Genomic DNA, 115,343 nt, shown 5'->3' on the forward strand with positions numbered 1-115,343 from the left:
AATCTAAATTCAGAAGAACCTTTTGGCATTAATACAACAGATTTTTGACCTAATTTATTAGCTGTCCAAGCAACTCCTCTACCATGATTTCCATCTGTAGCTGTAAAGAAAGTTATTTCTCCTAATTGGTCTTTTATTTCTTTTGAAGTTAATTTTTCATATCCTAACTCTGATATATCTTTATTTAATCTTTGAGCTAAGTATTTACCCATAGAGTAAGAACCACCCAAAACTTTAAATGCATTTAATCCAAATCTATAAGATTCATCTTTAACATATATTCCGCTAACTCCTAATAATTTTGCTAAGTTATCTAATTTAACTAAAGGAGTTTTTTCATATTGTGGAAAACTCTCATGAAATGCTTTAGCTTTTGCAATTTCTTCGTCCTTTAAAAATTCAATTCCTTTTTCTTTTTCCTCTGCTTTAGGTAAGTTATTTAATTTCCATTTTATTTCTCTCATTTATTTTATATTCCCCTTTCAAATTTTTCGATGTCATTATTAATTTTTTATCTTTGTGTCTTTATATAAAGCAATTACTATGCCAATATTATTTATTCTAAAAACATTTTTTTTATGTTGGAATTACATACTTTTTTCAAATTTATTTAAACGTTGTAAAATCTGAGTGTGAAAAATAAGATTTATAAAAGAAAAAATTCTCATATTGGGAAATTTTTATCAATACGAGAATTATCATTTCGAGAAACCGTTTCTTTGTTTTTATTTTCCTTTATTATGCTTTTACTTTTCTATATGTCTGTTATTTTGTCTTGTATATTACTATTTTTACCTTCTATATTTATATTGTTATAACCTTCTATATTTTATGTTTTTATTTTAGCTTTCTATAATACTGTTATTTTTATGTTTTACATATTTGTACTTTATAAGCTCAAACTTTTATTTTCTATTATTTATACTGACTCAATATCTTACAAGCTTATAATTTTATTTTTATATAGTATTATTACTATATTAGTCTCTTCTAGTGACACTTCTATTATAGAGGCTTTATTTTTATTGACCTACAAATCACATTGCCATACATTTAAAACTATTTTCTATGTTTAATTTATTGTTGTTCCTCTTCTAGTTTTCTGTATAATGTAGCTAAACCTATCCCTAAATCTTTTGCTATTTTCTTTTTTGTCTTTGTATCTCTTCCATATTTATTTAACAACTTATGTATGTAAGTTAACTCCAATTCTTTAATTGAAAGTATTTTTTCTTGGTTTTCTACTATTCCCCCGACTATATCATCTTCAAACTTTGTTACCTCATTATTACTCTTAAAACTATTCCCTTCAATATTATAATAGTTCAAAATATCTAATGGAAGCATATCTTTATAGATTATTCCATCTTCTCCAACTAAATTCATCATATATTCAACTGCATTTTCTAATTCTCTTATATTTCCCGGCCAATTATAATTAACCAACATATTCATTACATTTTTTTCTATTTGATTCAATTTTATATCTAATTCTAAAGAATACTTGGAAACAAATTTCATCATTATAGTTTCAATATCATCTTTTCTTTCCCTAAGAGGTGGCAAATTTATAGGAATTACGTTTAACCTATAGTACAAATCATCTCTAAACTTACCTTCATTCACCAACTTAAGTAAGTTTTTATTCGTTGCAGCAATTACTCTTATATCTAAATCTATAAGTTTATTTGAACCAATTCTTGCAAATTTTCTTTCCTGCAAAACTCTAAGTAACTTTGCTTGTAAAGGCATAGATAAGTCTCCCATTTCGTCAAGAAATATGACCCCTTCATTTGCAAGTTCAAACTTACCAACCTTACCTCCACTACTAGCCCCACTAAATGCACCTTTTATATAGCCAAATAACTCACTTTCAAGAAGGTTTTCTGGAATAGCAGCACAGTTTATAGCAATAAATGGCTTATTCCATCTACTTCCTTCAGCATGTATAGCTCTAGCAATTAGCTCCTTCCCTGTACCACTTTCACCAGTTATAAGAACTGTTGAATTTGACTTTGCTAATTTCTTAGTTCTCTCTTTAACTTTCACCATTGATTCTGAGTTCCCAATTATAGACTCTATATCACTATTTCCCCATCCACTATTGACTTTCCCATGTCCTTTATGGTTTATATATGTCTTATCAAATATAATTATCTTGTCATATTGATTTATATATGGATATACAGGAATTATTTTGGCATTTATATTATAAATTTTGTTATCAATATCAATTTCTAGTAATTCATGTCCATTTGAAGAAGATTCAACAGATACTATTTTTACTGTATTTTCTATTATATCTTTTCCAATATCTAATTTTTTCAAAGCAATATTGTTTATATAAGATATTTTGCTATTTATATCTAATATAACAACACCTTTTTCAACATTTTCAATTATTTCTATCATCATGTTCATTTTTCTACTGCTACTTTTTGACACTTCATGTTCTTCTATCTTCATAGAAATTAAATCGCATATATGATTGACAAACTTCAAATAATTATCTATTTTTGCACTTATTTCTACTTTTTTAGTTTTATCTGTACTAATAGCACCAATTACTCCTATAGTACGATTATTATATTTTATTGGAACTGCTATTATTACTTTATTTAGGCATTTCATGTAATGGGAACATTCTATACAAAGCTGATTATCACATATATCTAATACGACTAATTCCTGACCTGTCTGTATAACTTTATCATAAAGAAAACCTTCAGTAACAACGCTTTCATTTATTTTTGATTTATACAGACCTGTGCCACTAATTCTTATTAATCTATCATCAACTATTTCAATATCTACATCTAACACGCTAGCTACTGTTTCAGTGTATTTTATCATTTCCTGTTGAAATTCCTTTAATTTACTTACCATAGTTTCCCCCATTAGAATTTAATTTACTAAATTATCAGTTTAACTATATTTTAACATATAGTTAATTTTTAAAATATATATAAAACATTACTTATTTATATATTTACATTGAAATACATAATAATAATTATAAAAAGATTGTTTTATATTAGGATTACTTTAATTATAATACACAAATAATAAAATAAAAAAAGCTTTCCTCCTATAACAAATATATTTTTGGCACAAAAATATATGTTATATAAGAAAAGCTCAATAGTTAAATATTTAGATAGATTTTTATATAGACTTTTTTAATATAAACTTTTTAATTGTAGACTTTTTTTATTAGTTTTTAATTTTCATTAGTTTTGTCATTGGTTTTATTATTATAATACTGCCATTGCTTCAATTTCTAAAACTGCATCTTTTGGTAATTGAGCAACTTGTACACATGATCTTGCTGGTGGATTTTCTTTAAAATATGTAGCGTACACTTCATTAATATCATTAAAATCTTTTAAATCTTTTACGAAAACTGTAGTTTTAAATACTTTATCCATAGTTGTACCAGCTTGTTCTAGTATTGCTTTTACATTGTCTAAAGAAGCTTTTGTTGCTTCTTTTGGGTCAGATACTAACTCGCCTGTCTTCATGTCTATTGGAAGTTGACCTGATGTAGAAACTATATTTCCAACTTGTATTGCTTGAGAATATGGTCCAATTGCTCCTGGAGCTTTCTCTGTAGCTATTACTACTTTTGACATGATTTCACCTCCTATTATTAAGTTATATTTACAGGAAAATAAAATTTCCTAAACACCAATATTAATATGAACCTCTAGACAAGAAATCAAGTCCAAAGTTTCAAATAATCAATACTCAGATTATTATATTTATTTGTGTTCATGTTAATATTTATTAAAGCAATTAGCATGCCAATTTCTTTTTATTCATAAAACTTTATGGAACCACTTAAAACACCTAAATTGAAACCTTTCCATAAAAAATAATCCGAAAATAGTTTTTTTATAGTACTAATTTTTTTCTCATATCTGGAATTTTACCAACTTGAGAATTCTTGTTTTGAGAATTTGCGAATTTTATTTAAATAGTTCTAAAGTTTTAAGTTATTATGCTATCATGTATGAAAGAACTATGGTTGACAATCCTACTGCTACAAATAGCAACACTTTAATCCAGACCTTATTTACTTTTGTTATCATAGAACCTATTGAAAATATAATAGCCAAGTATAATAGTAACCAAAAAATTATCATTCCACTACTGCTGCTGAAAACTTACAAAACTATTTTTTAATGACCCCATTTATTTTATAAGATATACGTTTATTTTATAAAATATAAGTAAAGTATAAAATTATTTCAGCAACTTTCTCCCTTCTTATTTTTTAAATCTTTTATAGGATTGTATCATGTTTGAGTGAATTTTCATACTATTAAGTCTTTACCTCTACAAAACAATACCTCTCATTTCATGCCTAATAATGTAAGATTACAGCTATTTTATTGATTTTGATAACTTGATTGACTATACTATTATTAGTTTTTATTTGTATATAAAGCTACTATTTATATGCAAAATTTTTATTTATATAGGGGGTTTTTAATTATGAACAAAAGTCCATTAACAGCAGAAACAACAGAAGAAATGCTAAAAGTACTAAGTGTGAAAGATTATAATATTGCTTATGATTTTCATAAGCTTGGTCAATTACTAGGTTGCAAGATTGAACCACGAACAGGAGCTCGTTCTTATCGTATATTATATTCAACTAAAAAACCAAATCGTAGTCTATTTACTATTGAATGTAATGAGAAAAAATGGAGAGTTAAAGCAAACCTTTATAATCTAAATACATATAGAAATACTGTGGAGGAATGTTCTAAAACTATTAAAGATAGTATTACAAAAACTCGTACTTGTAAAAAATGTAATCCAAAATGTATTGGTGGTTCTTCATTTGAATTAGATGGCAAGTCCTATATAACTTGTGTAGGAAGTGGACATTATTTTGCTAATATGGAAGAAATAGATTGGAAAAACCTAAAAAAGTTAATTAGTAAAGAGAATGATATTATGCAGAAATCTGTTTAATATGCTACTAAAACACACATAAATTTAGATATCAAATAAATGATAAAAATGTGCATAGATTTGTATGTATATCAAAATTCTGTGCATATTAAAAAACTGTGTATACCAAAAAGGCTGTAGATAAATTTACTTTTCTGTAAATCTAATTATAGCCTTTATGTATTGCTTTTACTATATAGCCATTAAAGTTATTTTGTAATCTTAAATTCCCATCTTCATATACTGCTTCTATTATATAATCATAAGCATCTACGTTACATTTCGATATCGACTTTATCATATAATAAGTTTTAGATACATAAGCTTAAGGAGTTATTTGAAAATGATATTACTCTATCAGCAACAGAAGAACATATATTAAAATATATTTGTAGTAAAGATAACTATCCTATGACATTAGAAAACTATATTAAAAATAATAAAAGTAGATACTTAAAGGCTGGAATAGAGGAAATCGAATTAGTTGACTAGTTAATGAAAGTGTTTAAGAACCTTGAAAAGATAGAAATTTTGTCTAGAAAAAATGATGTATATAAAGTTAATGTTTTTTATAGTCTGATTTGTCTCTGTCAATGTGACAATACTCATATTAGAAAAGCCTCTAGTTATGAAATTTGTTGCTCCTATTAATGGTTTTTTATCTTCTTCACTTTCACTTAATTCTGGAACATCTCCCCCATAATAAGAATTTCCTTGAAGTGTTATATGCTATCATTAAAATTCATCTTATCAGTAGTTGATTTGTTTATAAACCGTTTATATTTTATATATAATTTATTTATATTTATTTTATAATTTATTCACTTTATAAAATTAGTATTTATATTTATGATATGATAATAAAATATGAAGACTGATGCTATGGATGAAAAAACTAATTATCTAGTTTACCAATTATATACAACAAAAAGCTGTAGGTAAATTTGTTTTACACAAATCTACTTACAGCCTCTAAATGGTAGAATACATTTTAGTCTACTATTTATTTTATCAAGATTATTTTGTCTAGATTATTCTGAACTCACTCTATCAATAAAATTTAGTAAATCTGATACTCTTAAAAATCTCTCTTCACTACACTGACTTGCCCATTTCATAGGCATGATTCATTGCTACACTTTCTTTGATATCACCTACATGCCAAGCTCCTACGCCATACACTATACCTTTTTCCTTAGCACCATTTAGACATGACGTAAATCCTCTGAATCCTTCTAATGTTCTTTCCATAGCCTGCTCACTATTGTCTGCTGCGGCAACAATGAAATAAAACTCTTTTCCAGAAATTTCAGTGTATCTCGAGCAAGTTCTATCAATCATAGTTTTCATCTGTGCATTCATAGTATAAAAATAAACTGGAGTTGCCAAAACAATCACATCTGCTTTAATCATTTTTTCAAGAATTTCTTCCATATCATCTTTTTGTGAACAGTTTCCACCTTTCTCGTAACAGACTCCACATCCTATACAATATTTAACATCCTTATCTTTTAAAAATATTTTCTCTACTTGGTTTTTAGATTCTAATGCCCCTTGCATAAATTGGTCACATAATAAATCAGAATTACCACCTTTTCTAGGGCTTGCAGACAATACAAGTACACTTTTATTCATAAGACAATACCTCCGTTCTTTGACTCTCACTATTATTTTTTAATGTTTTTTCTTTTTCAATAACTTTATCCTCGTATCCATCAATTTTACTATTTAATCGTTCTAAAGTTTTCTGCATATCTTCAATTCTTCTAGAAAGCTGATTTCGTTGTTCTATTAAAAGTTCTTTTCTCGCTTTGACAGTTTCGTTCCCTTGTTGAAACATAGTTACATATTCAATCAATGTCTCAATGGAAAGTCCTGCACTTCTCATACATTTGATGAAATTAACCCACTCACAATCTTTTTCTGTAAAAGACCTAATTCCACTTTTATTTCTATTTACAGGTGGTATTAAACCAATTCGTTCATAATATCGTAAAGTATCTGCTGAAAGTTCGTATTTTCTACTTACTTCTGAAATTGTCATACAAATCCTCCTCCTTTCTTGATACTGTATAATTTAAAATCCGATTAAACAGTTTAACTGATATTTCATAAACTTCAACTTTTCTATATAACATTAATTATTTTACTGATATTTCATAAACTTCAACTTTTCTATATAACATTAATTATTTCACTTATACTTAATTAACTTCAAGTTCTTTATATATCATTAATTATTTTATAGTAGCAATTATTTTTCAAATATTTCTGCTACATTCTTTAGAGATTCTACAATTTTGATATGTTGTGGACAATTTTTTTCACACTGTTTACATCCAATACAATCTGATGCTTTTCCATAAGTTTTAGTGTAGTTATTATAATAAACCATTTGTGTTGAAAATCCAGTATTAAGAGCTTGCTTTTCTGCATTGTATAAAGCAAAATAGTTTGGAATAGCGATATTTTTTGGACATCCTTCTACACAATACTGGCAAGCAGTACATGGAACTGCGATTGCTTCATTTATAATTTCCACCGCTTCATTTATAACATCATATTCTTCCTGTACAAATGGTTCAAAATTTTGCATATACCCTGTGTTGTCTAATAGTTGTTCCATATTTGACATTCCACTTAAAACCATCATGACATTATCTTTACTTGCTGCAAAACGAATTGCCCATGATGGCACTGACATATCTGGATTATAATCATTAAATAATTTTTCTGCTCTTTCTGGTATTTTTGCTAGTGTACCACCTTTTACTGGTTCCATAACTATAACAGGTTTATTGTGTTTCTTTGCTACTTCATAACACTTTCTAGATTGTATACTTTCATTATCCCAATCTAAATAATTAATTTGTAACTGCACAAAATCTACTTCTGGATGCTCATTCAATACTTTGTCTAATAGTTCTGCACTATCATGAAAAGAAAAACCAATATTTTTTATTTTTCCTTCTTTTTTCTTTTCTTCAATAAACTTGAAACTGTCAAATTTTTTAGCTATTTCATAATGTGATACACCAATGTTATGTAAAAGATAATAATCAAAATAATCTACACCACATTTTTCTAACTGTTCATTAAAAATAGGCTCCTGCTCTTCTTTTGTTTTTAAAGCCATTAGTGGTAGTTTTGTAGCTACAGTAAAACTTTCTCTTTTATGTCTCTTTACTAGAGATTCTCTAAGTGCTATTTCACTTTTACCCATATGGTATACATATGCTGTATCAAAATATGTGAATCCTCTCTCTAAAAAAGTATCAACCATATTATTTAAGTAATCCATATCAATACTTGTAGCATCATTTTCGTCTTTTATTGGTAAACGCATTAACCCAAACCCTAATTTTTTTTGTTCCATTGTCCTGCTTCCCCCTTTATGTATTCTCTACTTTAATTTATGTTTTTAAATATTTATAAATTTTCTATAATTATACTTTACTACTTAGAGTTAACTTCAAGTCAATAGTTTTTTTATTTTTTAATTAAATACTATAAAAATTTATCAAGAAATTCCACCTAAAGTAGAATATTTCCTAACAGATTTAGGAATAAACTTTGTCCCTGTTTTAGAACACATGAAATAATGGGGAAAAACCTATTTATCAAATGATAAAAATAATCCATCCTGATTTACATATATTCAATGTCGAAAACATTTTCCCAAAGATTTATGATACAATGTTAAATAATAAAATAAAAGCTTTATATTGAATACTCTTATCTGTTAATTTTAAAATGTTACATTTAATAGTAACTTGATTTTAAGATTATATTTTACTAGTTCATACTAAATAATAAAATATAAGGATTGTGAGGTAAAAAATATGAATAAGAAAAACTTAGCTATATTAGTGGCAGGTATGATGTTTTTTTCTAGCTCTTCAGTAATCTTTGCAAACAACGTAACAAAGCAAGAAAGATTAATAGGTAAAACAAGATATGAAACGGCTGTAGAAGTGAGTAAATTAGGATGGGTTCAATCAAAAGTAGCAATTATAGTCAATGGCAACTCTATTCAAAGTGCACTTTGTGCAAATCCTTTTGCTAAATTAAAAAATGCTCCTATACTATTAGTAAATGATAATAGTATAGAAAGTTCAACTAAAACTGAACTTAAAAGACTTGGCGTAGATAATGTATATATAGTGGACAGTGGAAATAGTATATCTAATAAAGTAGAAAATGAAATAAAATCACTCAACATAAAGGTAAATAAAATAGTAGGAAATAATATCTATGAAATGTCTACAAATTTACTTAAAGAAATAGATAAAATAAAAAAAGTGGAAAATGTAGCAGTTGTAAATGGATTAAAGGGGTTATCTGATGCTGTTAGCATAGCTTCTCCATCAGCAATACATAATATGCCTATAATACTAGTATCAGAGGAAAACAGCAATAATAGCAGTATAAATTTCTTAAACAATAGGTCTATAAAAAAATCTTATATAGTTGGTGGAAATAAGATTTTATCAGACAATACAGTAAAAAAATATCCGAATAAAGAAAGAATCAGTGGTTCAGATAGAAACAATACCAATGCCAAAATTATTGAACAATTTTACAAAACCAAAAATATAAAAAATGTGTTTGTTACTAAAGATGGTATGAACAAGGAAAATGCACTAGTAGACGCATTATCAATAGGAGTATTGGCAGCCAAAGAAAATTCTCCTGTAATAATATCTAATGGCACTCTTGTAAACAGCCAAAAATATTTTATTAACAATAAAGACATAAAAGAAGTAACACAAGTTGGCGGAGGTGATAACCAAAAAGCATTTGAGGATATCTTAAAGCTAAAAAATGTCGATATAAGAAATAAAACTAAAAAAATATCTTTAATTGAAGCTAAGGAAATATTAAAAAAAGCTGTTCCAGAAAGTAATGTTTTAGTTTGTTACTACGACCAAGATGATAATAAATACGACAGTAAGGTTATAAAGGATAATATTGTATATGAAGTAGAAATAGATGCCTACTCTGGTAAAATAATAGAAATTGAAAAAGATGATGATATAAATAATAATTTAGGTGTCAAAAATATATCTTTAGATAAAGCTAAATCTATAATACTAGATGCCATTCCTAATAGTAATTTAATATACTGTAAATATGATGCTGACGATAATGAATATGAGGCTAAAGTTGTAAAAGATAATAAAACATATGAAATAGAGATAAATGCATTTGATGGAAGAATTATAGATATTGATATGGACGATGATTATGATGATAATGATTATGATGACTCTGATAATAATCACAATAATAGTGATTCTAATAACAATAACTCTATAATTAGCATTGAAAAAGCTAAGTCAATAATGCTAAACAAAGTACCTGGTGGTAAAATAGTAAAATTTGAATATGATAAAGATGATAAAGAATATGAAGGCGAAATAATAAAGGGAAATAATGAATATGATATAACAATCAGTGCAATCACTGGAAAAATATTAGAATATGAAGTTGATACAGTATAGTATATAACTCTAATGATATAGTTTATAAAAATTTTCTTATTTATTACTGTAATTTAAATTTTATATTACTGGAATTTTAAAAATTCCAGTAATATTTTTTATTATTAATAACACTAATAACCCTATTTTCTATACATATAATATATCTGAACATAAACTATATCTAAATTTTAGATTTTTCATAATATCTATTCTAGTATATCTCTTATCCACTTATATCTCTTATCCACTATAATCACTTTTTATTTAAGTAAGTCTTGAATTCATGACCAAATAGAATCTCTGGCTTTATATCCACTAGCGTAGGAGTCTCCTTCCAGCTCTTCACTCTTGATTCTATAACTTTATAAAAATCTTCTAAGCTATGGCCTTCTTTTCTTCTTTCAGCTATAAGTTTATTATCTGTTTCTGAATCAAACCTAAAACTTTCCCCTGACTCTTTATTTAACTTTTTTATAATATTTTCATAAATACTTTCTATATAACAGTATTCCTCTTCCACATCAGTATTTTTCTTGGAGTTCTTTTTTAATAACTCTTTTTTTAAATTTTTTTTTAATAATTCTTTTTTCTTTGTTACATCTTCTGTTTCATCTACAGTATGAAGTTCTGGGTCATAACCCCATTGTCTATACTCTTTATCTACATAGCTATACATATTGGTATCACTGGCCTTATCTTTGTCATACTTATATTCATGTTTTGATACCTTTTGGCTACTATTATTTGTTTCATTAATATTTTCTAATATATCTTCAAAAAAACTTCTACGTTTCTTTATTACACCTGTATCATTACTTTCAGAGCATATATAACTATATACAGAGCAACAATTTCCCTTCACTCCTCGACTTATTAGTCTCAATATTCCTAAATCTATAAATTCATTTACAAGCCTACTTATTGTAGATATTGATAAATCAAGGTCAGATGCAGCCTTTCTTACAGTCATCATAAACTGTCCCCTTGGTAAAGTTCCCCTTAATCTTTGTATGTTTTCTTTTCTCATTATATAGTGATTAAACCTTATTTTGTTTACATCACTTCGCTCGTTAAAATATAATACTGCTGAATTTAATTGATAAAAACCATTGTTCATATTCTTATTCCCCCAATTAAAATAAATAGTTGTTTGTAAGTATTTTTGTATTTCTTAATAATTTATTAGATGATTATATTTTATTAAAAATCATTCTTCTATATTTTTCATTTTAAAGTTTTAAAGGCTCTATGTTAATAGATGAGATTTAACTTTTTTATTTAAACAATAAATTTAATAATTTTTTTAATATAAATATTTTATTATTTAGTAAACATTTTCTTAAAATTGATATATTGTTCTTAGTATCAAAGTTTACAACCCTACTAGATATTAAGTTTTTGTCCATGTTATAGTCTCTAACTTTATATAAATGTATAATCAAATATACAATCTAAAAATATATCACTATGTTATACTAAGTGTTACAAAGTAAGATAGAAATTCTCTTATAATATAAATTGTTGTTATATATAAGAAAAACTCCTAATAAAAAATCTATTTAACATTTTTTTACTTTAAATTTCACATACTCAACGCTTTATTTACTATAAATAAGGGTATTTAAAATATATATTTTTACAATAAGGAGGTATACTTATGACCGATTCCCAAATTAAAAAAGAATACTTATGTCGTATTTGCAAAGTACAAGACTACATAGAAGAGCATTTGTATGATTCTCTTTCTCTTGAAGAGCTTTCTAATATAGCAGGTTTTTCAAAGTTTCATTTTCATAGAATTTTCAAAGCGATAGAAAAAGAAACATTGTCACAGTATGTAAATAGGTTAAAACTAGAAGGAGCCACTTCTTTTCTTATTCATCGTACTGATATGACAGTTACTGATATTGCACATTATTTCGGTTTTACTGATTCCGCAGTTTTTTCGCGAGCCTTCAAAAATTATTATAAGATAAGCCCTATAAAATATAGAAACAATTATAGCAAGAATTGCAAAGAACCATATAAAATTTCTCAGTATAATAGACACATATCAAAACTTAAATCTAAAAATAAGAGAGAGGTTAAGGGAGAAATTGAAATCTTAGAACTTGATAATGTAAATACAGCTTATATTAGATACACTGGGTCATATGGAAATTTGGCCAGTCACTTTCCAAAGATTGTAGAAAAACTCTTTGATTATGCAAATGAGCAGAATCTAATTGAACTTGAAAAGACAAAGATATTAGCTATTTATCATGATAATCCTCAATTTACACAAGAACATCATTTGAGGACTAGTATTTGTATGACAATTCCAGATAATATTGTTGTCAAAGAAAATAGCGACCTTGGCAATATTACAATACCTTCTGGGAAATATCTGGTGGGACATTTTAGTATTTTTCAAGATGAATATAGTGATGCTTGGGATTTTATGTATAATGAATGGCTATCAAATGATGAACATAAACTACGTAATTCTTTTCCTTTTGAAGTATATCTTAATGACCCAAATAGTCACCCACAAAATAAACATATAGTTGATATATATTTACCTATAGAGCCTTTTTAATACTATGATTTCGCTTAACCTCTTCTTATATTAATGATTAAAACATACCAATTTTATAGTTTGATAAAATTAATAAAATGAGGTGAGTCAATGAAAGAAATAAAAATCAAAGGTGCAAAAATACATAACCTAAAAAATATAAATATCTCTATCCCCAAAAATAAGCTTGTAGTTGCAACAGGTGTTAGTGGTTCAGGTAAATCCAGTCTTATGTTCGATATTGTATTTGAGGAGGGGCGTAAACAGTACTTACAGTCCTTAGGCATACTTTCAGGCATTGATAATGAGAATAAATTTGACAATATTCAAGGATTAGCTCCTACTATAGCTGTTAAACAAAATATCATCCGTCAGAGTAATCCCCGTTCAACAGTAGGTACTAGAACCAATATTATTAGTATGCTTACACTATTATATTCAGGAGAAGGACAAGTAATATGTTCTGCGTGTAACACTCCTGTAGACAACAATCTTATTTGTAATAATTGTGGTAATAAAGAAGAACGCTTAAGACCAAGTTATTTCTCATATACCTCTTCAGATGGAATGTGTATGAAATGTTCTGGACGTGGAGCATACTTTGAGATTAATATTGAAAAACTTATCTTGGATAAGCGCACTACCCTAAAAAAAGTTTTGGATAGAGCCCAAATCACACCAGGATATTTGAGAGTGTTATCTAAGAAGTTCAAAGATTACTTAGATATACCATTTTTACAATTGCCTGAGGAAGTACAAAACGAGGTACTATATGGTCACTATGAAAATGGAAAACAAAGTTCTTCTTTAGCAAAAGTACTTCATGGTCGTCACCAAAGAGGTGAAGACTTAAATGGTATTTATAGCATGACTACTTGTTCTGAGTGCCATGGTTTTAAAATTGGTGAAGAAGCACGCCAAGTTTTATTAAATGGAAAGCATATTGGTGAACTTGGAAAGATGAGCATTTTAGAAGTTCATGAATTCCTAAAGTCATTATTGAATCAAGACAAACTAACTATTCTAGGTAAAAATTTAATAGCTGATATTTTAATTAAGACAAATAATCTAATAAAGGCACGACTAGGTCATCTGTCCTTGTACAGAGAGATGTCAACTTTAAGTGGCGGAGAAATACAAAGGCTATTTTTAAATTCTCACCTTGATTCAGAGATGGATTCATTAATTTACGTACTTGACGAACCAACTGCGGGATTGCATGAATCCGAAAAAATCGACATTCTAGAATCCATTAAAGATTTAAAAGATTTAGGTAACACTGTCATTGTAGTTGAACACGACAAAAATACAATTAATATGGCAGAACATATTATTGATATAGGGCCAAAAGCTGGTATTGAAGGTGGACAATTAATATATCAAGGAGATTTAGAAGGTCTACTTAAGTCAAATGAATCAATTACTGGACAATATATCTCAGGAAAATACTCCATGCCTACTAGAACATCATCTAAAAATATTACGGACATTGAAAAAATGCATTGTATAGTTGTTCAAAATGCAAGTACAAATAATCTTAAAAACATTACTGCATCATTACCTTTAGGTGCTATGGTTGGAATAGCTGGAAAATCTGGTAGTGGAAAAAGTTCCCTTATATCAGATACATTACTCCCTCTTCTTAGAAGTTACTTCAACAATCAAGCAAGTAATAATAAAACCACTATTAAAGAAAATGAAGTAAGTAATGAGGATGATTATACAATTGTAGAAACTATTGCTGATAAATTAAGTGGTACACAATATATCTCTGGATATTCAGAAATATCTCAAACTCCTATTGGTAGAAATATGAACTCAACTCCTGCCTCTTATATTGGGATATGGGATAAGATACGTGTTTTATTTGCAGGTCAACCAGAATCAATAAAACAAAATTTCACTGCTGGGTATTTTTCATTCAATTCAAAAGGTGCTTGTCCTAAGTGTAGTGGTAGTGGATATGAAAAAATCTGGTTGGGAAATAATTTAAGTATGGACAGTATATGTAATGAGTGTCATGGAAAAAGATTTAATGATGAATCCCTATCCATTAAATATAAGAATAAAAATATCTATGATGTCTTAAATATGAGTGTATCTGAAGCTGTTGTTTTTTTTGAAGATACTCCAAATATTGTTTCACACTTAAAAGTACTAGAACAAATTGGTATGGGTTATATAAAACTAGGTCAACCTACCCCTACTTTAAGTGGTGGAGAATCTCAAAGAATCAAGCTTGCAAAAGAGATTGGTAAAAAACGAAAAGGCAATATACTCTATGTGTTGGATGAACCCACTACTGGTCTAAGTCTGTATGATACTGCTAAACTAATTCAATTGTTGGATGAATTAATCGAAAATGGAAATTCTGTAATTGTTGTTGAACATGATATAGAAGTTCTAAATACTTGTGACTGGATTATTGAACTTGGTCCAGAAGGAGGAGACAAAGGCGGATATATCATTGCAGAGGGTTCTCCTCAACAACTAAAAGAAAACTCAAAGTCTATAACAGGGAGGTATTTATAATGGATAAAGGCTACTGCTTAGATTTGAAATTTGAAAATATAGACCCTTCAAGTGTTGGAATGGATTTAAAAAAACTTTCACAGCTTGAACCTTTAATAATCTCACAATATAGCAATATAAACGCAATAATCATAGCAAGAAGAGGAAGTATCGTCTTTGAAAAATATTATAATGGTTATAATGCTAACGATACTTTTCATGTTGCATCTGTCACAAAAAGTATCATATCAGCCCTAATTGGTATCGCAATAGACAAGGGTTATATAAAGGATGTTGAGCAAAAAGTTGTTGATTTTTTTCCTGAATATAATTGTATCCCTGCTGATATATACAAAAAAGCAGTAACTATACGCCACTTGCTTACGATGACTGCACCATACCCTTTTAAAAATACAACTGAATCATTAGAGAGACTTTCTAAACAACGAGATTGGGTAAAATATGCCCTAAATCAACTTGGTCAAAACAAAAACATTGGAACTTTCAAATATTCTTCAGCTGGAGTTCACCTACTTTCAGCTATTATTACAAATACTACAGGAAAGTGTGCTCGTGAGTTTGCTAATGAACATCTATTCAAACCTATTGGTATGAGAGAAATACCCGATTATGATATAGAAAATTTTGATTTTGAAGATTTATTTGGAAAAAATCTTAAAGGTTGGGCAAAAGACAGACAAGGTAATACTGCTGGTGGCTGGGGACTTACATTGAGTGCCAGAGATATGTTACGATTTGGTTCTCTGTATTTAAATGATGGTATTTGGAATAATAAACGTATTATATCTAAATCCTGGATTGAAGAATCAACCAAAATGAATTCCAATGAGTATGGTTATCTATGGTGGCTATGTGAAGAAGATGGAACTCTTTGGTATTCAGCAATGGGAGCTGGAGGAAATGCCATCTGTTGTATACCAAAGTACGATTTGGTTATAGCAATACCATCTAAGATAGTTTTTAAACCTCGTGATAGATGGCAGCTTATTAAAAAACATATACTTACTTCTATAATAGAATAGTTGTATATGGAATGATTATAACAACCCTCCACTATAACACCAGACTTTCGTTTAGTGATATTATTGTTGATGCTATATACACACAAGAGGAGTTGAATATAAATGAATACCTACACAACATCAGAAATAGCAGATTTAATTGGTATACATCCTAATACAGTACGTTTATATGAAGAACTTGAACTAATACCTAAACCTAAGCGTAATCCTAATGGCTATCGTATTTTTAACGATTTTCATATAGAGCAATTTAAATTTGCTCGTACAGCCTTAAAAATTGAAGTTACACAAAGAGGATTGAGAAAAAATGCAATTGAGATTGTCAGAACATCAGCAAATAAAGATTTTGACAAAGCTATTTCTCTTGTTAGTCATTACTTACAACAATTAGAAATAGAAAAATCAAATGCTGAGGAAGCAATCAATATTGTTAAAGAAATTTTAAATGGAAACACACAAGAGACAGACAAGTTATTTTTAACTAGAAAAGAAACCTCAGAATACTTAAAGGTTACAATAGATACTTTAAGAAATTGGGAAATGAACGGGTTATTAAAAGTAAAAAGAAAGCAAAATGGTTATCGTGTATATACTGATGAAGATATAAAGCGCCTTAAAATTATTAATTCGTTACGCTCTGCAAACTATTCTCTTTCAGCTATTTTAAGAATGTTAAATGCTTTGTCTTGTAATCCCAATGCTAATATTAAAAATATTATTGATACTCCAAAAGACGATGATGAAATTATCTCAGTATGTGACAAATTGATAACCTCATTGAAAGAGGCGGAATACAACGCAAAATCAATGAAATCTCATCTCCAAAGCATGAAAGAACAATTTTCTTAACCCTCCACTCTAACTCCATACTTTGATTTGTGTGTTATTCTTAAGAGCAAGAAAAATTAAACACACAAATCAAAGGAGGAATAGAATGGAAAACAAAAATACTCATTTTACATGGAAGCAAAAAATCCTTACCTTTTTAGTGAGCCAATATATTTCCCTATTTGGTTCATCACTTGTACAGATGGCAATGATATGGTATATCACACTTCAAACGTCATCAGGCATATGGGTAACAATCTTAACTGTATGCTCCTTCATACCACAAATGCTAATATCTTTTTTTGCAGGTGTATGGGCAGATTACTATAATCGAAAAATACTCATCATTGTATCTGATACTATAATCGCTGCTTCTACACTAATACTACTTATGCTTATGATGTCAGGAATTAAAGGAGAAAATGAATTAATCGCAATTGCTGTTGTATCTATTATTCGTTCTTTAGGAAGTGGTGTACAGACACCTGCTGTAAATGCACTGATTCCTCAACTTGTGCCAGAGGAACACTTAATGCGTTTTAATGGTATGAATGGCAGTCTTCAATCTATAGTTCAATTTATAGTTCCTATTGTATCCGCAGCAATTCTTGGTCTAGGAAATAAAATATCTCAAGTACTTTTAATTGATATTATTACTGCAATTATTGCTATTGTATTACTCTGCTTCATTAAAATACCTAAACATAATATAATAAAACAAACTGAAAAAGTATCATTTTTAACAGACATGATATCTGGAATAAAATACTCTTTTTCGGATAAATTTATTAGAAAAGTAGTTTTTACTTATGGCGCTTTCATTTTTCTTTGCGTACCATCAGGCTTTCTTATAGGATTATTGATTGAGCGTACATTTGGTAAGGGGTATATTTATCTATCTATTATTGAAATGATTGGCTTTTCAGGTATGGTTCTAGGTGGATTAGTTATAGGAATATTTGGTGGCTTTAAAAATCGAAATAAGACATTTTTCTTGGCAATGTTATCTTATGCTATCTTTTCTATTATTTTGGGGTCTGTTACACAAGCTTGGCAATTTTTCATATTCATGTTTTTTACCAGTTTTTCAATCCCAATTATTCAAGCAACAGCTATGACCATGTTGCAAGAACATGTAGTACCAGAAATGCAAGGTCGTGTATTGGGCTTACCTACTATTATATATACTGGTCTTATACCTCTTGGGATGATACTCTTTGGACCACTTGCTGATATGGTATCTATTAATTTCTTGATTATTGTTTCAGGTGTAATAATTGCATTTTTTGCTTTATCTATTCCTTATTCAGGACAATTTTATAAGCAAGGCATCTTTAAATCAAAAGAAATTAAATAATATGCTAAAGAAACTAAGTAATATACTAAAAAAATTAAGTAATACACTAAATAAACTAGGTAATATACTAGATAAATTTTAATTGTTCTATTTTGATTTTTATACATAATACACTAAGATAGTTTTAATCACTACAATAGTTTTAATTAACCTAGTTCAAATTTTATAGACCTCCGTTTCATTTACATATTCATTTTCATCAAGAATTAAATGAAACGGAGAAAAGCTATATGCCAATAAGGCTATTATTATTTTGATTCCTTTTTAGCATGACACTCAGAACATTCAGAGTCATGTAAAGAAATAATGCCACCACAATAAATACAAGTCCATTTTTTTAATTCTACTTCCATCAAAGTAGTTATTCCAGACTCTTTAGCTAAAATATTATTTTTTATAAGGCTCTCTTCGTATCTTTTATTGTAACTTTTTTCCAAGTTTTTGACCAATTTGCATGGAAATTTTTCACACTCAAAACAGTATGTAATCTTTTCTATCTTTGTACACTCTTTTATATTACACTTTCTGCAATGTTCTGGTTTCCCCAAGTCACCTGCATAACATCCCTGACAAGGTTTCTTTGAATAACAATGTTTATAACAGACTTTACAGTTCATCCCACAGGGAGCAAACATAATATTTTCAATCTTATTGGGCATTTTCATAATACATTATTCCTTTCTATAATATTCTTAATTATTGAGTCTTCTTAATTCTTTAACTACTCTACTTTAACTACATTTAAGGCTTACATCTTCCCCACTATACCATGTTGAAATAAAATATTTCTCCTATTCTTGATAAAAAGCTTCTCTATACTCCTAAATCTGTGATTATTGAAATCATGAAGTTTTTGAACAATCTTTTTATAAAAAATCATTTTAATGAGATACTCTCATACATCATAACATTTTATAATCATCAGCCCCATACTCATAGCCTTTTAATTTATCTTCTTCTTCACCTTTAGCTGTCAACATAATAATAGGTATATTAGTCATTTCACGTGAAACTCTACATACTGAGAATCCATCTAAATATGGCATCATAATATCCAATATCATTAAATCTATATCATTATTCTTTAGTATTGTAAGTGCTTCTACTCCATCATCAGCAGTTATGCAAGTATATCCTCCTTTTTGCATATATTCTACAATAATATCTTTCATTCTTTTTTCATCTTCTACTACTAATATTTTAGCCATTATTATTTTATCATCTCAGTTTTTTAACTTTATTTTAGTTTATATTAATTTATTTTATAACTATTTTTTAGAAAATAATATGTTTATAAAAATAACCTACCAATTTATAAAAATAGCCTGCCAACTTTGATTCATGTTGGCAGGCTAAGAATTTATAAAATACTTATTATATTATTTTAATACTAGTTTATTTTTTTGATTAAAATATATTCTAAAGCAAATCTCTTCAATTAATGCATAAATTGCACTTGTTATAAAATATAGACCTAGGGCTACTGGAGTTCTAACAGTTATTATAAGACTCGTTATAGTAGTCATTATAATCGTTTGTTTGTTAAATGTCCTGTGAGAACTCACCTTAAAATATGGTATATAATTTATTAAATTTGGAGCTAGCATAGTTAATGTGTATATACAAGGTAGTATAAATAAATTATCAGCTGTATTTAAATTAGCAATCCAAGGAATTATAACTGTCGTAAATCCCTTTGGCATGTTTAAGCATACATGATACAGTGCATATATTACTGGCATTTGTAGTAAAATTGTGGAACACCCAATCATACTCTTCATACTTTCCACAGAGTGCATCTGTAGTTGCTTTTCAAGTTCTTTAGCATTATCCTTATATTTTTCTTTTATATGTTCCATCTTTTCTGCCAATTCTTGTTGTTTTTTCATAGAAAATCTTTGTTTTAATGACAATGGCATTAGCATCAACTTTACTATTAAAGTTATAAGTACTATTGCAATCCCAAAATCTCCTGTAAAACTAAATAATATATTTAATACCTCTTGTAGTATATTTGAAATGAAATCCATTCTATTCTCTCCTTTTATCTTAAATTCTTGAACTGTAATAGAATCACTTCAAATTAAAATATACTATAATACCTCCAAATATCATATTTTTGAAAAACAATATAATGCTTAGGCAATCTTTTTTCAGAATATGTAAATCTATTTATAAATATGTTTTTCCTTAAAACATATTTAATTTTATGATATAAGAGGTCTTTACAAAAGTAAATTATGCATCCAAGGATAGATACTAATAATGTCATATAAATTAGTATATATAACAGATTATCCATATCAAATCTCATTACATCACCTCATAAGTATTTATTTTTGTTTTTATGTTTATGTTTATGTTTATGTTTATGTTTATGTTTATGTTTATGTTTATGTTTAAATAATTATAGTATGTTAATCTCTTAATGTCAATATTTTTATACACTATCTATGCTATCCATCCACACCTAAAAGAGTTGGCTTTGTGCACTAGGTTGTAAATATACAAGTACTAATACCTTGATAAAACTACATTAAATTTTCAGTGTTATTTTTACCAGAATTCTCATGCTCTACTTCTAAAGACAATGACTTTTTTCTAAATTAATGATAAAATAATTAAAACAATTCTTCTATATGTGAATATGTTTTTTGTAAACATAACGTAAATATCTTTTATATAAACAGATTTTATCTAAATATATTTTTAAAACTAATATAATCTTTAAAATAAAAACCTTACTTGGAAATATCAACAAAAATAAATGGAGGTTACTACAATGATAAGCAATTCTATATCGAAAAGACGTAGCATTAGAAAATATAAAAATCAAAATATTTCACATGAAACTATAGAAAAAATAATTGAAGCTGGAATAGATGCACCTTCATCTAAAAATAGACAACCATGGAAATTTATTGTTGTCACTGAAAAAGAAAAAGAATCTATGCTTAGAGCTATGAGCAAAGGTATTCAAAATGAAATTGATAACAATGGACTTCTTCCAGAAAGTCGTCAACATATTGCAGGAGCAAATTATACTGTTGAAATTATGAAACAAGCTCCCATAACAATTTTTATTTTAAACAAGTTGGGAAAATCACCTTTAGAAAACTTATCTGCTGAAGAACGTTTTTATGAAATGGCAAACATACAATCAATCGGAGCTGCAATTCAAAATATGTCTCTTACAGCTGTAGAATTAGGTTTAGGTAGTCTTTGGATTTGTGATGTGTACTTTGCATATCGTGAATTATGTGAGTGGTTAGATACAGATAGTCAATTGGTTGCAGCAATATCGTTAGGTTATCCTGATGAACAACCAGCAAAAAGACCTAGATTAAAGTTAAATGATGTAACTGAATGGAGATAAATAACTATTTATAATTAAAATATGGTAAGTAAATTCAATAAAAATAATTTACTTACCATAAAAAATAATTTGATTACTATGCTGTTAGAACTATTGAAGATTATCTTATACCTCTACAATCTCCTTATGATTACTCACTACTTTATTTTGCTTTATAGTCAATGATTTCATTTCATGAACTGCAAAATATATACATACCATTGCAGCAGCGGCATCCGCTATTGGCCCCGCATACATTACTCCATCAATACCCATAAACATTGGTAAAATCACTATTAATGGAATTAAAAACAGAATCTGACGAGTCAAAGAAGTAAAAAGTCCCAGTACTGATTTCCCAATTGATGTAAAGAAAGTTGATGATACTATTTGAACACCATTTATAAATGTTAAGAACAAGAAAGTTCTAAAATAATGTTCTGCAAATATAAAGTAAGTTTCATTCCCATTACCAAATATAGATGTAATTTGTCGTGGGAAGAATTGGAAGCATAAGAATGCAATAACAGATATAACAGTTGCACTTCCTACTGCTAACTTATATGCTTCTTTTACACGATTATATTTTTCAGCTCCATAATTGTATCCTATAATTGGTTGCATCCCTTGTGATATACCAATAATTATAGATATAAAAATCATATTTACTTTAATAATGATACCAACACAAGCAAGTGGAATTTCACTTCCATAAACTGACCTAGCTCCGTAATATGCCAACGTATTATTCATAACTATTTGTGTTACAGTCATTGCTAATTGGTTAAAACATGAACTTGAACCTAGCGCAAATATATGTTTATAAATTATACTCTCTAATTTAAAACTTTTCTTATGTAGTTTAATATGTTGAAAATTCATTACATAATAAACACTAAAGCCAAAAGATATAAGTTGACCAATAACAGTAGCTAAAGCAGACCCAGCAATTCCCATATCAAGCACAAATATGAATAGTGGATTTAAAATTGTGTTAATAACTGCTCCTACCAACATACAAAACATAGAAGCTTTTGGTTTTCCATCAGCAAGTATCAACTTACTCATTCCAGTAGACATTATAAGAAATGGCAATCCAATTGATGTAATCTTTGTGTATGTGTGTGCATAAGGTAATATTTCTGATGTGGAACCAAAGAATTTCAATAGTGGTGTTAAAAATATTGATACTATTATAAACAAACTTATTCCAAAGATAGCCATTAGACAAATAGAATTTCCCGCTGATTTTGTAGCTTTTTCTGAATTTTTAGCACCTAATTCTAATGAGCACTTAGATGCTCCACCAATACCTAATAATAAAGCAATTGCAGTACATATTGTTGTTAGTGGAAAGCTAACATTTGTAGCAGCATTACCTAACACTCCAACACCTTGCCCGATAAAAATTTGGTCAACTATGTTATATAACGCACTTACTAACATTGCTATAATGCTAGGTATTGCATACTTAGTCAATAATTTTGAAACTTTCTCATACTCCAATGGTTCTTTATATTTTTCTTCCATCTTCCTTCGCCTCCAATTTTGCTTCTTCATTCATATCAATAGCTATAAAAGCAGTCTTTTTTAACATTGACATGAACAACTCTTGCTCTTCTTTTTTAAATGAACTTAACAATTCCTCTACATATCCATTCGTTATTTTTATTATTTCATCATAACATGCCAAAGATTTTTCTGTAGGATACAGATGCCATGTTCTTTTATCTTTAACACTTGGTTCTCTAGTGATAAACCCTTCTTTTTCTAGGTTTGCCAAAGCTCTTGTTATATTACTAGGATTTACAAGAATTCTTTTAAATATAGTATCCTGTGTAATACCTGGATTACTACATATGTGTAATACATAAAAATATTGGCTATTATTAATTCCAATATCAGCCAATTTCCTATCAATATAGTTTGCGTTATATCTATTTATAATGGAAACCCATTTTAATAGCTCTCTCATGTTCTCTCCTTAATATTGTTATTTATATTTTTGTTGCGAGCGCAACAATCTGTTTGCTCATGCAATTATTTTACTGCTAAATTTACACTTTGTCAATAGTTCCTAATTCTTAATTCCTTTTAAGCTGTCATGTCAATGTGACATAATATAGTAAATTAGACAAGATGCAAATCCACAGAATTAAAATTAAATGACAACAAGTAAAATCAAGCCATAACTTCTCTATTTCGTTATAATGAATGTAGGGTAATTGAAACGAGGTGAATAGTTAAATGTATGAGTGGCAACAACAAATTCAGATAATCATTGACGAGATTGACAAATGTATTAAAAATTACAACGGCGAAGTCTTAACGTTACGCTTTCTTTCTCGCAAATTAGGATATTCTGAATTTTATACAACGAAAAAATTCAAAGAAATATCGGGTATGCAGTTTAGAGATTACTTGCGGAATAGAAAATTAGCCTTTGCATTAAAAGAGGTTAGGGACAGTGATAAGAGTCTATTGGACATTGCTTTTGATTATGGATTTTCATCACATGAAGCTTTTACCAGAGCTTTCAAAAGAACTTATGGTGTAACACCAAGTGAATATCGAAAAAATCCTAAGCCAGTCGTTCTTCGTACAAAAATAACCCCTTTTGACCGCTACTTTTTAGGATTAGGAGAAATAGGAATGATTAAATCAACAGATGGTGTCAAGATTTATTTTGCAACCATACCTGCACATAAATTTTTGTACATTAAAAACAATGAGAGTAACGGGTATTGGGATTTTTGGAGAAAACAAAACCTTATTCCAGGACAGGACCACGAAACAATTTGTGGTTTGCTCGACAGCATCAAGGGTAAATTGGATGATGATGGTGGAAGCGAAGCTAACTGTGGAAGTGGTCAGATTATGGCTTATATAAACAGTCCAGATGGCAGGCTCTGCGATTGGGGTATTCTCCGTACAGAGTGTTGGGGCGTACGACTTCCTTTTGATTATAAAGGGGAACTTCCGCCACAAATGCTTATGATTGATATTCCTGAAGCCGAGTATATCATCTTTGAACATGGTCCATTTAATTATGAACAGGAAAATTGTAGTGTTGAAGAAAAGATTGAAATGGCTATGGCAACTTTTGATTACATTGGTAAGGGTTACTGTCCTGATATTACCCCTGGAAGAATCATGTACTTTTATTATAACCCAGACCAGTATTTTAAGTACATTAGACCTGTGAAAAAGATGTACGCCTATCCACTGTAAAATCCAAACTAAGTAGATAAGACGTACTCGATAAAATAAAATTTAAGGAGGAAAATTAAAAATGACTAAGTCTATTTGCGGAGTTGATTGTAGGAAATGCGAATTGAGTAACACTTGTAATGGATGTGCTGAAACGAAAGGCCATCCTTTTGGTTCAGAGTGCTTGGTTGCATTATGTTTGAAAGAAGGTAAAGATGCTCTATACAAATTCAAAAAGAATTTGATTGCAGCATTTAATGCACTTAATATACAAGATATGGAAGAAGTCACAGAACTTAATGCACTGAAAGGCTCTTTCATTAACATTGAATATACCTTGCCAAAAGGGCAGCTTGTAAAGTTTTGGGACGATAATAAAATTTACTTTGGAAATCAGCTTAGCAAAAAAGACAGTGACAGATATTATGGAATTATTGCTGATGAAAAATATCTCATGGTATCTGAGTATAGCGTTTATGATTCTGATGCTGAAATTGTAGTATTTAAGCGTTGGGTGTAAATGCAAATTGAAAGTTGAAGCAAAGATTATTTATAATAGATGGAGGTTCTTTAAGTTGGAAAAATATATTGCTCTTTTTCGTGGCATAAACATTAGTTGTAAAAACAAAGTGTCAATGCCATTATTAAAGGCGGCATTTGAAGGTATGGGATTTTTGAATGTTAGCACCTATATCAATAGCGGAAATGTTCTTTTTCCAGTGAAAGCAACGATAAAAGTGAATGCCAGCACTACAAAAAAATTATTTTTGTTATCTAGCAAGTAAATCTATTATGGGCATAACATGGAGTTCCCAAATTTCAGTTTATCTTTATCATTGACTGACTAGAAAATTTGAAATTGACTAGAAGGTTATAACTGGATGGAAGTAGTTAAATTTGCAAAAAAACAGCTATACGAAAGCATCTGGAGCTATGACAATACCATAAAAGGTTAATAATCTAACGTCGTCATTTGTACAAAACTAAGAAAAAAATAGAGCCTGACTCAGACAATCCACAATATATTGGCTGTTTGGGGTGTTGGCTATAAATTCAGCGAATAAAAACCGCAGATTGTATATAATTCACTAATTAGTGAATTATATACAATCTGCGGTTTTGTGCACTATTCAAATAATTTATATGCTTTTAATCATATTATCATATCAAAGTTCTTATGTAAGTGGTAAATTCAACTCTTAAAACTTAAGATATGATAATAAACCTAGTGTTTAAGCGATAATCTGTATTTCTGTTTAAAACTTAATTTAAAAACATATTGACAGTCTACCCATTATTTGTAATAATTAATATATCAAAACGATATATAACTAAACAATATATACATAAACGATATTAGGAGGCACTATGTTAGAATACATTATTTTAGGATTTCTGATGGAAAAAGAATTAAGTGGATATGATTTAAAACAAAAGATGTCACAAAGTACTTCATACTTTTTTGATGCTAGTTTTGGTAGTATTTATCCTGCACTTAAAAGATTAGAAGAAAAAGATTATATCTACTATCGCGAAGTTATAGATGGGGGCAAATTAAAAAAACTATATTCCATAACTGATATAGGGAAATCATACTTTCTCGAGTGGTTAGAAAAACCAATTAAATTTTCTAAGACAAAGCATAACCACCTTGTTAACATATTTTTTTATGAGTACTTACCTAAAGAAATAATTGAAACAAACTTAAAAATGTTGATAGCTGAAATTGAATTACTTTTAAATAAATTAGATGCACAAAAAACTGAGGTAGAACAAAATTGTTGTATTGACCAATACACATGTATGTATTTCACAATGATTTATGGCGTTGACTATTATAGTTTTGTAATTAATTGGTGTAATAATTTATTAAAAAAAATTGTAGGATAGAATTACAAAAGTCAACCTACATAATATAAAGGGGGTAAAACTTATGAGACTTTTAATACATGATTTAACTGAAAAAGATTTAGATAATTTATTACCTAAACTTGATAACAATATAAAAATACTTTCAAACACTGAAGAAATCCACAAGTGTATTGGTTGTTTTGGTTGTTGGATTAAAACACCTACTACATGTGTCATAAAAGACTATTACAGAAATATGGGTAAATTGATAGCTGATTCTGATGAATTTATTATAATAAGTAGATGTTGTTATGGTGGATTTAGCCCATTTGTCAAAAATATACTTGATAGAAGTATAAGCTATCTCCTTCCATACTTTGTAATAAAGAATAATGAAATGCATCATAAAAATAGATATGAAAAACAGATAAATTTAAAGGCTTTATTCTATGGGGATTGTATTACAGATACTGAAAAAGACACTGCTACTAATCTAGTACGTGCAAATGCTGTAAATCTCAATATGAAGGAACATTCTGTTTCATTTTTTAAAAATCCACAAGATGTAAGAGGTGAATCTTTATGAATATAGTAATGATAAATGGAAGCCCAAAAGTAAAAGAAAATAATTCACAATACTTTTTATCTGAAGTAGAAAAACTTATACAAAAGGATAATGACATTCTCACATTTAAAATAGACAATGTATCTAAATATCCTAAAGCTATTGAAGCCATACTTACTTGTGATAGGTTAATAATTGCATTTCCTCTTTATGTAGATGGCATTCCTTCTCATTTAATTCGTTTTTTAGAGGAATGTGAAGAATGTGCGAAGAAACTAAATAAAAAATCTATTCCAGTATATGCAATAGTTAACTGTGGATTCTATGAAGGGAAACAAACTCATTTAGCAATTCAAATGATAGAAAATTGGTGTAAAAGGGTTAACTTTACATGGGTTCAAGGGATAGGAATTGGTGGAGGAGAAATGCTAGGTTCATTACAATCTACTCCTTTAGGTAAAGGTCCCAAAAAAAGCTTAGGAACTTCATTAGGAGAACTATCAAAGAATATACTTAGTAACAACATAGATAGTAACACTTCTAGTAAAGATAATATTTTTATATCACCTAACTTTCCTAGATTTCTATTTAAATCTATGTCTAATTATCATTGGACTCCTCAAGGTAAATCAAATGGACTGACTAAAAGTGATATATTAAGAAAATAAAAAATTAATATTAAAATAAATTTTACATAAGATATAAGTATTTTATTTGTCTTTAAAATTATGCATACAAATCTATACAAATCATGTAAAGCTTAAAATACTATATTAAAAACAACTTCTAAAAAGGGGCTGTCTCAAAATAGGGATAAGTCTCTTTTTCATTGTTTAAATAATGAAAATATATTTGATTTCATACAAAAAAAGAGTGCCTCATGAACCAAAAAGCTCATTTTGAGACATCCTCTTTCTATTGTGCATATAAAAAAATATCTTTTTATGCTACATTTAATTATTATTTAGCTTGAATTATATTTAACCATTATTCAGTTTCTATTATATTTAATTACTATTCAGCTTCCCTAATTCTTTCAACAATACTATCCTTAGAAACATTATGATAAACTATTAAAGGCACTATAGACGTTATCAAAAATACTATTAATATACTTATTATAAGCGCCCCTAATGGATAAGCATACACAGAATATCTTAATTTCATAATATTAAACCCTAAAAATGTTGCGATACTTCCAAAAGTAAGATTTACAATAGTTATTATCACCCCATAATAAAAACCTTCAAGCATTATCATTCTTTGAAGCTGTTTTCTTGTCATTCCTACTGCCTCAATCATTGCAAACTCTTGTTTACGAGACATTATATTTGTTATCATAGTATTTATAAAGTTTAGCACTCCAATCAATCCTATTATAAATACCGCACTCATACCTACAATCTTTATAACCTTTTGACTCTCTCTTGCCTCTTCTATATAGATATTTTTTGAATAAACTTTTGTATATGGATTATTGTATTTCTTATTCAAATTATTTATTTTATTTTCAACAGACTTCACATCACCATTTATATCAATTACCAGATTTTCTATATATGGCTTTATAACCATATTTTTAAAGTCATTTTCATTAATGTACATCCCCATATTAAAATTTTGTGCACCATCAAAAACTGCCATGACTTTAAACTCTTTATCTATATATCCTTTCCCTATAGTATCTCCTTTTAAATATCTAAACTTAATTTTATCTCCTGCTTTTATTTTACTTCCTTCATGTCCAGTAATTACTACATATCCACCTTCATCAAATTTTTTCTCATCTATAGAACCTGACAGTATTTTAGAATTCTTTTGAGAATATATAATATTGTTTTTTGATAGTTTACTTAATAATCTACCTGAAGATAATCCAACTGTATCTGAGGCTAAAAAACCATTATTTTCTGCAATTTCTTTTGGGTCTCTGCCCTGAAGAAATTGCTTTTTATATTCTTCATCTACTTTTTGAGTCAATATCTCATCTTTTAAATCTCCTTCATAAACTATATAACTTAAATCCTTATACACCTTACTTACATTACTCACTCCATCAAGATTCTTAATATCTTTTATAAGATTTTCGTCAATTGGAGCAACTTCGTTATCTTCAGATTTAGCAGTGTCTGCAAGTCCATGACGTATTTCTATATCCCCTAACATCATACCTTCAGCAGCTCTTTCTGGATTAGAGCTACTTATAATTGCAGATACAGTCAAAAATATTATACAACTTAGTGACATAGAAACTAAAACTAAAATAGCTTTGCGTCTATTTCTAAACACATTTGCAAATGCCATCTTATGAATTTTAGAACCACTTTTCCCTCTTTTAGACTTACGTTTAATCTTATTACTTTTATCACTATATCTTACAGCATCTATAGGAGATACAGAACTTACAATCTTAGCAGGTTTTTTGCATGACAATCTAACAGTTACATATGAAAATACAACGGCAAATACAAATATTAACGGATTAAAATATTCAAATGCAGTTTTATTTAATCCATCCATAAACTTACCAACTAGAGGAACAAACACTATTCCTATTAAAAATCCCAATAATAAACCTATTGGTATAGCTATTATACATAATCTATTAGCTTGTTTAATAATCAATTTTTTTAATTGATATGGAGATGTTCCTATTGTTTTTAATAATCCATAATATTTTATATCTTTAACAACTGAAATATAAAAAATATTATAAATTAATAAATATCCACTTAAAAGTATAAGCATTACAATTAAGATTATTGGTAATACATTTTTAACAACTTCTTTGAAAGTAGTTGCTTGTTTACTTAAATATATAGGATTTATAGTTGATTTTCCTGAATAAGGTTGGATTTTCTCAGTTAGTTTATCAAATTTAGACTGCAAATCTTTATCATTAAAAAAATTAAAGGATACACTTGTAGGAGCTACTTCATTTGTTTTTTTGTAATTATCATAGAAAGCTTCACTCGTAAATACATCATGAAGAGGTATTGCTGTAGCTGTTTTGTATTCAAAATATCCAACTAGTTTAAATTTGAACGTTTCTTTTTCATTAGTTAGTACCCCATCTTTAGTTTTTGGAATTATTAATTTTACTTCAGCACCTATTTTATGAGGTACATCTAACATATCTAATATCTTTGTAGGCATGACTATTTCATCATTATTTTTTGGTAAACTCCCTTCAATCATCTCTACATTTGCAGCATTTTCAAGACTTTTTTTATCATAAACGGTTAAATTCACTGTCTGAGTTGAAAACTCTGGATTTTTTAAACTTGCTATGTTTTTTACTATTCCAATACTGTTTTTGTCTACTGAACTATCTTTTTTTATAATTTCAATTTGCCTATTACTTAAAGCTTGAAATTGAACATGGTTCTTTGTCCCATATTCCATAGCTTTGTAACTATTAAAAGCGTCCAACATACTATATCCCACTGTAAACAATGATGTAAACAAAACTGTTGTCAATACTATTGCAAGCACTGAAACTATATTTCTCATTTTATTTGTTTTGAAACTTCTATTACTTAACTTTTTTATAATTTCCTTATTGTTATTTTGTAACATTGTTCTCACCTCTATTTACAACTTTTCCATCCTCAATCCTTATAATTCTATCAGCCATTTGAGCAATTTGTTCATTATGAGTTATCATAATTATAGTTTGGCTAAACTTATTACTAGTAACTTTTAAAAGTCCTAGCACATCTTGTTCTGTTTTGCTATCTAAATTACCTGTTGGTTCATCAGCTAGTATTATTGATGGTTTTGTTGCTAAAGCTCTTGCAATAGCTACTCTCTGTTGCTGTCCTCCTGATAGATTATTTGGTAGGTCATCCACTTTTTGACTTAATCCTAAAACTTCTATTATCTCATCTATATATTTAGTGTCTATTTTACATCCATCAAGTTCTATAGGTAATACTATATTTTCATAAACATTTAGTATTGGAACTAAATTATAATTTTGAAATATAAAGCCTACATTACGTCTTCTAAATATTGTAAGTTCTTCATCATCCATAGCAAATATATCATTATTATCAACAATTACTTTTCCATCACTTGCTCTATCAAGTCCCCCTATCATATGTAACAAGGTACTTTTTCCACTACCTGAAGTCCCAACTATAGCTACAAACTCCCCTCTATTTATACTTATATTTATTCCATCTAAAGCTTTTACTATATTTTCACCTTTTCCATAATATTTTTTTAAATTATTAGTCTCCAGTATTTTCATAATCAAATCTCCCTCTTACTTTATTTTATATATTTTTTAATTGTATATTAAACTTTCACGCTTATTGATTCCTTACTTAGATATTATCATGTAAGCCCCTATCCAATCCTCACAGTGCTGTTATATTTTAGATATGAATTATAACAATTTTGAGATATTTTGTGATATTTATTGAAGTGAAACTAAAAATAGTGCATATGATGTTATCTAATAAACACTATATACACTACTTCTAAGAATTTTTGATTTTATTTTCAAGTTATATATTATAAGCATCAATTTTAAATAAATGCTAAGTATAATTTTTCATATAAATATTAAATGTAGTTCCAATATTTTTTTGAGAATCTACTTTTATATATCCATTCTGTTTATTTATAATTTCTCTTGCTAAGTACAATCCAACTCCAATACCTTCTATATTCCCAACTTCTCTACTTCTATAGAACCTTTTAAATATATTGTTTATTTCACTCTCATCTATACCCATTCCATTGTCACTTATGATAATTTTAGTGAATATATCCATTTTATCAGTCTTTATACTTATCTTTCCTTCCTCATTGGTATACTTTACTGCATTTTCTATAATATTAAATAAAGCTTCACTAGTCCACTTCTTATCGTGACAAACTTCAATTTTATCATCTAAATCAATTTCTAGTAATATATTTTTTTCTTCTAATTTTAAAAAGACTCCACTTAATGCACTTGCAATAGTATCACTTATTCTGCTTTTAGTCGTATTCAAAGATATAATACCAGTTTCTAACCTAGAAATTTTTATAAGTGCTTTTCCCAGCCAGTCCAATTTATTTACCTGACTTTGCATGTTTTCTAAAAACAATACTTGATTCTTTCTATCTAACTCTTTTTGTATTAGAGTCTCATTATACATAGATATATTAGCTATTGGTATTTTTATTTGATGCGATATATCTGATATTAAAGTTTTTATATTTTCTTTTTCCTCTGAATACTTGCTGTTTTTAACTTCCATAACCTCTATCATATATTTAATTTTATTTTGAACTTTTGCAGTTAAAGTATCTTTATTTAAATCAAAGTGCATATTTTTATTACCCGATATAAATTCATCTATGTTATATATGATATTACTACTAAATTCAACTATGTCTTTTCTTATTTTATATACAAAAAATAACGATATAAAAAACATAGTAAATATAAAAATTAAAATTATACAATTAATATTTACAATAAATTCAGCTAAGTCAGGATGCACATATAAAATTTTGTTAGTTTGCATTCTTATTATTATTAAGGATAAACATGATACTATGAAATATATAATAGAAATGTTCTTGTAATAGTTCTTATTTAAACTTTTATTATTTTTCATCTTGTTCACCAACCCACATATAACCTATTCCATAAATAGTTCTTATGTACTTATGCTTTGATGTTTTCTGGTCTATTCTCTTTCTCAATCTATTTATATTTACAGTCAATGCATGTTCTTCCATATACTCACTATCATTGTCCCATATTGCATCTATCAATGCTTGTCTTGTAACTATTTCATTTTTATGTTGCACCAATTTCTTTAGAATTCTATATTCTATAGGTGAAAGGATTATATTTTCGCTATTTCTAGTTACAATCATATTATCAAAATTAAATTCAAATTCTCCCTCAAATAAGACCTCTTCTTGTATTTCAACATTACATCTTCTAAGCAGTGCTTTTATTCTTTGTATCAATATGTTTATACTAAATGGCTTTGTTATGTAATCATCTGCTCCTATCTTAAATCCATTTACAATATCAGATTCCATATCACATGCTGTCAAAAACAGAATACCTACTTTTGAGCTAGCTCTTATTTCCTTGCACAAGTCAAATCCATTTCCATCAGGAAGATTTACATCTAATATCATTAAATCTATTTTTTCTTTCTCAAATTTCTCTTTAGCTTCTTTTAGACTATATGTTGGTACAACTCGAAATCCATCACTTTGTAAGTTAAAACATATACCATTATTAAGCATAATATCATCTTCTACAACCATTATAGTTTCCATTTTATTTCCTCCATATTTTTTATACACATTAAATCATTGAGTTTCCTATTTTATTATACTAATTTTATTTTCTAAAAAACTATTATTCTCTTAAGTTTTCATTAATTCAAAATAAAAAGAGTGTATATTTAGTAATTTTAACTAATATACACTCTTCATTTTTTATAAGTTTATAAATATTCTATTTTAGTTTACCATAGTCTTCATCAGATACAGGCTCCAACCATTCATTGAAGGCTCCCTCTGCTGGTACTTCTACAGCTAGATGCTGAAACCAACTATCTGGTGCAGCTCCATGCCAGTGTTTTACATCTGGTGGTATATTAACTACATCACCTGCATGCAATTCCTGAGCTGGTTTTCCAAACTCTTGATAATATCCTCTACCTCCAGTTACAAGTAAAATCTGTCCACCCTTATGATGTATGTGCCATGAATTGATTGTAGAAGGAGCAAAAGTCACATTACCAATTCCCACACCCTTAGTAGTAAGCATATTTAAATAACATTCTCCTGTAAAATACTGTGCAAATGCTTTGTTTTCTTCCCCAATAGGGAAAACTGCTCCTGTACCTAAGTCTCTTTCTCTATCCATATTTAATACCTCCTATGCCTTGCTTAACTATTCTTACATTTTTAGTATACGACTTAAAGTTAACTCAAGGTCAATAGCTTTTCAGTATTATCATAATTTAATTTTTGGATTAACTTTATTCTTTTAAGTCATCATAACTTGTTATAGATTTTTTTACATTCAGTAATTGGTCTACAAATTGATTCGCAGGAGCATTTAAAATATTTTCAGGAGTATCATATTGTTGAATGACTCCATGATTCAATACTAAAGTTTTTGTACCCAAAATCAAGGCCTCATAAATATCATGTGTAATAAAGATAATCGTAATTCCTGTTTTTTTATGAATTTCTTTTATCTCTTTTTGTAACTGTTTTCGTGTAATTTCATCAACAGCTCCAAAAGGTTCATCCATCAATAAGATTTCTGGTGAAGAAGCTAAAGCACGTGCAATCCCTACACGCTGTTGCTGACCACCTGATAATTCAGATGGGTATCTTGTTTTCATATCATTTGGTAATCCCACGATTTGCATCCATTTGTCTACAGCATTTTTTATCTCTAACTTATTTTTTCGATTAAGGAGATTTGGCACATATGAAATATTTTCTTCAACAGTCATATGAGGAAAAAGAACACTTCCCTGCACACAATAGCCTATTTTTCTTCTTAATTTAATTAAGTCCTCATTTTTAATGTCTGTTTTATTAATTAAAATATCTCCTCCATCTGGCAAAATAAGACCATTAATCATTTTTAGAAGTGTTGTTTTTCCACTTCCAGATGACCCAATAACAGTTAAAAATTCTCCTTTTTCTATATCTAAATTTAGATTATTTATGATTGTTTTATCATTATATTGTTTTTCAATATTTTTAAATTGTATAATAGGTGTCATTATATTTCCTCCAATTATAAAAGTCCCTTTTTGTTCAAAAACTCACGTGCAACTTCTCTAGGCTCTAAATTATTATTTTCTACATCGTAATTCAATTTAGCCATCTCTTTATCAGTTAAAATATTTTTAACCATCTGAAATACTTTTGAAAGTTCTGGATGTTCCTCTAACACCTCTGAACGAATAACATTTCCACATTGATAAGATGGATAAAAGCTTTTATCATCATTTAAAACTACAACATCTGAAACACTATACTGACCATCAGTTGTAAATATAGGCATTACATCAATTTTTCCCTCATTGATTGCCTGATATTTAAGTCCAATATCTAAATCAACTGTGTTTTTAAAGTGTAAGTCATAGGTATTACATAGTGGAGTATAGCCATCTTCTCTTTCATAAAAATCATACTCTGCACCAAATGTCAATTTAGAAGATATATCTCTCAAATCTGAGATATTCTTTAATTTATATTTATCTGCAATTTCTTTTCTGACTGCCAACGCATAACTATTAGAAAAACCATACATCCCAGTCCACTGCATTTTAAGTTTAGTTTTATATTCAGATTGTAATTTCTCAAACATATTTTCAGTGTATAATTCATTTTTATTCAGTACCATATTCCATCCTGTCCCTGTATACTCTGGATAAATATCAAATTCTCCATTCTCCATAGCTGGCTGAATATTGGATGTTCCTCCGCCTACACCTTGTGTAATTTCTACTTTTAAATCTGTATTTTTTTCAATTAAAATATCCAACATTTCACCAAGAATATATTGTTCAGTCATTGGTTTTGTAGCAATATGAATAGTTTGAGTCTTTGCAGAGTTAAAAAAATAAGATGTAAAGATAGTTGTTATGAGGATAAGACTTCCTAGAATGGCAAATACTTTTTTCCTATTTTTCTTTTTTCTTTTTCTTTGTAAAAATCTTTCTACTAATCCTAGAATAAAATCAAATAACAAAGCCAATAGAGCAATAAGAATGCTTCCAGTGACTGTCATTACTGTGTTGTTTGTTGTGATTCCTCTATATATAGCTACCCCCAGACCACCAGCACCTATAAATGAAGCGATACCAGTCAATGCAATTGTCATAATAACCATGTTTCTAATCCCAGACATAATAACAGGTAAGGCTAGTGGAAGTTTTATTTTATATAGTATCTGAAAGTCTGTACTTCCCATACCTTTCGCTGCTTTAAGTATATTTTTATCTACGTTAGTAATTCCAGTATATGTATTTCTAACCATAGGTAATAATGCATATATAGTAAGAGCAATAACAGCTGTAGTATTTCCAATTCCAGATAATGGTATCAAAAAACCTAACATAGAAATAGATGGTATAGTGTATAGAAAATTGATAGTCCCCAAGATGGGCTTAGAAGACTTGTGAAATTCACTTACAATGATACCAATTATACCACCTAAAACAATTGCAATTATTATAGAAATAATAGAAATTGTCAAATGTTCGATGGATAGTTTTATAAAAAAATCACTTCTTTCAGATAATAGCGTTAGCATATCGTTTAGCATTACTTACACTCCTTTTATGAGTTTTACTTAATAAGATTCAAATTATAAAATTATAGTTTAGTTATAGACTGCATCTTACTACACTAAGTAAATTATTCCATAAATTACATGTTAAGGTCATAATATAAAACTTTCAAGTAGACACTAAAAAGTAACTAATAGAAAATCCTACCTTGTCAATCTTCATGAAAATAATAAAAAATGTCAGAACCGTTAAAAACTTGCTATTTAAACGGATTTCTGACACTATATTTAATTAAATTTGAATATTTATCATATTATTTATTATTGTTAAACTTAACTATCATATTATATACCCATTATATTTACTCATATATCATCTATATTTATTGTATTTTATTTATTATACTATATATTTTGCTGTTAGCGATATTTTATTGTTAGACAATTGTTTTGGAGTTCCTTCAAAGATTACTTTCCCACCTTTTGTCCCTCCCTCAGGACCCATATCAATAATCCAATCTGCTCTTTTAATTATATCTATATTATGTTCAATTATGATAACTGTATTTCCATTATCTACAATCTCTTCAATTATACTTATAAAATTTTCAATGTCAGCCATATGAAGACCTGTTGTCGGTTCATCTAATATATACACTGAACTTTCCTTATTTAATTCATTAGCAAGCTTTAATCTTTGACACTCTCCTCCAGATAATGTATCCAGAGTTTGCCCTAAAGTAAGGTATCCGATTCCCATTTTTTCAATGCACTGTAATTTCTTTTTAATCTGTTTTAGACTAAAAAATTCAATCGCATCTGAAACTGACATTTCAAGAATTTCTATTATATTTTGCCCTTGAAATCTATATTCTAAAACTTCTTTTTTAAATTTTTTTCCTTCACAAATATTGCAAGTACTTTTTATACTTTCCATAAATGCAAGATTTGTTTGTACTGTTCCAGAGCCTTTACAATTATCACAAGCTCCTTCTGAGTTTGAGCTAAACAAAGACGCTTTAACACCATTTACTTTTGCAAAACTGTTTCTTATATCGTTCATAATTCCACTATATGTTGCTAAGCTTGACCTAGAATTAGCTGATACAGGGCTTTGGTCTATTAATACAGCATCTGTATTTTGCTTTAAAAATTCATGTTTAATTAATGTACTCTTACCAGCCCCTGCTACTCCTGTCACTAAAGTTAATACACCTTTAGGTATCTTTATAGATATATTTTTTAAATTGTTTTGATTACAATCTTTAACCTCTAAATATCCTCTATGTTCTCTTACATTTTCCTTAATAGAAAGAGCTTTATTTAAGGCATTTCCTGTCAATGTCCCACTTGAAAGCAACTTTTCATAACTTCCTTCATATACAACTTTACCCCCATACCTACCAGCTTTTGGACCTACATCTACAATGTGGTCTGCAATTTTAATAACATCTGGGTCATGCTCAACAACTATAATTGTATTTCCTTTATCACGTAATTTTCTTAGAAGATTATTTAATTTATAAACATCTCTTGGATGAAGACCTATACTTGGCTCATCAAAAATATACATCAAATCTACAAGGTTACTATTTAAATATTTTACCATCTTTACACGCTGAGATTCTCCACCTGATAGTGATGATGTTTCCCTATCTAAAGTTAAGTACCCTAGACCTATATCTATGATGTTATTTAGTTTTTCTAGTATTCCTTTAAGTAGAGGTTGTGCTTCTGGCTCATTTATATCTTTAATAACCTTAACTAATTCATCAAGTTGCATACTTGTCAAGTCTGCAATATTGTAGCCATTAATTAAAGATTTATATACGCTTTCATGAAGTCTTCTTCCATTGCAAACAGGACACTTGTCTTCTATAAGGAGTTTACTCAATTTTTTCTTAGTAGTCTCAGAAATTTCTCCTTCTTTACTTAGATATAGACGATTAAACTTAACCATTAAGCCTTCATATGTCATATTTATTTTTCCAGTTTCTTCTACTGTAATCTTTTCTGGCTCACCATATAAAAATTTTTTCAGCTCTTTCTCTGAATAATCACATATTTTCTTATCAATATTAAAGTATCCTGATTCGGCAAATATATTCCAGTGCCAAGAACCCACTCCGAAACCTGAAAGCAAAATAGCACCCTCATTTAGCGATTTATTCATATCAAGAATATGCTTCATGTTAGGTATTAGTTTTTTCCCAAGCCCATGACAATCTGGACACATACCATTGACATCATTAAAGGAAAACATGTTAGCATTACCTATATGCTTGCTTCCAAATCTAGAATATAAAGCCCTTAAAAAGGAATTTACATCTGTGATAGTACCTAAGGTTGACCTTGAATTACCTCCAAGTCTACTTTGGTCTATAATAATCGGTGTTGATAAATTTTCTATACAATCAGCTTTAACTTCTCCATACTTAGGTAAAAAACTTCTTACAAAAGTACTAAATCTCTCATTTAATTGACGTTGTGATTCTTTTGCAATTGTTTCAAAAACAATAGATGATTTTCCAGAACCAGATACACCTGTAAATATAGTTATTTTTCTTTTTGGTATTTTTAATGAAATATTATCTAGATTATTTTCCTTACATCCTTTTAAAACTATAAATTCATTACCCATACGTTACCCTCCTAAATTGTTTTTATAGCAAATTATAGCACGTGACCTATCCCTTGGTTGTATACTGTAGGGTTTAAAATTTCATATAAAAAGTCTATATAAACTTATTAAGAGCATAAAAAAAGTACCTCAAAATGATTTTTAAAATCATAACTGAGATACTAAACCTTGTCTAATCATAATATATTCTTATTATCCTCAAATACTTTTTTATCATTAGTAAATAATATTTTTAAGATACCTTTATGTAAATTACTTTAATCTTCACTTAACACAGACGTAAGTTCAGGGTCATTTAAAAGGTTTTCAAAATAGCTATGTGCTGAGATATACCCTATACCATACATTTTTCGTTTTGAATTTACAACCTTATATTCATAACACGCACTTTTGACCTTACTATAATCATTAAAATTAGTTGCTTTATAAATAGCTCTTTCATTTCTTGGTATGTACTTTACATATTTTGGTTTTATAAAATACAAGTCATCTTTTATCTTACGTTCACGTTTAAGCTTCTTTAAAACTGCACCATTTTTTCTATGCATTATATGGTCATCGTACTTATAATGATGAGCTATATGAGTGACATCACCCTTAAATTTATGTTCAAAATCTAATATTGTCTTTTCCATTAACTTATAATGTGTCCCCTCTTTTTTATCTATATCAGCAAGTATAATTATATTTTGTTGTTTTACTCCAAGCTCTTTTAGTGCTGACTTAAATTCATTGTTCCTAAGCTCTTCCTTTTGCTTCCTAGTTAAATTTCTAAATTTAGTATTAGCTCTAAAAACGTTCACTCCAGAGCCATCTGATACCAACACAACATATACATTATCAGTTCCACATTGTTTTATTGCATTAACAATAGCACTTCCTCCCCATAAGACTTCATCATCTTGATGCTGTGGGTAAAATACAGCATTAGATTTAAATTTTCTGCTATTGCTCTGTGGAATAGGTGTCTCAAGTTTACCATTAAGGTTAATAGCCATTATAAATATCATAAACAGTATTAATATACTTATGACTATGTGCTTTTTTTTGTTTTCCATTCTTAAAATTTTCTCCTTTTTATCAATTCAAATATCTTGTAAATTTTTGTTGTAAATAGGTTAAAATACACAAATTATTTTACAATAATTTGTAGCTTTATACAATCTTTGACACAAGGCACAATAAACTAAAAAAGCTCTCCAATCGCAATATTACAAATACTGCAATTAGAAAGCCCTTTAATTCTTAAAATTTATTAAGTTTATCTTTCTCAACATATCTTAGATTTCTTTCTTAACATCTTTAACATATAATTCTTATTTTTAATGAATTATATTTAAATTTCTATATTAATACTGATATTTTAATATTTCACTATTAATGCTACTATTTTAATATTCCACATTCATTTTATTCTACATTTCCTTTAAAATTTCAATCAACTCTTCTTCACTATACATATATTTCTCGTTACAGAACTGACATCCAACTTCTGCCTGTTTATCTTCTTCTATTATTTGAGCCAAAGATTTTTTCCCTATTGCCACTAAAGCAGTTTTCACTCTTTCCTTTGAGCACTCACACTCAAATCCAACTTCACAAGTATCAAGTACTTTAGGCTCTAAACCATCTAAAACTCTATTTAATATATCTTCTGGTAAGTTTCCTTCCTTTAACATATTAGTTATTGAAGGTAATTTAGCTACATTTTCTTCTAATTTTGCGATAGTTTCTTCTTCTGCATCTGGCATTAATTGAACTATAAAGCCTCCAGCAAACTCAACTTCATCCTCTTTTGTAAGAACACCTAAAGCTACCACTGATGGAGTTTGTTCTGACACTGCAAAGTAATAAGTAAAGTCTTCTGCAATTTCTCCACTTACTAATGGATAAGTTCCATTATATGGCTCTCTAAGACCTAAGTCTTTAATAACTTTTACAACACCTTCTGTCCCCACTGCTGCTGCAACATTCAACTTTCCATTTGGATAATCTTCAACTTCTACATGAGGATTTCCTACATAGCCTTTTACTATCCCCTTAGAATTTGCTGTTGCGATGATAGTTCCAATTGGTCCACCACCTTTTATTATTACAGTCAATTTATCACTGTCATTTTTCATCATCAATCCCATTATAGATGTTGCTGTTAATGTTCTACCAAGTGCTGCTGTTGCTACTTTTGTAGTTTCATGTAATCTTCTAGCTTCTTCTACTGTATTTCTAGTAGTTGCAACAAATGCTCTAACTTGACCATTTCCTGATGTCGCTCTTAGTACATAATCTTTCATCTGTATTCCTCCACATTTTGTTAATCATACTATTTTTCTATACTATTATTTTTTTCTATATTACTACTTTAAATTACTTTAATTTTTAATACAGAAAACTTTACCTTTTTTATTTTTACCAATAATATTTTATATTAATAACACTTCTTTTTGTACACAACAATAAAAGCCTTATTTTTTACATACAAAGAATATCCTTTGACTTTCTTCATTAGGTTTTTCAAATGTAAAATCTCCATAAGATTTTATATCCCTAAATCCAGATTTTTTAAGCATATCAATTATTTCATCCTCAGTATATGCCCTTTGTTGATGTACTTCTTCAAATCTTTCAAACTTTCCATCTTCATCTTTAATAAAAAATGTCAGTTCCATTTCAATCAAATTTTCTTCATCATCAAAGTAATTTTGCCACATATAAGCTATATCTTCTCGGTTTTCTCCATACATATTATTTCCTAATATATTGGCTAATTTATAAAATGAACTTATATCAAATATAAAGATTCCATCTTTCTTTAATAATTCATATGTTTTTGAAAATACATTTTCTAAATCATCATCATAAGTTATATAATTAAATCCATCACAAGCACAAAGTACACAATCCAAATCGGATATATCAAAGTCCAGCTCTGATATATCTTGTTGAAGTAAAACTAACTCTACGCCTTCTTTTTCTGCCTTTTCTCTTGCTACACTAAGCATTTCATCAGATATATCAATTCCAGCTATATCATAGCTCTTTTTAGTTAATGGAATTGTGAGATTACCTGTACCACATGCTAATTCCAATATATTTTTTACTTTTACACCTTCATTAGCTATTATATCTTCTATATATTTAACCCATCCATCATAATCAACTTCATTCATAAGTTCATCATATACAAACGCAAAATCACTATATTGACTCATCCTTTTTATTCTGCCCCTCCACAATCTTTCTCAGCCTCTTTTTGCGTGATGTAAGCATACCTCCAATTCTTCCAGCTTCTTTAGCTGTAAGTCCTGCCCACCCACGTTCTCCAACTTTGTCCATAAGACCTAGTTCAGAGGCTATCTCATATTTCATTATATCATCATTTGTCAATATTTTAGTATTCTTGCCATTAGTTATCTTCTTTTCTCTTTTCATATTTTCTTTCAAAAAAATCACCCCTTCTTATTTGTATTTTTGTCAATTAAAAGAAATTTATACAAATAAGTAAGGGGTATTTATCAATTCATATGTTTTTAAATGTAAGTATTTTAAATTTATGACTTTTTAAAATTATTCTTTCTAAGTATGTGTTATTTATAATTTTAATATATGTTATTTACAGTCTTACCAAAAAAATTGACCTTTTTATATAAGCTATCTACAACTTATTCATTACAAAACTGAATATATTTTAATCTATTGCTTTTTTATATTTTAATAGTTTTGCATAGACATTTAGTGCATTCACACATATTTTTTCATCAAAGTTAAAGTTTATATTATGAAGTCCATTTACAAATCCTTTTTTTTCATTTCTTGAACCCAACATAAAGAACAGTCCTGGAACTTCTTTTTGATAATAAGAGAAATCTTCTGATATCATAAGTGGGTCTAATTCTATGGCCGTATCCTTTCCAACAGCTTCTACAAACTCTTTATACAAGTCCTTATCATTTTTAACAGCTATATAATCATCCATAATATTTATATTTACCTTACAGTTATAAGACAATTCAAAGCCTCTAGCAAGTTCTTTAACTCTAAGTTTCATTCTCTCATACACTTCTGGATTAAAACATCTAATAGTGCCTTCCATCTTTATATTTTCAGCTATTATATTTCTTCTAGCCCCTCCTTCAATTCTACCTATAGTCAACACTGCATTGTCTATTGGACTTATATTTCTTGATACTATAGTTTGAAGTGAACTTATAAAGTTTGAAGCTATCACTATACCATCAATTCCATTTTGTGGCATAGCTCCATGTCCACTTTTAGATACTATTTCTATATCAATATCTCCTATTTGAGCCATGAAGTATCCTTCTCTTGTACCTACATAACCTTCTGGTAATTCTGGGTATATATGAAGCCCATATATCTCATCCACATTGTATTTTCTAAGCACACCTGCATCTATCAATGCTTTTGCTCCACCTGGCCCTTCTTCTGCTGGTTGGAATATAAATACAACATTATCATTTAAATCTTCTTTATTATCATTTAAATACTCAATTAATCCAAGCAATATAGTAGCATGTCCATCATGGCCACATAAGTGTTTTACACCTTCTTCACTACGAAGACCATCTATATCAGCTCTAAAAGCTATATCTTTTCTTGGCCTTTTGCCTTCTATCACACCTACTATTCCTGTTTCTAAATAAACTTCATATTCAACTCCTATTTTATCAAGATAATCCCTTATATATTTTGAAGTCTTATACTCTTTTCTTCCAATTTCTGCAATAGGATTTAATGCATTCCTATGCTTGTAAAGTTGTTCTTGTAAATACGATGCCTCTCTCATGTAATCTCCTCCAAATTATAATTTATTATAAAAATATTTCTATATCTCTTATAATTAAAATATTATATAATATACTTTCATATTTAAAAATAAAAAACTAAATTGAATATAAAAATATTTTGCATTATTAAATAATTCACCATTAATAATAATTCCCCTGTTTCATAAATCAAAACAGGGGAATTATTATTGAAAAATTTTTAATTTTAGCAAGAGAAGAAGTGTTTAGCAAGTCCACCTTTTGCAGTTTCTTTGTATTTATCCATCATATCGATACCAGTTTCTTTCATTGTTTCAACGACTTGGTCCAAGGAGACAGAATGTGAGCCATCAGTTAATAATGCATACTTAGCTGCATCATAAGCTCTTTGAGCTGCCATTGCATTTCTTTCTATACATGGAATTTGAACATATCCATATACAGGGTCACAAGTCATTCCTAGATGATGTTCAAGTGCTATCTCTGCTGCATATTCAATATGGTCTATAGTACCTCCCTTTAAATACGCTACTGCCGCTGCTGCCATCGAACAAGCTGCTCCAACTTCACCTTGACATCCTACTTCTGCACCAGATATTGATGCATTAGTTTTTATTATATTTCCAATTATTCCAGCTACAAGTAATGCTTCAATTATTTTTTCATCATCGTATTTATAAAAATCTTGCATTGCAAAGAATATTCCTGGTATTACCCCAGCAGAACCACAAGTCGGTGCTGTAACTATTATATTACCAGAAGCATTTTGCTCTGAAGCTGCTAGTGCATATGCATATACAAGTGTTGAAAAACTTTTATCTTCTTGATACGCTTTATAAAAATTATTTGCTCTTCTTTTTAATAATAATTTACCTGGTATTACTTCATCTGTGCTTAGTCCATCATCAATAGATTTTCTCATAGCATCTTTTATAGTTTTTATATAGTCTTTTATATCAGATGGTTCACATTCTAACACAAAATCAACTAAAGTTTTATTATTTTCTTTACACCATTTCACTATTTCATCCATAGTGTCTAAGTGATATATACTATTGCTTTTACTGTTTCTTTGACCTTCTTCTGCTATAGTTCCTCCACCAACAGAATATACAGTCCATTCAGCTGTCACATTTCCATCTTTATCTAAAGCTTCAAACTTCATTCCATTTGGATGAAAATCTTTTATTATATCTTCCTCCCAAACGATTTCAACTTTCTTTGGAGCTATAGTTTTTTCAATTATATAATCTGTTAAGTGACCTTTTCCTGTAGCAGCTAAACTACCATATAATATTGCTCTAAAACTTTCTGCATCTGGATTTTCATTTTTAAATCTTTCCGCTGCTCTTTGTGGCCCCATAGTATGAGAACTTGAAGGTCCACTTCCTATTTTAAAAAGTTCCTTTAAAGTATCCATATTATTCCTCCTAAATTTTCTATGTTAATGCTTATTATTTATTTTTACGCACATATTTATTATAACCTAAATATATTAATTATTAGTTATTAAATTCGCATAAAATTTATTTTTTATTTCCATTTTGGTATATTTTATTAAATTAATATGCATATTTTGAGAATAAAACATTTATTTTAAATTTTTTTAATATTAATATAATATAAATATCTTACTTTATACAGTTAAGATATTAACTATACCTATTAAAATTAATTAATTTGTACTATAATTATTATTGTACTTAAAAAATTAAATTTAAATAAAAAAGGAGATTTGATTATATGTTATTTAAAGGTTCTGCTGTTGCTTTAGTTACCCCATTTATGGAGGATAACAATGTCAACTTTGAAAAATTAGGTGAATTAATCGAATACCATATTGAAAATGACACAGATGCACTAGTTGTTTGTGGAACAACAGGTGAAGCTACTACTATGAGTGAATCTGAGATTTTTGCTGTAATAAAATATACAGTTGAAAAAGTCAACAAGAGAATACCAGTTATAGCAGGTACTGGTTCAAACAATACTATGTTGTCTGTTCATATGAGCCAAGAAGCTGAAAAATTGGGAGTGGATGGTCTTTTAATCATAACTCCTTACTATAATAAGACTAATGAAAAAGGTCTTAAACTTCACTTTGAAACAATAGCAAAAAGCGTTAAATTACCAATTATTTTATATAATGTACCAGGAAGAACTAAGGTAAATATAAAGCCATCTGTTGTGGCTGAGCTTGCTAAAATAGATAATATAGTTGCTGTGAAGGAAGCTAGTGGAGATTTAGCTCAGGTTGCAGAAATAGCTAAATTAGTGCCTAAAGACTTCGCTATATACTCCGGTAATGATGATACTATACTACCTCTATTATCATTAGGTGGAAGTGGTGTTATCTCTGTACTTGCTAATATATGCCCTAAAGAAACTCATGACTTAGTAACTAAATTCTTTGAAGGTGACATTGAAGGCTCTAAAAAATTACAACTTGATATGGATACTTTAATTGACGCCTTATTTATAGAAGTAAATCCAGTTCCAGTTAAAACTGCTATGAATATTTTAGGTTTTAATGTTGGAGATTTAAGACTTCCTTTAGCTGAAATGGAAGAAGCTAATCTTAATGTCTTAAAACAAGAATTGACAAATTTTGGATTTAAATTTTAGCAATATTTCTATAAATAAGTTGATTTTTTCTAAAATATGTATTATTATTAGAATAATCAAATTTTAATATCCTATTAACCTAGGGTAGAGGTAGCTGTAAATAAGAGTATCCAATAGGAGCTGGCAAGCGTTAATGATTGGAAAAAGGATTTATAGCCGAAGAAAATATTTCTTGCAATAATATTTTCTGGGATTACACATAAGATGTGTAATACTGTCACTTATTTGTATAGGTGATGAGCTACAGGGTTTACTTTGAGTGATAAACTAGACGTACAAAGTATACCTTTGTACGTTTTTTGTATATAATTAAAGTTGTTAATATAATATTAAAGTTTTTAGACATATAAAAATATTAACATGTCTTACTTGTATAGCTAAAATCAAATAATGTTTTAATAATTAAAAATTGGGGTGAATTTAATATGAAAAAAGTAAATGTGGCAATAGTTGGTGCTACTGGAATGGTAGGTAGAACATTTTTAAAAGTATTAGAAGAAAGAAATTTTCCAATAGAAAATCTATTTTTATTCTCTTCTTCTAAATCTGCTGGTTCTAAAGTAATGTTTTGTGGTAAAGAATATATAGTAGAAGAATTAAAAGAAACTTCATTTACTGATAGAGGAATACAAATAGCGTTATTCTCTGCTGGAGGAAGCATTAGTGAAAAATATGCTCCAATAGCTGCATCAAATGGAATCTTGGTAGTAGATAACTCTAGTCAATGGAGAATGAATCCAGATGTTCCTTTGGTTGTTCCTGAGGTAAATCCAGAAGCTATAAAAAAACATAAAGGTATAATAGCTAATCCAAACTGCTCTACTATACAAGCTATGGTTCCTCTTAAACCTCTTGATGACAAATACAAAATTAAGAGAGTTGTTTACTCTACTTACCAAGCTGTATCTGGTTCTGGTGTTAAAGGGGTTGAAGATTTAGAAAAAGGAATGACTGGTAATCCTACTGGATTCTATCCACATCAAATTTCTTATAACTGTCTTCCTCATATAGATTCATTTACTGAAAATGGATATACTAAGGAAGAAATGAAAATGGTAAACGAAACTATGAAAATACTTGATAACTACGACTTAAAAATAACTGCAACTACTGTAAGAGTTCCAGTAAAAAATGGTCATAGTGAATCTATAAACATTGAGTTTAATAATCCATTTGAATTAGAAGACTTGGTAAAAACACTTGAAGAAGCTCCAGGAGTTGTAGTAGTTGATAATCCTGCTAAAAATGAATATCCAACTGCTGTAGAATTTGATGATAGAGATGAAGTGTTTGTTGGAAGAATTAGAAGAGACTTTAGTGTTGATAATGGTGTAAACCTTTGGGTTGTTGCTGACAATATAAGAAAAGGTGCTGCAACTAATGCAATCCAAATAGCTGAAATGGCTATATCATATGATTTAGTATAGTATACAAATTTGTATAAATATATGATTTTGTAAAATATTAATAATAAGTAAAGATAAGCATTAGAAGTAACTGTAATATAAAACACAAAACTAAAAAAGAGGGGATTGATTTTTTATGATATTTAAAGGTTCTGCTGTTGCTCTAGTTACTCCATTTACAAAGGATAGCAAAGTTGATTTTGACAAATTAGGTGAATTAGTTGAATACCAAATCGCTAACGGTACTGATGCTATAGTAGCTTGTGGTACTACTGGTGAAGCTAATACTATGACTGATGAAGAACAACTTGCTACTATTAAGTATGTTGTTGAAAAAGTTAATAAAAGAGTTCCTGTTATCGCAGGAAGTGGTTCTAATGATACTATGCACTCAGTTAATTTAAGTCAAGAAGCTGAAAAATTAGGAGTAGATGCTCTATTAATAATAACTCCTTATTACAATAAAGCCAATAAAGCTGGACTTAAACGTCATTTTGAAACAATCGCTAACAGTGTTAAACTTCCAATTATACTTTACAATGTACCTGGAAGAACTTGTGTTAATATAAGCCCTAGTCTCATAGTTGAACTTGCTAAGATAGATAATATAGTTGCTGTAAAGGAAGCTAGTGGGGACTTAGGACAAGTTGCAGAAATAGCTAGCTTAGTTCCAGACGACTTTGCTATCTACTCTGGTAATGATGATACTATACTTCCTTTATTGTCTTTAGGAGGTCAAGGAGTTATATCAGTACTTGCTAATGTTTGCCCTCAAGAAACACACGATTTAGTGGCTAAATTCTTTGAAGGCGATATAGAAGGTTCTAGAAAATTACAACTTGGTATGGATGCTTTAATCGCTGCTTTATTTATAGAAGTAAATCCTATACCAGTTAAGACTGCAATGAATTTATTAGGATTCAATGTTGGAGATTTAAGACTTCCTCTAGCAGAAATGGACCCAGCAAACTTAGAGGTATTAAAGAAAGAATTAGTTAACTTTGGACTAAAAGTTAATGCATAGTACAAATTAATGCATGATAAAAGACTAAGTTTGGTCAAAAGTTAGCCCTTAATCATAGGAGGAAATTATGTTAAAAGTTATAGCAACTGGTTATGATGGAAAAATGGGCAAGATTTTAGCCGATACTATAAGAGATGATAGTGAACTAGAATTAGTTTGTGTTGCAGCTAGAGGTATGGATAGCTGTGAAGGCAATCTTAAAATTTATGAAGATATGAATACTATAGTTGAAGAAGCTGATGTAGTTATAGATTTTTCTCATCACTCTAATTTAGATAATATTTTATCTTATGTTTTAAAAACTAAAACTCCTTTAGTAATTGCTACTACTGGATATAATGATGAAGAAATTAATAGAATACATGAAGCGGCTAAAGTTATTCCTGTATTCCAATCATATAATATGTCTCTTGGTGTAAATGTATTAGTGAAATTGGTTAAAGATGCAGCTAAATTATTAGAAGGATTCGATATAGAAATAATAGAAAAACATCACAACAGAAAAGTAGATGCCCCAAGTGGTACAGCTGTTATGATTGCTAACGCTATAAAAGAGGTTTTACCAAACGTTGAAAATAATTATGGTAGATATGGGCGTAGTGCAAAAAGACAACCAAATGAGGTTGGTATCCACGCTATAAGAGGTGGAAATATCGTTGGTGAACATGATGCTCTATTTGCTGGAGATAATGAAGTCCTTACAATAAGTCATCAAGCTCAATCTCGTGGTATTTTTGCAAGTGGTTCTATAGCTGCTGCTAAATACTTGGTTAAACAAAAACCAGGATTTTATAACATGGATAGCATGTTAGGATAGTAAAAATCTATATCACAAGTAAAAAATATAAACAAGTAAAAATATATGATATAACAAATAAATTTACTCAATATTATGCTAAAATAATAATGCTATTAAAAAATAAATAGTAGTAAGTATATACTAAAGTTGATAAATTAGTATATCTGAGTATATAATAAAAGAAATATAATGAAATACAAGGAGAATTAACAAATGGTAAATTTAAACGATGCTTATGAAATAGCAAGATATATAAAAGAAGTTAAAAAGAAAACACCTGTTAAAGTATATGTAAATACTAACTCTTTACATTTCCAATCAACTGATAAATTTAAAGTATTTGGAAACAATGGTTCTTATGTATTTGTAGGTGACTATGAAGATATAATGGAAGTATTAGATAAACATGGTAACGATATAATAGATACTCATGTGGAATATGATAGAAGAAATTCTGCTATTCCTCTAAAAAATACTTTAAGTGAACATGCAAGAATCGAACCAGGTGCAATAATAAGAGATATGGTTACTATAGAAAAAAATGCTGTTGTAATGATGGGAGCTGTTATAAATATAGGAGCTGTTATCGGTGAAGGTTCTATGGTAGATATGAATGCTGTTATTGGTGCTAGAGGTACTCTTGGTAAAAATGTTCATTTAGGCGCTGGTGCTGTTGTTGCTGGTGTTTTAGAGCCACCTTCTGCTACTCCTGTTATAGTTGAAGATGATGTTTTAATAGGAGCTAATGCAGTTGTTCTTGAAGGTGTTAGAATCGGTAAAGGTGCTGTTGTTGCAGCTGGTGCTGTTGTAACTACTGATGTAGAAGCTGGTGCTGTTGTTGCTGGTTCTCCTGCTAAAGTTATAAAAATGAAAGACGAAAAAACGGCTGACAAGACTAAACTTATGGAAGACCTTAGAAGCTTAGACTAATTATAAAATAATATTATTGATTAAAAGGTGTCTCTATATGAATTTAATTCATTAGAGACACCCTCTTTTTTATAGCTATTTAATTTATCTTTGTTACATCACCTTAATTTACTTGCATGCAATTTAAACATTTTTAATTTATTGATTTTCTTACACTCTAATTAAAATATCCTTAATTTACTGATTTTCTTATATACAAGCTAAGCACTCTTGATTTTATTACATACTAATTAAATACTCTTAATTTAATGATATTACTTTTATACTAATAAATTGAGCCACTATTTACTACTGGTTGTGCATCTTTATTACCACAAAGAACAACCAATAAATTGCTCACCATAGCTGCTTTATGTTCCTCATCTAAAGTCACAACATTATTCTCACTTAAATTAGTTAATGCCATCTCTACCATACTTACAGCCCCCTCAACAATCTTTTTACGTGCTGCTATTATAGCTTCTGCTTGTTGGCGTTGTAACATAGCCGCTGCAATCTCTGGTGCATAAGAAAGGTGAGTAATTCTTACTTCACATACTTCAATTCCTGCAATATCTACCCTAGATTGTAATTCTTTTTGTAATTTATCTGCTATCTCTTGACTACTACCACGAAGAGATTTTTCATCACCATCTTCAGACACATCATATGGATAAAGTCTTGAAACATTACGAATAGTTGAATCACATTGAATTGATAAAAAAGTATTATAATTATCAACATTAAATACAGCTTTAGTTGCATCTATAACTTTCCAAATTACAACAACACCTATTATAATAGGATTTCCTAATAAGTCATTAACTTTTTGCTTTTCATTATTAAGAGTCATTGTTTTTAAAGATACTTTCTTTCCTCTTGGATTAGAGGATATATCTACTTTTTCAGTAGATGAAGATTTTGATACATTAATTCCTGATGATGTTGGATTTACTGCTGAACAAAATGGATTTACCCAATAGTATCCTTCTTTTTTTATAGTTCCATAGTAGTTCCCAAATAAAACTAGAACTATAGCTTCTTTTGGATTAATCATTTTTAGTCCAAAGCACAGTATAAAATCTATCACTATAAATAAAATACTTAAAACTAACATAAACGAACCTATTCCAGTGAATCCATTGTCAAGTTTTATTATTCCAAAAACCATAACACCTATTGAAACTACTAAAAACAAGATAATCATTATCAAAGCTACTACTCCATTAAATGCTTTAGCATCCTTTTCTTGATAAGTTTTTTCTTCATTTAACATAGCCACCTCTCCCATCTTATTATATTAAGTTAAGATACTTCTAATTTAATAATATCACTTTTAATGCTCAAATTGTTGGGTTTAAAATTAATACTCTAAATTTATATATTTTTAAAGATGTATCTTTATTGATTTTAATATATTAATATTGATTTTTAAGTAAATTTTAAGATATACAAACTTATATTTAATATATGTTAAATATAAATAAAATTTTTTAATATCCAGCAAATTATAAGTTTATTATGACTAATATTATTTTATATAAATTATATTAGTGATAAAATAAACTTATAGAAATATAACAAATTTTTATTAATTTCATAGGAGGATTTTATGTTAAAAGTTATAATTAGCGGTTATAATGGAACGATGGGAAGAGTGTTAGCAGAATGTGTAAAAAAAGATAGTGAATTAGAGTTAGTTTGTGGTGTAGCTAGGTCTGCTGATGAAAATACTTATCATGGTGATACGAAACTTTTTAAGACAATGACTGATGTAACTGAAAAAGCTGATGTTATAATAGATTTCTCACATCATGAAACTTTAGACCCAATCTTATCATACGCACTAAAAAACAATACCCCTGTAGTATTAGCTACTACTGGATATGATGAGGATGAATTAAATAAAATAGAAAAAGCATCAAAAAATATTCCTATATTATTATCCTCAAATACATCTCTAGGTGTAAATATTTTAATAAAATTAGTTAAAGATGCATCAAAAATGTTAGAAGGCTTTGATATTGAAATCATAGAAAAGCATCATAACAGAAAGGAAGATGCTCCTAGTGGTACTGCTAATATGATAGCCAATGCAATTAAAGAGGTCTTACCTGAAAGTGAAAATAGATATGGAAGATATGGTAGAGATTGTAAAAGGAAATCAAATGAAATTGGAATACACTCTATAAGAGGTGGTAATATAATCAGTGACCATGATGTTATATTTGCAGGTGATAATGAAGTTCTTACATTAAGTCACCATTCTCAATCTGATGAAGTCTTTGCAGATGGTTCTATAGTTGCCGCTAAATTTTTAGTTGGTAGAAAGTCTGGGCTTTATAAAATGTCAGATATATTAGGATAATTTTTTTATACATAATAAATCTCAATCTATTTATAAATAGATTGAGATTTTTTAATATACTTTCTAAAAAATTATAACCTCTACATCATTTTCTTTCTTGTTAACAGCACTTTTCAGTTAATATTTTACCTACTGTTATACATTACTATATTTGCTATTTTATATTTTTTCCCCTATGGCAAATTATTGTATTCTATATACTGAGACAAATCCAGCCGCTGAAGTCCCTGATGTAGTTGAATTAAAAGTAAAGCTTAAAGTAACAGCTGCTGCTCTGGCATCGACTAAGAAATCTAACCCTACACTTACATCTGATGATGTAAGTGTATTTACTGCTTTTGCAATAAAGTTACTTTGAGCAGTTCCATTAAAGTTAGTAGTGATTGACATATATCCTGCAAGTGAAAGTGTCGCACGCACACCAAAAGATACATTGTATATACCTCCCACTGCAAGATTTATAGTACTACTTGTTGGTAAAGTTATATTAGTTCCATTTATAAATGATGAGTTAAATGTAACTAATGAGTTATTTGTTAAGGTTGTAGAAGACACTACAAACTGTGCATTATTTGACGCCAACACTCCTGTTGCTCCTGTTGCTCCTGTTGGACCTGTTGCTCCATCTGCTCCTGTTGCTCCTGTATTTCCTGTTGCCCCTGTTGCTCCATTTGCCCCTGTTGCCCCTGTTGGACCTATTGCCCCTGCTGCTCCTGTTGGACCTGTTGCTCCTATTGCCCCTGTTGGACCTACTGCTCCATTTTCTCCTGTTGCTCCTGTTGGACCTGTTGCTCCAGCTACTCCATCTGCTCCTGTTGGGCCTGTTGCTCCCACTGCTCCTGTTGCTCCTGTTTCTCCTGTTGCTCCTGTCGCTCCTGTTGGACCTACTGCTCCATCTGCTCCTGTTGCTCCTGTATTTCCTGTTGGACCTACCTCTCCATCTGCTCCTGTTGGACCTGTTGCTCCTACTGCTCCTGTTGGGCCTACTGCTCCATCTGCTCCTGTCGCTCCTGTATTTCCTGTTGGACCTACCTCTCCATCTGCTCCTGTTGGACCTGTTGCTCCTGTTGGACCTGCTGCTCCATCTGCTCCTGTTGGGCCTGTTGCCCCATCTACTCCTGTTGGACCTATTGCTCCATCTGGACCTGTTGCTCCTACTGCTCCTGTTGGACCTACCTCTCCATCTGCACCTGTTGGACCTGTTGCCCCTATTGCCCCTGTTGCTCCTGTTACTCCATCTGCTCCTGTTGCTCCTGTATTTCCTGTTGGGCCTGTTGCTCCTGTTGCTCCTTCTGGACCTGTTGCTCCTGTTACTCCATTTGCTCCTGTTGCTCCTGTGTTTCCTGTTGGGCCTGTTATTCCATTTGCTCCTGTTGCTCCTGTATTTCCTGTTGGGCCTGTTATTCCATTTGCTCCTGTTGCCCCTGTTGCTCCCTTAGGACCTGTCGGACCTGTTGGTCCCGTTGGCCCTACATCTTGATATAAACTTGGACCTAAATTGTCTTTGTAATCATCCATATAATAAATCCTCTCTATTTTAAAATTAGAGCAATATTATACAAGTATCTAACATTGCTCTATATAATTATATGAACAGACAATTTATTATGTGATAATACATCTATTTACTTATATCAACATCTATACTTTGATTTTTAAATTCTATTATATTATTAATTTCTTTACTCCAATCTTCTATTGTTGGCGTTATTTTTAGGTTTTTAACATCTTTCTTAATTTCATACTCTAAAGAAGATTCAATATAATTACCCTTAGAGTAACTTAAGTCATAACCTCCTGCTCCACTAAGTAATTCTAAATCTTTTCCTCTTCCATCTTTAAGTGCAAACTCAAGTATCTTTGGTGTATCATCACCTTTATTGAAATTATATTTGTTAGTTTTAAATCCATAAATCACTCTGATTTTCGTAGGAGAGACTCTTACTTCTTTTAAGACTAAATCCACATCAATATTTTTATTTTTTAATTTTACATTTTTATCTACATTATAAACTCTTGTATCTTTGACTATATTTGAACCATTTATACTTGTATTAAATGTCCAATTCCCGCTAAGATAGCCATTTAGGTGTTCACCCTCTACTCCTCCCATATTTCCTATCTCTATCTCTTTTGATGTTTTTATATCTTTATTTAATTCATACTCAACTTTATTTATACTTATATTTATATCATAGTCTTTATTTAAATCCACATTTTTTAGTAAATCAAAATTTTCAATATCGCCTTTTCCATCTCCATCTTTATCCAGATTATCAAGCTTACAAGTCATAACCATATTAGTAGTACCATCTTTATTTTTTTCTGATGTGGAAGGACCTGTTATTGAAACAAAATTCATATCTCCAACCTTTATTTTGATATCATCAATTCCTAAAAATCCTTCTTGTTTCTTTAATCCCAAAGCATCTTTATCAAGTTTGCTATCATCAACACTTATATTTAAAAATAATTCTCCATCGCCAAGCATAATCTCATTTAACTTTATATCTATTCCTTTATCTGTAGCAATATTATCTACAATATTTTTATAAGGTTTAAGTTCTTCAGTATCCTTATTAAAGAAATATTCTATCTGCTTTCCAAGATGTTGCATATATGCTAATGTAGTTTCATTAGTAAATGCAGTTGAACCTAAAATAACCACTGATAATCCTCCTACTAAAGCATATCTCTTAAAATTATTCTTTTTACTATATTGAACCTTAGATTTCATTCTCTTCTTCATTTCATCTTTTTCTTTATTACTTAATACAACATCATCGTATTTTTCTATATCTATATTTGTTTCATTAAATAAATCAAATTTATCTTTCATAAAAATTCTCCTTTTATTCTATATTTTCTATATTTAAATTCTTAATTATCTTATCTCTAAACTTTCTTTTTATTTAAATGCAGCCTCAACTTCTTTCTTCCTCTTGATAATCTATTATGTAAGTTTTCAACGCTGGTTTCATTTTGTATAGCTATATCCTTTAGTGATATATCTTCTAAATAATATCTTCTAAAAATTTCTGCATCTTTATCATTTAATGTGCCTATAAGGTCATTTATTTCCTCTTCAATTTCTCTCATACTCAACTCTTTATCTATATATGGTATTTCTTCATGTTCTATATTTAAATAAGTGTTACTACTTATATACTTTTTCCTATAATTAATCGCTCTGTATTTAGAAATAGAACCTATCCAGTTTTTAAAAGAGTTTTTTTCATTATCAAATTTTTCTATGTTATTCCAAATTGCCAAAAGCACATCATCAATACATTCTTCCTCATAAATTTTAGCATTCATAAGAGTCCTTCTAACTATAGATGCTATAAAATTCCCATACTCATCTATAAGCATTTCCATACCCTTTTCTTTTTTCTTTATTATATTTTTAATTATCAATTTATCCTCCAAGTTAACTCCTCCTTTGTAAAAGCTTCTACAACTACTAATACAATTAAAAATCGTATTTCCTATCAAATTTTTAAAATTTTTTATATTTCCAAACACAGAATTAAAACTTGGATAAAACTATCAAAACAATTTTACTATGTTGGACTTATAGCTTGATATAAATAGAATATAATTCCAAATCAGACCTAAAAATAAAAAGGTACCTCAATATAATTTATCAAAATCATATCGAGATACCTATAAAATTAAATAATTGCTTATCTATCTTCATCAGTTACATTAAATATATAAGGAACATTCCTATAGTAATCCCCAAAATCAAATCCATATCCTACTACGAATTTGTCTTCTATCTCAAACCCACAATAATCTGGTACTAAATCAACCTTTCTTCTGCTTGGCTTGTCTAAAAGTACACAACATTTTAAACTAGCAGGATTTTTAGCTTTTAGATGCTTTAAAACAAAATCCATAGTTAAGGCAGAGTCAGTAATATCGTCTACAACCAATACATCATATCCTTTTATATCAGTAGTTACATCTGAAACAACCTTAACTGTTCCAGTGCTTTCTTCACTGTTTCCATAACTAGAAGTAGTCATAAAGTTGACTCTAAGAGGTAAGTTTATATTTCTAACTAAATCTGCACAAAATATAAAACTTCCTTTTAATAGAGACACAATCATAAGATTTTTATCTTTGTAGTCCTTCTCTATAATTGCTCCTAATTCTTTTAATTTATCATTAATTTTTTCTTCTGAATACAATACTTCCCATTTTTTTGTTTCTATATCCATAAAAAGACCTCCAATTGTAATAATCCTTCTTAATTTTATAAGAGATTGCTCACTTTTTCAATACTCTTATTCAATATTAGCCAATATTATTGAGTTTTTAAGTATATTCAACAATTATTAACAAGATATTATCTATTTTAAGTAAATCATATATCTCTACTAAATCATATACTATATATTTTAGACAAAAAAGAAAAAACTTGCACTAGCAAGTTTTTCCCATTTATACATAATCATAATTTATTAGAGGGTACTAATTAAATTTATTTATATCAGCTTTACTATATATTGCAATATAAGAAATATTGTAATATATTAATCAACTTTATTCATGTCATTCATTACATTTAATATTATCTCATCTGTTATAGACATACCTTTATCACTTACTCTTCCTAAGTTTTGTATACTTTGCTCAACACTTGAACCAACTATACCATTTAATGGTGGTACAAAACAGTCTTGCTTAGCTATTATAGCACTTTGTATTGCAGCAGATGCAGCAGATGATAATTTTAATGCACAACCAGCTTTTGCTCCGTCGCATATCATTCCACTTAAGTCAGCTATCATATTTTCTATTGCACCTTCTATTTGTTTTTCGCTTCCATCCATAAGCCAAGATATACCAGCAGTTGCTCCAGTAGATGCTGCAACTCCACAGCCACATACAGCAGATAATCTACCTGTATAATTCTTAATATAACCAGTTACTAAATGAGATATAGCTAAAGCTTTTGCTAGTCTTTCATCAGATTGTGGGAATTTTTTGTTGTAAGCAACAATTGGAAGAATTGCTGTTAATCCGTGATTTCCACTACCATTTGAACTCATAACAGGCATTTTTACTCCTGCCATTCTTGCATCTGAAGCTCCAGCAGTTAACATCATTGCATAGTTTATAACATCATTACCTAAAAGACCTTCTTCCATAGACTTTTTGATTCCATATCCAACACCAATTCCAGTCTTTTGTTTCAATCCATATTCAGCCATTTCTTCATTCATTTTTACTCCATCTAGTAAAAACTCTATATCTTTAAAATCAATGCCTTCTACATTCTTTATTAATTCTTGTATAGTTACAGTATCCATTAAGCTCTCAACTTTTTCTGCTGAAGCATTTGAAACTGATACTTTTGGTTCATTATCCAATAATACTTCTCCATCTTTTTCTAAAAATGTAAAGTTATCATGTTTAGTTCTTATTCTAACTTTAGCATTATGATTTGCTCCTTTTAATGCAACTTCTATAAAAACTTTCTCTCTTGTATCAGCAGGTGTTATTGATAAAGGAGTATTGTCCATATAATCTTCTGCTATTTTAACTTCTTCCTTTGTTAAAGTTTCTAATACACTTAATCCGTTTTCAGAATGTCCTCCTATTATCCCTAGAGCTGCTGCTATTTTTAATCCTAATCTTTCAGTTCCTGGTATACCTACACACATACCATTTTTATAGATACTAGGGCTAACTAACATATGATTTTCTACTATTTCTTCTCCTAGTAATTCTTTTGCCTTTGCACATGCTAGAGCTAAAGCTACTGGTTCAGTACATCCTACTGCTGGTTTAACCTCTGCTTTTAACATTTCCACTAATTCTTTTCTTATATCTCTCATTATATATAAACCTCCCAATTAAGTTTAATTTTAGTACTTAAATAATTTTATTAAATAATTTCTTATCTATATTTATAGCAAAATACATGCCACATTTTTTATTTTTTTCAATTTTTTCACTTTGATATTGTATATCCATTGAAATAACTGCTTTTAATTATATTTTTTTTTACTCAGATATAGATTTTATATTTTTTTTACTCGCTAAATAGATGACAATTTCGCAAAAAGACAAAAAAAAATCTCAAAATGAGATTCTATATCATTTTGAGACGATTATTATTTTAATAGTTACTATTTTTTAGATTCTCAGGATTTAAGCATCCACTACTCTTTATAGACTATTGTTATTTGTTTACAGTTAAATTTTATATCACTTTTTATTGTATTCTTATATTACTTTATATCACTAAGAAATTATATTGTATTTTTCAATTTTTCTATATAATGTGGCTCTTGATATTCCAAGTGCCTTGGCTGTTAATTCTTTATCTCTTTTATAATCTTTGTATTTATTTAAAGCTTTTATTATCTCAATTTTCTCAAGTTCTTCTAATGGAATTATCTTATCACTTCTAACTTCTAATTCTTCTATTGATGTATTTTTAATCTTCTGAGGAATTACATTCATCGTAATTATTGGAGATGAAGACATATTCACACTGTATTCAATAATATTCTGCAATTCTCTTATATTCCCTGGCCACCTATATTCAATCATAGCATCGACAACCCTAGTATCTATATCGATAACATTTTTATCTAGTTTTTTTGAGTATTCTCTAATCATATGCTTTATTATAAGTGGTATATCATCTTTTCTTTCTCTTAAACTTGGGAGCTTTATTGGTATGACATTTAATCTATAATATAAATCTTCTCTAAAAGTTTCATTCTGAACCATTTTTTCTAAATCTTTATTTGTCGCAGCAATAATTCTTACATCTATAAGAACATTGGATTTACTACCAATCTTGTTGAGCTCTTTTTCTTGTAATACCCTCAACAACTTTGACTGTAAATGCAAGCTCATATCTCCTATTTCATCTAAAAATATGCTTCCTTTATGGGCTATTTCAAACATACCAAGTTTTCCACCTTTTTTAGCCCCTGTAAAAGCACCTTCTTCATATCCAAATAATTCACTCTCTAATAAATTATCTGGTATCGCTGCACAGTTTACAGCTATAAAAGGATTATCTACCCTATTACTATGGTTGTGTATAGCTCTTGCAAATAGCTCTTTACCTGTTCCACTTTCACCAGTAATAAGTACTGTTGAAGTAGATTTAGAAGCCATTAAGGCTTCTTTTTTTGAATTTCTTATAGCCATACTCTCTCCAATTATATTTTCCAGTTTTATCTTATAATCTTTATTCATCTTATTGTAGTTTTTTATAGCATCTCTTTTATCTATAAAGTCAATAACATATCCTTTTAGTTCATTTTTTAATACTATTTTATTGATGTTATATATCCCTTTTGAATCATATCCGTATCTCCTATAAAAAAAGCTACATGATTTGTCCTTCTTAAAGTTATTTATAGAAGGTTTCTTTATAAAATCTAGCTCAGTGAATATATCTTTCCCAGTTATATTGTCCTTTAGATTGAAAAGCTCTTTAAACTTTGAATTATATTTATCAATCTTACCATCTACATCAATGGACACAACAGCTTTATCCATATTGTTTAATAAAGTCTCTAATTTTTTCTTTTCTAATTCTAGTTCGTACGTTTTAATTTGAGCTTTTAGTTTATTGGATATCAAGTCTGCCATCTTACATAAAAAGTTTATAAGTCCACTTTTATTATTTTCTATAATCTGTGCTTGTTCTTTCGTAAATGCTATAAGACCTATAACACCATGAGACTCTCCATCACATATAATTGGGCAACATACTTCTGCAAACTCCACACAGACATTATTTTTATAACATTCTCTACATATATCACTGCTCTTTGGGTCATCAATTAGTATTGTAATTTGTTCTGTAAGTGACTTTTTAAAAGCTGTATATTTATCTACTTTTTCACCTATTTTATCTACATATATACCTGTACCCGCAATCCTAAATAAGTCTCTATTTACTATAGTTACATCTATATTGAGTACTGAAACTATAGCTTCAGCTATGTTCTGAATATCAGATTTTATATATTCTAAATCTATCATAGTTATCATTCCTTATTTTTTCTTAACATAAGTATTTGTCTTATTTCCTTAAGGATTAAATATATCTTATTTAAAGTAAATTGAATTGACATTAGGATTACAAAGAGCATAACAATTATTATTAACTCATAATTTATTTCCATATCTACATCTCCTTATAACAAAAGACTAGGCTTAACCTAGTCTTTTATATTATATCCATATTTATATTTTAACTCATTTATCTTCTTTTTCCCACATAAATATATTTTAATTTATTTGACTCTTTAATCATACCATCAAAATTTAATCTTGAAAATATATTAAATACTTCATGTGGATAGTGAATCTTTGCTACAGAACCACAAAATTTATGCTTAAGATAGTTTAGTTTAACTTTTAAATTTTTTAAGTTTAAATCTTCTAATATAACCTCTCCATTACCTTTTAAAACTCTTTGTATTTCAGATGAAGCTTTTTCACAATCTGTAATAACATTAAATTGGTCTACTATTATTATCTTGTTGAACTGATTATCATCAAACGGCAAAAACTCTAACTTACCTTTAACTACATTGCAATTTTCATTATATACTAAAGAATAACATACATCTTCATAGTTACTATTCTCTAGTATAGTTACAGAAGTACCAAGACCTCTTAATCTCTTGCCTAGGTTTCCTATATGGCCAACAAGCAATATTTTATCCCCTACATTATACTCAATTGTATCCAAAAAACATTCTAATTCATCAGATGTATATTTAGCTTTAACTGGCTGTCTATTTATCTGATATAATATGCTTTTCACAATGCTTCACCTCTTCATTTTCTCAATTATAAATTATGTACAGATTACATTATAATAAATGGCGAGCAACTATTCAAGAGATATTTCATTAGTATTTTTTTAAACAATCTTTATTTATTTTTAATATATTATTATAGCAAATTTATTAGTTTTTTTAATGAAAAAACAATATATTTTTAATATTTAATCATTATTATTTTCATCTAATTTTTTTATTTTTGATATAGATACTTCATATGCCATTTTTTTCACTACATTATCCTCATCTATTTTTTTCTCATACTCTCTACTTTGAACTCTACCCCAAAGCTGTATTCTATCACCAACTTTTAAGTTTTTTGCAAACTTTGCATTTCTCCCCCAGACTATTGATGGTATATAATCAGATTTATTATAAGGTCTGTTTATAGCTACCAATAAATCAGTTATTTCCCTTCCTAAAGGAGTTTTCCTATACACAGGCTCTTTACATACATACCCATCTAGAAATATGCTGTTTGGGTCTTTATTTTCCTCTTCTATAGCCTTTATTTCTCTAACAAATACTGTAAGCACTAATCTATTTTTATTATTTAAGGTTTTATTATATGATCTCAATTGACCTACAACATTGACTAAATTTTGTTTATTGATATCAATATCTTGAAGAAGTCTCTCTGACACAGTCATAGGAAGTGTATCAAAGGAATCACTTAGTCTGTTTATCTTTATTTTCACATTATAAAATTTCTCTCCAAATATCTCATGACTAAATTCTAGCTTATTGTCTAACTCCCCTCTTAAGTTTACTACGTTATTCTCATCTTTAACAGCTATCATATTTTATCCCTCCACAATTGTTAATTCTTATATTTCTGGTATCAGCTTATATAATAAATATATTTGTGAGTGATGTATTTTATTACAAATCTTTGATTGCTGTTTAAAACTTTTTATTTATTTATAAATTTCATTTAATCTTTTGATTTAAAGTTTGTAAAACTATTATGGATTCATACAATATATTATTTATTTTAATCAAAATTAATTATTAAATTACTCCTTATCTACTTTTAAGTCATATATAACTCAAGGCTAATTTATACACATAAGCAATATCAATATTTCAAATTAATTCAAATGATTCAGATAACTATCAAGTCATTATAAACTCAATTTTCTTCAATTATAAGTTATATTCGACTTATTATACTAATATTTTTGTTAATATACATCAATATATTAACTTTTTTTCTTATATCTAGTATTAAATTTAAATATTTAACTTCAGTTTACACCTTAACTTTAGAAAATATAGCTATATTTATACTTAATTTACTAAACTTATATATATATTGTATAATTGGCACACTAATTGCTTTATATAATTATATCTAATAAATAAAAAACTGCCTTAGAACATTAATATTAACGTTCCAAAGCAGTTTATAATTTTTATTGTTAGCTGTAATATTTAATAAATACTAAGCAGTCTTTTTATTTTTATTTGCAGCCATTATCATTGTAGCAGAAGTGTAAGCTATAACTATTATTACTAATGCTTTTAATATATCCATTGGTAAAGTTTTTACTATATATGCTGCTACGAAAACCCCTATTAAACCACAGATAGCTATTATAACTGATGCTTTTTTAGTATATGCATCTTCTTTTATGAATTTCATACTTGCAACTGGCATTAATAATGCACAAGAACCCATAACTATTGGGAACGCAACTTTTGCAGACATTCCTAAGAAGTAAACCATTGCCATACCTGGAGCATATAGTCCTATACCAGCTGTCATTAAAGCACCTAGTATAAAGTTACCTACTACACCTATTACTAACTTAACACCAGTAAGACCTAATTCATTTCCTCCACCTGGTAATACATTAACCCAAGGATGACCTAATAACATTAATATTGCTGTTAATGCTAGAGTCACACCCATAACCATTTGTATCTTTCTTTCGTCCATTTTAGCTATTATTCCTGCACCTATATATGAACCAACTGCTGCTGCTACAACCATAGATACTAGAGTTACACCATCAACTGGTATGATTGATGTAAATATAAATGCTTCAGTAACAACTGGAATAGTATGTGCTACGTTTAACGTACCAGGCATTTTCTTATCTGGTATGTTTAATTTTAAAGCTTTTGACATTGCTATTGTTGGAGCAAATGAGCCTATTCCTAATGTATCAAAAAAATCTGTTATAAATCCTGTTACAGCAACTTTTGGAGTACTTTGTTCTTCTAGTTTCCCCTCTTTGTTTGCTTTAGCTACGTCTTTACCAAATACAACTGCAAAGATTGCTGCGAATACTACGTATAATGCCTTTAAGATTGCTACCATAATCCATCCTCCTGTTTTTTTATTTTTTTATATATTCTGAATCTTATAGCCTAAAAGCTATAGAATAGTAACCAGCAAGAGGTTACTATTCTATTTTAATTTCCCAATTTATTTGTTTCTATTTAAGAATAAATCCATGTTTAAGTGGATCTTCTTCATCTATTACAAAGTGATTAAATCCAGTTATATAAGCAGAACCACTTATTTTAGGTACTACAGCATTGAAATCTGCAACTTTAGTTTCTTCAACTATTTCACCTTTGAATAAAGTTCCTAATATACTTTCATATACGAATTTTTCTCCTACTTTTAATTCACCTTTAGCATGTAAAGTAGCTAATTTAGCACTTGTTCCAGTTCCACATGGAGATCTGTCAACTTGACCTTGACCAAATATAACTACGTTTTTGTAAGTAGCTTCTGGATGAGTTGGCTCATCATATATTTCAACTAAATCTACAGTTTTTATATGAGCTAAAGTTGGATGTTGTATTTCTATTTTTTCGTTTATTATATCTCTAAGTTTCATAGCTAGTTCAGTTAATTTACCAGCATTTTGAGGTTCTATTTTTAAACCTAATTGACTTGCATGTATTATAGCAAAGAAGCTTCCACCAAATGATATATCAAATTTAACTGTTCCAACACCTGGTAAGTCAACTTCAACACCTTCTTTATATAAGAAAGCTGGTACGTTTAAGAATGATACTTCTTTAGCTTTTCCATCTACAACTGTAACGTCCCCTCTTATTATTCCTGCTGGCGCTTCCATAACTACATGAGTTATAGGCTCTACTGCTGGAACTACACCTGTTTCTATAGCTGCTGTCATAGCTCCTATTGTACCATGGCCACACATGTTAAGGTATCCGCCACCGTCCATGAAGATTATTCCAAAGTCAGCATCTGGGCAACAAGGTTGAGTCATTACAGAACCAAACATATCATTATGTCCTCTTGGCTCTAACATTATAGCAGTTCTTAAATAATCTAGATTTTTTTCTAAATATTCTTTTTTCTCAGGCATAGAATTTCCTTTTATGTTAGGTATTCCACCTACAACTATTCTAGTTGCTTCTCCTGCTGTATGAGAGTCTATAGCTTGTATACTTCTGCTAAATTTCATATCAAATTCCCCCTTAGGTTTATTTTGCGTTTTTACGCATTTTTAGTTTTAGAAAAGCTAATGCTTTTTTTACATCAACTTCATCCAAGTGATTGTCTCCAACTACTTCTGTTTCTATGTAGCCTGTTGTCTTTTTATAATCAATTATGGTAGCTTTATCTAAGTACTGATTGGTAACTACTAGACCATCTGCTCCCATAATAGTAAGACCTACTGTAGGTATGTCTGATTTTACAAACTCTGATATAGCATTTGTAAAATCAATATGCTGGTTTCCTGCCATATCTAAGGTTATAATCACTCCATCAGGTCGCAATGCTTCAACCCATCTTCCAAGCCTGGCTGATAAAAAGGATTTCCATTCATTGTGCTCTGATGTACCAACTACAACTACTCCTAGCAAATCTACGTCAGGATCATTGTCTATTAAATCAAGTAATGGGTCTCTAAAAATCTGAAGTGATGTGTTTTTCATTGATGTAGAAATTCCCACAAAACTCATCCCCTTACTTAAATTTTTTATCCATGCTTTCTCATTTTTAATTTTAAAAATGCCAAAGCTTTTTTAGCATCAATCTCATTTGTGTTGTTTTCTCCAACAACTTCTGTCTCAATACCTTCTTTTGATTTATTCATATCAACTATGGTATCCATATATTGATTGCTTACAACAAACTTAGCTTGAGTACCATTAAATGTTACTCCAACTACAGGTATATCTCTTTTTCCTATTTCTTCAAATGTATTAGCATAGTCAACATGTGAGTTTCCCCAACCATCTGAAGAGACTATAGCTCCATCTACTCTCATAGCTTCCAGCCAAGCAGCTGTTCTCTGTCCTACAAAAGTTTTATTTTCATTTCCATCTGGAGTTCCTACTACTATTACTCCAAGTAAATCTACATCTTTATCACTTTCAACTATATCCAAAAGTGGGTCTCTAAAGTGATGAAGAGATGTTTCTTTTGTTGAAGGTCCTATTCCCATAATATCCACCTCTCTTAAGTCATAGCTCTAAGGGCACCATCTCTATATTCATTAGGAGATATAATCATAGGTACATTTCCCATATCTATAATTGATGTTCCTCCTTCAAAACCACTAGGTTCCTTTGAGAATAACTGATTGTCATACATAGCCCCTTGACCTGCTATTTGTTTTACTATGACAACCTTTTTTGCATTTGGTCGAATTTTGTCAAAATATTCACGAACTTGAGTAGCATTTCTTCCGTCTTCCATTTTCAAAGACGTTCTTATTTCTTGTATAAAATCATCACATGCTTTAAATGCTGCAAGTGGAAGTGTTCTTTCAAAAGGTAAACCTCCCTTAAGAGTTACATCCACATGGATTATATAGTCTTCAACTGATGGAGTCCCATATCTCCCAAACACCATTTGTTCACTCAAAATTCCTTCTGAAGAACCAAATTCATGCATTTGATTTCCATCTTCGTCTGCACCAGTTAGCATTACATATACACCAGTTAAAGTATGTGTAATTCCCTCTCCCAATCTGCCTAAAACTTTGGTTGATATTGGTATAATGTCCATAATAGTATTAATTTCCCTGTCATAGTCTCCAGGTTTTATAATATCTACTTTTATATCTGTTATTAAATCTTCTCTTGCTTTTATTTCATCTATACTTGATAAATCAATTGTAAGTACATCTTTCTTTATAGAAGTTTTTGAACCGAAATTAACTTCATTCATATGAAACGGTTTTATAACAAGTCTTCTCATTATTTTTTCTTCCATAATAGCCACCTTTGTTCTTAAAACCCCTCTCCTAATTATGTAGGAGAAGGGTTTTGTATTTTCAAATATAAATTACATTTTAAACGTGAGCTTTATATTCGTATGGTAATGGAACTATCTTACCAGCAGATGGTATAGCAACTAATTGCTCTAATGTATCTCTTAATATATGTGTTTGCATTTCTATGTTATGTGGTTCACCAGCATTAGCACCCATTGGAACTAATGGAGCAACTGCTCTAGGAGTTCCGTTTTGTCTAACTACTGGAGGAAGAGCTGCGATTATTATTGTAGGTATTCCAGCTTCCTCTATTGCTCTCTGCACGATCACGGCAGTTCTATGGCAAGTACCTCAGCCAGCTGTCATGACTACACCGTCTACTCCCTCTTCTTTAAGTTTAGCAGCGATAGCAGGACCAGTTTCTTCAGTGAAGACATGTTGGTTTCCTCCACCACCCATGAATGCATAGTGCATAGGAGCTACTGCTTTTATAAATCCTTCTGCAGCTAATTCATGTAATCTATCTATAGGGAACATACAGTTTATATCTTTATTTACATCTCCATTATCGTATCCACCATGTGATACCATCATTTCATCAACTGTAGCTGTGTTAGGTACAGCTCTAAAAGTAGTATCTCCTGCTAGATTGAATCTCTTGTCAGATTTTAAGTGAACACCAGCTGCTGTAGCTAAAGCTATAGTCATATCTTTTAATTCTTTAGTTACAGGAGTCCAAACTGGAGGAGGTGTTATTGGAACAAATATTTCAGATTGAAGTCCTTGTACTGTTGTAAGGCTCATATATTTCCTCTCCCTTCTATTTTCAAACGATTAATTATTATTATTTTTCTTCTTCTTGCTTCTTTTTAGCTTGCATTTCTGCTTGCTTTTCTTTTTCTCTCCTAATATTTTCTACATACTCATGATTAGGTTCTGGACTTAATACCTCAGGATAGCTTAGCATGAATCCAACCTCTTGACCTATCTTAAGTTCGTAGTCAGTTATAAGCATTCTATTAGGTATTTTAAATTGTCCAAGTCTACCTTTTAGGTCTATAGTTACTCCACCACCCATGATTTCGACTATAACACCCTCATAAAAAGTCTCTGATGAGATATATTTTAATCTATCCATTATAATTTTACCTCTCTATACTTATTTTAAACTTGGATCTAAATTTATATTGTTATCTAAATCTTAGTTATTATCTAAATTTTAGTTTTCGTCTTTTTCGTATATTTCTCTTCTCTTCTTACTCATTGGTAAAGATTGCTCATTATCTTCTAATACTATTTTTTCTCCTGTAGCTTTTTCTATAGCCTCTATGTTATTTAACTTAACATTTGGATTCCATTTTCTTTCAGGAGCTTTAACTTCTACACCTGCAATAGCATTTTTAAGCATAGCCATGATTCTTATAGCCTCTTCTGGAGCTAATGTATTGTTTGATAATATTTCATTTTCTATACCTTGCTTAGACTTGTTATTGTCTACCATGTGAGTCATGTATTTATTACCAACAACTAGAGCACCTTGAACTGCTGAATAAGTTACACCAACTACTGGTATACCTCTCATACCTATTTGCTCTATGTGAGATGCGAAATCTATATGGTTGTTTCCGAAACCTTCAGTAGTTACTACAGCTCCATCAACTTCCATAGCTTCAACTAACATACCTAATCTCTTAGATACATAGAATTTCTCAGCATTTACTTGTGGAGAACCAACAAATACAACACCTACTAAATCTATTTCTTCATCTTGCATAGCTCTTATTACTAATGGCTCTCTCCAGTAATGTCTTGACATTTCTTTTGATGCAGGTCCTATACAAGTTAATGCATGGATACCACCATCTAATACTTCAAGTGGAGATAATACAACTGGCATGTTTCCTAAGTCAACGTTTGGTTGAGCTCCTAATGTACCAACTGGTTCAACTGGTAATATTAAGTTATCATGCATTGCACCTTGTCCCATTATTTCTTTTATAACAACAACTTTCTTTTTACCTTCTCTTCTATATTGCTCGATTACTTCTTCGTCTACTACTAAAGAGTTGTCAACTTTCTTTAAAGCTTCTCTTATCTCTTGAGTTATATAATCAAAAGCACGGTGAGCAGCTAAAGGTCCTGGTCTTTCCATGTTAGTTCCAGCTTTTATTGTTACTTGACCTTTGATGAATATTTCACCTTTGTCAGCAGCACCTGGTCTACCCCACATTATAGTAGTGTTTAATTCACCTTCTGAAGAACCGAATTCACCTATTTGAACTCCATCTTCATCTGTACCAGTTAATACCATTATAGCTCCATCTATAACTCTTGTTATACCTGAACCTAATTCGCCTTCTTCTTTAGTAGCGATTGGTTGTATATCTAATACAGCCTCACTGTAAGTTTCATACTTATCAGGAGTTATTATTTCTAATTTAACATCAACAACTAATTCTTGAGTGTCATTAGCTTCCTTACATATTTCTGCTGCATTTCTGATGTATAAAGTAGTTCCTTCTATTTTAGTTTCATCAGCAAATTCAACTTTGTCTATTTTAAAGTGTTTTTTAGTTAAGCTTCTTAATAATTTCTTTTCTTCAGCTTTTGGAGCTACTTCTGCTACTGCACCTGCTACTGGAGCAGCAACGTTTGCTACTGGAGCAACAACTCCCGCTTGACCAGCTACTGATAAAGGTATTTCTAAGCTTATATCTTTACCTTCACCTATGTGTATTTTAACTGTTTCACCTAAAACTCCTGTGCTTACTGGCACTACTGCTTCTAAAGCTGCTGGAGCTTCTTCTACTACTGCTTCTTCTACTACTTCTTTAGCTTCTCCTGCTTTGTATCCTTCTACATTTTCTGTAGTCATTGGAGATAGAGCATCTAAAGTTTCTTTTAACTTAGCTCCTAGTACTTGACCTATAGTTAATCCATTTTCTGGTATTGTTAATAATCCAGAATCCTCTAAGTCTGCAAATATTGCTGGATCTTCTAAGTTTTCTGGTGCTATTATTGTTCCCGCTTCAAATCTACAACAACATACTGCTGGGTCATTTGCATGGGCTTGAGCTGTTTCTAAAGTTATTGACATAGTATAAAATACCTCCTTACATTATTTTCTTATTTATTATTTTAAATCTCGATTCCTCAACAGGTAACCCCTTAACTGAGGAATCAAGTAAATTAAAACCGGCTTTAATAGTTATATTTCAACTATTATTTTTGTGGTACTACTCCCATTTGAGCAGCTATTTTCAAAGGTATTTCTAAGTTTATATCTTTACCTTCTTTTATGTGTATTTTTATTACTTGACCTGTTGTAGCTTGAACTGTAGCACCTTGAGCTGGCGTTACTTGAGCTACTGGAGCTTCTACTTCTTTAGCAGATTCTTCAGCATCTGTTTTTGCTACTTTATATCCTTCTACATTATCTGTAGTCATTGGAGATAATGCGTCTAAAGTTTTTGTTAATTTAGCTCCTAATACTTGACCAACTGTTAAATGATTTTCTGGAATAACTAATAATCCTGAATCTTCTAAATCTCCAAATATTGCTGGGTCTTCTAAGTTTTCTGGTGCTATTATTGTTCCTTCTTCAAATCTACAGCAGCATACTGCTGGATCATTTGCATGGGCTTGAGCTGTTTCTAAAGTTATTGACATAATAAAATGCCTCCTTCATTTGATTTTTAATTTATATTGATGCCCTAACACTCTTAATAATTAACATATTTACTGTTCCCTACTAACAGCCCTAAGTGTTAAAACTTTTCAACTTACATAAATCGTCATAATTAATACTATTTTTTTCTCATTTGAAGTCACTTTATATATAAGCAATTCCTATGCCAACTTATTAACAAAAAGATATTTTCTATAATACAACCTTCCTCTATCGCTATTTTTAGCCAAATATTATATAACTATTTATTTACAACACCCTGTTTTTTATGTTTGGAAACATTTTCTCAAAACAAAAAAAGTGTCAATTAATCAACACTTTTTTATTTTTTTTAACACAGTCACATATATCATACTACTCCAAACATTGATTTTGCTTGGTTTCAAATTAAAGATTATTATTTTGTCAAAATTTAGTCATGTGTCATATTTTAGACACATCTATTTTATACTGATCTATCTTATAATATAACGTAGTTCTTGGTATGTTTAATATTTTAGCAGCTTTAGCTTTATTTCCATTAGACATTTTAAGTGCCTTTGTTATATTTTTTACTTCAATCTTTTGAGTAGCTTTCGTCAAATCTAGAGGATATTCTTCTTCCTCTGTATTGTTATTTCTAGAATCCATCATATAGCTTGGTACATCATCTACTTCTATTCTAGGATTTTGGGATAGGACAACAATATTTTCAATTGTGTTTTTTAATTCCCTTATATTCCCTTTCCATCTATAATTTTGAAATATATCAATTACATCTTTACTTATTGTAAGAACAGGCTTATTGTTTTGTTTGCATATTTCTTCCAAGAAACTATGCACTAATAATCCTATATCTTCTTTTCTCTCTCTAAGAGGTGGTATTTTTATTTCTACAACATTTAATCTATAATATAAATCTTCTCTAAATTTTTCTGCTTTTACCATTTTTTCTAAATCTTTATTAGTAGCTGATATTATTCTAGGATTTATTTTTATTGTAGTATCTCCACCAACTCGTCTTATTTCTTTTTCTTGCAATACTCTAAGCAATTTAGCTTGCATACTAAGAGGTAAATCTGCGATTTCATCCAAAAATACTGTTCCATCCTTCGCAAGTTCAAATATACCTATTCTACCTTTTTTACTTGCTCCAGTGAATGCACCTGATTCATAACCAAAAAATTCGCTCTCAAATAATTCATTTGGTATAGCACTACAGTTAACAGGTATAAATTGACCTTTTCTCTCACTATAATCATGAATAGCTCTAGCAAATACTTCTTTACCTGTACCACTTTCGCCCCAAATGAATATACTACTGTTGGTTCTAGCTACTTGTTTTGCAATCGCTTTCGATTTTTCCAATTTATAACTTTTACCTAAAATCTTGTCAAAGCTACCTTTAGATAAATTTTTTACTTCATCTTTTAAATATTTTAATGTATCATTTACTTTTTCAAGTTCAAGAGCTAATATCTTAGCTTCTGTAACGTCTACTTCAGTACATACAACACCAATGAATTCTTCTTTATAAAATATAGGATTTGCATGAACTAATGCATACATGTTTTCTTTTTTGTCAGTAAAATATAAATCACTCATACCGACTTTACTATTTAGTACTTTTTCTGAAATAGTATTTTCCAAAAACTCGTTCATCGGTCGACCCACTATGTCTTCAGACTTTATATCATACCTTTCTTCCATAAAATTATTCCATAAAATTACAACACCTTCATTATTTATAGCACAAATTCCTTCTTTAATCTGACCTATAATGTATTTTAAAGTTAATCCATAATCTTCTAAATGCATGTATAAATAATCTCTAATATGCTCTTGTTTCAAGACACCAATGATTTTATTATCTCTAAGCACAGGAAGAATACCTATATTTTTTAATATCATTATATCTCTACACTCATCTAAGGTTAAGCCTTCACTGACATATATAACATCTTTTTTCATTATAAGTTTTACTGGTTGGCCTTCATATTTTTTATGCATCTCATAAAGATTATGTATATCAGTCATAGATATAATTCCTTTTAATTCACTAGATGAATCTATTACCATTAGAGTTTTTGTATTACTTCTTATCATTTCTTTTATTGCACTTTCTATTTTTGTGTCTTCGTCTATAGTTGTAAATTTTGTATCCATTACTTCTTCTACTTTTTTTACTTCTGGTATCGAAAACATAAAGTCCCCCCTTTATAGTAGTACCTCATCAAAACTTATTTATATATATTTATTCTAGCATATTATAATAATAATTTATTGAATAATTAATATTAAAATTTCTTAAGAGATTAATATCTAAATTTGTATAATCACTAAAATTGACTTTTAATTCATACAAATAAAATCAAATGAATTATATACTTAGTACATTACTTTTTCAATACTATTTTCACCTTCAAACCATTTTTCTATTCATAAAACAGTTAGTGTACACTTTAAAATAAGTTATACTTACGCAAAAAAAATGTCTCAAAACGATTTTTAAATCAATTTGAGACAATGTATTTTTAAACTTAATAAGTAATAATCTAGATTAATTTTTTGCTCTTTTACAATGATACCCTAATCCACAAATTGCAATTATGCCAATAAATACATATGACATTATTTGAGTTTCGTCACCTGTTTTTGGTGATTTTACCACAGTATCATCTGTTGGTGGTACTGGTGGATTTATTACAGTATCATCTGTTGGTGGTACTGATGTATCTACCACTGTATCACCTGTTGGTGGCACTGGTGGGTTTATCACAGTATCATCTGTTGGTGGTACTGGTGGGTTTATCACTGTATCATCTGCTGGTGGCACTGGTGGATTTATCACTGTATCATCTGTTGGTGGTGATGGCTTATGTCCATTTGAGTCTCCTCCTCCTGATGGTGGTACTGGTGGATTTACAGTATCATCTGTTGGTGGCACTGGTGGATTTACATCTGAACCTCCATCTGTTGGTAAACCTATATTAAAGTTAACTTCTTCACCATTCTTTTGTTCTATTGTATAACTCAATAAATTTTGCTTACTAGCTGGTAATAAAGATGAATGGTCTTTCTCTCCAAAATCAAAAACTGACTTATAATATTGAATAGCTTTAGGGAAAATATAATCATAAGATACTGCAGAGATATTAGCCTTTGAATCTGGCTTTTCAACACTTTTAAGTTTAAATTTATGTTGTGTTGAAACTTCTACTTCACCTGTACCTATTATATTGCCCTCTTCGTCATAGGCAGTTACTCCATTTGGCAATCTTAACTTAACTACACCACTATAACCCACTAAAGCTATAGCTTCTGTTTCATAAGTTCCATCTTCATTTTTATCAAATTTAATATCAGTTGAACCATTGCTTAGGCTAGGTTTTCCTGTATCATCTGGTTTTAGTTGTTTATGACCTGCATCTAACAATGCTTCTAAATAAGCTTTTATATTTATTGCTTGTTCTTTACCTTTTTGATATTCAGCTTTTTCTTCTTCAGTCTTTGCACTTTCTATAAGTATATCATAAAAGTTTATACTTCCTTGATATTGTTTAAGTTTTGCTTGTTCATCCACTTGTCCAAGCATAATCCATATTGCACTTTGAGTTGCTGAATAAACTGCACCTTCATTTTCTTCTCCACCTAAATTGAACTGTTGTTTATATCCAAATCCATCAAATTCAGAACCTGCATAGATTATAGATTTAATTGCATCTTCATTTTTATTTTCTTGACCATTAAAATCTTCTGCTGGTAAATATGGACTCTTACCATCACTGGTTGGAGCTTTTAGATGATTATTATAACAAAATGCAGTTTGTTCGCCATCTTCTCCATCTATTATATATTTGTTATCTTTAGTACTTGCGCCTATAAGACCCTCTACTATATAATCAAAAGTTAACGTCTTTGTAATATCATCAAATCTTATATCATAATAAGGTCTATTTGAACCATCTTCTTTTAGTAAACATGTATTTTTTACTTTTGCTTTTTTATCATACCATAGATGTAAATTTTGATCTTTTGAAGTAAGTACTTGTCTAATTTCTGATTGTTCATCTGTTTTTACAGATTCTTCATCTTCCCAGAAATTATATACAATTTTAGTTATCTGAGATAAAGTCATATCAAGAATTTTCTCAATATTTTGCTTTAAGTTCATTTCTTCTACTACTAGTCCTTCTTCTGGAGTTTGTTCATCCGATGGTTGTTCTCCCTCTGGAGTTTGCCCCTCTGATGGTTGCTCTCCCTCTGGAGTTTGCCCCTCTGATGGTTGTTCTCCCTCTGGAGTTTGCCCCTCTGATGGTTGCTCTCCCTCTGGAGTTTGTCCCTCTGATGGTTGTTCCCCTTCTGGAGTTTGTCCCTCTGATGGTTGTTCCCCTTCTGGAGTTTGTCCCTCTGATGGTTGTTCCCCTTCTGGAGTTTGTCCCTCTGATGGTTGTTCTCCTTCTGGAGTTTGTCCCCCTGATGGTTGTTCTCCTTCTGGAGTTTGTCCCCCTGATGGTTGTTCTCCTTCTGGAGTTTGCCCCTCTGATGGCTTCTCACCATCAAGAACTACATCTTTGCCCTTCATTTCAGCAGCGTAAGATACTATTGGCGTAAATGTAGCAAATACCATACTAAAAGCGATGGCTAAACTAATTATGCTTGATTTTTTAATTTTTACTTTCAAAATTCTCCTGATACTAAAAATATATATTGTATCTATCTAATATAATTCAAAATATTATATTCTTGTATAGATTTGATTACGCAATACATCTTTAGCGTGTTCAATTAGGGTCGTTAATCCTAACCAGTTCTCTAATGAACTTCTTAATATTTCTATTAAGCACAGACTATATCATTACCTAATAATTAGGTACTCCCCATTTCCCCACACTTGTAGGTACGAGATTTCTCTCTAGTCGTTGAAGTTTCTTCTTTTCGAAGCTTACCTGCTGATTATCCATTTTTAAGGCACTTAGGATTTAACCTTATGCTATCTAACTAATTTTTTCTACTTTCGTAACCATCAAGTATCTATCAAATAGACACTCTATCACATCTATCCTTATTTCATGATTATGTTGTGGTTTAGTTAGCTTTAGGAACTTCCAGCAATTAAAGGAGTTTTGGGCAGATGTTCTGCCACTCTACACTCTTTATGAATGTAGGGAGCTATTTCAAAAATATATTTTATATTTACTATGATTTATGTACTTTATTATATCTGTTTATATATTTTTGATAATTAAAAGTTACTCCTATTTATATTTATAGCAGGTTGCACTACTAACTCCATATATCCCTTAAGTGCCCAAATTTAAGATATACTTCAAAGTTTCTATAAATAGGTTTTTGTAATTTTTATTTTTTTAATATTTTGTTCAATGCTTTAACTCTTTAAGTGCACTTTTTATGAATGTATTAAAATACAAACTAATATTTCAAAATAATTTTTCTAATATAAGACAAAAATTCGTTTCTATACTAAAAAAGATACCATGGAGTATCTTTAAATAACACAAAAACTTTTACTCTATTGGATAGTTAACTAAATTTAATTTATATATGTCAACACAAATCACATACTTGAGCTTTACTATTTTTGTCTGATATAATTTTAATAGCTATTGTCATTATTATACAATATAGATTAATTTTTGTCTATTTTTTCCATTTCATTTATATATTTTATAAATTTAACTTATATATTACATAAAAAAACATCCTCAGAAGTAATTTTTAAGACTCACTTCTAAAGATGTTTTTATTATATGATTTTACATTAATTAATATATGATTTTACATTAATTAATTATTTTATTTTTAATCTTACGTCACCTTTTATTCTTCTTATTAATGGGTGATTAACTGTTCTCATTACATGGTCAGTTATATGATATACACCTAATTTTAATTTTGGTGCAGAACCCATTACTGTATTACTACAGTCAGTACAGTTACCTATTAATATAACTTCTGCTCCAGCTTTTTTAAATTCTATACATTTTTGAGCTTGTCCTGGACAGTGTCCTGGATTTTCACATTTTAATGCACCTTTTATTTCTTGAGCTTGTTTACATTTTTGAACTGATACTATATCAGTAACGCCCATTTTAGCTGCTATGTCTCTCATTCTTTCTTCGTTAGGTCCACATGCACAGACTAAAAGACCCATTTTTCTTTTTTCATTAACAAATGGCATAGTAACTATTATACCACCACTAGTTTTAGTTATTGGAGTATCTAAAGTAGTAGCTTTTCCTGTGAAAGGTCCTCCTAGGATTATTTCACCATATTCACCTTTTATTCCACCAGCTCTTTCAATTAATTCTCCAACAGTAGTTCCGATTGGCACATCTTCAAATACTATAGATTCTTTTCCACTGTTTAATTGACCAACTACAGTTATATTTTTAGATATAACTGGTCTTTTTTGCTCAACAGCTTCTACTATTCTAGTTAATGTTTCTACGTTTATTACTACTGCATTAGCTTCTGAAGGTAATTGAGTTGGCTCAAGTAATTTTCCTAGAACATCTCTTACTATAGCTCTCTCTTCTCCCATTGGGTACATATCAACTAGTTCAGCAACTTCTATATTGTCTCCTGGTTTTATTACTTTTTTGAATGCTGCTATTGCTTCTGGATGTTTGCTTTTTATTGCTAGCATACCTTTTCCAGCATTAGTAACTTCCATAGCATATTTTATACCTTTGTAAACTATTTCTGGATTTTCTTCTATTTCTTTTATGTTATGAGCTAGTAAAGGTTCACATTCAGCTGCATTTGCTAATATTGTTCCACCTTTTAAATCTATGTTTAATTTTATATGAGTAGGGAATCCTGCTCCACCCATTCCTACAACTCCAGCTTCTTTAATTAAGTCAAGTATACTTTCTCCTTTTAATGGTTCAAAAGTATCATCTTGTGCTTCATCAGCTTCAATTACTATAGCTTGGTCATTTATTTCACTTATTTTTCCACTAACACTGGCATAAATATTTGCTCCTAATCCAGCTGGTTCTGCGATTAGAGTTCCTTTTTTTACTACATCTCCAACACTTACTACTGGCTTATCTGGACCACCAACGTGTTGTTTTAATAAAATAGAATATAGTTTGTTCAACTAGTACGCCCCCTTAAATATATTAATTTTTTTTATAAGCTGTTCAAATAATATTAATCTTGTTTTTCTATTACAAGACTTTAACATATTGTTTATTTCTATAGAACATATCGCTTATTATCAAAGCAATTTCTATGCCAACTTTTAAACAAAGTTATACCCTTTGAAAATACTATCTTACAGCGTTTATAATTCAATTTAATCATTTAAACCCAATAAAAAAAAGTCAATTATTAGACGTTTTTTTTACTGATTTAATCTATAATTATTGATATTACATACATACATAAAAAAGTGTCAAAAAACAGACACCGTCTTTTTATCGACACTTTTCTAACATATACTATATAATTTTCCACAACACTGCTAAAAATATACATTTATTAATTATTAATTTTTTAGTTTTTGTACTCCATTAGAATCAACTATGTAATTGTCTTTATATAATAAATCAGATATTTTTACTAAGCTATATCCATCTTTTTTAAGTCTATTTATTATGGTGTCCAAATAGTTATCTACATCATTTATATTAGCATGAAATAAAACTATTGAACCAGGCTGAGATTCTTTTATTACTTTTTCAATTACATGATTTGGGCCAAGCTCTTTCCAATCTATCGAATCTACATCCCACTTAATTACTTTATAACCTAAATCCCCACAAATGTCCATAGCTTTATTGTTTACGTCTCCAAAAGGTGGTCTAAATAGATTAGTCTTTTTACCTGTTATGCTAAATATTTTTTCCGATGTAGTTTCTATTTCTTCTTTTATATCCTCTTTTGATATCTCTTTTAAATTAGCATGTGTATTTGAATGATTTCCAATCTCATGTCCTTTTTCATCTATAGCTTTAACAATTTCTTTGTTATCATCCACCCAACTACCAACTAGAAAAAAAGTAGCTTTTATGTTATGTTTATCCAAAATTTTAAGAATATCATCCATGTTATCAGTTCCCCAAGCAACATCAAAACTCAGAGCTATCTTTTTCTCATTTGTATCAACTCTATATATAGGCATTTTTGAGTTATCAGATTTAGAGCACACATATTTTATTCCATAAACAAGAGCAAATATTAGTACCAATAATAGTGAAAAAAATAAAACACTATATATTAAAGCTTTAGTTCTCTTAACTTCTCTTTTCATACTGTTCCCCCTTTTAAATAAATTCTTCTATATTTAAAATTTATTTTTTTTTAGCTCAAAAAAGTACTGTAATATTTAATTTATAGGACAACAAATAAAAAAATAAACTCTATATTAGGCCAATTAAATCCTTTAAAATACTACTTTTTTTAATTTTTTTATATTTTTTACATTTTTACCTTTATTTTTCTGTATATATTATTTTTATTTTGGAGAAATTAGTATTAACATCACATAAATAAAAGTGTTGTTAGACATCATAAACTAATTATTTAAGGAGGAAATTTACTATGTCAAATTCAAACAGAACAGTAGTGCCAGAAGCAAAAGCAGCTTTAAATCAAATGAAATTAGAAATAGCTAACGAAATAGGTTTATCTAACTATGAAAACATAGACAAAGGTAACTTAACAGCTAGAGAAAATGGATATGTTGGTGGATACATGACTAAGAAATTAGTTGAAATGGCTGAAAGACAAATGGCTGGAAAATAGATAGTAAATTTTGACACCTGGGTATCAACAGGGCTGCCGATTGGTAGCCCTGTTTTCTTGTCTTCATTTATAAAATTAATTTTATCTAATTTGTTAAAGATTAATGATACTATACAAATTATTCTTTTAATTTTGTATAAATTAGTTTAATATATTATATATAGAAATAGTTTGACGGAGGATGATATTTATGTTTGAAAACTCATCTGAAGAATTAGCTTATCACAAACTTTTAATTTTGTATATATTGGAAAAAATTAAAATGGATTTAACTAATTCTCAAATAACTCAAGTAGTATTAGAGACTGAAATGATGAATTACTTTTCATTACAACAGCTTTTATCTCAGCTTATGGAATCTAAGTTTTTGACTACATATAAAGACTCTGACAGAGAATATTATGCTCTTACTCAAAGAGGTGTAGAAAGTCTAGAATACTTTTTTAATCGAATACCTACTAGTGTTACTGAAAAAATAGACAAGTATATAGATTCTAATAAAGAAAATTTACTAGCAGATACTCAAGTAAAATCTAGCTTCGTAAAACAAAGTGATAATGAATTTATTGTCAATCTTAGAGTCATAGAAAATCAATCTAACTTAATAGATTTAAATCTAAATGTTTCATCAGAGAAACAAGCAAAACTTATTTGTAACAATTGGAAAAACAATGCATCTTATATGTATGCTGAAGTTATCGACTTACTTATAAGAGACATACATTAAGGCCTACAAACAAACTATAGTTGTAGGCTCTTTTCCTACCTTGATTACTTTTATTAATTTATTATTTGCAGTTTCATATACTTTAACTGAATTTTCTTGAGTATCTGATACAAATAATAACTTTTCATCTTTAGATATTTCTAATCCCTGAGGAATTCCATCTATTTCAATATTTCCAATATATTTACTTGTTGTATAATCCAAAATTCTTACATTATTATAACCCAAGTCAGCAACATAAACTTTTTTCCCACTATAATTAAACCTTATTTCTACTGGCAATAAGAATTCATATAATACCTTTTTTATATCCATACTTACTTCATCAACTATTACAAGCTTTCCATCAAGTGTTGATATATACATTTCTTTCTTTTGTTTATCAAGTGCTATATGCCATGCTCTAAAGTCCATATTGATTTTCTTTTGTATACTTTTATTTATTGTGTCTATACATACTATCGAATTTATACATGGTACATATAACTTTTTACTCTCTCTGTCAAAATCAAATCCATGTGGCATATTATCAACACCAATGATTCCTATTGGATTTAATGTATTTTTATCCAACACATATATGCTATTTGAATCTTCATTTGCTACAAATAGCTCATTATCACTAAGCATAACTTGACTAAGACTTCCTCCTATAGAAACAGTATCAATTATTTTATCATTACTTAAGTCTAAAACATATAGTATTCCATTGCTCGAACTAGGTATGTATATCAAATTTTTTTCCTTTTCTATGCAAAAATGATGTGGATATATATTATCCTCTAATACTATTTCTTTTTCTAGTTCAAGTGTAGAATAATCAACTATACTAATGCTCTTTGATAGGTAGTTAGAAATATAGATTTTCACATAACCCCTCCTCTCTACAATACATATACTACAATAATATATTATTTTATTAGCTTGTATTATGCTTTATAGTTGCATTATTATACATATATTTGGTATTATTATTGATGTTGACACAATGAAATAATAATTAATGGAGGTCTTTTTTATGAAGGTTACTTTTAACCCAAGTGGTGTTTGTTGTAGAGAGATGTTTTTTGAAGTTGATGAAAATAATGTGATTGTTGATGCTGAGTTTATAGGCGGATGTAATGGAAATTTATTAGGGCTTAAGAGTTTAATAATTGGTCAAAATGCTCTTGAAATTGCTGATAAATTAAATGGTATTGATTGTGGAGGTAAGGGTACTTCTTGCCCAGACCAATTATCTAAAGCTATTCGTCAATCTATATAGATATTACTAATATATAGTGATACGCTAATCTAAAAACTGATTTCATTAAAAAAGGAGTTGTCTATTATTTTAGCCAACTCCTCTTTATATATCTTTTATTTATATCCATATATTTATATCTATGTATTTATTTTATAAGATTATAATTTCTTTACCAAAGTTCTAACTGTGCCTATCATATATAAAGAACCTGCACTTATTATAATATCATCTTTGTTTGATGTTTCCAATGTATAATTAACTGCATCTTCTATTTCATGCTTTGATGTTACATCACTTACATATTTTAATATTTTTTCTTTTAATATATCTGAATTTATAGCTCTTGGATTATTAGGAGTTGTTGTCACTACTTTGCTAAATTTAGGCATTAGTATGTCCAAGACACCATCAATATCTTTATCTTCCAACATGCCTATTAATAAAGTTAGTTTTTTGTCTTTAAAATGTTTATCAAGTGCTTTTGCTAAAGATTTTGCTCCATCTTCGTTATGTGCTCCATCTATTATAAATATTGGACTTTCTTTTATCTTTTCTATTCTTCCTGGCCATTTAGTAGTTATAAGACCTTTTCTTATAGATTCTTCACTTATATTATCTAATTTTTTTATATCTTTTAGATATTTTAGTACACTCATTGCCAATATAGAATTATTTATTTGATGTTCACCTATCAACATTATTTCAAGATTCTTATAAGTTTCTCCCATTATATTACAGTCATATATTTGAGAGTTTATGTTTGATTTTTTTATATTTATATCATCAAAATTAACTTCTATGTATTTTGCATTTTTTTCTTTGCAAACTGACTTTATAACATCCTTTGCTTCATCAGTCTGGTCATATACAAGTACTATTCCATTTTCCTTTATTATACCAGCTTTTTCATATGCTATTTTTTCTATTGTATCTCCAAGTATTCCTGTATGGTCTAAACTTATAGATGTTATTACACTTACAAGTGATTTTGTTATTATATTTGTAGCATCATATCTTCCACCTAATCCAACTTCTAAAGCTACAAAATCTAATTTCTGCTCGGAATAGTAATAAAATGCCATTGCAGTAACCACTTCAAATTCAGTTGGATATGCATAACCTTGGCTTACCATGACTTCTATCTTTTCTTTTATTAAACCAATTATTCTAGCAACATCTTCTTGTGGTATATTCTCTCCATTTACTCTTATACGCTCAGTAAAAGTTTCTAGATATGGAGATGTGTATAAGCCGACCTTATATCCACTTTCTCTTAATATATTAGAAATAAAAGAACACACTGAACCTTTTCCATTAGTTCCAGCTACATGTATTATATTTAAAGTTTCTTGTGGATTTCCCAACAGTTCTAATAATTTTCCAATATTCTCTAACCCTAATCTTATACCAAACTTATTGGTTTGTGATATATATTCTAATGCTTCTTCATATTTCATTATCTAATTCCCCCTGTATTGGCATTTTATTTTATGTTATCTAATTATAGTATATTTTTAACTTTTAATCTACTGACAAAGAATACATATAATCTAACACCTTCTACATTAAATTTAGTTAATAAATTTTTATTTATTTTTTGTATTTTTATATCTTTCTACTAATTCAGTTAATGTATATATTGAAACTAAGTCATATTTTGATATATCCATATAATTAAATTTCAAATCAAATCTTTTCTCTAATTTTTCTAATAGATTAAAACAATTATCATAAACTAATCCTATCTCTTTATTAAAAAGACTACATTGAAATAATTTTTCATTCTCAGCTTCAGTATTTAAACACTCTCTAATAACATCCGCAACTTCCATAAGCAGAGCATTTTCCTTATCATATAAATCCACTTTAAAATCTGGAATCCTACTATACTTGTCTAAATCACGACTACTCCAACAATTTTTGGTTGCTAGAGACTCAAGTTTTTTATTTAACGCAGATACTGTTATGTTTGGTTCTTCTGACAATATTTTAGCTATTTTCCCAGTAAATTTTGCAGCTACATAACTATTACATTTTGGTGGCAATCTGAAAGAATTATTTATATCACAACTTATATATGAATTACTATCCATAACACATTGAACATCATATTTTTTATTGTACCAAAAAGAATTCTCTATATCTAAAGTAGAAGCCCTTACACCTATAACATTGTTAAACATAGCTGGATAACTCAAGTCAAAGTTATTGGCTAAGGAACATACTATTATCTTTCCTTTTCTAAACAATTCATAGCAAACTTCAAATAAACCTTTAACACTTTCTACACCTATAACTGATAAACTTAAGTTAATCAGTCTTATATTAGTATCCAAAAGGTATTTTAATGCCTCTTCAAGAACCTTTATATTTGCAATACTATCTTTACCTAAAACTTTTATCACAAATAGTTCTACATCTTCATACTCCTTTTTTATTATTGATGCACAAGCAGTTCCATGACCATCCTCATCATCAAATTTGTCTGATATAAAGATATAGTCATGTATACATTCAAAAGCAATTCCTCCAACTAAGTTATCTTTTAAGTAATCATGTTCTTTATCTATTCCTGTATCTAATACTGCAACCTTAACTTTATTATTCATATCACATATATTCTCCATTACTAAAAGTTTTTAATATATCTACATTAATAGTTCATCTTAAACTTTAATTTATGTGGCACAATTTATCTTTTAAATGCTATATTTGTTGCTAAAAACGTAAAATAAGTACACTATATACTTAATTCATCTTAATTATATCAATTATTGTCATTAAATTGTTAAATATTACGATAAAATTTTTAGTTTTATATCACATTTTAGAATTATTTGTAAAAAGGGGACTGTCTTTTTTATTAGACAATCCCCTTGTATATTTTATTATTTATTATTCACAATTAATTATATTTCATATTTTGTAATTTAAATGTTATATATCTTAATTCTATTTATCTAGGGGAATAATTATCTTTATATGTTGTACAACCCATTTAAGCACTATTCTAAAAATTAATATCCGTAAGTAATATTAAAAAACTATATTTTGTTAGTATCTAAAAAATCCAATCAAATAAAATTTCTCTTGCATGTTAAATAATACCATATATCTATACATTATATCATATTTCAATAAATAAATTGCATAAAAGGAAATCTTTTAATAGAATTAAACTATTTATAAAATCATTACCATAAGTTCTACAGACTATAAGTGAATTTTTGATACTTACAGGCTACCATCTTAATCATTGATATAACTAGCTAAAATAGCTATAATAAAATGAAACAATTATTTATAGAATTTTATAAATATTCATTATTTTTAAGGGGTGATTGTATTTGAAAAAAGACATGTCAAAAAGAGAAATCTTAAAGGAAAGCTTTCTAGCATCAATCCCAATATTTCTAGGATATATTCCCTTAGGACTTATTTGTGGTATTATGCTTCAAAAATCAGGTCTACCAGCCTTCTATATATTGTTTATGTCATTTATAGTATTTGCTGGTAGCTCACAATTTGTAGCTGCTTCTATGCTCGCTTCAAACGGAAGTATTACTTCAATAATTTTAACTACATTTATATTGAATCTTCGCAACTTCCTAATGAGCTCTAACTTACATATGCACATAAAAAATAAGAACATGAAATTTTTAATGTATTTTTGTCATGGTGTTACAGATGAAACATTTGCTATAAACTTAGAAAAATATACTTATGGAAATTGGACTGATACACATGCTTTATACTTAAATAACCTTTGTATAATAGTATGGGCTGTAAGTTGCTTCGTGGGTGCATTTCTTGGAGAGATTGTTCATATAAGCGATTCTGTTGCTGGCTTTCTGCTGACAGCTATGTTCATTACTCTAATAGTTAATCAAATTAAAAATAAAATATATGTACTTGTTTCTATACTTTCTATATTATTATCAGTAGTTTTATATACTTTCTTTAAGAATAGTTTAGTTATTATAATAGCATCTATTTTATCTGCTTTATTTGGTTTTTATATTCAAAAATTAACACATAGAAAGGAATGCAACTATGAATAATAACTACATAATTATAGTTATCTTAGGCATGGCAATTGTTACTTATATTCCAAGAATTTTACCTATGATAATATTCTCAAAAAATGATATGCCTGAATCTATTAAAGATATCATGAAATTTATACCTATTGCTATACTTAGTTCACTAATAGCAAAAGATATTTTCTTTAATGGAGATAATCTATACCTTTCATTTACTAATCCTAAGATTATTTCAGGCATAATAGTACTATTAGTAGCTTATAAATTTAAATCTATTGCAGTATCAATAGCTGTAGGTGCAATATCCATATTTTTATTTGGAATTATATTATAATACTATATACAACATATGATATAGTACAAAATATAAAATATACTATATTGAGGTTAATATTTAAAAATTAAATTAATACAGATTATAATTGGGATACCTTACATATAAAACAATATTGATAACTACTAAATTACAACTTTACATAATAGAAACTGTCTTAATATAGAAAATTTCTTCTACATTAAGACAGCTTTGAATCAATAGCTTTGTGATGACATTAAATATTTTTTACTATATTTCTTTACCTTTTTCAAAATTAATACATTATATCACATAACAAGCTTGTTAAAGTTGCTTTTAAATCTTTAAGTCTGTACTTACTAATAGGTATAAATTTTTCATTAATAGTAATCATATTGTCTCCAATATCTTCTATTCTTCTCAAGTTAACAATGAAACTTGTATGACATCTAAAAAAGCCATTTTCACACAATAACTTTTCCGCTTGTTTCATACTCATATTAGCTTTATAATCTCTACCTGATGTATGTACGACTAAATCTCTCTTTACAGTTTCAACATACAAAATAGAATCTATCAGTATTCTGTTAAATCCTTTTTTATTGTACAAAACTATATAACGCTCCTTCTTTCTTTGAAGGTTGTCAATACAAAGATTTACACCCATTGCGAAATTACTATACTCTATAGGTTTTACTAAATACCTATAAGCACGAACTTCATAACCTTGTGGGGCATACTCTGAAAAAGCTGTCGTAAATATAATCTCTACCTTTTCATCAAATTTTCTTATTTTTTTAGCCACCTCGATTCCATTAATATCTTTCATTTGGATATCCAAAAATATAATGTCAATTTTTTCTGGGTATTTGGAGAGTAAATCTTCTCCACAGGAAAATTCCAATATTTGATAATTTAGACACCTTTCAGACAACAGTTTTTCTGCAAACTCTTTTAGTATGCTTCTTTGTATTTTCTCGTCATCACATATAACTACCCTAAACATAATATCACCTCCAAATCTAAAATATCATTTAGTTTACTTTATTTCAATTTACAAACTGTATCTAACTAGCTTTATATTTAAATTTTGATATAAATTTAAATTGTCTATTAAATTACTCATAACAATTATTTTTGATATATAAACTTATTTTTTGACATATTTATCTTTTTTTTAACTATACAACATAAAAAATATAGGAAAACAAACGCAACATGTATTTATTATCCTATATTAAATATTATAATATATCAATTTTTTATTGATTATAAAGTTCAAAAATATAAAATTAATACAGTCATAATAAGATAAAAATATCACATATCTCTAAAAAATTATAACATCATATTTATCTACATAGAAAGAAAAACATACAAAGAATACATATTTAGTACTCTTTGTATGTTTTTATCCCACACATTTATTTTACTTTAGTTTTTAAATTTGCTAATCTTTCCTCAACAGATTTAATCATTTCTTCAAATTTTTCTTTTTTAGCTTTTTCTTCTTCTATTAAGCTTTCAGGAGCTTTTGCTAAGAATCCTTGATTTGCAAGTTTTCCATTAACTCTCTTTATCTCTCCCTCTAACTTTTTCATTTCTTTAGATAGCCTTTCAATTTCTTTTTCAAAGTCAACTAATTCATTAAGAGGTATGAATATTTCAACACCATCAATAACTACACCAACTGCATCTTCTGGTACATTTGATTTGTCTTTTGCTATCTCAACAGTTGAAGCAGATGCTAAAGTTATAAAATAATCCTTACCAAGTTCAATAGTTTCTATCTTATCTTCACTTGGTACTATTATTAATTTAGCTTTCTTAGAAGGTGGTACATTCATTTCTGCTCTCACATTTCTTATACTTCTTATACCTTCCATTAATAAACTCATCATTTCTTCTTCATCAACCATATTATCTTCTTCATTATATTTTGGCCATTCAGATACTATTATACAACCTTCAACAGTAGGAAGATGAGTATATATTTCCTCTGTTATAAATGGCATATATGGATGTAGTAATTTTAATATTTTTTCAAGTACATAAGTTAATGTATATAAAGCAGCAGACTTAGCATCTGTATCATCTCCATATAATCTAGGTTTTACCATTTCAATATACCAGTCACAGTATTCTGACCAAGTAAAATCATATATCTTTTGTAATGCTATCCCTAAATCAAATTTATCCATATTATTAGTAGCTTCTTTTACAATATTATTGGCTCTTGATATTATCCATTTGTCAGCTAGAGTTAAATTATCTTTTACATTTTCTCTATTTATATTCTTAATTATCTCCTCATCAATATTCATAAATACAAATCTTGATGCATTCCACAATTTATTAGCAAAGTTTCTAGCAAATTCTACTCTTTCCATATAGAATCTCATATCATTTCCTGGGGAATTTCCAGTTGTTAATGTAAATCTTAGTGCATCAGCTCCATATTGCTCGATTATTTCTAATGGGTCGATACCATTTCCTAAAGATTTACTCATTTTTCTACCTTGAGAGTCTCTTACTAAGCCATGAACTAGTACATGGTCAAATGGCTTTTCATTCATACAGAACATACCTGCAAATGCCATTCTAACTACCCAGAAGAATATTATATCGTATCCTGTAACAAGTACACTTGTTGGATAATAATAATCTAATGCATCTGTCTTATTTGGCCATCCTAGGGTAGAGAAAGGCCATAATGCAGAACTAAACCAAGTATCTAGTGCGTCTTCATCTTGTTTAAAATGAGTGCTTCCACATTTAGGACATTTATCTGGCATCTTTTTAGCAACTACTATTTCTCCACACTCTTGACAATAGTAAGCTGGTATTTGATGACCCCACCATAATTGTCTTGATATACACCAATCTCTTATATTTTCTAACCATTGTAAATAAGTTTTATCAAATTTATCTGGAACAAATTCTAATTCTCCTTTTTTAAGAATCTCTATAGCTGGTTTTGCAAGTTCTTCCATCTTAACAAACCATTGCTCTGATAATCTAGGCTCAATTACTGTATGGCATCTATAACAAGTTCCTACATTGTGATTATGCTCTTTTATCTTGATTAGATATCCTTGTTCTTTTAAGTCTGCTATGATGGCTTTTCTACACTCAAATCTATCCATACCTTCATATTTTCCACAAACTTCGTTCATAGTTCCATCTTCATTCATTGTATTTAATTGCTCAAGATTATGTCTTAAACCTACTTCAAAATCGTTAGGGTCATGAGCTGGAGTCATCTTAACAGCACCAGTTCCAAACTCTAAATCTACATAACTATCTGCAACTATTGGAAGTTCTCTTCCTACTAATGGAAGTATTGCTGTTTTTCCTATTAAGTGTTTGTATCTATCATCTTCTGGATTTACAGCTATACCAGTATCCCCTATCATTGTTTCAGGTCTAGTAGTAGCTATTTCCAAGAAGTCTTCACTATCTTTTAATGGATATTTTATATGATAAAAGTTTCCATCCTGCTCTTCATGCTCAACTTCTGCATCTGATAAAGTAGTTTTACAGTCTGGACACCAGTTTATTATTCTATTCCCTCTATATATATGTCCTTTTTCATATAGGTTTACAAAGAACTCTATAACTGCTTCATTGCAACCTTCATCCATAGTAAATCTTTCTTTATCCCAATCACAAGAATCTCCTAATTGTTTAAGCTGATTAACTATTTTTCCTCCAAATTCGTCTCTCCATGCCCAAGCTCTCTTCAAAAATTCTTCTCTTCCTATTTCGTATTTAGTCTTACCTTCTTCTTTTTTTATTCTTTCAACAACTTTAACTTCAGTTGCTATAGAAGCATGGTCAGTTCCTGGAAGCCAAAAAGCTTCATATCCATCCATACGTTTCCATCTAATAAGTATATCTTGAAGAGTATGGTCAAGAGCATGTCCCATGTGCAATTGACCTGTTATATTTGGAGGCGGCATCATTATTGTAAATGGTTTTTTATCTGGGTTTGGTTTAGATTTAAAATACCCTTCATCCATCCATTTTTTATATAGCCTAGCCTCAAAATCTTTAGGATTATAAGTTTTTGATAAGTTCGTATTTTCCATTGTATTGCCTCCTATATTTTTATAAATAAATTTTTTAAATATTTTTGGGAATAAAAAAGAGCCTTTCATCCTCTTTTAAAAGGACGAAAAGCTCGCGTTACCACCTTAATTCCAAAGATTAAAAATTCATCAACACATAATTAAATTAATAATTAATGACAATCTTAATAACTTTGACTCTCAAAGAATTTAACGATTCTAACCGTCTAAACTTACTAATAGTTCAGTTTAGAAACTCCAAAGCTACATTCAGCAAACCTTATACTTAGAAAATCTTACAGCCAGTGAATTTTCCTCTCTTTTAGTAGTATTTACTTACTCCTCTTCTTCTTAGTCTTTAATATTATATATTATTATATACAAATATTATTCTCTTTGTCAATTATTTTTATTTTATTTTTTCTGAATTTTCCCAATTATCATTTTTTATATTCTATGCTAATTATTATAATCTATACTATTTTTTTAAATTATTTTGTCTTACATAGTCAATAATTATTCTATTACTTTATTGACATTTTTACTACTATTTTATCAATTTTATGTTAGTTTCACTTTATATGCTATTTTCCTATATGACATTTTAACTATAATATTTTAAATGTAATTAAGTTATGTATTATATTTTATAAATGCTTTATTTTATATTTTTTAAAGTTCACTATAGGTTTTCTTGCCAGAAGTTTTTAGGCATAACATTCTCTGTAATTGGCAATATAGTATATCCTCTCTCTTTTAAAATTCTTATCATATTATTTAAAGCATTTACACTTTGTTCTTTTTCATGAATTAATACTACTAATTCATCTCTTTTTCTTCCATAATATAAAATATTACTAACTATTTGACTTGTGGACGATTTCCAGTCTTGTGTATCTAAATTCCAATCCCAAATTAGGTAATTATTTGCCATAAGCTTATCGTATGAACCTTCTGGCATATATGGCTTACTTCCATATGGTAGTCTTATTAACTTTGAGCTTTGACCAGTTATATCCTGTAGCGTTTTATTACATGTGTCAAATTCTCCAACTGTTACTTCTGGACTCTTATACAACTTATGTATATCATGACTTACACTATGAAACCCTATCGAATTTTGTTCTTCTAAGACTCTCTTCACCTCTTCTTTGTGCTTTTTCATATTTTGATTAAGCATGAAAAATGTCGCTTTGACATCATTTTCTTTTAAAATATCGAGCAACGCATTTGTATATTTTGATGGTCCATCATCTATTGTTATGTATGCAACTTTTTCAGATGTAGCTCCTGGTCCTTTCCTCTCTTCTTGAGATGTTTTATATATAATTTCTCCTAAAGTGTTATTTTGAGAAAGTAATTCTAATGTAGTTTTATCTTTTGTATTGAGATTTTCAACTGGAACATTGTTAATTTTTTCTTCTAATAATGTCCCAGTTAAAATTAAAACAGCCACAAGAAATACACGTATAATTACATGAAAAACAGTTTTATTATCTTTAATTTTCATCCCCCATATCTCCCTTTTTATAAAAACATAAACTCAAACTAAAAAAATTATTTTTTATATTTATTGTCCTTCTTATTACTTTTTATGTCTCTGCTAAATATTTTCTTTACTTGTTCTTCTTCTTTTTCTCCCAATGATTCTACTCTCTTTATTCCCATAGAAGTTAAAAATTGTAGAACATTTAAATTATCAAATGGTGTTTCCATATTTGTACTTTCACTGTATTCATCAACATTCTTAGTACCTTCTTCTACACTTAAAATACGCTTAGGACCTCCCACACAACCTCCTACGCAACCCATTCCTTCTATGAAAGTAGCCTCTATCTCTTTATTTAAAACTTTCTTCAGACCATCCATACATTCTTTTGTTCCTTCAAATGCTTTTTCTTTAAACTTTATGTTTTTATCAATTCTTCTAACTGATAATTTGACTGCTTTACTTACACCCCCTGTTCTAGCATAAACTCTACCTGAAAGAGATGCTTCTACTCTATTACTTTCATCCATTACTGCTGGATTTAGTTCTAATGCATCAAATATTTCCTGTAATTCTTTAAACGTAAGTACAAAATCAACTGCATCCTTTATATCTTCCAACATTGCTTCTTTCTTCTTTGCCATACAAGGGCCTATAAATACAACTTTAGCCTCTGGATTTAAAATCTTTACAGCTCTACCACAAGCAATCATAGGTGACACAGATGGTGATACCTTATCTAATATTTGAGGAAAACTATTTTGTATTAAGCTAACCCAAATAGGGCAACAGCAACTAGTTATAAAGCATCCTTCTTCGTCCTTTTTCATATGCTCATAATAGTCATATGCTTCTTTTGCAGTAAGCATATCTGCTGCTAAAGCAACTTCTATCATATCTTCAAATCCTATCTTTTTTAATGCAGTTCTTAACTTACCAGGACTTACATCTTTTCCAAATTGACCTACAAAAGCTGGTGCGACTATTGCATATACGGGACTCTTTATATCTTTTAATAGCTTTATCATTGGTATGAATTCAATCTTATCTGATATCGCACCTAATTTACATCTTGACACACAATCACCACAGGCACTACATGTATCTTCCTCATTACAATTAATATGCTTATTTCTTATATTGCATGACTCATCTTCTTTATTATTTTCATCACAATATTTACAAGCATCTGATATTATAGATATTATTGGTCTTTTTACTTCATCCAAATTTACAGCTTCGTGCAATGCATCTTTTAGGTTTTTATCTGTATCTCCTGTTACATCCAATCCCATAGTTACCCTGATTAAATTCACCATAGTATCTTTGTCAAATTGATTATCAAAATGACTATCTAAATTTTCATTTAACTCTTCACTTAAAATTTTTTCAGGCAAGTTTTCAATATCTTCTGTATCCTCATTCCATACTGCCTTTACAAGTTCTCCAAAAAGCTTCATTTTGTATCTTTCTAATATTTTAGAATTATCATTTATAGTATTCATAAAAAATAGTACCTCCGTAAATTAAACTTATATATGTTTAATATTTACAAAGATACTATTTTTTATTTATTATTTATTGACTATTATTGATATGACTTATTTAATTTTTTCAATAATTCTATTTCAAGCATTATTTTCATTAAATGATAGTTAAACACTGGACTTTTTTCTTCATCTACGTTCCAATCCAGTTCATCCACACCATATGTTTTCTTAAGGTATTTATATGTATGCTCTTTTAAATAGAGTTTATTTTCTAGTAACTCTATAGATTGCATGTGAAAGTGGATTTCTCTACATATCCTTAAGGCATTTTCTATTTTTTCTATATTGGTTTCACTTAAACTATAGTCTAGCTCGTCGATAAGTTTTGAATATATTTCTTCCAATTTTTCTACTTCTTCTTCAAATTTTTCTACATCTAGATTTTCTTTTCTAAGTATTTTTTCTTCAATAAGCAACATTGAAAGTTCTTCTATTTTTTTAAACTCATCTATAACACTATTTAGGTAGTTTGGTCTAGCAACATAATAATTAACGAGTACACCAAATAAAACTCCTACAGATGTATCTAATACCCTGTGTAAAGAATAGTATACGGGGTCATTGTTTCCTACACCTAGATGTATGGCTAGAAAAGTGACACAGGCAACAACTACTGACTTTATTTTAAACAGATTACATAGATATATTGAACACATTACACCAAGACCACATAAAAATGGGTCTCCTGCTTTGGTGATAGCAAATAAAAATCCTATTATACCACCCAAAATAGTACCTTCTACTCTATTGATTCCTGTCTTTAAAGAACCTTTTACTGTGTCCTGAACAGAAATTATACATGCTACTAGAGAATAAAACATATTCTCAACCAAATAATTACCAAGAAGCATACATAAAGTTACACTAATTCCTGTCTTTATAGTCCTCATACCCATCTTTTGAAGTTTCAAATTTCCACCTCCTAAAAGCACCTTATATAAAATACGCATCCTCATATTTAATATGTTCCTAGTATATCACAATTTTTTAAATTTACCCATTAATCGCATTTTTTTAACAATTGCTTTTTAATTTAGACAATAAAAAAACTGCTATAAAGCAGTTTTTTATCCTATCTCTACCATTTTACCTTCAATTGCAAAGATTATTTTTTCACATACATTTGTTATATGGTCTCCAATTCGTTCAAGGTATCTTCCTATAAGTAAAAGTTTTACACCTTGATCTATTGTATTTGAATTTTCATGCATTATTTTTAAACAATCAATTTGTACTTGTTCATATAAATCATCTACAATGTCATCTTTACTTCCAACATTATAAGCTATACTTGCATCAAATGATATTAAAGCCTCTCTAGTTTGAGACATCATATTTTTACATTCCTTTGCCATTTTAGGTATATCTATCAACTCTTTTATATAAGCTTCTCCACCTATTTTCAACATTTCTCTAGCTATATTCGCTGCATAATCTCCAATTCGTTCTAATTCTATTGATATGTTTCCCAAAGAATAAATAAATCTTAAGTCTCTCGCCATTGGCTGTTTTAGCACTATTAATTCTATACTTTTATCTCTTATTTCTTCTCTCAATTTATTTATTTCTTCATCATCATCCACTACTTTTCTTGCACCTTCTAAATCTTTTTCTATCATACAAGTTACAGACTTTTCTATTGCCTCTTCACATTTTTCCATCATAAGTACTGTCTGCTCTTTTAAAGTATCAATACTTATATCTAAACTATTATTGACCATTGTCTAACTCCTTTATAGTTATATATTTTAACCGAATCTACCTGTTATATAGTCTTCTGTTCTTTTATCCACAGGAGTAGTAAACATAGTTTTTGTATCACTAAATTCTATAACCTCTCCATTTAGGAAAAAAGCTGTTTCATCTGATATACGAGCAGCTTGTTGCATATTATGTGTAACTATGACTATTGTATAGTCCTTTTTCAAATCTTCTATAAGTTCTTCTACTTTTAATGTTGAAATTGGGTCTAAAGCAGATGTAGGTTCATCCATAAGTATAACTTCTGGTCTCATAGCAATTGCTCTCGCTATACATATACGTTGTTGTTGTCCTCCAGATAATCCTAATGCAGATGATTTAAGCCTATCTTTAACTTCCTCCCAAATAGCTGCTCCCTTCAAACTTTCTTCTACTATCTTGTCTAGTTGCTTTTTATCTCTTAACCCATGCGTACGAGGTCCATATGCAACATTATCATATATACTCATAGGAAATGGATTGGGTTTTTGAAATACCATTCCTACTTTTGTACGAAGGTTTATAACATCATCTGAAGTATAGATATCTTCTCCATCAACGGAAATAGTCCCTGTAATTGTTACATTTTCTATTAGGTCATTCATTCTATTTAATGTTCTTATAAAAGTAGATTTTCCACATCCAGATGGACCTATTAAGGCAGTAACTTTATTTTCTTTTATATCCATATTTATTTTATTTAGAGCTTGTTTGTCACCATAAAATAAATCCAAATCTTTTACACTCATTTTTATTTTATTGATTAATTCCATCATTCACACCTCTTAAATTTAATAATTAGCCTTATTTAACTTCTTAGCAACAAATCTTGCTAACATATTTAATACTAATACAATTACTATTAAAACAATACCTATACTAGCTGCTGTTGCTATGTCTCCACTCTCTTTAGTTAGTAAGTATGAGTGTACAGTTAGTGTTCTTGCACTATCAAATATTCCTCCTGGCATCTTAGCTACAGTACCTGCTGTAAGTAGTATAGCAGCTGATTCTCCAATTATACGACCAACTGACAATATTACTCCTGACAAAATTCCTGGTACTGCACTTGGAAGTACTACTTTATATAAAGTTTGAAATTTAGTAGCTCCTAATGCTAGAGATGATTCCCTATATGATTGAGGAACTGTCTTTAAAGCTTCTTCTGTTGTACGAATTATTACTGGTAATATTATTATTGCAACTGTAAGTGACCCTGCAACTATTGAATATCCCATTTTTAAAGTAACTACAAAGAAAATTCCTCCAAATAATCCATAAACTATAGATGGTATTCCTGATAAACTTTCAGTGGCAAACCTTATAGCTGTAACTGCTTTTCCTTTTTTAGCATATTCTTGTAAATATATAGCTGCTAAGATTCCTATTGGTGTTGCTACAATTATAGAAACCAATACAGTATATAATGTTGTAATTATCATTGGGAATATACCACCATCACCTGATGCTGAATAATTACTAAATAAGAAGTTAAAATTCATATTTCCGATTCCCTTTATAAATATAAATCCTACTATAACTACTAGTGATACTATTGTAAATAATGCTGATAGATATACTAATAATTTCAATATATTCTCTCTGAACTTTCTCATCTTAATTTACCGCCTTATTTGAAAGTTTATTTAAAACTAAGTTTAAAATTAATATAAATGTAAACAATACTACTCCAGTTGCAAATAACATTTCTTGATGTGTCCCAAATGCATATCCCATTTCAAGTGCTATATTAGTTGTAAGTGGTCTTACACTATCTGTTATAGAAGTTGGCATAACTGGTGAATTTCCTGCAACAAGTATTACTGCCATTGTCTCTCCTAAAGCTCTTCCTACGCCTAGTACTACTGCTGCTAATACTCCAGACTTTGCAGCTGGTAATACAACTTTAAATATTGTTTCTATTTTTGATGCACCAAGTGCTAATGAACCCTCTTTATATGCTTTTGGTACTGCTCTTATAGCTGTTTCTGATACAGATATTATTGTTGGAAGCATCATTACTGCTAATACTATTATTATTGCTAATAAACTCTGTCCTTTTGGAAGATTAAATATACTTTGTATCATTGGAACTATTACTGCAAGGCCAAACACCCCATATAGTACTGAAGGTATACCTGCCAGAAGTTCAACTGCTGGTGACATTATTTTTGCTAATCTTTTAGGTGCTACTTCTGCTATAAATATAGATGTTAATATTCCAATTGGTACTCCTATTATAAGTGCACCAATTGTAGCAACTATTGATGCTGCTATCATAGATGATATTCCAAACTTATTAGCTGAAGGAACCCAATCCGCACCTGTTAAAAAATCTATAAATGAGTATCCCTCAAATATAAAAGGTCTTAACCCTTTATAAAATACAAATCCTATTATCAAAAGTAAACTTGCGACTGCTACTAAAGCACTTAATAGAAATATATTTTTTGCTACTTTTTCGACTATATATTTAGTCTTATTTCCATTATTGTCATTTTTTTCTAAACCTACTAACCTAGATTTTACTATCATAATATCCTCCCATTAAAATATACCTATTTATTTTCGTTCTGTATTTAAAATTTAAATTTTTATAAGTTCGTCATTATTAAATTTTCTATATTTTTATTCTACTTTTTTTAAGTTAAATCTATATTAGGTTTAAGTTAAACAAGTGTAAAATTATATTCACTTTTTTAACATTAATTTTACTTTTTGGACTATATTTGACATTTACTTTACAATTTAACTATATTTGGCAACAATAAAATAGCAGATATAAGTAATAATACGTACTACACGTAATTTATTATTTATATCTGCTATTAAAATTTGTTAACTAGATTTAACCTTTTATAATCTATATATTTATTATTCCTTATTAAAGTAATACCCTGCTCCTCTTATTGTTATGATTTTTTGAGGATTTTTGTAATCTTTCTCTATTTTCTTTCTCAGTCCGTTCACTGCAACTACTACACTATAATTATCCTCTAGATAATCATTTAACCATACATGTTCATATATCTCTTTGGTAGTTAAGGTCTTTTCTGGATTCTCTATAAAATAGTTCAACAACTTATTTTCTGTTGGAGTTAATTTTATTACTCCACTTGTTCTATTGTATTCTTCTAATCTTGTATTGCTTTCATTGTTATTTATATATGAATTTACTCTTCTTAAAATTGCTTTTACCTTTGCATATAGTATTTCCAAATTTAAAGGTTTGATTAAATAATCATCACCACCAGAATTTAAAGCATTTAAAATACTTTGGTCTTCATTTATATAAGTCATATAAACAATCGGACACGTAGTTACATTTCTAATCTTTTTACATAAAGTCCATCCATCACCATCAGTTAAGATTATTTCTAAAAATATCAAATCGTATTTATTGCTAAATATTTTTCCAATAGCTTCTTCACAGTTATACGCCAAATCTACATTTATTCCTTTTTGCTCCAAGAAATTTTTTAATTCCTGGCAATTATTCTTGTCTCCATCTATTATTAATATCTTAGTTTGCATTATAATCACTCCTAAATATCATTATTCTTTTATATTAAATAACTATTTATTATAAAAAACATAAACTTAATTTTATTGTAAAAACAGTTCCTTTTCCCAACTCTGAATCTACAAAAATCTCTCCATCATGCTCTCTTATAATGGATTTAACAATATATAATCCTAACCCTTGACCTTTTGAAGTACTATTGTCCCTTTCTGTAAAGAATCGGTCAAATATCTTTGGTATATTTTCTGCTGGTATACCTTTACCATTATCAGAAATTTTAATAATTGCAAATCCATCTTCTTTATTCACTGACAAAATTATTTTCCCATCAAATGAAGTAAAGCTCAAAGCATTATAAATTAAATTTTCAAATGCTCTAGCCAATCTTTCTTTATTTACTTTTGCATATATTTTTTTATCTAATATATAAACTTCAAAATTTACACCACATGCTTGTGTATCTGGTAAATTATTTTCATATACCTCTTTAATAAAATCATTCAGACATATTTTTTCACTAAGACCAATTTTTTTATCTTGTAATGTAAATTCTTGTAAACTACGTACTCTATTTTGAACTTCATTTGATTTTTGGTTTATTGCATAAAGATAGGTTCTTGTCTCCTCATCTACATGAATATTCCCCACCTTTATTAAATCTATAAATGCCTGTATAGCTGAAACAGGTGCCTTTAAATCATGTGCTACATCTGCCAAGAATTTTTTACGTTCATTTAATAGTGTTGTAAGTTCATTAGTTCTTACTTCAACTTCATGCTCAAGATTTTGTGTGAGTTTTTCATTTTCTTTTATTATTATTCTATTTCTATTTATCATCATAATAGAAAACAAAATAACTATTAAAAAACCACAGTATTCTGTTTGCCATCCTGTAAATATAGGTTCAAACCTATTACTAGTCACTACATCAAATAATATACTGACACCAAACACTATGTTTGCTGAAACTAAAATATAGGAGCTTAATTGCTCAAAGTATGTTTTTTTATAAATTGAAACTATTGAAGACATCAATATATAAATAAATACAACATATTTATATATGTCTATTAATTTTCCATAGATATTAACAAAGTATATATCATATGGAAGAAGAATAACTGGTATCACAATGGATATGATACACATAGTAATTCCTAATGGTAAAATTAAAAATCTATATACTTTATTTCTTTCAATTTTGGATATATTTCCATTTATACAAATAATACATAAAACTGCTATAAAGTATGATGAATCTTCAACTGCATATGTAAAGTTCACTAAAGGAAGCCCCATTAAATGTATAAAAGGATATGACACGTGTATAGCAAAAAAAATACACATACATCCAAAGTATAAATATAGCTTGCTTTGTTTTGAAAGTACCCAAACAGCTAGAGAAAATATAGCTATTGCAATAGTTGTAAAACAAATAACACTATAAAAAACTAATCTATAAAATATCATATTACTTACATCTTTTGTTTTTCCTAATGCAGGTGGATAATACAAACCGCTATAATAATGTGAGAAATTGGACACATTGATTATAATTTCTGTATCTTTCTTTGCAACAAAACTTACTACTGTGTTTTTAATTTTAGGTCTATATCTTTCTGTACCTATATCTCCTAACTTAGAGACTATTTCACCATTTATCCAAACTTCACTTGAACAAAAGATTTCTGGAAGTTCTAGGCTTAGTACTTTGTCTTTACCTTCATTTTTTATCCTCATGCGATAAGTTGCATTTCCATATGGCGATTGTTTTTCTTTTCTCATGGAAAAATCTGGATATTGTCCTATAAAAATATATTCTGGTTTTATATGTTTCTCTCTAAAATCTTTTGGCTTAAATATCTTATGGTTATAAAATTCCCAATCATCTATTAGAAAAACAAGTTTATTTTTAGAAAAAGTATCCTCATCTATAGTTAAAATTCCATCACTTGCTCTAATAGACTTATATGTATATTTATTATCATATTTATAAAGAAAATTTAATCCTATTATTGCCAACAGAGAGACTATCAATACAATGAGAGTTCCTTTTAGTACATTAGACTTTTTCATTGCATTAACCACATCTCTTTCTTTTGTAGTAATATTAAATGATAAAATAAGAACTATTTATTGCTTACATTATCTTGCTTATGGTACAAACTTATATCCTTTACCCCACACGGTTTGAATATATTGATGCTCTCTGCTTAAAGAATTAATTTTTTTCCTCATCTGTGCAATATGAACTTGTACAGTATGTTGATCTCCAACATCAGGCATTTTCCAAACTTGATTATATATCTCTATTTTTGAAAATACTTGTTCTTTATTTTCAGCTAAAAATAATAGTATTTCAAACTCCATGGTGGTTAAGTCAATACCCTTTTCATCAAAGGTTACTTTTCTTGAATTTACATTTATTACTAGGGATGAAAACTTTAACACATTAGGAACTGATGTAATGTTTTTATATTGCCTCATCCGAGCATAGATTCTAAGTTCAAGTTCTTTTAAGCTATATGGCTTTGTTATATAATCATCTCCTCCAGATAAAAAACCTTGCACTCTTTCCTCTTCATGTTCGTAATTAGATAAAAATATTATAGGTATGTTAACCTTTTCTTTTATAGCATTACATATTTTATATCCATCTGAATCTGGTAGTGCAATATCTAGTATTATACAGTCTAAAACTATACTTTCTACTATCTTCATTGCACGTTTAGCAGTCTCTGCTGTGTATACGTTAAAACCTATGTTAGAAAAATAAATTTGATTTATGTTTAAAATATCAACATCATCATCTACAACTAATAAGTTATACATTACACCACTCCATTCAAAAATATTTTAATCATAATCTAAAGTTATAAGTATTACAAATTATAATGTTTTACCTCTTATCTAACTAATATTATTATTTTATAATATCTTTACAAACTAGACTATAAAACTTAAGTATTTTTGAATAATTCTTGAACATTGTCTTAAATATTAAGCATTCATTATTAAATACTAATCAAAGTCTCCGATTGTTGGAAAATGGAACTTAAAATCATTATATCTCATATATATACGATATTTATAGAAACTTGTCCATTAGCCAGTTTGAGTATTGATTTATACGATTTATATGGTTATAATATAAAATAAATTGTATTATTTTGGTAAGTACATTGTTATAAAAAAATTATATTATGTATTTTAATTGATTATAAAATTATTATATCTTCGTTATAATTGCATTATATTTTTTAAAAAATTTCCCTTTTCCAACAAAGGGCTACTTTGGCTAAATATAGCCATTTATATATATAAGTAAAGTTATTAAAGCTTATAATTTTCAAATTTCATATCAACTATGTTAAATTTAAAACAAAAAAAAGGCTATGTAATATAAAATTATATTCATAGCCGGTTGCACCACTAACTCCATATACCTCTAGATGCCCAATAATAAGATATACTTCTCAGTTTCTAAAATATTTTCATTAAACTTGTTTAAATTGTTCTGATAAATTTCATTTCTATTCTAACATTGTAATATTATCTTGTCAATATTTACATATTTTTTAAATATAATGTACTAACTATATATATTTTTTATTTAAAAATGTTTATATTTCTATCATCAATAATAGACAATACCCTGCAAGTTATAGTAGCATTTTTATAAGCTGACTTTGCAGGGTATCATATATTTTTTTATGTTAAGTTTTTATCTTAATAATTAGCTTTATCTTATTGATTAACTTTAATGAATCCTTTTTCTGAAACAAGTGCTTGTCCTTCATCACTCAATATATAGTCTATCAAAGCCTTACCTTTTTCTGATAATTTATCTTCTTTATTAACTAATATAAATGGTCTTGATATTGGATATTTATTAGCTATTACATTGGCATCAGTTGCATCAACATCATTTACTTTTAAACTATTTACTTTCTCATCAACATATCCAAATGATATATATCCTATAGCATTTTTATTTCCTTCAACTGTAGTTTTTATATTTCCTGAACCATCACTTATTTGTGCATCTTTAGTCAATTCTTCTGACTTGAATCCTACAATTTCTTGGAATCCATCTCTAGTTCCTGAACCTTCTTCTCTTGATACTATTACTATTGGTTCATCATTTCCATTAACTTCTTTCCAGTTAGTTATCTTTCCTGTGTATATACCTTTTATTTGGTCCATTGTAAGATTTTTTACTGGGTTGTCTTTATTAGTTATTAATGCTATACCGTCTATTGCTATCTTAGTTTCCTTTAATCCAGCACTTTTTTCTTCATCTTTTAAATCTCTTGAACTCATACCTATTTCAGACGTTCCTTCTATTGCATTTTTTATACCTCCAGAAGAACCAATTTGTTGTACTTCTACACTAACACCTTGATTTTTTTCCTGAAACTTCTCTCCAATAGTTTCCATAAGAGGCCCTATTGAAGTTGAACCTGAAACAGAAACTTTATTTGAATCTCCTGAACCTCCAGAGTCAGAACCACATCCTACTGCTAAGACTCCAACCAACATTGTACTAGCTAAAAGAACTCCTATTTTCTTTTTGAACATTTTACTTACCCCCGCTTATATTTTAATTTTTTTGTTTTCATATTTGCTATATTTTAATAATACATATTTTTTGTTAAGTGAATATTAGAGCGAGGTTAAGTAAATGTAAATATTGTTAAATACATGTAAAAATTTAATTTTATATAGTATATTTAAAATTAGATTAATTTTTTTAAGTGTTTTCCAATCAACACTAGTATAATACATCATATAATATTCTTATAATTTTTTATCTAAGCTATTAATTTATCATATTTTATAATTCTTTTTCTAATTTATTAACCAAACTAGCAAACACATTTAAAGCTTCTTCTATAGATTGTTTTTTCGTCATATCTACACCAGCAGATTTCAATTGTTCTAAAGGATACTCTGACCCTCCACTTTTTAAGAAGTTTATATATCTATCTACAGCTTTACTACCTTCTGAAAGTATCTGTTGACTTAATGCACTTGCAGCAGAAAATCCTGTAGCATACTTATACACATAGAAATTTGAATAAAAATGTGGAATTCTTGCCCACTCTATCCCTATTTGCTCATCTACTATTGCAGATTTTCCATAATACTTCTCATTTAATTTATAGTATATATCAGTAAATTCATCAGCAGTAAGTGGCTCTCCACTTTCTACTCTTTCATGTACAATTTTTTCAAATTCAGCAAACATAGTTTGTCTATAAACAGTAGTCCTAAATTGCTCTAAATAATAATTTAATAGATATATAGTTTCATCTTTAGACTTAGAATTTTCTAATAAATAATTTATAAGAAGTAATTCATTTAATGTAGATGCAACTTCTGCAACAAATATTTTATAATCTGAATATAAAAATGGCTGACTTGTTCTCGAATAATGGCTATGGACAGAATGACCTAATTCATGAATTAATGTAAATAGAGAGTTAAGGTCATTTTTATAACTCATTAATATATAAGGATGTGAATCATAGCTTCCCCAAGAGTAAGCTCCTCCTTTTTTACCTTCATTATCATATACATCAATCCAACCTTCTTCAAATGCATTTTTTATAACTTTTAAGTATTCTTCTCCTAAAGGCTTAAGTGCCTCTAATATAATGCTCTGTGCTTTTTCATAAGGTATATCCATATCAAATTTATCAGTTAGAGGAACATATAAGTCATACATGTGTATTTCATTTAATCCCAAGAACTTCTTTTTAAGTTCAACATACTTATTCAAAGTAGGAATACTTTCATCTATTGCTGATATAAGATTATTATAAACCTCTAAGCTTACATCATCTGAAAATAGCGATGCTTCTATTGCTGAATTATATTTTCTAGTTTTTGCATAAAATATCTCTGACTTTATTCCACCATAAAGTGTTGAAGCAAATGTGTTTTTATATTTTCCATAAGTAGAAAATTCTCCTTCAAAAGCTTCTTTTCTAACTCTTCCATTTTTACTTTTTATAAATAGAGAATAGTTTGAATGAGAAAGTTTAACCTTATTACCTTTTTCATCCTCTATCTCAGGAAATTCCATATCTGCATATGCTAACATATCATATACATTTTCTGGAACTGTTGATAATTCAGATGTAGCTGCAAGTATCTCTTCTTCTTTTTCACTCAAAGTATGAGGCTTATCTCTCAATATATCTTTTATATATTTTGTATAAAATGATAACTTCTCATCCTTCAAATATTCATTTAATCTGTCTTCTTCTATGGACAGTATCTCTGGAACTATATAAGAAGTAGCCACTCCTAAATCAGTTGATAACATTTCTGTCTTAGTGGCTCTTCCTTGATTATCATTGATTCTAGTATCTTCATGTTGTTTCATATGAGTATATACATATAGATTCTGGATGATTCTAGATGCATTTTCAGAGATACTTAATACTTTGTATAAATTTTCCTTACTCTCAGAAAATTTACCTTTGTATTCTTTTACTTCTTGAATAAGATTTTTTACTTTACTTATGTCTTTTTCAATATCTTCTTTAGTAGAGTACATCTTATCTATTTTCCATTTGTATTTTTCTTCTATCGTACTTCTATCAGTTCCCATATTATACACCTCTATTTTAATTCATTTTTATATTTTATTTACTTTACAAAATATATTGTATATATTTTAGTCCAAATAATCTACATTTATTACTCCTTCTATCATATTTATTTCTTTCATAACATCATGTAAGTGTATTCTCTTATCATAAGATATAAAAAAGTTTACTTTCCAATATTCTTCACTACGACATTCTATTTCCATATTCCTTACAATAAGTTGATTTTTTTCAAATTTATCATATAAAAAAGGTATTGAATCTAAATTATTTATTTTTAATATCAATACATTTTTTTCTTGACTAAATAGAAACGTATTTAGTATCCTAAGCACAAATAATGCTATCATTACAAACAACCATCCTAAAATTGCTAGTTCATAATAACCATAACCAACTGCTATACCAATACATGCAGTTGCCCACATACCAGCGGCTGTAGTAAGCCCCTTCACTCCACCTTTGTTCTTTAGAATTGCTCCTGCACCTAAAAAACCAATTCCAGACAACACTTGAGCAGGCATTCTTGCTGGGTCAGCATTTGTATATAAACTATAGTCAGACAATAACTGGATTGAAGTTATTGAGGTAATACAAGAACCTATTGCTATTAATATATGTGTTCTAAATCCTGCAAATTGCCTTATCTTTTCTCTCTCTAGTCCTATTATTCCTCCTATAACTAATGCTAATAATAATCTTATTGCTATCTCCTTAGTTCCTATATCACCCATAATATAAAACCTCCTGACCCAATTATAATTTATATCATATAAATAACTTCTACATCATATCATACAGATAATTTCTATATCAGAAATAACATCTTATACTTTAATATTATTATTAGTATATGATAAATAGTAATATCTGTTAATTTTTAATACAAAAAAACCCACAACTGTGGGCTATTTGCTTAAGTACATGTATTTATTTATTAATATATCTATTTTCTTACTTGATTCTACGAGCTCTTCTTGAAATATTTCTGGATATTCTATGTATGTATTTATCTCTTCCCTAACTGCTTCAATTTCATTTTTTAACGCTTCTAATTCATTGTTCGCCATAATAATCACCACTATTACAAATTTGTATATTTTTATATACATTTTATCAAACAATATTATATTTTGTCAATATTATGTCAATAAAACTTACTATAAAAATGCTTTAATTTGGGCACCGTATACCTAGATACTAATCCTACAAACATACCCGTTACTAATGATGCCATTAACATAAATGGCAAGTATCCTATAGCAAGTATATTTTCTATTATTAAACTTGCAACTATTAATTGACCTATATTATGCCCTATTGCCCCTAAAATACTTATTCCTATCATTGATAATCCCTTTATTTTACTTGCTAAATACATAAATAAAAGGCTCAAATAAGCTCCTCCTATGCTAAATAAAAGATAAGATAGAGGACCTGCAAATATTGATGACAAAATTACCCTGATAGTAACAATTATAACAGTATCTCTGACACCTAACAACATTAATGAAATTAAAGTTATAATATTACTCAAACCCAATTTTGCTCCTGGAAATATAATTATAAGAGGGTTTGGTATATATGTCTCTAGTACATATAAGGCTAAACTGTATCCTATCATAAGACCTAAAAATGTCATTTTTCTAGTTTTCATTAAGTTAATTCCTCCAAATTTTATATATCATATTACATTATAATACAAAATATATAAAAACACCTAATTTAGACTAAAATATTCTATAATATATTTAAAGTAAATATCATCAATTTGAACTTGTAATTCCCCCTATAATCCTTGACTTTTTGTATCATACTTGTTACAATTTTAATGATAATGAATTTCATTAGGAGGTGTTAATAATGACTGTTTACGATTTGAAAATAGGAGAAAAAGGACTTATTAATAATATAGATGGAGATATTAAATTATCTAAAAGATTACTTGCACTTGGATGTATAAATAGTACTGAAATAGAAGTTAAAAAAGTTGCTCCATTTGGAGACCCAATTATAATTAGATTTAGAGGATTTGACTTAGCTATTAGAAAATCTGATGCTAAAAATATTTCTTTACAATAATAGAGGAGGAGCTACCTGTGATTAATGTAGCATTATTAGGAAACCCGAATGTTGGTAAGACTACTGTTTTCAACCTACTTACAGGCTCAAATCAGTATGTTGGTAACTGGCCTGGTGTTACTATTGAGAAAAAAGAAGGATTTATTGGGAAAGAAATAAAGGTTGTAGATTTACCTGGTATATATGCAATGGATACTTTCTCAAATGAAGAAAAGGTTTCTAAGTCATATTTAGAAAATGAAGATGTTGATGTAATAGTGAATGTAGTAGATGCTTCTAACTTATCAAGAAATCTCTACTTAACAACTCAACTTATGCAATTTAATAAACCTATCGTTATACTGCTTAACATGTTAGATATTGCAGAATCTAAGGGTGTTAATATAGATGATAAAAAATTAAGTGAAGAACTTGGAGTAATTGTTGTTCCAATCATCGCAAAAAAGAAAGATGGCGTAGAAAAAATAGAATCAGAAATTAAAGATGCTACTAAAAAATCATTTAAATATCGAACAGACTTTGGAAGCGAAACAGAAACGTATAAGAAGTTAGAATCTATCTTATCAAGATGTACAAAGACTACATATACACACACAAAATCTATCAGTGATAAAATAGACAATATAGTTTTAAATCCTATATTAGCCTATCCAATATTTATTGGTGTATTGTTTCTTTTATTTAAGTTCACCTTTGATTGGGTTGGAGGCCCACTTCAAGAGGGCTTTGCAGGCCTTATAGAAGCTTATATCTCTACACCCGTTAGTGATATGTTAGCTAACTCTAGCCCATGGTTTAAATCACTTATTGTTGATGGAATAATTGGAGGTGTTGGTGGTACTTTACCATTCTTCCCTTTAATATTTACATTATTCTTTGGTATATCTCTATTTGAAGATAGTGGATATATGTCAAGAACAGCATTTTTGATGGATAAAGTTATGAGAAAGGTTGGTCTATCTGGTAAAGCTTTTATACCCATAGTTATGGGTATGGGATGTTCTTCTCCTGCTATAATGGCAACTAGAACACTAGAAAGTGAAAAAGACAGAAGAGTTACAGCTCTTATTGCACCACTTATGACTTGTGGAGCAAAGCTACCTATATATGCATTATTTGTAGCTATATTTTTCCCACACAATGCTGCTTTAGTAACTACATCATTATACTTGGTCGGTATCATTATGGCAATTGTGGTTGCACTAGTTTTAAATAAAACAGCTTTTAAGACAGAGGCTGAACCATTTATATTAGAGTTACCAGAATATAGAATACCTACTATAGACGCACTTATTAAAAATACTTGGAATAAATCAAAAGGTTTTTTAATAAGAGTAGTTACTGTAATGTTTGCAATGTCAGTTGTTATTTGGGGACTTTCTTCATTTAATGTATTTGGATTTACAGAAGATATAAATGTAAGCTTTTTAGCTACTATAGGTCATATTATATCTCCTATATTTAAACCTCTTGGTTTTGATGACTGGAGAACTTCAGTTGCTATCTTAAGTGGTCTTGGAGCAAAAGAAATCGTGGTAAACTCTTTGAATATACTATATGGTAATTTGACTGTTGTATTACCAACAATATTTAATGGTGTTACTGCATATACATTCTTAATATTTACAGCTCTATATACTCCATGTATAGCTGCTCTTGCAACTATGAAAAAAGAATATGGAAATAAAATGATGTTTACATCATTTGCATATCAGTTTATATTAGCATGGATAATGGCTTTTATAGTTAAAAGTATTGGCGGAGTATTATTTATGGGAAATTCAATAATGGAGGCTTTAATCGGCGGAATAATCATAGTTCTTGCATTTTTAATTTTGTTTAATAAATTTAAATCTACCAAAAATGGAAATAGCTGTAGTGGATGTTCTGGTTGTTCTGGATGTCCAAGTACTAATTCTTGCTCAGGTGAGGAAAACAGTAATAAAAAAAGTAGTACACACTAATATGTAAATATTTTAATTTAAAAATAAATTTAAAGAGCTATCTTTCAAAAATAGTTCTTACAAAAATCTTGTTATAACAATATAGAAGCTATCACACAAACAAATGTAAATTGTTGTGTAATAGCTTCTTTTTTACTTATTTAGCCTCTTATTACCTAACTTCATGTTCAACTCCCTATGTTTCTACAAATCAATCTTCTTTTGTTTTTACCTCATATGTTTCTTCACCATCATATAATTCTTTGAATAATTTTGCAGTTTTTTTACCTGCTTTTGCATAAGCTTTTCCAACTTCAACACCAGTTTCATGGTATGCTTTCCCAATTTTTTTAGAAGAAGATACTATATTTTCTATTTCTTTTTTTATACTATTCATATAAAATTCCACCTTTCCAAAAACTTGATTTTTATTTTAGATAGAGTATACTATTATATAATATTATACACAATGTATAAATTATAAATATTTTGTATAGTTCTATACAAATTAAATAAATTTTGTATGAATTTATACATATATCAAAAAATTATTGGAGATAATTAGAAGATGAAAAAAGAAAGAAGAGATATAAGAAAATCAAAAGAAGCAATAAAGCAAGCATTTATTAAACTAAGTATAAATAGTGATATTAGTAAAATTACTGTGAAAGAAGTTTTAGAATTAGCTGATGTAAGTAGAGGGACATTTTATGCACACTTTAAAGATATTTATGATGTTCAAGAACAAATAGAAGAAGAGCTATTCAATAAATGTATAAGTCTAATGAAGGAAAGTAATATTTATGATATTGTTGAAAATCCATATCCTCAAATTTTAGAAATTGTTACCTTTTTCCAAGAACATGCAAACACAATTAAAAATTTATCTTGTAATGGTAAAAGTACATCCTTTTTTTATAAATATAAAGAAATACTGAAAAAAGGCATTCAAGAAAGTAGTCATACAATAGAAGATAAAGAAACAGTTGATATTTTGGATGCTTGTATTATAGGAGGAATTATAGATGGGTGTTTAGAAATGATTTCTAAAGAATATAGTGGAAATAATTCAGAAACAGAAGAAAAAACTGCAAAAATTATTAGTATATTTATTACAAAAGGTATGCATGGACTGAAAAATAAAATATAAAATAAAAATTCCTATGGTATCATTAAAAAACCATAGGAATTTTTATTAATTATGGTTATAATTATTGATTAATTAGAACCATAAACTTCTTCTTTTGTATAACATTTGCTATCAATTAGTATCTTATCTAAATTTTCTTTTATAACCAAGCGTCCAATAATAAGACTCTCTGGTATTGACTTTTCAGTACCATTATCCAAAGTGTTAGTATAATTAATTCTTTCTCCTCTAGCCACGTAATAGGCTTCATTTATAGCGGTTTATGCTAATACCTTTCCGTCCATATATAGTACTTGATTGTATTCCTGCAATGATTTGTTTCGCTGTTTCTAACTGGGCATCCATACCTGTAGTATCTTTAGGTCTTATAATTAAGACATATATACAACTGTCAATTAGCTCTATGCACACTTCATTTTGTGTTTTTCTATCTTTAATAGAACTAAGACATATATCAATTTCAACACCAAGTTCTTTTGCTAGTTTTTCCATATATCAAAAACCGTTAAAATAATAGATTCTATTGGCTATTTATATAAATCTTTTATTTTAAAATAAAATTCATATTATCAAACTAATATTTAAAAAGATTAATACATATTTATATAATCTGTAAAAAATCAAGATGAAGATTACTTCTTTTTTATTAGTAGAATTATAATTGTTAATACATATAAATAATGTCTCAAAATAAACTACAAAATTCATTTTGAGACATATATTTTTATCTTATTCTTAATTTACTATTTGCTCATATCTTTAGATTTATCTATGCAAGCGACAATAGATTTTATAACTGCTGATCTAAATCCTTCTTCTTCTAACACTTTAACTGCTTCTATAGTAGTTCCTGCTGGAGAACAAACCATATCTTTTAATTCTCCTGGATGTTTTCCAGTTTCAAGAACCATCTTAGCTGAGCCCATAACAGCTTGAGATGCAAATTTATAAGCTTGCTGTCTTGGCATACCAGCTAGTACTGCTGCGTCTGCAATAGCTTCTATAAACATAAATACATATGCAGGAGAAGAGCCGCTAATACCTGTAACTGTATCCATTAAATATTCTGCTACTATTTCTGCTTCTCCGAATGATTCAAATAGAGCTTTAATCATATTCAATTCTTCATCAGTAACATTTGAATTTTTACAAAGAGCTGACATACCTTCTCCAACAAGTGCTGGAGTATTTGGCATTACTCTTACTATCTTTTTATCTGAACCTATAATACTTTCAAGAGTTTCTATAGTTTTTCCTGCTGCTATTGATACTATTATTTTACTTTCATCTATTAATTCTTTAAGTGGAGCTAAAGCTTTTTCACATATATTAGGCTTAAGTGCTACTATCACTACATCTGAATTTGCAACAGCCACCTTTGAATCAGTTGTAGTATTTATTCCAAATTGTTCTTTTACTTTATCTAAAGCAACTTGACTTAAGTCTGATACAGTTATATCTTCTGCTTTTACTAATCCTGATTTTACTATACCACCTATCATTGCACTTCCCATATTTCCTGAACCAATAAATCCTAAAGTTTTCATATCAAATCTCCTCTTTTTCTATTAGTTTTTATTTTAAAGTAGCTAAATTTATAATATTTTAACTGCTTAAAATTATCTTAGTTATTATAAAATATAATTTTATTATGATTATTATAAATTACTTCTTTATATAGTTTATTAAATATAAATTTAACGATTTTTTCATTAAACTCAACGAGCTAACTTCCCATCCAGAAAGTTAGCTCAGAATTAATCTAAAATTTTTTAAAATGGTATCTGGTAATATATACTATTATACCAGTTACATTTTTATATAGTAAGAAGTTTTATTTACAAACAATCCTAGAATGTTTGCTCAGTTCTACCTATTATTTCATCTTGTAATGTTCTACTTAAATTGTTGAAATGGTCACTATATCCTGCAACTCTAACTATTAAGTCTTTGTAATCTTGAGGATTCTTTTGAGCCTCTAATAATACATTTTTATCAAATACATTGAATTGTATATGATGTCCATCCATATTAAAGTATGCTCTTACTAGATTAGCCATGTTGTCTAATCCTTTTTCACCTTGTACTACTGATGGTGCAAATCTTTGATTTAACAATGTTCCACCAGTTTTTATATGGTCCATCTTAGCACAAGATTTTATAACTGCTGTAGGTCCATTAGTATCTCCACCTTTTTCTGGAGAGATTCCTTCTGAAACTGGCTTTGCACAAAGTCTACCATTTGCACTTGCTCCCATAATTTCTCCAAAGTATACATGGCAAGTAGTTGGCAACATATCTACTCTATATTCTCCACCACAAACAGTTGGTCTACCAGTTACTTCATTGTAATATGCATTAAATATTTCTTCCATTATTCCATCAGCATAATCATCATCATTTCCATACTTAGGAGTTTTATTTGAAACTATATTAAGTATAGCTTCATATCCTTCAAAGTTAGAATCAAGTGCCTTAAGTAATGTATCCATATCAAATTTTTTCTTGTCAAATACATTATATTTTATTGCTGTTAAACTATCTGTTATAGTTCCTATACCAACACCTTGTATATATCTAGTGTTATATCTTGCTCCACCTCTTTGATAGTCTTTACCTTTTGCTATACAATCATCAACTATTGTAGACATAAGTGGGCAAGGCATATGTTTTGCACATATATTTTCTATTACAGCATTTCCTTGTATTTTTATATCAATCATATAATGTAACTGCTTTTTAAATGCGTCAAATAATTCTTCATAAGATTTAAAATCTCTAGGGTCTCCAGTTTCAATACCTATTTGCTTTTTCGCAATTGGGTCATAACCGTTATTTAGTGTTAATTCAAGTATTTTTGGAATATTCATATATCCAGTTAAAACATATGCTTCTTTACCAAAACATCCAGTTTCAACACAACCACTAGTTCCTCCAAGTCTTGCATCTTCTATAGTTTTACCAGCTTCCATAAGCTCTTGAACTATTGCTTCAGTATTATAAAATGCTGGTTGACCCCATCCTTTTCTTGATATTTCACAAGCTCTCTTTAAGAATTTTTGAGGAGTCTTTTTACTTATTTGAACATTTGAACTAGGTTGTATTAATTTCATTTCATCCATGACATCAAGTATTATATAACTAACTTCATTAACACCATCTTGACCATCTGGATTTATTCCACCAGTATTTATATTTGCAAAGTCTGTATATGTGCTACTCTCTTTCAGTGTTATACCAACTTTTGGTGGTGCTGGTTGATTGTTAAATTTAACCCATAAACATTCAAGTAATTCTTGTGCTCTATCTCTATCTAATATTCCATTTTCTACATCTCTTTCATAAAAAGGATTTAGATGTTGGTCTAGTCTTCCTGGAGTAAATGCATCCCATATATTAAGCTCAGTAGTAACCCCTATATGAACAAACCAGTACATTTGTATAGCTTGATGATAAGTTTCTGGTTTATGAGCTGGTACAACATCACAAGTTTCAGCAATTAACAATAAGTCTTTTTTCTTAGCTTCATCAGTTTCTTCTTCTGCCATTTTTCTTGCCTTTTCAGCATATCTCTTTCCTAATATAACCATTGCATCACAAGCTATTGCCATAGCTTCTAAATCAGCTTTTTTATTATATGCATCTAAGTCATTAAGGAAATCTAATTCTTTTAGTCTTGCTTCTATATCTTTCTTTAAATCTAAAAATCCTTTTTTATATATTGTATCTCCACAAACTGTGTGTCCTGGAGCTCTTTGTTCCATAAACTCTGTAAACATACCTGCTTCATATGCTGCTAACCATTCAGGTGTCATAGCATTTATTATCTTATCTCTGGTTTGTCTCTTCTTCCAGAAAGGTATTATTTCCTCTTGATGTATTTTTCTAGATTCTTCAGACACACTAAAATTTATTATGTCTCTATTATGCATTACTTCTAAATCTTCCATTGTATGACAACAAATTTCTGGATATGTTGGTGCTCCATTAGGTGAATCTCCTTTTTCGCCTACTATTAATTCTCCATCATTTATACTAAGAGTTCTGTTTTCAATGTAATGTTTAAATGATAAAGCACGAAGTACAGGAATTTCTACACTTCCTTCATATTTTTTATAAGCTTCTGTCATAAGTACTGCTCTTTCAATAGATATGTGTGGTTCTGCATTAACACTTTCTTCTCTTAATTTTTTAGTTCTTTCAAAAGTTCCTCTTAACATTTTATTACCCCCCAATCTTAGTATTGAAATTACTTGCTTCAAACAGCCTTTTTATTTCTTCTAATTTTTCTTCAGTAGGTCTTTGTAACTCTTCTCCTTCATACTTTTTATAAATTTTATCATACTTATGTTTACCAATATTATGATATGGAAGAAGACTTACATCTTTTATATTCAAAGGCTTTAAAAACTCTATCATTTTTTTAACCTCTAAATTTTCATCATCTACATTTACGCCTACAATTAATGGTATTCTTATATTTATATTAGCTCCTGATTCACTCAAAAGTTTAACATTTTTAAGTATTAAATCATTTGATTTTCCTGTAAATTTTATATGTTTTTCCTCATCAATAAGTTTAATATCGTATAAGAACAAATCTGCACATTCAGCAACTCTTTCGTAATTTTCTGACTTTGCATATCCACAAGTATCAATTGCCACATGAATTCCCTTTGATTTACACATGTTTATTACTCCACAAATAAAATCCATATCTTGAGCCATTACTTCTCCACCTGATAAAGTTACTCCTCCACCTGATTCTTCATAGAAAATTCTATCTTTTTCTATCTCTTTAACCAGTTC

The 115,343-nt window shown here is 28.9% G+C and carries 103 protein-coding genes, 1 pseudogene, 3 riboswitches and 1 other annotated feature (1 of these 108 running past the window's edge); of the genes and pseudogenes, 29 read left to right on the forward strand and 75 right to left on the reverse strand.

Annotation, left to right across the window (positions count from 1 at the left end; translation table 11 throughout):
- The 3 genes from IC214_RS19410 to IC214_RS19420 form a co-directional block, all read right to left on the reverse strand.
- On the reverse strand, positions 1-464 hold a 464-nt coding region (locus IC214_RS19410), incomplete at its 3' end, for a pyridoxal-phosphate dependent enzyme (protein WP_227866923.1).
- Positions 465-1,077: 613 nt separating this feature from the next.
- Positions 1,078-2,886 (reverse strand): sigma 54-interacting transcriptional regulator, encoded by a 1,809-nt coding sequence (locus IC214_RS19415; protein WP_227835115.1) that lies wholly within the window; start codon positions 2,884-2,886, stop codon positions 1,078-1,080.
- A 368-nt stretch (positions 2,887-3,254) separates the two neighbouring features.
- On the reverse strand, positions 3,255-3,632 hold the full coding sequence (locus tag IC214_RS19420; protein WP_227433761.1) for a RidA family protein: 378 nt from the start codon (positions 3,630-3,632) through the stop codon (positions 3,255-3,257).
- A gap of 865 nt (positions 3,633-4,497) precedes the next feature.
- On the opposite strand from IC214_RS19420, the gene IC214_RS19425 reads away from it, so the two are divergent.
- Positions 4,498-4,983: a hypothetical protein gene (locus tag IC214_RS19425; protein ID WP_227866924.1), complete on the forward strand. Its 486-nt coding sequence runs from the start codon at positions 4,498-4,500 to the stop codon at positions 4,981-4,983.
- Between the two features lie 142 nt (positions 4,984-5,125).
- On the opposite strand, the gene IC214_RS19430 is transcribed toward IC214_RS19425, so the two are convergent.
- The 4 genes from IC214_RS19430 to IC214_RS19445 all read right to left on the reverse strand — a co-directional run bounded on the left by IC214_RS19430 (position 5,126) and on the right by IC214_RS19445 (position 8,338).
- Positions 5,126-5,263: a hypothetical protein gene (locus IC214_RS19430; protein WP_227866925.1), complete on the reverse strand. Its 138-nt coding sequence runs from the start codon at positions 5,261-5,263 to the stop codon at positions 5,126-5,128.
- 794 nt (positions 5,264-6,057) lie between these two features.
- The gene (locus tag IC214_RS19435; protein ID WP_227481900.1) at positions 6,058-6,597 is read right to left on the reverse strand and encodes a flavodoxin family protein; all 540 of its coding nucleotides are present in this window, start codon (positions 6,595-6,597) and stop codon (positions 6,058-6,060) included.
- A complete protein-coding gene (locus IC214_RS19440) occupies positions 6,590-7,006 on the reverse strand; it encodes a MerR family transcriptional regulator (protein WP_227835559.1) in 417 nt (138 codons plus the stop codon). Before IC214_RS19440 ends, IC214_RS19435 begins: the two co-directional genes overlap by 8 nt.
- 210 nt (positions 7,007-7,216) lie before the next feature.
- A complete protein-coding gene (locus IC214_RS19445; RefSeq protein ID WP_227433757.1) occupies positions 7,217-8,338 on the reverse strand; it encodes an aldo/keto reductase in 1,122 nt (373 codons plus the stop codon).
- 139 nt (positions 8,339-8,477) lie between these two features.
- On the opposite strand from IC214_RS19445, the gene IC214_RS21270 reads away from it, so the two are divergent.
- Both IC214_RS21270 and IC214_RS19455 read left to right on the forward strand, forming a co-directional pair.
- Positions 8,478-8,564, forward strand: a complete 87-nt coding sequence (locus IC214_RS21270; RefSeq protein WP_413926684.1) for a winged helix-turn-helix transcriptional regulator — start codon at positions 8,478-8,480, stop codon at positions 8,562-8,564.
- 240 nt (positions 8,565-8,804) lie between these two features.
- Complete coding sequence (locus IC214_RS19455) at positions 8,805-10,466, forward strand: cell wall-binding repeat-containing protein (RefSeq protein WP_227866926.1); 1,662 nt, start codon at positions 8,805-8,807, stop codon at positions 10,464-10,466.
- Positions 10,467-10,701: 235 nt separating this feature from the next.
- On the opposite strand, the gene IC214_RS19460 is transcribed toward IC214_RS19455, so the two are convergent.
- Positions 10,702-11,565 (reverse strand): conserved phage C-terminal domain-containing protein, encoded by an 864-nt coding sequence (locus tag IC214_RS19460; protein ID WP_227835556.1) that lies wholly within the window; start codon positions 11,563-11,565, stop codon positions 10,702-10,704.
- Positions 11,566-12,105: 540 nt separating this feature from the next.
- On the opposite strand from IC214_RS19460, the gene IC214_RS19465 reads away from it, so the two are divergent.
- The 5 genes from IC214_RS19465 (at position 12,106) to IC214_RS19485 (ending at position 18,744) form a co-directional block, all read left to right on the forward strand.
- A complete protein-coding gene (locus tag IC214_RS19465; protein ID WP_227866927.1) occupies positions 12,106-13,026 on the forward strand; it encodes a GyrI-like domain-containing protein in 921 nt (306 codons plus the stop codon).
- A gap of 90 nt (positions 13,027-13,116) precedes the next feature.
- Entirely contained in the window at positions 13,117-15,537 is a 2,421-nt protein-coding gene (locus IC214_RS19470) for an excinuclease ABC subunit UvrA (RefSeq protein ID WP_227866928.1), read from the forward strand.
- Entirely contained in the window at positions 15,537-16,559 is a 1,023-nt protein-coding gene (locus IC214_RS19475) for a serine hydrolase domain-containing protein (protein ID WP_227866929.1), read from the forward strand. Before IC214_RS19470 ends, IC214_RS19475 begins: the two co-directional genes overlap by 1 nt.
- A gap of 102 nt (positions 16,560-16,661) precedes the next feature.
- Positions 16,662-17,408, forward strand: coding sequence for a MerR family transcriptional regulator (locus IC214_RS19480; protein WP_227866930.1), 747 nt, complete (start codon positions 16,662-16,664; stop codon positions 17,406-17,408).
- 85 nt (positions 17,409-17,493) lie between these two features.
- Positions 17,494-18,744 (forward strand): MFS transporter, encoded by a 1,251-nt coding sequence (locus IC214_RS19485; RefSeq protein WP_227835551.1) that lies wholly within the window; start codon positions 17,494-17,496, stop codon positions 18,742-18,744.
- 248 nt (positions 18,745-18,992) lie between these two features.
- On the opposite strand, the gene IC214_RS19490 is transcribed toward IC214_RS19485, so the two are convergent.
- The 3 genes from IC214_RS19490 to IC214_RS19500 all read right to left on the reverse strand — a co-directional run bounded on the left by IC214_RS19490 (position 18,993) and on the right by IC214_RS19500 (position 20,774).
- Entirely contained in the window at positions 18,993-19,409 is a 417-nt protein-coding gene (locus IC214_RS19490) for a DUF3795 domain-containing protein (RefSeq protein ID WP_227866931.1), read from the reverse strand.
- A gap of 237 nt (positions 19,410-19,646) precedes the next feature.
- Positions 19,647-19,952, reverse strand: coding sequence for a response regulator (locus tag IC214_RS19495; RefSeq protein ID WP_413926682.1), 306 nt, complete (start codon positions 19,950-19,952; stop codon positions 19,647-19,649).
- Between the two features lie 171 nt (positions 19,953-20,123).
- Positions 20,124-20,774, reverse strand: a complete 651-nt coding sequence (locus IC214_RS19500) for a membrane protein insertase YidC (RefSeq protein ID WP_227862864.1) — start codon at positions 20,772-20,774, stop codon at positions 20,124-20,126.
- A gap of 752 nt (positions 20,775-21,526) precedes the next feature.
- Between IC214_RS19500 and IC214_RS19505 the strand changes: the two genes are divergently transcribed.
- A complete protein-coding gene (locus tag IC214_RS19505; RefSeq protein WP_227824460.1) occupies positions 21,527-22,120 on the forward strand; it encodes a nitroreductase family protein in 594 nt (197 codons plus the stop codon).
- Between the two features lie 105 nt (positions 22,121-22,225).
- Here IC214_RS19505 and IC214_RS19510 read toward each other — a convergent pair whose 3' ends face one another.
- Together IC214_RS19510 and IC214_RS19515 are read right to left on the reverse strand one after the other, a co-directional pair.
- Positions 22,226-23,629 (reverse strand): MATE family efflux transporter, encoded by a 1,404-nt coding sequence (locus tag IC214_RS19510; protein ID WP_227481893.1) that lies wholly within the window; start codon positions 23,627-23,629, stop codon positions 22,226-22,228.
- Positions 23,613-24,074: a MarR family winged helix-turn-helix transcriptional regulator gene (locus IC214_RS19515; protein ID WP_227433746.1), complete on the reverse strand. Its 462-nt coding sequence runs from the start codon at positions 24,072-24,074 to the stop codon at positions 23,613-23,615. The genes IC214_RS19510 and IC214_RS19515 overlap by 17 nt, the downstream gene beginning before the upstream one ends.
- A gap of 272 nt (positions 24,075-24,346) precedes the next feature.
- Between IC214_RS19515 and IC214_RS19520 the strand changes: the two genes are divergently transcribed.
- From IC214_RS19520 to IC214_RS19545, 6 genes are all read left to right on the forward strand, one after another.
- Positions 24,347-25,330 (forward strand): helix-turn-helix transcriptional regulator, encoded by a 984-nt coding sequence (locus tag IC214_RS19520; protein WP_227433745.1) that lies wholly within the window; start codon positions 24,347-24,349, stop codon positions 25,328-25,330.
- A gap of 61 nt (positions 25,331-25,391) precedes the next feature.
- Positions 25,392-25,829: a DUF3795 domain-containing protein gene (locus tag IC214_RS19525; protein ID WP_227481891.1), complete on the forward strand. Its 438-nt coding sequence runs from the start codon at positions 25,392-25,394 to the stop codon at positions 25,827-25,829.
- Positions 25,830-25,884: 55 nt separating this feature from the next.
- Entirely contained in the window at positions 25,885-26,094 is a 210-nt protein-coding gene (locus IC214_RS19530; protein ID WP_413926683.1) for a DUF1697 domain-containing protein, read from the forward strand.
- Positions 26,095-26,677: 583 nt separating this feature from the next.
- Positions 26,678-27,199 carry a PadR family transcriptional regulator gene (locus IC214_RS19535; protein ID WP_227835103.1) on the forward strand — a complete coding sequence of 174 codons (522 nt, stop codon included), beginning with the start codon at positions 26,678-26,680 and terminating at the stop codon, positions 27,197-27,199.
- A 43-nt stretch (positions 27,200-27,242) separates the two neighbouring features.
- Positions 27,243-27,746, forward strand: coding sequence for a flavodoxin family protein (locus IC214_RS19540; protein WP_227835102.1), 504 nt, complete (start codon positions 27,243-27,245; stop codon positions 27,744-27,746).
- Positions 27,743-28,393: an NAD(P)H-dependent oxidoreductase gene (locus IC214_RS19545; RefSeq protein WP_227433740.1), complete on the forward strand. Its 651-nt coding sequence runs from the start codon at positions 27,743-27,745 to the stop codon at positions 28,391-28,393. Before IC214_RS19540 ends, IC214_RS19545 begins: the two co-directional genes overlap by 4 nt.
- A 346-nt stretch (positions 28,394-28,739) precedes the next feature.
- Here IC214_RS19545 and IC214_RS19550 read toward each other — a convergent pair whose 3' ends face one another.
- From IC214_RS19550 to IC214_RS19615, 14 genes are all read right to left on the reverse strand, one after another.
- A complete protein-coding gene (locus tag IC214_RS19550) occupies positions 28,740-31,304 on the reverse strand; it encodes an ABC transporter permease (RefSeq protein WP_227862862.1) in 2,565 nt (854 codons plus the stop codon).
- On the reverse strand, positions 31,291-31,980 hold the full coding sequence (locus IC214_RS19555) for an ABC transporter ATP-binding protein (RefSeq protein WP_227481886.1): 690 nt from the start codon (positions 31,978-31,980) through the stop codon (positions 31,291-31,293). Before IC214_RS19555 ends, IC214_RS19550 begins: the two co-directional genes overlap by 14 nt.
- Before the next feature lie 292 nt (positions 31,981-32,272).
- Positions 32,273-33,160, reverse strand: coding sequence for a sensor histidine kinase (locus tag IC214_RS19560; RefSeq protein WP_227862861.1), 888 nt, complete (start codon positions 33,158-33,160; stop codon positions 32,273-32,275).
- Between the two features lie 172 nt (positions 33,161-33,332).
- Positions 33,333-34,025, reverse strand: coding sequence for a response regulator transcription factor (locus IC214_RS19565; protein ID WP_227481884.1), 693 nt, complete (start codon positions 34,023-34,025; stop codon positions 33,333-33,335).
- 181 nt (positions 34,026-34,206) lie between these two features.
- Positions 34,207-34,620: a cupin domain-containing protein gene (locus tag IC214_RS19570; protein ID WP_227433735.1), complete on the reverse strand. Its 414-nt coding sequence runs from the start codon at positions 34,618-34,620 to the stop codon at positions 34,207-34,209.
- A gap of 115 nt (positions 34,621-34,735) precedes the next feature.
- Positions 34,736-35,497 (reverse strand): ABC transporter ATP-binding protein, encoded by a 762-nt coding sequence (locus tag IC214_RS19575; RefSeq protein ID WP_227481883.1) that lies wholly within the window; start codon positions 35,495-35,497, stop codon positions 34,736-34,738.
- Between the two features lie 14 nt (positions 35,498-35,511).
- Positions 35,512-37,047: a glycine betaine ABC transporter substrate-binding protein gene (locus IC214_RS19580; RefSeq protein WP_227862860.1), complete on the reverse strand. Its 1,536-nt coding sequence runs from the start codon at positions 37,045-37,047 to the stop codon at positions 35,512-35,514.
- Between the two features lie 364 nt (positions 37,048-37,411).
- Positions 37,412-39,652 carry an excinuclease ABC subunit UvrA gene (locus IC214_RS19585; RefSeq protein ID WP_227862859.1) on the reverse strand — a complete coding sequence of 747 codons (2,241 nt, stop codon included), beginning with the start codon at positions 39,650-39,652 and terminating at the stop codon, positions 37,412-37,414.
- 257 nt (positions 39,653-39,909) lie between these two features.
- On the reverse strand, positions 39,910-40,710 hold the full coding sequence (locus tag IC214_RS19590; protein WP_227824468.1) for a PIG-L family deacetylase: 801 nt from the start codon (positions 40,708-40,710) through the stop codon (positions 39,910-39,912).
- A gap of 357 nt (positions 40,711-41,067) precedes the next feature.
- On the reverse strand, positions 41,068-41,943 hold the full coding sequence (gene hslO / locus IC214_RS19595) for an Hsp33 family molecular chaperone HslO (RefSeq protein WP_227433730.1): 876 nt from the start codon (positions 41,941-41,943) through the stop codon (positions 41,068-41,070).
- Positions 41,944-42,114: 171 nt separating this feature from the next.
- A complete protein-coding gene (locus IC214_RS19600) occupies positions 42,115-42,861 on the reverse strand; it encodes a class I SAM-dependent DNA methyltransferase (RefSeq protein ID WP_227824470.1) in 747 nt (248 codons plus the stop codon).
- Positions 42,848-43,081, reverse strand: a complete 234-nt coding sequence (locus IC214_RS19605; RefSeq protein WP_227433989.1) for a small, acid-soluble spore protein, alpha/beta type — start codon at positions 43,079-43,081, stop codon at positions 42,848-42,850. Before IC214_RS19605 ends, IC214_RS19600 begins: the two co-directional genes overlap by 14 nt.
- 256 nt (positions 43,082-43,337) lie before the next feature.
- A complete protein-coding gene (locus tag IC214_RS19610) occupies positions 43,338-44,456 on the reverse strand; it encodes an N-acetyldiaminopimelate deacetylase (protein ID WP_227433728.1) in 1,119 nt (372 codons plus the stop codon).
- 206 nt (positions 44,457-44,662) lie between these two features.
- On the reverse strand, positions 44,663-45,856 hold the full coding sequence (locus tag IC214_RS19615) for an L-serine ammonia-lyase (RefSeq protein WP_227433727.1): 1,194 nt from the start codon (positions 45,854-45,856) through the stop codon (positions 44,663-44,665).
- A gap of 323 nt (positions 45,857-46,179) precedes the next feature.
- Here IC214_RS19615 and dapA (IC214_RS19620) point away from each other — a divergent pair, with 323 nt between their 5' ends.
- The 5 genes from dapA (IC214_RS19620) (at position 46,180) to dapD (ending at position 51,220) form a co-directional block, all read left to right on the forward strand.
- Positions 46,180-47,061, forward strand: a complete 882-nt coding sequence (gene dapA, locus IC214_RS19620; protein ID WP_227433726.1) for a 4-hydroxy-tetrahydrodipicolinate synthase — start codon at positions 46,180-46,182, stop codon at positions 47,059-47,061.
- Between the two features lie 77 nt (positions 47,062-47,138).
- A riboswitch (Lysine riboswitch) is annotated at positions 47,139-47,313 on the forward strand.
- 173 nt (positions 47,314-47,486) lie between these two features.
- Complete coding sequence (locus IC214_RS19625; protein ID WP_227433725.1) at positions 47,487-48,488, forward strand: aspartate-semialdehyde dehydrogenase; 1,002 nt, start codon at positions 47,487-47,489, stop codon at positions 48,486-48,488.
- 115 nt (positions 48,489-48,603) lie between these two features.
- Positions 48,604-49,491, forward strand: coding sequence for a 4-hydroxy-tetrahydrodipicolinate synthase (gene dapA / locus IC214_RS19630; RefSeq protein WP_227433724.1), 888 nt, complete (start codon positions 48,604-48,606; stop codon positions 49,489-49,491).
- A gap of 67 nt (positions 49,492-49,558) precedes the next feature.
- Positions 49,559-50,308: a 4-hydroxy-tetrahydrodipicolinate reductase gene (dapB, locus tag IC214_RS19635; RefSeq protein WP_227433723.1), complete on the forward strand. Its 750-nt coding sequence runs from the start codon at positions 49,559-49,561 to the stop codon at positions 50,306-50,308.
- Between the two features lie 195 nt (positions 50,309-50,503).
- A complete protein-coding gene (gene dapD / locus IC214_RS19640) occupies positions 50,504-51,220 on the forward strand; it encodes a 2,3,4,5-tetrahydropyridine-2,6-dicarboxylate N-acetyltransferase (protein ID WP_227433722.1) in 717 nt (238 codons plus the stop codon).
- 265 nt (positions 51,221-51,485) lie between these two features.
- On the opposite strand, the gene IC214_RS19645 is transcribed toward dapD, so the two are convergent.
- Positions 51,486-52,475, reverse strand: coding sequence for an SPFH domain-containing protein (locus tag IC214_RS19645; RefSeq protein ID WP_227433721.1), 990 nt, complete (start codon positions 52,473-52,475; stop codon positions 51,486-51,488).
- A 336-nt stretch (positions 52,476-52,811) separates the two neighbouring features.
- Between IC214_RS19645 and dapB (IC214_RS19650) the strand changes: the two genes are divergently transcribed.
- Complete coding sequence (gene dapB / locus IC214_RS19650; protein ID WP_227481877.1) at positions 52,812-53,567, forward strand: 4-hydroxy-tetrahydrodipicolinate reductase; 756 nt, start codon at positions 52,812-52,814, stop codon at positions 53,565-53,567.
- A 183-nt stretch (positions 53,568-53,750) separates the two neighbouring features.
- On the opposite strand, the gene IC214_RS19655 is transcribed toward dapB (IC214_RS19650), so the two are convergent.
- The 21 genes and pseudogenes from IC214_RS19655 to IC214_RS19750 form a co-directional block, all read right to left on the reverse strand.
- Complete coding sequence (locus IC214_RS19655) at positions 53,751-55,085, reverse strand: exosporium protein (protein WP_227866932.1); 1,335 nt, start codon at positions 55,083-55,085, stop codon at positions 53,751-53,753.
- 103 nt (positions 55,086-55,188) lie between these two features.
- Positions 55,189-56,406 carry a DUF4179 domain-containing protein gene (locus IC214_RS19660; protein WP_227831783.1) on the reverse strand — a complete coding sequence of 406 codons (1,218 nt, stop codon included), beginning with the start codon at positions 56,404-56,406 and terminating at the stop codon, positions 55,189-55,191.
- Positions 56,407-56,462: 56 nt separating this feature from the next.
- Positions 56,463-56,996 (reverse strand): sigma-70 family RNA polymerase sigma factor, encoded by a 534-nt coding sequence (locus IC214_RS19665; RefSeq protein WP_227481874.1) that lies wholly within the window; start codon positions 56,994-56,996, stop codon positions 56,463-56,465.
- A gap of 257 nt (positions 56,997-57,253) precedes the next feature.
- A complete protein-coding gene (gene hpt / locus IC214_RS19670; protein ID WP_227433716.1) occupies positions 57,254-57,793 on the reverse strand; it encodes a hypoxanthine phosphoribosyltransferase in 540 nt (179 codons plus the stop codon).
- Between the two features lie 315 nt (positions 57,794-58,108).
- Complete coding sequence (locus IC214_RS19675) at positions 58,109-59,416, reverse strand: serine dehydratase subunit alpha family protein (protein ID WP_227433715.1); 1,308 nt, start codon at positions 59,414-59,416, stop codon at positions 58,109-58,111.
- Positions 59,417-59,825: 409 nt separating this feature from the next.
- A complete protein-coding gene (locus tag IC214_RS19680) occupies positions 59,826-61,601 on the reverse strand; it encodes a sigma-54 interaction domain-containing protein (protein WP_227433714.1) in 1,776 nt (591 codons plus the stop codon).
- 211 nt (positions 61,602-61,812) lie between these two features.
- Positions 61,813-62,382 (reverse strand): class I SAM-dependent methyltransferase, encoded by a 570-nt coding sequence (locus IC214_RS19685; RefSeq protein WP_227433713.1) that lies wholly within the window; start codon positions 62,380-62,382, stop codon positions 61,813-61,815.
- Between the two features lie 183 nt (positions 62,383-62,565).
- Positions 62,566-63,201 carry a single-stranded DNA-binding protein gene (locus IC214_RS19690; protein ID WP_227433712.1) on the reverse strand — a complete coding sequence of 212 codons (636 nt, stop codon included), beginning with the start codon at positions 63,199-63,201 and terminating at the stop codon, positions 62,566-62,568.
- 644 nt (positions 63,202-63,845) lie between these two features.
- The gene (locus IC214_RS19695) at positions 63,846-64,727 is read right to left on the reverse strand and encodes a TSUP family transporter (protein ID WP_227433711.1); all 882 of its coding nucleotides are present in this window, start codon (positions 64,725-64,727) and stop codon (positions 63,846-63,848) included.
- Between the two features lie 118 nt (positions 64,728-64,845).
- Positions 64,846-65,853, reverse strand: a complete 1,008-nt coding sequence (locus IC214_RS19700) for a proline racemase (RefSeq protein ID WP_021386243.1) — start codon at positions 65,851-65,853, stop codon at positions 64,846-64,848.
- A gap of 19 nt (positions 65,854-65,872) precedes the next feature.
- On the reverse strand, positions 65,873-66,346 hold the full coding sequence (locus IC214_RS19705; protein ID WP_255606343.1) for a glycine/sarcosine/betaine reductase component B subunit: 474 nt from the start codon (positions 66,344-66,346) through the stop codon (positions 65,873-65,875).
- Positions 66,347-66,372: 26 nt separating this feature from the next.
- A complete protein-coding gene (locus IC214_RS20960) occupies positions 66,373-66,840 on the reverse strand; it encodes a glycine/sarcosine/betaine reductase component B subunit (protein WP_003422094.1) in 468 nt (155 codons plus the stop codon).
- A 14-nt stretch (positions 66,841-66,854) separates the two neighbouring features.
- Positions 66,855-67,613 (reverse strand): proline reductase cluster protein PrdD, encoded by a 759-nt coding sequence (prdD, locus tag IC214_RS20965; RefSeq protein ID WP_255287823.1) that lies wholly within the window; start codon positions 67,611-67,613, stop codon positions 66,855-66,857.
- Positions 67,614-67,692: 79 nt separating this feature from the next.
- Positions 67,693-68,418, reverse strand: coding sequence for a D-proline reductase (dithiol) protein PrdB (gene prdB / locus IC214_RS19715; RefSeq protein ID WP_079739805.1), 726 nt, complete (start codon positions 68,416-68,418; stop codon positions 67,693-67,695).
- A gap of 40 nt (positions 68,419-68,458) precedes the next feature.
- Positions 68,459-68,752: a CBO2463/CBO2479 domain-containing protein gene (locus IC214_RS19720; protein WP_227433709.1), complete on the reverse strand. Its 294-nt coding sequence runs from the start codon at positions 68,750-68,752 to the stop codon at positions 68,459-68,461.
- Positions 68,753-68,833: 81 nt separating this feature from the next.
- Complete coding sequence (gene prdA, locus IC214_RS19725; RefSeq protein WP_227481872.1) at positions 68,834-70,711, reverse strand: D-proline reductase (dithiol) proprotein PrdA; 1,878 nt, start codon at positions 70,709-70,711, stop codon at positions 68,834-68,836.
- A gap of 310 nt (positions 70,712-71,021) precedes the next feature.
- Positions 71,022-71,283, reverse strand: a pseudogene (locus IC214_RS21275) (D-proline reductase (dithiol) proprotein PrdA); the annotation flags it as partial.
- 442 nt (positions 71,284-71,725) lie between these two features.
- Entirely contained in the window at positions 71,726-73,486 is a 1,761-nt protein-coding gene (gene prdR / locus IC214_RS19735) for a sigma-54 dependent transcriptional regulator PrdR (RefSeq protein WP_227433706.1), read from the reverse strand.
- Positions 73,487-73,841: 355 nt separating this feature from the next.
- Positions 73,842-75,965: a Cys-Gln thioester bond-forming surface protein gene (locus IC214_RS19740; protein ID WP_227866933.1), complete on the reverse strand. Its 2,124-nt coding sequence runs from the start codon at positions 75,963-75,965 to the stop codon at positions 73,842-73,844.
- Positions 75,966-76,544: 579 nt separating this feature from the next.
- Positions 76,545-76,630, reverse strand: a riboswitch (cyclic di-GMP riboswitch).
- A 463-nt stretch (positions 76,631-77,093) separates the two neighbouring features.
- Positions 77,094-78,407, reverse strand: coding sequence for a proline reductase-associated electron transfer protein PrdC (gene prdC, locus IC214_RS19745; RefSeq protein ID WP_227433704.1), 1,314 nt, complete (start codon positions 78,405-78,407; stop codon positions 77,094-77,096).
- Between the two features lie 390 nt (positions 78,408-78,797).
- Positions 78,798-79,562, reverse strand: coding sequence for a polysaccharide deacetylase family protein (locus tag IC214_RS19750; RefSeq protein WP_227824484.1), 765 nt, complete (start codon positions 79,560-79,562; stop codon positions 78,798-78,800).
- 290 nt (positions 79,563-79,852) lie between these two features.
- Here IC214_RS19750 and IC214_RS19755 point away from each other — a divergent pair, with 290 nt between their 5' ends.
- Together IC214_RS19755 and IC214_RS19760 are read left to right on the forward strand one after the other, a co-directional pair.
- Positions 79,853-80,056, forward strand: coding sequence for an alpha/beta-type small acid-soluble spore protein (locus IC214_RS19755; RefSeq protein WP_003422115.1), 204 nt, complete (start codon positions 79,853-79,855; stop codon positions 80,054-80,056).
- A 190-nt stretch (positions 80,057-80,246) separates the two neighbouring features.
- Positions 80,247-80,783, forward strand: a complete 537-nt coding sequence (locus IC214_RS19760; protein ID WP_009891708.1) for a DUF4364 family protein — start codon at positions 80,247-80,249, stop codon at positions 80,781-80,783.
- A gap of 3 nt (positions 80,784-80,786) precedes the next feature.
- Here the strand turns inward: IC214_RS19760 and IC214_RS19765 are convergent, their stop codons facing one another.
- Positions 80,787-81,653: a YncE family protein gene (locus tag IC214_RS19765; protein ID WP_227433702.1), complete on the reverse strand. Its 867-nt coding sequence runs from the start codon at positions 81,651-81,653 to the stop codon at positions 80,787-80,789.
- Positions 81,654-81,801: 148 nt separating this feature from the next.
- Here IC214_RS19765 and IC214_RS19770 point away from each other — a divergent pair, with 148 nt between their 5' ends.
- On the forward strand, positions 81,802-82,047 hold the full coding sequence (locus IC214_RS19770) for a TIGR03905 family TSCPD domain-containing protein (RefSeq protein ID WP_227433701.1): 246 nt from the start codon (positions 81,802-81,804) through the stop codon (positions 82,045-82,047).
- A 140-nt stretch (positions 82,048-82,187) separates the two neighbouring features.
- Here the strand turns inward: IC214_RS19770 and IC214_RS19775 are convergent, their stop codons facing one another.
- Together IC214_RS19775 and IC214_RS19780 are read right to left on the reverse strand one after the other, a co-directional pair.
- Positions 82,188-83,486, reverse strand: coding sequence for a bifunctional folylpolyglutamate synthase/dihydrofolate synthase (locus IC214_RS19775; RefSeq protein ID WP_227866934.1), 1,299 nt, complete (start codon positions 83,484-83,486; stop codon positions 82,188-82,190).
- A 129-nt stretch (positions 83,487-83,615) separates the two neighbouring features.
- Positions 83,616-84,638 (reverse strand): S8 family peptidase, encoded by a 1,023-nt coding sequence (locus IC214_RS19780; protein WP_227866935.1) that lies wholly within the window; start codon positions 84,636-84,638, stop codon positions 83,616-83,618.
- A gap of 738 nt (positions 84,639-85,376) precedes the next feature.
- On the opposite strand from IC214_RS19780, the gene IC214_RS19785 reads away from it, so the two are divergent.
- Entirely contained in the window at positions 85,377-86,090 is a 714-nt protein-coding gene (locus IC214_RS19785; protein ID WP_227866936.1) for an AzlC family ABC transporter permease, read from the forward strand.
- The gene (locus IC214_RS19790; protein ID WP_227433697.1) at positions 86,083-86,406 is read left to right on the forward strand and encodes an AzlD domain-containing protein; all 324 of its coding nucleotides are present in this window, start codon (positions 86,083-86,085) and stop codon (positions 86,404-86,406) included. The genes IC214_RS19785 and IC214_RS19790 overlap by 8 nt, the downstream gene beginning before the upstream one ends.
- Positions 86,407-86,662: 256 nt before the next feature.
- Here IC214_RS19790 and rgaR read toward each other — a convergent pair whose 3' ends face one another.
- The 17 genes from rgaR to IC214_RS19875 form a co-directional block, all read right to left on the reverse strand.
- The gene (gene rgaR / locus IC214_RS19795; RefSeq protein ID WP_227433696.1) at positions 86,663-87,373 is read right to left on the reverse strand and encodes a two-component system response regulator RgaR; all 711 of its coding nucleotides are present in this window, start codon (positions 87,371-87,373) and stop codon (positions 86,663-86,665) included.
- Positions 87,374-87,791: 418 nt separating this feature from the next.
- Positions 87,792-90,458 (reverse strand): valine--tRNA ligase, encoded by a 2,667-nt coding sequence (locus tag IC214_RS19800; RefSeq protein ID WP_227835082.1) that lies wholly within the window; start codon positions 90,456-90,458, stop codon positions 87,792-87,794.
- 76 nt (positions 90,459-90,534) lie between these two features.
- Positions 90,535-90,799 (reverse strand) — a binding site (T-box leader).
- Positions 90,800-91,119: 320 nt separating this feature from the next.
- A complete protein-coding gene (locus IC214_RS19805; protein WP_227866937.1) occupies positions 91,120-91,947 on the reverse strand; it encodes a polysaccharide deacetylase family protein in 828 nt (275 codons plus the stop codon).
- A gap of 47 nt (positions 91,948-91,994) precedes the next feature.
- On the reverse strand, positions 91,995-93,431 hold the full coding sequence (locus IC214_RS19810; protein ID WP_227433693.1) for a [Fe-Fe] hydrogenase large subunit C-terminal domain-containing protein: 1,437 nt from the start codon (positions 93,429-93,431) through the stop codon (positions 91,995-91,997).
- Positions 93,432-93,514: 83 nt separating this feature from the next.
- Complete coding sequence (locus IC214_RS19815) at positions 93,515-94,387, reverse strand: FUSC family protein (protein WP_227433692.1); 873 nt, start codon at positions 94,385-94,387, stop codon at positions 93,515-93,517.
- A 156-nt stretch (positions 94,388-94,543) separates the two neighbouring features.
- Positions 94,544-95,197, reverse strand: coding sequence for a phosphate signaling complex protein PhoU (phoU, locus tag IC214_RS19820; RefSeq protein WP_227433691.1), 654 nt, complete (start codon positions 95,195-95,197; stop codon positions 94,544-94,546).
- A gap of 27 nt (positions 95,198-95,224) precedes the next feature.
- Positions 95,225-95,989: a phosphate ABC transporter ATP-binding protein PstB gene (gene pstB / locus IC214_RS19825; protein WP_227433690.1), complete on the reverse strand. Its 765-nt coding sequence runs from the start codon at positions 95,987-95,989 to the stop codon at positions 95,225-95,227.
- Between the two features lie 18 nt (positions 95,990-96,007).
- Positions 96,008-96,832 (reverse strand): phosphate ABC transporter permease PstA, encoded by an 825-nt coding sequence (gene pstA, locus IC214_RS19830; protein ID WP_227433689.1) that lies wholly within the window; start codon positions 96,830-96,832, stop codon positions 96,008-96,010.
- A gap of 1 nt (position 96,833) precedes the next feature.
- The gene (pstC, locus tag IC214_RS19835; RefSeq protein WP_227433688.1) at positions 96,834-97,751 is read right to left on the reverse strand and encodes a phosphate ABC transporter permease subunit PstC; all 918 of its coding nucleotides are present in this window, start codon (positions 97,749-97,751) and stop codon (positions 96,834-96,836) included.
- Positions 97,752-98,090: 339 nt separating this feature from the next.
- Positions 98,091-98,750 (reverse strand): response regulator transcription factor, encoded by a 660-nt coding sequence (locus IC214_RS19840; RefSeq protein ID WP_227866938.1) that lies wholly within the window; start codon positions 98,748-98,750, stop codon positions 98,091-98,093.
- Positions 98,751-98,799: 49 nt separating this feature from the next.
- Complete coding sequence (locus IC214_RS19845) at positions 98,800-100,815, reverse strand: sensor histidine kinase (RefSeq protein ID WP_227851299.1); 2,016 nt, start codon at positions 100,813-100,815, stop codon at positions 98,800-98,802.
- 78 nt (positions 100,816-100,893) lie between these two features.
- Positions 100,894-101,571: a response regulator transcription factor gene (locus IC214_RS19850; RefSeq protein ID WP_227433685.1), complete on the reverse strand. Its 678-nt coding sequence runs from the start codon at positions 101,569-101,571 to the stop codon at positions 100,894-100,896.
- 577 nt (positions 101,572-102,148) lie between these two features.
- Positions 102,149-102,232, reverse strand: a riboswitch (cyclic di-GMP riboswitch).
- Between the two features lie 254 nt (positions 102,233-102,486).
- Positions 102,487-103,320, reverse strand: coding sequence for a phosphate ABC transporter substrate-binding protein (locus IC214_RS19855; RefSeq protein ID WP_227433684.1), 834 nt, complete (start codon positions 103,318-103,320; stop codon positions 102,487-102,489).
- A 256-nt stretch (positions 103,321-103,576) separates the two neighbouring features.
- A complete protein-coding gene (pepF, locus tag IC214_RS19860; RefSeq protein ID WP_227433683.1) occupies positions 103,577-105,361 on the reverse strand; it encodes an oligoendopeptidase F in 1,785 nt (594 codons plus the stop codon).
- Between the two features lie 66 nt (positions 105,362-105,427).
- Positions 105,428-106,093, reverse strand: a complete 666-nt coding sequence (locus IC214_RS19865; RefSeq protein ID WP_227828304.1) for an MgtC/SapB family protein — start codon at positions 106,091-106,093, stop codon at positions 105,428-105,430.
- A 174-nt stretch (positions 106,094-106,267) separates the two neighbouring features.
- Positions 106,268-106,429 carry an aspartyl-phosphate phosphatase Spo0E family protein gene (locus IC214_RS19870; RefSeq protein WP_009891746.1) on the reverse strand — a complete coding sequence of 54 codons (162 nt, stop codon included), beginning with the start codon at positions 106,427-106,429 and terminating at the stop codon, positions 106,268-106,270.
- Between the two features lie 77 nt (positions 106,430-106,506).
- Positions 106,507-107,016, reverse strand: a complete 510-nt coding sequence (locus tag IC214_RS19875) for a Gx transporter family protein (RefSeq protein WP_227433681.1) — start codon at positions 107,014-107,016, stop codon at positions 106,507-106,509.
- Positions 107,017-107,222: 206 nt separating this feature from the next.
- On the opposite strand from IC214_RS19875, the gene IC214_RS19880 reads away from it, so the two are divergent.
- Complete coding sequence (locus tag IC214_RS19880) at positions 107,223-107,441, forward strand: FeoA family protein (protein ID WP_227433680.1); 219 nt, start codon at positions 107,223-107,225, stop codon at positions 107,439-107,441.
- Between the two features lie 17 nt (positions 107,442-107,458).
- Positions 107,459-109,405, forward strand: a complete 1,947-nt coding sequence (gene feoB / locus IC214_RS19885) for a ferrous iron transport protein B (protein ID WP_227863302.1) — start codon at positions 107,459-107,461, stop codon at positions 109,403-109,405.
- Positions 109,406-109,595: 190 nt separating this feature from the next.
- Here feoB and IC214_RS19890 read toward each other — a convergent pair whose 3' ends face one another.
- A complete protein-coding gene (locus IC214_RS19890; protein WP_227433678.1) occupies positions 109,596-109,781 on the reverse strand; it encodes a hypothetical protein in 186 nt (61 codons plus the stop codon).
- A 171-nt stretch (positions 109,782-109,952) separates the two neighbouring features.
- Here IC214_RS19890 and IC214_RS19895 point away from each other — a divergent pair, with 171 nt between their 5' ends.
- Positions 109,953-110,534 carry a TetR/AcrR family transcriptional regulator gene (locus tag IC214_RS19895; RefSeq protein ID WP_227836290.1) on the forward strand — a complete coding sequence of 194 codons (582 nt, stop codon included), beginning with the start codon at positions 109,953-109,955 and terminating at the stop codon, positions 110,532-110,534.
- Between the two features lie 68 nt (positions 110,535-110,602).
- Here IC214_RS19895 and IC214_RS19900 read toward each other — a convergent pair whose 3' ends face one another.
- The 5 genes from IC214_RS19900 to IC214_RS19920 form a co-directional block, all read right to left on the reverse strand.
- A complete protein-coding gene (locus tag IC214_RS19900) occupies positions 110,603-110,770 on the reverse strand; it encodes a hypothetical protein (RefSeq protein WP_227836291.1) in 168 nt (55 codons plus the stop codon).
- Positions 110,771-110,780: 10 nt separating this feature from the next.
- The gene (locus tag IC214_RS19905; RefSeq protein WP_227863303.1) at positions 110,781-111,026 is read right to left on the reverse strand and encodes a hypothetical protein; all 246 of its coding nucleotides are present in this window, start codon (positions 111,024-111,026) and stop codon (positions 110,781-110,783) included.
- Positions 111,027-111,277: 251 nt separating this feature from the next.
- Positions 111,278-112,081 carry a pyrroline-5-carboxylate reductase gene (gene proC, locus IC214_RS19910; protein ID WP_227836293.1) on the reverse strand — a complete coding sequence of 268 codons (804 nt, stop codon included), beginning with the start codon at positions 112,079-112,081 and terminating at the stop codon, positions 111,278-111,280.
- Positions 112,082-112,384: 303 nt separating this feature from the next.
- The gene (gene hypD / locus IC214_RS19915; RefSeq protein WP_227433673.1) at positions 112,385-114,754 is read right to left on the reverse strand and encodes a trans-4-hydroxy-L-proline dehydratase; all 2,370 of its coding nucleotides are present in this window, start codon (positions 114,752-114,754) and stop codon (positions 112,385-112,387) included.
- 4 nt (positions 114,755-114,758) lie between these two features.
- A protein-coding gene (locus IC214_RS19920) for a trans-4-hydroxy-L-proline dehydratase activase (RefSeq protein WP_227433672.1) crosses the window boundary here: on the reverse strand, positions 114,759-115,343 show its 3' portion. 324 nt of this gene lie beyond the right edge of the window; the window shows 585 of its 909 coding nt (coding positions 325-909); the start codon falls outside the window, past its right edge; its stop codon occupies positions 114,759-114,761.

The organism is Clostridioides sp. ES-S-0190-01 (genome assembly GCF_020658275.1).
In the GTDB taxonomy this organism is placed as follows: Bacteria; Bacillota; Clostridia; order Peptostreptococcales; family Peptostreptococcaceae; genus Clostridioides.

Coding starts and splice junctions, on each gene's coding strand:
- IC214_RS19565 (WP_227481884.1), bottom strand. CDS start 34,025: ATGGAAACTATAATGGTTGTAGAAGATGATATTATGCTTAATAATGGT.
- IC214_RS19755 (WP_003422115.1), top strand. CDS start 79,853: ATGTCAAATTCAAACAGAACAGTAGTGCCAGAAGCAAAAGCAGCTTTA.
- dapB (WP_227481877.1), top strand. CDS start 52,812: ATGTTAAAAGTTATAATTAGCGGTTATAATGGAACGATGGGAAGAGTG.
- IC214_RS19470 (WP_227866928.1), top strand. CDS start 13,117: ATGAAAGAAATAAAAATCAAAGGTGCAAAAATACATAACCTAAAAAAT.
- IC214_RS19610 (WP_227433728.1), bottom strand. CDS start 44,456: ATGAGAGAGGCATCGTATTTACAAGAACAACTTTACAAGCATAGGAAT.
- IC214_RS19550 (WP_227862862.1), bottom strand. CDS start 31,304: ATGTTACAAAATAACAATAAGGAAATTATAAAAAAGTTAAGTAATAGA.
- IC214_RS20960 (WP_003422094.1), bottom strand. CDS start 66,840: ATGGGAATAGGACCTTCAACAAAAGAAACATCTCTTCATCACTTTAGA.
- IC214_RS19760 (WP_009891708.1), top strand. CDS start 80,247: ATGTTTGAAAACTCATCTGAAGAATTAGCTTATCACAAACTTTTAATT.
- IC214_RS19575 (WP_227481883.1), bottom strand. CDS start 35,497: ATGACACCTATTATACAATTTAAAAATATTGAAAAACAATATAATGAT.
- IC214_RS19690 (WP_227433712.1), bottom strand. CDS start 63,201: ATGATAGCTGTTAAAGATGAGAATAACGTAGTAAACTTAAGAGGGGAG.
- hypD (WP_227433673.1), bottom strand. CDS start 114,754: ATGTTAAGAGGAACTTTTGAAAGAACTAAAAAATTAAGAGAAGAAAGT.
- prdD (WP_255287823.1), bottom strand. CDS start 67,613: ATGGAAGAAAAAATAATGAGAAGACTTGTTATAAAACCGTTTCATATG.
- hslO (WP_227433730.1), bottom strand. CDS start 41,943: ATGAAAGATTATGTACTAAGAGCGACATCAGGAAATGGTCAAGTTAGA.
- hpt (WP_227433716.1), bottom strand. CDS start 57,793: ATGGATATAGAAACAAAAAAATGGGAAGTATTGTATTCAGAAGAAAAA.
- IC214_RS19425 (WP_227866924.1), top strand. CDS start 4,498: ATGAACAAAAGTCCATTAACAGCAGAAACAACAGAAGAAATGCTAAAA.
- IC214_RS19615 (WP_227433727.1), bottom strand. CDS start 45,856: ATGGATACTTTAAAGGAACTTTTTAAAATAGGAAGTGGACCTTCAAGT.
- IC214_RS19590 (WP_227824468.1), bottom strand. CDS start 40,710: ATGGAAAACAAAAAAAAGCACATAGTCATAAGTATATTAATACTGTTT.
- IC214_RS19460 (WP_227835556.1), bottom strand. CDS start 11,565: ATGAACAATGGTTTTTATCAATTAAATTCAGCAGTATTATATTTTAAC.
- IC214_RS19440 (WP_227835559.1), bottom strand. CDS start 7,006: ATGACAATTTCAGAAGTAAGTAGAAAATACGAACTTTCAGCAGATACT.
- IC214_RS19535 (WP_227835103.1), top strand. CDS start 26,678: ATGTTAGAATACATTATTTTAGGATTTCTGATGGAAAAAGAATTAAGT.
- IC214_RS19865 (WP_227828304.1), bottom strand. CDS start 106,093: ATGGGTGATATAGGAACTAAGGAGATAGCAATAAGATTATTATTAGCA.
- IC214_RS19480 (WP_227866930.1), top strand. CDS start 16,662: ATGAATACCTACACAACATCAGAAATAGCAGATTTAATTGGTATACAT.
- IC214_RS19875 (WP_227433681.1), bottom strand. CDS start 107,016: ATGAAAACTAGAAAAATGACATTTTTAGGTCTTATGATAGGATACAGT.
- IC214_RS19435 (WP_227481900.1), bottom strand. CDS start 6,597: ATGAATAAAAGTGTACTTGTATTGTCTGCAAGCCCTAGAAAAGGTGGT.
- IC214_RS19420 (WP_227433761.1), bottom strand. CDS start 3,632: ATGTCAAAAGTAGTAATAGCTACAGAGAAAGCTCCAGGAGCAATTGGA.
- dapA (WP_227433724.1), top strand. CDS start 48,604: ATGATATTTAAAGGTTCTGCTGTTGCTCTAGTTACTCCATTTACAAAG.
- IC214_RS19790 (WP_227433697.1), top strand. CDS start 86,083: ATGAATAATAACTACATAATTATAGTTATCTTAGGCATGGCAATTGTT.
- IC214_RS19870 (WP_009891746.1), bottom strand. CDS start 106,429: ATGGCGAACAATGAATTAGAAGCGTTAAAAAATGAAATTGAAGCAGTT.
- dapB (WP_227433723.1), top strand. CDS start 49,559: ATGTTAAAAGTTATAGCAACTGGTTATGATGGAAAAATGGGCAAGATT.
- pstB (WP_227433690.1), bottom strand. CDS start 95,989: ATGGAATTAATCAATAAAATAAAAATGAGTGTAAAAGATTTGGATTTA.
- IC214_RS19850 (WP_227433685.1), bottom strand. CDS start 101,571: ATGTATAACTTATTAGTTGTAGATGATGATGTTGATATTTTAAACATA.
- IC214_RS19485 (WP_227835551.1), top strand. CDS start 17,494: ATGGAAAACAAAAATACTCATTTTACATGGAAGCAAAAAATCCTTACC.
- IC214_RS19415 (WP_227835115.1), bottom strand. CDS start 2,886: ATGGTAAGTAAATTAAAGGAATTTCAACAGGAAATGATAAAATACACT.
- IC214_RS19545 (WP_227433740.1), top strand. CDS start 27,743: ATGAATATAGTAATGATAAATGGAAGCCCAAAAGTAAAAGAAAATAAT.
- prdA (WP_227481872.1), bottom strand. CDS start 70,711: ATGTCAATAACTTTAGAAACAGCTCAAGCCCATGCAAATGACCCAGCA.
- IC214_RS19700 (WP_021386243.1), bottom strand. CDS start 65,853: ATGAAATTTAGCAGAAGTATACAAGCTATAGACTCTCATACAGCAGGA.
- phoU (WP_227433691.1), bottom strand. CDS start 95,197: ATGGTCAATAATAGTTTAGATATAAGTATTGATACTTTAAAAGAGCAG.
- IC214_RS19805 (WP_227866937.1), bottom strand. CDS start 91,947: ATGAAAATTAAAGATAATAAAACTGTTTTTCATGTAATTATACGTGTA.
- IC214_RS19720 (WP_227433709.1), bottom strand. CDS start 68,752: ATGGATAGATTAAAATATATCTCATCAGAGACTTTTTATGAGGGTGTT.
- IC214_RS19680 (WP_227433714.1), bottom strand. CDS start 61,601: ATGATAACTATGATAGATTTAGAATATATAAAATCTGATATTCAGAAC.
- IC214_RS19465 (WP_227866927.1), top strand. CDS start 12,106: ATGACCGATTCCCAAATTAAAAAAGAATACTTATGTCGTATTTGCAAA.
- dapA (WP_227433726.1), top strand. CDS start 46,180: ATGTTATTTAAAGGTTCTGCTGTTGCTTTAGTTACCCCATTTATGGAG.
- IC214_RS19845 (WP_227851299.1), bottom strand. CDS start 100,815: ATGAAAAAGTCTAATGTACTAAAAGGAACTCTCATTGTATTGATAGTC.
- IC214_RS19430 (WP_227866925.1), bottom strand. CDS start 5,263: ATGATAAAGTCGATATCGAAATGTAACGTAGATGCTTATGATTATATA.
- IC214_RS19840 (WP_227866938.1), bottom strand. CDS start 98,750: ATGCAAACTAAGATATTAATAATAGATGGAGACAAGAATAATTGCCAG.
- IC214_RS19625 (WP_227433725.1), top strand. CDS start 47,487: ATGAAAAAAGTAAATGTGGCAATAGTTGGTGCTACTGGAATGGTAGGT.
- IC214_RS19525 (WP_227481891.1), top strand. CDS start 25,392: ATGACTAAGTCTATTTGCGGAGTTGATTGTAGGAAATGCGAATTGAGT.
- IC214_RS19895 (WP_227836290.1), top strand. CDS start 109,953: ATGAAAAAAGAAAGAAGAGATATAAGAAAATCAAAAGAAGCAATAAAG.
- IC214_RS19570 (WP_227433735.1), bottom strand. CDS start 34,620: ATGGATAGAGAAAGAGACTTAGGTACAGGAGCAGTTTTCCCTATTGGG.
- IC214_RS19660 (WP_227831783.1), bottom strand. CDS start 56,406: ATGAAAGATAAATTTGATTTATTTAATGAAACAAATATAGATATAGAA.
- IC214_RS19645 (WP_227433721.1), bottom strand. CDS start 52,475: ATGTTAAATGAAGAAAAAACTTATCAAGAAAAGGATGCTAAAGCATTT.
- pstA (WP_227433689.1), bottom strand. CDS start 96,832: ATGAGAAAGTTCAGAGAGAATATATTGAAATTATTAGTATATCTATCA.
- IC214_RS19560 (WP_227862861.1), bottom strand. CDS start 33,160: ATGTTTTTTATATCGTTATTTTTTGTATATAAAATAAGAAAAGACATA.
- IC214_RS19810 (WP_227433693.1), bottom strand. CDS start 93,431: ATGAATACTATAAATGATAATTCTAAAATATTAGAAAGATACAAAATG.
- IC214_RS19780 (WP_227866935.1), bottom strand. CDS start 84,638: ATGAATAATAAAGTTAAGGTTGCAGTATTAGATACAGGAATAGATAAA.
- proC (WP_227836293.1), bottom strand. CDS start 112,081: ATGAAAACTTTAGGATTTATTGGTTCAGGAAATATGGGAAGTGCAATG.
- IC214_RS19455 (WP_227866926.1), top strand. CDS start 8,805: ATGAATAAGAAAAACTTAGCTATATTAGTGGCAGGTATGATGTTTTTT.
- dapD (WP_227433722.1), top strand. CDS start 50,504: ATGGTAAATTTAAACGATGCTTATGAAATAGCAAGATATATAAAAGAA.
- IC214_RS19585 (WP_227862859.1), bottom strand. CDS start 39,652: ATGGGTAATGAATTTATAGTTTTAAAAGGATGTAAGGAAAATAATCTA.
- IC214_RS19540 (WP_227835102.1), top strand. CDS start 27,243: ATGAGACTTTTAATACATGATTTAACTGAAAAAGATTTAGATAATTTA.
- IC214_RS19580 (WP_227862860.1), bottom strand. CDS start 37,047: ATGCTAAACGATATGCTAACGCTATTATCTGAAAGAAGTGATTTTTTT.
- IC214_RS19695 (WP_227433711.1), bottom strand. CDS start 64,727: ATGGTAGCAATCTTAAAGGCATTATACGTAGTATTCGCAGCAATCTTT.
- IC214_RS19500 (WP_227862864.1), bottom strand. CDS start 20,774: ATGGATTTCATTTCAAATATACTACAAGAGGTATTAAATATATTATTT.
- pepF (WP_227433683.1), bottom strand. CDS start 105,361: ATGGGAACTGATAGAAGTACGATAGAAGAAAAATACAAATGGAAAATA.
- IC214_RS19600 (WP_227824470.1), bottom strand. CDS start 42,861: ATGAGTCAATATAGTGATTTTGCGTTTGTATATGATGAACTTATGAAT.
- IC214_RS19655 (WP_227866932.1), bottom strand. CDS start 55,085: ATGGATGATTACAAAGACAATTTAGGTCCAAGTTTATATCAAGATGTA.
- prdR (WP_227433706.1), bottom strand. CDS start 73,486: ATGTTTTCGATACCAGAAGTAAAAAAAGTAGAAGAAGTAATGGATACA.
- IC214_RS19800 (WP_227835082.1), bottom strand. CDS start 90,458: ATGGAAAATACGAACTTATCAAAAACTTATAATCCTAAAGATTTTGAG.
- IC214_RS19775 (WP_227866934.1), bottom strand. CDS start 83,486: ATGAAATATGAAGAAGCATTAGAATATATATCACAAACCAATAAGTTT.
- IC214_RS19490 (WP_227866931.1), bottom strand. CDS start 19,409: ATGAAAATGCCCAATAAGATTGAAAATATTATGTTTGCTCCCTGTGGG.
- IC214_RS19770 (WP_227433701.1), top strand. CDS start 81,802: ATGAAGGTTACTTTTAACCCAAGTGGTGTTTGTTGTAGAGAGATGTTT.
- IC214_RS19555 (WP_227481886.1), bottom strand. CDS start 31,980: ATGAAAATACTGGAGACTAATAATTTAAAAAAATATTATGGAAAAGGT.
- IC214_RS19675 (WP_227433715.1), bottom strand. CDS start 59,416: ATGAGAGATATAAGAAAAGAATTAGTGGAAATGTTAAAAGCAGAGGTT.
- pstC (WP_227433688.1), bottom strand. CDS start 97,751: ATGATAGTAAAATCTAGGTTAGTAGGTTTAGAAAAAAATGACAATAAT.
- IC214_RS19515 (WP_227433746.1), bottom strand. CDS start 24,074: ATGAGAGAGCTATTAAAATGGGTTTCCATTATAAATAGATATAACGCA.
- IC214_RS19880 (WP_227433680.1), top strand. CDS start 107,223: ATGACTGTTTACGATTTGAAAATAGGAGAAAAAGGACTTATTAATAAT.
- IC214_RS19520 (WP_227433745.1), top strand. CDS start 24,347: ATGTATGAGTGGCAACAACAAATTCAGATAATCATTGACGAGATTGAC.
- IC214_RS19505 (WP_227824460.1), top strand. CDS start 21,527: ATGATAAGCAATTCTATATCGAAAAGACGTAGCATTAGAAAATATAAA.
- IC214_RS19750 (WP_227824484.1), bottom strand. CDS start 79,562: ATGAAAAGAGAAGTTAAGAGAACTAAAGCTTTAATATATAGTGTTTTA.
- IC214_RS19855 (WP_227433684.1), bottom strand. CDS start 103,320: ATGTTCAAAAAGAAAATAGGAGTTCTTTTAGCTAGTACAATGTTGGTT.
- IC214_RS19905 (WP_227863303.1), bottom strand. CDS start 111,026: ATGGAAAAACTAGCAAAAGAACTTGGTGTTGAAATTGATATATGTCTT.
- IC214_RS19495 (WP_413926682.1), bottom strand. CDS start 19,952: ATGGCTAAAATATTAGTAGTAGAAGATGAAAAAAGAATGAAAGATATT.
- IC214_RS19890 (WP_227433678.1), bottom strand. CDS start 109,781: ATGAATAGTATAAAAAAAGAAATAGAAAATATAGTATCTTCTTCTAAA.
- IC214_RS19475 (WP_227866929.1), top strand. CDS start 15,537: ATGGATAAAGGCTACTGCTTAGATTTGAAATTTGAAAATATAGACCCT.
- IC214_RS19510 (WP_227481893.1), bottom strand. CDS start 23,629: ATGGAAGAAAAATATAAAGAACCATTGGAGTATGAGAAAGTTTCAAAA.
- rgaR (WP_227433696.1), bottom strand. CDS start 87,373: ATGTTTAGGGTAGTTATATGTGATGACGAGAAAATACAAAGAAGCATA.
- IC214_RS19445 (WP_227433757.1), bottom strand. CDS start 8,338: ATGGAACAAAAAAAATTAGGGTTTGGGTTAATGCGTTTACCAATAAAA.
- IC214_RS19605 (WP_227433989.1), bottom strand. CDS start 43,081: ATGAAAAGAGAAAAGAAGATAACTAATGGCAAGAATACTAAAATATTG.